Genomic DNA, 115,343 nt, shown 5'->3' with positions numbered 1-115,343 from the left:
ACAGTTGTTGGCCCGGCCCGGCTGCGCCGGCCCGCCGTCGTTGACCAACCGGCCGTACGGGTGCGTGGACGGGTCGGCGAAGACCGCGTACCCCTCCGGCGTGGCCAGGCTCGCGGCCAGGTCGTCCTGGTATCGCGGGTCCTCCAGGGGTGCCAGCTCGTTCGGTCCGTACCGCCGGCTCTGCGGCAACGACGGCGCGGGACCGACGTCGGTCAGGCCGTCGGGTCTTCCGTCGGCCAGACCTGGCGGCCGGTGATCCGGCCCTCCCGGCGGGCCGTCGTGTACCGCTTCACGACCAACGGTGGCGGCAGGCTGGGATGCGCGGTCACCACTCCCGTCCGGTCGATGATGAAGACCCCCTGGCCCATCTGTCGACCCTGGGACCGCTGCTGCGGGGAGAGCGTCTCCTGGGCTGCCCAGCCGAACTCGAACGGGAAGACCGCCACCGGGTTGTCCGTCCCGAGCAGCCGAGTCATCAACTGCTGGACTTCCTCCCTGCTCATCGGCATAGCCGGGATGCACCTCCATCGACCACAGGTTGTGCGTCAGTCCAACATAGTCGCCCGGGAGCGGGCCGGTGGTGGTGCTGGCGAACAGCGGGTCCCACCACACCGGCCCGTCCGCGCCGTCCGGGTGCACCAGCAGGAAGGCATGCTGGGCTGCCGGCTGGGTGTGGCCGTCCGCGTCGAGCAGCGGAGCGGCGTTCTCGTCGAACTGCACCCAGTCCACCACGACCACCGCCGCCGCGCCCGGCCCCGCGTCGCGGACGCTCTGGTACAGCTCCGCGTACCGGTCGGCCATCGCCTCGGCCCGCTCGGCGGGGGTACCGGGCATCGCGTCGTTGGCACCGTCACCGACCCAGTCGCCACCGATCCAACTCGCGATCCGGTCGACGCCCGCCAGCTCGCCCAACTCGGTCTCGATCGAGCCGTCGTCGAGCCGATCCGGCCAGCGCGGATGGGACACCTGTGGATCACCGTAGAAGCTGGCCAGCGCGGCGAGCGTGGAGTCGACGCAGTTGTTGCTCCGCCCCGGCTGGTCCGGTCCACCGTCGTTGATCAGCCGCCCGTACGGGTGCGTGGCCGGGTCGGCGAACACCGCGTACCCGTCGGGGGTCCGCAGGCTGTCCGCGACGTCGTCCTGATAGCGCGGATCCTCCAGCGGCGCCAACTGCTCCGGCCCGTACTGCCGGGTGTCCGGCATCGGCCAACCCTGCATGTCGGGCCAGATCGCGGCGTTCGGATCAGCGAACCGCAGGTCGACCAGCGACGCCGGATCAGTGCTCTGCTCGATCCTCGGCCCGTCGTCCGACGCGGTCGAATCCGGCGGCAGGAACGCGCTCGTGACGCCGTCGGCCTGCGCCGGACGGACCGGGTCGCCCTCGGCGTCCAGGACGATGGCCCAGACGTCACCCACCCGTACGCCGTGCAACGGGTCGGTGTCGGAGATCAGTTGGTTCTGGCCGTCGAGCCACACAATCGTGCCGTCATGGTTGACCGCGTTCCAGGTGTGCCCGCCCGGCTGGTCGGACCAGGTGTTGACAATCAACACCGCCGAGCCTGGACCTGCCGCACGAAGCGCGTCGGCGACCGAGTCCAGGGCGTTGGTGCCGTTGCCCTGGTGGGCGAAGCGGGACCGAAGTGCCTGCTCCTGACGCGTCGTACTGCCCGCCTCGACCTGCGTAGACGGCACCGTCGGCGCAGCCACCTCCGGTCGTCCAAACCAGGTCGACAGGACCGAGAGCCCGACATCTGCGCAGTTGTTGTCGCGCCCTGGGACGGTGGGTCCACCGTCGTTGACCCGCCCAGCCCAGGGGCCACGCGGATCCGGGTGTACCACGGGTTGCCCGGTCGTCGCATCGCGCGGCACCGCCGCCTCGAGTGACTGCTGATCGGCTGGGTCGGGCGGGATCAGGCCGTCAGGCCGACCGTAGGGGCGGTTGTCGCTCAACGGCGGACCGTTGCCGACAACGCCGGGCACGGTGGGCTGATAGGTGCCGACGTCCCGGTCCGGGTCCGTGATGGGCTCTACGCCGAATTGCGGCAGGAAGTGTGCGCATGATCGACACGGCGGTCGGTAATGTCCCAGCTCATAGGTAACGCCGTCGGAGTGTGCGGGTTTTACCTGATGCGTGACGATCCGTGCCCCTCGGAGCGCATCCAGGGCCCACTGATCGAAGGTTCCGGGCTTACCTAAAGCCTCCCACTGTTGTTCGAGTCGGTAGAGCTGGTCGGAGATCAGGGCAACCTCCGCGCACTTGCCGTGTCCGCCGCCGACACCGTCGGCCAGGGCAGCCGCCGTCCGGCCCAGAGCGGCTTGCGCGAGCCGATGCACGCTCGGTTGCGTGGCCGGCGTGGTGCCCTTGTTCGCCGTCATGCTGGTATGCGTGGTGATCTCGCCATTGGGCATGAGCAACGCCCCGGCCGTGCCGGGTTGCTTGGCCTTCGAGATCGTGCTGGCCTTGACCGCCGCACGGACGGTCTCGGCCAGCGTCCGTGCCGCCTCGATCAGCGAACGCTCCGCATCCGGGCCGGTGGGATCACCGGCCACGGTCGTCGGGTCAGTCTCCCAACTGTGCGTACCGCGGCCGGTCGGTGAGTTCGACCGCCGGATGGTGTCCGGGTTCACCTGCCCGGTGTCCGTCCCCGGCCCGACCGGCCCGCTGTTGACGGTGCTTCCGGTGCTGGCCGGCACCGGGACCACGACCGGCCCGTCGGTCTGCGAGACCTGGTCGGTCCGCCCCAGGGCAGGGTCGCCTGTGGTGTCGGGAGCGGTCGGTCCGGTGGTGTCGACGGTGGTGGCTGCCGGGTCGCTGCCCGCCGTCTGGGCCGGCACCGTGGGCGCGGTCGGCACGCCCACGTCCGTCCGGCCCGGCACAGGTCGGTTGTCCGGGCGGCTCGTGGTGTCCTGCCGAGCCGGTACGCCCTGGGCCGGAGTGGCCTGCTGGTTGGGGGCGCTCTGCGGGGGGCCGGCACCGGGCTGGGTGGGGTTGGTCGAGGTCGGGCCGGTGGACGGGGAGAGCGCGACCGATCCCGCCGAGTTCGCGGCGGCCGGATTGACGGTCGGCCCGATCGGAGGCGTACGGTTCGCCGCCGGCTGCGCGGTGGGGTTGGTGGTGCCGGGTTGAGTGGTGGTCGCCGCAGTGTTCGTGCCGGTCGCCGGCGGGCCGGCGGTGGTCGGCGGTGCGGTGTTGGCCGACGGTACGGCGTTGGGGCCTGCCACCACCTGAGGACCGGTGGACACCGTTGATCCGGCCGGTGGAGCCGAGTTCGCGGCGGGCGGGACCGTCGCAGCGACGGTGCCCGGCGTCTGAGCGGCCGGCGGCGCGGTGACCGAGGTTCCGGGAAGTACGGCTGGTGGCGTGTCCGCAACGGTGGGATCGGCGCGAACGTCGACAGACCTGGTGTCGGCGAGGCCGCCAGTGGTGGGTGTCTCGGTCACGCTGCGGGCGGGTCCCGCCGTGCTGTCTCCGGGTGTGGTGGTACCCGCTTCCGGCCCCGGAACCGTCACCGGTCCACCGCTGGCCTGATCGGTGGAGCCACTGCCGAGCCGGTCGGCACCGACCGAGTCGGGGGTCGGGGCGGCCTGCCCGTCTGGGACACGCTGCGTAGTGGTGTCGCTGGTGGGTGGGCTTGTCGCGGCGGTGTCGCCGGCAGGCGCCGTGGCCGCACCCTCGACGACGACACCGGCCGGAGTTCCGGTCACGCTGTCCGTCGTGGTCGGAGCACCCGTCGTAGCCGCGTCGGCCGACGGGACCGCCGAGGTGTCGGCCGGCGAGGTGACCACCGTTTCGACGGTCGGCGGCGCGAGGCTGATCGAGCCTGAGCCATTGTCCGGCACGGTGTCTACGGGAGTGGTGTCGATGTTCCCGTCGCCGGGGACGTTCAGCGCACCATCGGCGCCACCGGTGACCGTCGCGCCGGAATCGGCACTGGTGTTGCCGGTGCTGCTTCCCGACGCTCCGTTGGTGGCGGCACCACCGTTGACGCCACCCGTGGCACCGGCTCCGGCAGAGCCGGTGCCCGCGCCGACGTTGACGCCGCCGACGTTGCCGAGACCGTTGGCGTTGCCGACGTTCAGCGCCGGGTCGATCCCACCCGCCGGAAGGCCGGCGCCCGGGTTGAAATCCGCACCTGTTCGGCCGAGGCCCCAGTTGGTGACGTTCGCACCCACGTTGCCCATGCTGCTGCCGATCATGGTCAACCCGGTGCGGCCGGCGCCGCTGGTGAACCCGCCGAGGAACGCCTCCGCGCCGGGCATGGCCCACTGGCCGTTGACCGTGCCGTTGGCGAGCACGCTGGCCGCAGGGGACACGACCGCGTTCTGCATGCCGGAGGCGAAACTCCTGCTGCCCCAGCGAACCACCCCGCTGCCCGGGAAGGTGAGACCGGAGGGGCTGAACGAGAAGGGCATCCGGGGTGCCAGCCGCCGGCCCGCGAAGCTCATACCGGTGCCGAGCACACCGCCGAACGCGCCGCCCACCCCGGCGGTCAGCGTCCGGTTGCCGTCCCACTGCCGCCGCTCGCCGGTGTGCATCTGGTATGCCTGGGCACCCACATCAATGATCAGCTCTTCGCCGATCTCCTCGACCAGTTCCAGGCCGAGCCGGGTCATCCCCTGCCGGAAGCCCTGGCTGCTGACGATCTGCCCGAGGCGGGTGCCGGCCGTGCGCAGCGCCGTCTGCATGCCGGCGCGGGTGAGCAGTTGCCGACCCATCTGCGCCATCAACCGGCGGAAGGCGACCGTCACGGCCTGCCGTCCGGCCGCCAGGATGCCCGGGATCGCGCCGGCCGACACGCCACCCAGCCATGCCATCAACAGCGCGACGAAGACCGCGATGACGGTGATGAAGACCGCGATGAGCACGGTCAGCTTGGCGTACTCGATCTCCAGAGCGGCCTGGTCGCAGCCGGCGGCGTACGCGGCGGCGACCTCCTGCATCAGCGGCAGGCCGGTGTTCGGGTCGACGGCGATCTGGTTCCACAGCCCGCCGAACGCCTCGCCGGCACCGCCGCCCCATGCTTGCAGGATCTTCATGACCGCCGGGTCGGCCTCGCCCAACGCCTCGGTGATCGCGTCCGCCATCACCTGCCAGCCGTCGGCGAGCTCCCGCATCTTGTCTTCGTCGCCGCTGGGCCACGCCTCGCCCGCGCTGACCCAGCAGATGGCGTCCCAGACCCACGCGTACTCGCCCAGCGAGTTCCTGGGATTGGGTACCGCCACCCCGTGCGCCCCTCCGTCCGATGTCGACCGGTGTACGGTCGCCGGCTACTTCTCCTCGCCGCCGAACAGCACGCGGGTCATGTCGTCGACGTCGACGGTGCCCTCGACCGCACCCTTGACGGTCGGGCCCAGCAGCTCCACCACCGGCACCAGACCGTGGCCCATGTCGAGGACCTTCTGTGCCGGCTGGTCGTCGCCGCCGAGGTAGTTCTTGTTGAACTCGTTGCCCGGCTCGTCGTCGCCCCAGGGCCGACCGCCGTTGAGGGTCTCGATCGTCGCGGCGGCACTCCGGAAGCGCATGGCCAGCAGGGCACCGGCAGAGCCCAGTTGGTTGGCACCGTCCAGAGCCGCGTCGGGCTTGACGAAGGTCTCGCGCAGCTCGCTCACCGCTTCTCCTCCCCGGGCAGGTCGCTGTCCAACTGTCGGAAGATCCCGTCGAGATCGTGGTCGATGTATGCCTGGAACTGGCTGTCCGGCACGTACGGCTGGAGAAGCTGCTCGACCTCGGCCATGGCCTTCTCACTCGCCCGGCGAATCGTCTCGGTGACGGTGGCGGAGAGCTCCTTGGAATCCGGCCGGCGGTAGATGCGCGGGTCGAACTCGACCTTCGTCACCTGCCCACGGGGCCCGGCGGTCACGGTGACCAGGCCGTCGTCGGAGGTGACCGTGGCCTTCACCGCCTTGATCTTCTGCTGGAGATCGCCCACACCGGAACGCATCCGCTCGAACTGAGCCATCAGTTCGTCGGCCCGCGCGCGTAGCGCCTGTACGTCCATGGCGTGTCCCTCCCCGCGCCCGTCCGGTCCGTCCCGCGCCCGTCCCTGCCGGCGCACGTCCACGTCTCACCCGCGCCTCGGGCGTGGCGACTCGACCATACTGAATGGGCGCGACATCGGGGTGGTCGGTCTGCGGCCGAGCGTCGTTAGGATGCACCGGCACCCGTCGACGGGGAGGTGGGCAGGCAATGTTCCGTGACCGTCCGATAGCGGCGTTTGCCCTCGTGGGAGCCGTCCTGGCCACGATGGTGACCGCGCCTGTCCCCACCCCGGCCCGGGCTGATCCGACGATTTGCCAGAATCCGAGCGATCCGGGAGAGATGAACATCGAGACCCCGTGGCACCAACGGTGGTTGGCGCCACAGCGGGTCTGGCCGTTCAGCACCGGTGCGCGGGTGAAGGTCGCGGTGATCGACTCCGGCACGGACAGCACCCATCCCCAGATGACCGGGCGGGTGGCCACCGGATTCGACGCGTTGCGCGGCGCACCGGGCGGCAATGTGGACTGTGTGTCCCACGGCACCGCCGTGGCCAGCATCATCGCGGCCGGTCGGATGGAGGGGGTCGGGTTCTACGGCCTGGCTCCGGACGCCACGATCGTGCCGATCCGGGTCAGCGAGCGCAACGCCAACGAGCAGCCGGGCACCGGCGGTGAGACCGTCACCGGCGCGGTCTTCGCCGAGGCGATCCGGCGGGCGGTCGACGAGGGTGCCAAGGTCGTCAACATGTCGGTGACGCTCTACTACTACGACAAGGACGTCGAACAGGCCGTCAAGTACGCGGTGGATCGGGACGTCGTACTGGTGGCCGCCGCCGGCAACCAGCATCAGGACGGCGCCCGTCCCGACCCGGTGCCGTACCCGGCCGAATTCGACGGGGTGATCGGCGTGGGCGCCGTCGACCAGAACGGGGCCCGGATCAGGCAGTCCCAGATCGGACCGTACGTGGACGTCGTCGCGCCGGGCGGGGCGGTGGTGGCCGCCACCCGCGTGTTCGGGCACAGCGTCTGGGACGGCACCAGCTTCGCCGCTCCGATGGTGAGCGCCACCGCCGCGCTGATCCGTGCGGCCGAGCCGAACCTGTCGGCCAAGGAGGTCACCCGGCGGATCCTGGCCACCGCCGATCCGGCGCGGGGTGACGCCGAAGCCGGCTACGGCAGTGGGGTGGTCAATCCGTACCGCGCCGTCACCGAGCGGCTGACCACCGCGTCACCGGTCCCTCAGCAACCGCTGCCCGACGTGCCGTACGACGCCGCAGCGGCGGCCCGTGCCGAGCGGTGGGCGGCCTTCGGCCGGTGGGCGCTCTGGGTCGGCCTGCCGCTGGCGGTGCTCGCGGTCGGTGTGGCGGTGTTGGCGACGTTGCTACCGCGCGGGCGACGCACCAGGTGGCAGCCCGCCCGGCCGTCCGCCCCACCCGCCCCGACCCCCGAGATCGACGAGCCCGAGGAGGCGTTCTTCCGGGTGCCGACGTCGACGACACGCGGCTGACCAGCACGGCGGTGTTCCCAGGGCTACGGTGAGACGCCGACGGCCCGGCACAGAGCCGGGCCGTCGAGGTGTCTCTCGGTGGCGGGGTCAGCCGCCGAACTTCTGCCGGTTCGCCGCCTCGCGGGCCTGCATCTTGCCCGCCGACTCGCGCAGCGCGCGCTCGATCCGGGTGAGCAGGTCACGCAGGTCGTTGGCGGCCGACTCCCACTCGCCCTGCCGCTGGAAGTACGCCTCGCGGGCATCGCCGTCCCAGGTGGCGAGCAGCGGGGCGATGCTGGACTTGAGCCCGTCCAGCTCGCTGGTCATGTTCCGGACCGCACCACCGCAACTGTCCGCCGCCGCGTTCAGACCGGCGAAGTTGTACCGAATCTCCGTCATGACTTGTCTCCCCGTCAGAGCTTCAGTGCCGCGGTGATCTGGCCGGCGGTCGCTCCCGCGCCTTCCATGTCCGACCGGATCTCCTCGTCGCTGACGTCGTAGTCCTTACCGGCCGATCCCACGGCCTCGGCGATCGCGCGAAGCGCGACGTTGAGCCGGGCCATGTCCTGGTCGAACCGCTCACGGACCTGGTGGAAGGAACCCGCGCCAGCCCCCTTCCACTGGTCGTACAGCGGAGCGAGCTGGTCCATCAGCGAGTTGAGGTTGCCGGTGAGCCGGTCGGCGACGGCATCGACGTCACCCTCGGTCTTCAGCATCAAGCCGGTGTCGGTATTCATCGACATGGCGGAAGTCACCCCCGTCCTCGTTCGATCGCCCCGCGTCACCGGGGGCGGCCTGTCAGTCGGCGCTCACGCACCATCGTCGTACGAACGGTAACGGGTCGTGTCCAGTCGACGCTAGACCGGAAGCCCGGCCCACCCTTCCATTGTGGCTGGTCGGGTCACTCCGGGTCGAGTGCGCGCTTGGCGGTCGCCGGGTCCAGGGCGGGGCCGGCGGGCAGCCGGACCACCAGGCTCGCCGGCAGGCGCACCGGCTGCACGCCGGAGTAGCCGAGCATCGCCGCCACCCCCTCGGATGCCAGCGGGTAGCGGTAGCCGATGTCGGTGACGAGGTTGAGGGTGCCGGTCCGCTGGTCCGGCGAGGGCACGGCGTCGACCAGGACGCCGAAGCCGGGTGCGATCACCACCCGGTCGGCCAGTGGGACTCCGTCACCGGTCTGCTCCCCCGTCCGCACCGGCTCGCGTACCGGTTGCACCTGGGCGTCGAGCAGCACCGTCGGCTCGTCCTGGTCCGGCTGGTACGCGGCGCAGACGGCCGGTTGGTCACCGGTCAGTCGGGCGATGACGGGCCGCTGCTCGGGGGCGCGGTGCCGCCCCTGGGCCGGCGCCTCACCCTTCGGCGCGGCGGCGGCGGTGCCGGCGGCGAGTTCGAGTGCCCGGGGCTCCGAGGAGTCCGGGTACGCCGCGCGGGTCTCCGGGTCGGCCAGCACCACGTCCGCCTGCACCGGGGTCAGCGGCACGAGGCGGTTCCGCTCGGCCAGGTAGTGCTGACGCGTGGCGTTCTGGCTCTCCACCACGAAGACCTGGCCGACCCGGGCGTTCGACAAGGCGGACGAGGCCGCACCCCGGTCGGCGACCCGGCGGGGCGCGATCGGCTCTCCGGCGGGCAACGCGTTCAGCCAGGCGCCGCCGACCTCCACCACCGGTTCACCACCCAGGGTGAGCCCCTCCAGCACGATCTTCTCGTTGCGGATCTCGTACCGGTGGTCACGCCAGACCAGGTGCAGGCGCTCGGTCTTGCGGTCGCGTACCAGCAGCCCCTCGTCGCCGGGCTCGCGCCCGCCCTCGGGTGCCCGGCCCACGGTGAGCACGGTGGTGGCGACGATCCCGCCGGCCGGGTTGCGGGCGGGTTGCGTGCACAGCGTCCACGGTCCGTCCAGGATCCGGTTGGCGGCCGGCAGCGCGTCCGGGGCGAACGGGATGCCGATACGGGGACCACGGGGCGTGCCGACCAACGAGTTGCGGGAGACCGACACGGTCGGTGCCGCGGACTCCATGGCCAGCAGGGCGGAGGCGTAGTTGAGCACCGGGTGCAGACGACCCTCCCGGTACAGGTAGCGGGTGCCGGTTTCCTTCTCCAGGATGACCGCGCCGCCCTCCTTCCACTTCGTGGCACCGCCGGGGCGAAGCAGGCCGTAGACGCCGACCGCCCCCAGGAACAGCACCGCCACCATCACGCTGGCGAAACCGGCACCACCGAGCCGACGGAACGGCGCGGACTCCGGGTCGGGCTCGCGCGCCACCAGCGCGGAGGTCATCCGTTGCACGAAGAACTGGTACGACTGGACCTGGTCCCGCCGCGACGGCATGGCACCCCTCCCCCTGGCGTACACCGACACGGTCACGTGGGCCGCGCCGCGCGGTGCCTACCATATGCAGGGTGCCGGGGCAGCCGATGCCCGCACCCGGCCCCGCCCGGCGAAACCGAACTCGGCAGTCCGAGGAGTCGTTCGATGATCAGTCGCGAGCAGGCCCTGGCCATCGCACGCCAGTGGGCCGGCGGGCACCAGCCGGTACTCGACGTGACCCTCTTCGAGTTCGATCTGGGCTACGTGGCGTGTCTGGTCGAACCGGTGGCGTCCACGACCGACGGGCCACCCACACCGCCGCCGTCCACGGGCTACCCGCGCGCCGTCGTGGACCGGGAGACCGGCGAGGTGTCCCAGTGGCCCTCGCTGCCCTGGCAGGTGGTCGCCGAACGGTACGCGCAGCGCCGAGGGGCCGAGGGGCGGTTCCCGCCGGACGTGCGGGCCGTGCTGGAGCAGGCGGGGTGGTTCCCGGGCCGCGACCTGAGCGCGTCGGTGGACCACTGGATGCGACGCTTCGCCGACGAACTCACCGGGCTGGAGTGTTTCCCCGCCGCCCGCGCCGCGATGGTCGAATTCGGCGGCCTCCAGCTTCCTCAGTTCGGTCGCAGCGGTCGGCTCGGCGGAGGTTTCACCAGTTACATCCACCCGACCCGGGGTGGTGTCACCACCGTGGGCGCCCGCGAGTTCATCGAGGAGTTCGACAATCCGGTCTATCCGATCGGGAACAACGAGGACGGACCCTCCGAACTCGTCGTGGACGCACAGGGACGCGTCTTCATGCTCCACTGGGCCGACGACTTCTTCGTCGGACCCGACATCGACACCGCCATCGTCAAACTCATCCGAGGCGGCCCGATGACCGAGGCCAGCGACCTCGACTGGCCGAAGTGAGGGTCAGCCGTTGATGGCGCGCATGAAGGCGTACAGGCCCAGCACGCTGCACGCCACCGGCACGATGGCGAGTTGGAGCAGGATGTCGCACACGTCGCCGAGGCGGGCCAGCCGGGGCGACGGGGGGCGTCGGCTGTAGGCGAGCCCGGCGGCGGCGGCGAGCCCGGCGGCGACCAGGGCCACCGGCAGCACCGCCAGCACCCGGGCGGCGGTCGACGCGTCGGCTGCACCGACCAGCGGCAGCAGGCCCAGACCGGCCAGACCGGCGGCGAGCATCGGCACCCGGTGCCGGACCGTCGTCACCAGCCGGGCCCGCAGCAGGTAACCGAGTGAGATCACTCCGGCCAGCAGCATGGCGGCGACGGCGCCGGTGGCGGTGAGCACGATCAGGCAACTGACGGTGATGACGAAGGCACCGAAGATCATGCCGGTGAGCACCTCGTCGGCGCGGGCGGTGGCCTGGTAGACGATTTCCCGTTTGGGCTGCGGCTCGTCGCGCAGCAGGTCCTCGGCGGTACGCGGCAGTGCCGGCATCGGCATCTTGCCGAGCCGTACGGACAGCAGTGGCATCGCCGGCAGTAGGAGGGCCACCGCGCTGACCACGACGGCGGTGCCCTGGGCGGCGTCCATCGAGCCGAAGGCGAGCAGCCCGCCGACCATGCCCCAGAATCCGACGAAGACGGCGGCGACGAAGACCCGGGTCGCGTCGCCGACGCCGAGCAGACCGAGCAGGCCGGAGAGCAGCAGCACGGCGGAGCCGAGCAGCACGTGTGGCGCGCCCAGCGCCCAGACCGACTCGCCGGAGCCGATCACCAGCACACCGCCGACGAAGGCGTAGGGCAACCCGGCCGCGGCGACGACCGCTCCGGCCAGGGAGTCGGCCATCGCCCGGGACAGCACGATCCCGCCGGCCAGCAGCACCACGGCCGTGCCGAGCGCGACCGCGCCACCGAGCCAGCCGGGTTCGGTGGAGGTGACGATCACGACCAGGCCGAGCAGAAGCAGTACGCCCGCCACGATCAGGCCGGTCAGTCGGGTCGCGAACGGGGTCCAGGCGACGCCGCGACGTCGGGCACCGTCGGCGACGGCCTCCATCAGGTCGTCGTACGCCAGTTCCGGCCACTCGGTGCGGCGCGGCACCAGGTGCAGCGTCTCGCCGTCGCGGATGCTCTGGGCGGCGAGCGTCCGGGTCAGGTCGACGGCGCTGCCGTCGCTGCGCCGGAGCATCCACCCGCCGTGGCCGGTGCCGTCCGACGGTTCCTCGTCGGCCTGCCGCAGTACCGCGGGCATCAGCCCGACGAGCGGCAGATGCTCGGGCAGCGCGAGGTCCAGCCGTCGGTGCGGGGCGACGACGGCGATGCGCGCGAGTCCGGTTCCGGCCTGGGTGACCACTGACGACCCCTCGGTACGAGGAGCGGGCCGATGGGCCCGCGGCTGTCCTGACGGGAGAAGGCTACCTACCATGTGCCGGTGGCGCGGGTGCCGGTTCTCCGCGACCGCCGAGCGCACGGGGGTCGGGCGTACGCAGCACGCCCGCGAGAGGCAACGGAGGTCTGTCACGTGAGCACCGTGGTCGTCAAACGACCGGCGCGGCAGCCGGAGCCCGAGTATCCCTCCGGCGAGGTGCTCCTGGAGGCGCCGCCCGAGGTGCCCGCGCCGACCGGTAAGGCGTGGGGGCAGATGATGATGCTGCTGCCGATGCTCGCCGGTTCGTTCGCGATGGCCCTGATGTTCGCCGGGCGGGGCGGGTCGACCCTCGGGTACGTCACCGGTGGCCTGTTCGGGCTCTCCGCCATCGGCATGCTCGGCTCACAGTTGACCAACAACGCGGGTGGGCCGGGCAAGCAGGAGATGCTCCAGCGCCGCCGGGAGTACATGACGCACCTGTCGCGGCAGCGTCGCCGGGTGCTCAAGACGATCCGCAAGCAGCGCGAGGCGGCCTTCTACCGGCACCCGGACCCGGACATCCTCTGGTCGCTGCCGCTGGGGCAGCGGTTGTGGGAGCGTCGGCGCGGGGACGTGGACTTCGGCACGGTCCGGATCGGGTTGGGTCCGCAGGAGTTGGCCACCCCTCTGGTACCGCCGCCGGCCACGTCGCTGGAGAAACTGGAGCCGATGTGCGCCCTGGCGTTGCGTCGTTTCCTCACCACCTACGGTGAGGTGCCCGACCTGCCGGTGACCATGGCGCTGAACGGGTTCGCCCGGGTACACCTGCGTGGCGACGTCGACGCCGCGCGGGGCATGGTCCGGGCGGTGCTGGCCCAGGCCGCCGCGTTCCACGCACCGGACGACATGTTGATCGCGATCTGTGTGGCACCGGATCGGCGGGCCGAGTGGGAGTGGACCAAGTGGTTGCCGCACGCCCTCCACCCGTCGCGCACCGACGCGTTGGGTCAACTGCGGTTGGTGTCGCCCTCGGTGACCGGCCTGGAGGCGATGCTCGACGACGTACTCGCCAGCCGACCCCGGTTCAACGCCAGCGGCGGCGGTCAGCAGGTCGCCGGACCGCACGTGCTGGTGGTCGTCGACGGCGGTGACACCGCCGGTTCCGACCACCTGATGACCGAGGGCGGGGTGGAGGGGGTGACCCTGCTCGACCTCTCCACTCCGGCGCCGCGACTGCTCGACCGGGCGCGGCTGGTGTTGGAGGTGTCGGCGGACCGCAGGCTGGACAGCGTCACGGTGGACGGGCCGGCGGAGATCGGGCGGGCCGACGACTGCCGACCGGCCGAGGTCGAGGCGCTGGCCATGCAGTTGGCCCCGCTGCGTCTGTCGGCCGCCTCGCGCAGCGGCGGCGACACGCCGCTGACCGGCGAGTTGGGCCTGGCCGACCTGCTCGACATCGGCGACCCGTACGAGTTCGACGTCGACCGGGGCTGGCAGCCGCGACCCAACCGCGACAAGTTGCGGGTGCCGATCGGGATCGGCAGCGACGGCGGGCCGGTCGAGCTGGATCTCAAGGAGTCCGCGCAGGACGGCATGGGGCCGCACGGGCTGCTCATCGGCGCGACCGGGTCCGGCAAGTCCGAGCTGCTGCGGACCCTGGTGCTGGCGCTGGCGGCCACCCACTCGTCGGAGAACCTCAACTTCGTCCTGGTCGACTTCAAGGGTGGCGCCACCTTCACCCGGCTGGACGGGTTGCCGCACACCAGTGCGGTGATCACCAACCTGGCCGACGAGCTGCCGTTGGTGGACCGGATGACCGACTCCATCAACGGCGAGTTGGTCCGCCGCCAGGAACTGCTGCGGTCCGCCGGCAACTACGCCTCGCAGCGCGACTACGAGAAGGCCCGGGCGGCGGGCGCACCGCTGTCGCCGTTGCCGAGCCTGCTCATCATCTGTGACGAGTTCTCCGAGCTGCTCACCGCGAAGCCCGACTTCATCGACATGTTCGTGCAGATCGGCCGGGTCGGCCGGTCGCTCGGTGTGCATCTGCTGCTGGCCAGTCAGCGGTTGGAGGAGGGGCGGCTGCGGGGGCTCGACACCCACCTGTCGTACCGGATCGGTCTGCGGACCTTCTCGGCGATGGAGTCGCGGGTGGTGCTCGGTGCCACCGACGCGTACGAGTTGCCTCGGTCGCCGGGGCACGGCTACCTGCGGTTCGGCACCGAGCCGCTGGTGCGGTTCAAGGCCGCGTACGTCTCCGGCGCGTACCGGAGCAAGACCGCCGCGGCGGTCGCGGCGGGTGACGGCGGGGACCGGGTACGCGAGTACACCACCGCCTACGTCGCCCCGCCGGTGACCCGCACGCCGAAGCCGGAGGAGACGCCGGAGCCGGCCGACGGGGTCGGCGAGAGCGTGCTGGACATCCTGGTCGGGCGGCTCGCCGGCCGGGGCAAGCCGGCCCACCAGGTGTGGTTGCCGCCGTTGGCGGAACCGCCGACGTTGGACCAGTTGCTGCCGCCGTTGACCGCCGACCCGACGCGCGGGGTGACCGTGGCGCACGCCGGTCTGCTGGGCGAGTTGCAGGTGGCGGTGGGCATCGTCGACAAGCCGTTCGAGCAGCGCCGGGACGTGCTCTGGTTCGACCTGGGCGGGGCGGCCGGGCACGCGGTGATCGTCGGTGGTCCGCAGAGCGGCAAGAGCACCCTGCTGCGTACGGTGGTCACCTCGCTGGCCCTGACGCACACCCCTCGGGAGGCCCAGGTGTACTGCCTCGACCTGGGCAGCAGCGCGCTCTCCTCGCTGCGCGAGCTGCCGCACGTCGGGTCGGTGGCGACCCGGCTCGACGCCGGGCTGGTGCGCCGTACGGTGGCCGAGTTGCAGTTGCTGATGGGCGAGCGGGAACGCCGGTTCGCCGAGCGTGGTGTGGACTCGATGTCCGAGTACCGGCGGGCGCGTCGCCACGGGCAGCACGACGACGACCCGTTCGGCGACGTCTTCCTGGTCATCGACGGCTGGGCCACCCTGCGGTCGGAGTTCGAGGATCTCGAACCCACCATCAACGACATCGCCAACCGTGGTCTGTCCTTCGGCATCCACCTGATCGTCACCGCCGGGCGGTGGATGGACCTGCGTCCGGCCGTCCGGGACGTCTTCGGCACGCGCCTGGAGCTGTGGCTGGCCGACGCGAGCGACTCCAACCTGGACCGTCGGGCGGCGATGAACGTGCCGGACAAGTCACCGGGACGCGGTATCACGCCGGACGGCCAGCAGTTCCTCGCGGCGCTGCCCCGCGCCGACGGCGCGCAGGAGGCGGAGACCCTGCCCGAGGGGGCGCGCAAGCTGGTCACCGACCTGGCCGCCGCGTGGCAGGGCCCAGGTGCCGCGCCGATCCGGTTGCTGCCGCCGGTGGTCCCCTACGGCAGCCTGCCGGACACCGGCCGTCCGGGGGTGCCGATCGGTATCGCCGAGGTGGACCTGCGACCGGTGCACCTGGACTTCGCCGCCGATCCGCACTTCATCCTGTTCGGCGACGGCGAGTCGGGCAAGAGCACCTTCCTGCGGGCGCTGGCGCAGACGATCGTCGACCGCAACGAGCTGACCCAGGCGCGGCTGGTCCTCGTCGACTACCGGCGCAGCCTGCTCGGTGACATCGACTCGCCGCACCTGATCGGATACGGCTCGACGGCTCAGGTCACCGAGGGCATCGTGACCGAGGTCGCCGCGGTGATGCGGGACCGGCTGCCCCCGCCGGACATCAGCGCGGAGCGGTTGCGGGCCCGCGACTGGTGGAAGGGCCCCGACCTGTACGTGCTGGTCGACGACTACGACCTGGTGGCGGGGGCGGGCAGTAATCCGCTGACCCCGCTGCTGGAGTTCCTGCCCCAGGCCCGGGACATCGGTCTGCACCTGGTCATCGCCCGACGCACCGGTGGCGCGAGCCGGGCGTTGTACGAGCCGGTGCTGATGCGGCTGCGGGAGATCAGCACGCCGGGCATCGTGATGTCCGGCAACCGGGACGAGGGGGTGCTGCTCGGCACCGTCCGTCCCGGACCGCTGCCACCCGGCCGGGGCTGGCTGGTGTCCCGGCGCGGCGGGACCCGATTGGTGCAACTGGTGCACCTCCCACCGCGCTCCTGAGCCTGGTACGGGGTTGCCCGGACGGCATACCGTCGGCCAGAGTGGATTAGCCTGCGCGGCTGCGGGACCGGCCTCGCGGGGCGATGGCCGGCCGCGCCGGTGCCAGGTGAGTGATCGGGGGAGGGACATGGGCGACGAATGGCTCGTCGACGAAGAGATCAACGTCGACATCCAACAGCTCAAGGACTTTGCGCAGGCGATCCAGAAGGAGTTGGACGAGAACTTCCGGCCCAGTTTCGAGGGCGGCCTGCAACCCATGCTCACCGTGCAGGCGCCGTTCGGCGGCGGCGGGATGAAGGAGGCCGCGTTCTTCCGGGGCCGGCACGACGAGAGCCGGATGGCGGTGTCCCACCTGATGGGTGACGCGATGAAGGGACTCGTCGCGCTCAGCACCGCCGCCATGTCCATCTCGGCGGAGTACCTGACCGGGGACGCGCTCGCCCAGGCCACCAACGACGACGTCTTCAACGCGTTCCACGCGGTCGACGGTCAGGAGACCCTGAGTGGCGCCTGGCAGGAGGGCAACGCCGACGACCCGGCCGGGGTGGTTCCGCCGGAGGCCGCCGACCCCGTGCCCATGAACCCCTACTACGGCATGGACTCCTGCCCCACCGGCGACCAGCGGGAACAGGCACCGGAGTGGGCTCAGCGGGAGGTCGTCGGTGAGGGCTCCGGCGCGTACGTGATCCCGGGCGACAGCGAACGCATGCACGGCGAGGATCTCCGGCTGGACCAGTCGAGTCTGCAGTGACGGCGGGGCGGAACGTGGGACCTGAGGAGCGGGGATGAGCGACTACTACGGATGGCAGCCGCCGAGCTACCACATGTACTCAGGGGTGTCGGACGACTATGCGGCCGAGCGGGCCGCCCAGTCCACGCCGTACGAGCCCACGGCGTGGGACTCGGTGAACGTCGAGCAGATGTGGGAGTACGTCCGCAAGGAGAGCGACGAACGCACGACCGCCCTCGCCGAGATGTGGCGACGTGCCGCCAGTCTGCTCCAGGCGACCCGGGACAACCTCAAGCGCCACGCCGACTCGCTCGACGCCAAGTGGCAGTCGCCGGCCGCGCGCGTCTTCATGGGCCGGGTCGGTGCGACGCTGCACTCGCTGGACGAGTGGAAGACCGTGGCCACCAACAACGCCACCGGTCTGGAGCAGCTCGCCAGCAAGATCAAGACTACCCAGACCGAGATGCGGCAACTCTGGCTGGAGTACAAGGCCGAGCAGGTCAAGCAGGCGGACGTCCGCGCCGCTGACGAGGGCATCCAGTTGGGCGACCTCTTCGGCATCAACAACGGCAAGTCGTACGAGGACGTCCAGAACGAATACCACCAGCGCGCCAAGAACATCGTCAAGCCGCTGGCCGACTTCTACATCGACACGTACATCACGAACATCACGCGAGGCGGCAAGTTCAAGGGCCCGACCGACGCGGTGATCTTCGACCAGTCCAGTGTTCCCCGGCCGACGCCGCCGGGCGCACCGGGCGGCCGACCCGGCGCGCCCTCGCTCAACGGCGCCCGCCCGAACCGGCCGGACATGCCGAACCAGCCGAACGCGGGCGACCGGCCCGGCGATCCGGCCGCTCCGCCGCCGGGTACGCCGGGCGGCGTCAGCCTCGCCGGTGTCGCGTCCCCGGTCGCCCCGGCCGGGCCGCCCCCGGCCGCGCCACCACCGGTGAGCACGCCGAACGCTCCCGTCGCACCCGGCCCGGTGCCACCGCCGGTGACGGGTCCCGGGCTTCGTCCGGCCAACCCGGGCCTGAACCAACCGGGCTCGGGCGGACGACCGAACGCGCCCCGCACCTCGCTGCCCGGCGCCGGTGGACCCACCACGCCCGGCAGCCGAGGTGCGGCGCCGAACCGCCCCACCCTCCCCGGAGCCGGCGGACCGGGTAACGGCGCCGGAGCACCCCCGGGTGGCAAGCGGGGTCCCGCCCCGAACCGTCCGACCCTGCCCGGCAACACCGGTGCGCCGGGCGCACCGGGTGCGAGGCCGGGCCGAGCGGGCGGGCTGCGGCCCACCGGCTCGCCCACCCCACCGGCGTCCAGCCCGCAACTGCCGGGCTCCACGGCCCGGCCGGGCCAGCGGGGTGCCGCCCCCGCACGTCCGGCCACCTCGCCGCCGCCGAGCCTCGGCGGTCAGCGCGGCGCCGCACCCGGTACGCCACCCAGGGCGGGCTCCGCTCCGGGTGGCCGGAGCGCCACGCCCCCGGCCACGCCGTCCGGCAAGCCCACGCCCGGCACCGGTGCCCGGCCCGGCCTGACCGGCCGGACCGGCGCCGCCCGGCCGGCACCGACCACCGGCCCGGCGCCGTCGCTCGGCGGACGCCGCGTCGGGGGCTCCGTGCCCAAGCCGCGTTCCGGTCCGGCACGCGACGGGGAGCAGGAGAGCTGGGAGTACGGCGACGGCGACGACGAACTGTGGGTCACCGAGTCGTCCGCGGTCGGTGTGGTCGAGGCCCCGGCCGAGCAGCGCCCTCGCGAGCAGGGACGGGCGCTCGGGCAGGCCTGAGCAGCGGCGGGCCGGTCACCGGAATTCCGGTGGCCGACCCGTACCATGCGGTGACCGTCCACGTTCCTGACCGTCGGGGACCGGCGGCCCACAACGGAAGGCAGACGGGTATGCGAGTCCCCACCCGACCGGTGACGGCCGTGGCGTTGGCCGCCGTGGCCGCCTTGGTCGTGCCCGCCGCACCCGCGCTGGCCGACTCCACCAGGGACGATTCGTGGCACCTGTCGGCCCTGGAGCTGACTGAGATGCACAAGGTCAGCCGGGGCGACGGCGTCACCGTCGCGGTGATCGACACCGGGGTCGACGCGTCACACCCGGATCTCCGGGACAATGTCGTACCCGGCGTCGACCTCTACGACGACGAGGCCAGGGGCCGTGTCGACCGGGAGGGGCACGGCACCGGCATGGCCTCGCTGATCGCCGGGCACGGACACGGCCCGGGTAACCGGGACGGCGTACTCGGGATCGCACCGAAGGCCCGCATCCTGCCGGTCACGATCAAGAGCCCACGTGCCGCCGTGATCGCGCCGACCGCGATCGCCGCCGGCATCGACTGGGCGGTCGACAACGGCGCGGACATCGTCAACGTCTCGCTCGGCGCGAGCCACAGCGAGGAACTGAACCGGGCGGTGGACCGGGCGTACCAGCGGAACGTGGTCGTCGTCGCGGCGGTCGGCAACCGCAAGGACGCGATCATCGGTAACCCGGCCCGGCACCCCGGCGCGATCGCCGTGAACGGCACCGACCGGGCGGGTGTGATCAGCAAGGAGGCGGCGCTGCCGGCCGAGGAGGTCGACATCGCCGCGCCGGGCGAGGACATCGTGCAGGCCGCGCCCGGCGGCCGGTACGTCACCGCGGTCGGCAACAGCGGATCAGCCGCGATCGTGTCCGGGGCGCTGGCCCTGGTCAAGGCGAAGTACCCGAACCTGACCGCTTATCAGCTCTTCGAGCGGTTGCTTGAGACCACACGGGACGCCGGTGAGCCGGGCCGGGACCTGCACTACGGATGGGGTGCCCTGGACCTGCGGGCCGCCCTGACCGGTGAGCCGGACGGTCGGGGCCGCGCCGCACCGTCCCCCGGCGAGCCGGACCTCGACGCGGACCTGGCGGCGGCCCGTGCCGTGGAGGGCCCCGGCCCGGCGGAGACCATGGTCGTGGTCCTGGTCTGGGTGGGGATCCTGGTGCTTCTCGTCGGGGCCGTGACGGCTGTCGTGCTGTTGCGTCGCGCCCGTCGGGGCAGGGCCGTCGCGGAGCAGGACCGACCCGCACCCGTCGACCCGGCACCCGGCACGCCGCTCCCGTCGGGTGGGCCGGGATCCGACGAGCCCGCCGACGACTCGGTCTGGCGCCGGCCGCCGGGCTGACCGATGCGCCCCGAGGAGGAACCCGTGTCGTCCACACCCACCGGTGGATCTCCGTACCCGCCTCCCGGCCCACCGCCGGTGTCCGGCCCGTACCCGGCGCCTGCCCCTTCCCCGATCCTCGGCCCGGCACCGACGGTGGCCGCGCCGGCAGCGGCAGCTCCGTCCCACGAGGCCCAGGGCGCGCCGCCCGGCCTGCCCGCCCCCGGGCGGACGGCTGCGCCGCGTCCGCCCGTGGTCACGCTCGCGGTGCTGCTGATGGTGCCGGCGGTCGTCGTGTGGCTGGTCGCCGGGATCGCCTTCTTCCTGGCCATGCTGCGCACGGAGGGCACCGGGATCGGTCGGCTGCTGGTGGTGGGCATCGGTGGCGCCGTCCTCGCGCTCGCCCTGCTGGTGGTGTTCCTCGCCTCGCTCGGGATGATGATGGCCTGGCAGGGCGACGGCGCGGCCGGGCTGACCGTGCCGGCCGGCTTCACCTTCGGGATCTTCGTCGTCGTCATCGTCACGCTGCTGTCGCAGGGCAAGCTGACCTTCCAGCCGACGATGGTCACCCCGCTGGTGGTGGGCGGCCTCGCGGGCGTCTCACTCGCCCTGGTGTGCAGCCCACCGGCGCGCGCCTGGTTCGCCCGCCGCCGTTCCTGATCAGGCCGGGGACCAGCGCCGGGTGGTCGAGTCGAAGCGGGCCAACAGTTCGTCGCGGCCGTCCTGGTGCAGGCAGTGCAGCGCGGTGCCGTCCGGTACGACGAGCGACTCCATGCGTGGCCCGCCCTCGCCCCACTCCGGCGGCGTGGTCTCGCCCGGCGGCCAGCGCAGCACCGCCACCCACTCGTCGCCCTCCTCGAAGGGCGAGCCCTCGCCGAGCAGCCCGAGGCGACGGTAGAGCCGTGCCGGGGTGTCCCGCCCCGGGCCGTGCCAGGCGTGCACCAGCCCGGCCGCCCGGTCGTACCCGTCGTCGAGGTAGGACGGCAGGTAGCGGTGCGGGATGACCAGTTGCAGCAGCAGCGGTACGTCCGGGTCCGGCCCCTCGTCGTCCTCGGGTTCCGAGGCCGTGCGCGGCACCGGTACGCCCCGCCGCGACGGATCGGCGTACGCGGCCGTCTCGCGGCGACGCCGTTCCTCCTCGGTCGCCTCGGTCATCACCTGGCGCAGCTCACCGACCCACTCACGTAGCTTCAGCAGCGCCTCGCCGGGCAGCGCCGCAGCCAGCGGGGTGTCCGGATTCAACGACAACTGCCAGGAGAGGTCCGGCCAGTGGTCGGTGAGCTGGAGGCTGTTGACCGCCACCAGATCGTGGTCGCCGAACGCCTGACGCATCCGGGCCTCCGAGGTGAACACCGGCAGGCTCGGCCGTCCCCGCTCGTCGGGCAGGTGCCACCAGGGGAACTCCGGGTCGGACAGGTCGCGGGTGGCCGGACCGTCCGGGCGCAGCGGCAGCACCAGCTCGGCCCGGAACAGCGCCGACATCAGCGCGTTCGGGTCCTGCTGTCGGATCGCCTCGCGCAGCGGGCGCTCCGCCTCGACCATGGGCGCGGCGACGGACCGCAGTTCCTCGGCGGTCAGCCGCAGCCCGATCGGCAAGCCTGCGTCGACGGCCAGCAGCCAACCGTCGTCCGGCCAGTCGACGGCGAGGTCGGCGAGCCCGAACACGTGGTAGTCGACTGACCGGCCGGGCAGTCCGGCGGCGATCGCACCCGCCGAGGTGTAGGTCAGCACGTGGGTCACCCCGTCGTGGGTGGCGGTGGGCCAGGCCACCGGCTCCAGGCCGGCCGCCGCCGACGGCGACACCGGCAGCAGCAGCGGACCGTCGGCGAGCGCGGCGAGGAAGGCCGCCCGGTCGTCGGCCTCGGCGGCGGCCACCATCGCCCGCTCGGTGGCGGTGGTGGGCTGCCAGCCGATGCCAGGCTGCCGGTCGGTGGTGGCCTGCCGGTCCGTCACCAGCCGCCGTCCAGGTTCACGCGCTGCGGCTGCCGACCGAGCACCAGACCGGTGATCGCCTCGTCCAGGTCCGCACCGAGGAACCAGTCCCCGGTGTGGTCCAGCACGAACACCCTGCCGTGGGCGTCGACGGCGAGGATGCCGGTGCCGTCGCCCTCCTCACCGAGCGGGCTGAGCGGTGTGCCGATCGCCGCCGCCAGTTCGGTGAGGGTCTCCACCGACTGCCGCACCAGGAACGGGTCCAGGTGGAACTCGCTCGGCGCGATCTGCTCGCCCTCGCCCCGTGGACGTACCCGCAACCCACCGAACTCGGCGTACGCGGTGATGGCCGCAGCCGTCATCGTGTGCTGTCGGCCGCCGGGGCTGGCCTGGGCCGCGATCCGCAGCCCCCACTCGCGGCCCCGGTCGTCGTCACGGCCGTCGGGCGACCAGCCCGCCTCGGCGAGGGCCTCGGCCACCAGGGGTGGGAATCGTCCGGTCACGTCAACGCCTCCATGCCGAACCAGTCGAGCAACGCCGCGCAGGACCGGCAGGGCGGCTGGACCTCGCCGTGGCGCGGGTCGCCCTCCTCGCGTACCCGGGTCACCCGCACCTTCGCACCCCAGAGCAGCGCCCGGGCCCGCGCCGCCTCGATCGGCGGCCCACCCTGCTGCGCGGCGTAGAGGCGGTCGGAGACCAGCACCGCCTCGGCACACCAACCGGTGAAGCGTTCACGTTGGTCGGCCGGCAGGCCGTGCAGGAAACGCCGGACCACCGGATGCAGGTCCGGCGGTGTGTCACCGCGTACCGAGGTGTGGGTGTAGACGGTGCCGTCGGCCAGCAGCGCACCCGCCGCCAACGGCAGCATCCGCGGCTGCGTCATCCGTCCTCCCGGAGGTCGTCGTCTCCCGGGCCGACCGGCCGGGACCGCTCGCCGAGCCTAACCAGCGACGGCGCTGCGGCGCGGCCCGGTCCGCGTCGTCCCGGCCCGGCGCGCCACCCGTCGCAGGAGCGTGCGGGGCTCACATTCGGTGGAGCGGCTGGGATATCGTCGGTCCGACCCCCGCCTGCTCGCCGCACGAAGCCCGGAGCCATGACGCGCACCCTTCTCGTCTCCACGGACCAAGCCGGTGCCTACCCGTCCATCGGTGAGGCCTTGGCGGCGGCGGACGACGGCACTGTCGTCGCGGTCAGCCCCGGCACCTACTACGAGGCGTTGTTCGTCAACGACCGCGAGGCCACCGTGGTCGCCGCCGAGGGGCCGGGCACGGTCACCATCGACGCCTCCTCCGGGACGTACCCGACGGTCTCCTGCAACTCCGGCCGCCTGGAGTTGCGTGACCTCGTGCTCAAGGCCGGTGACGCGCCGGTCGTGGTGGCCGACCGGACGAAGCTGACGTTGACCAACTGCGAGTTGAGCGCCGGCTTCGGCGCCGCCGTCCAGATCGCCGGTCGCTCGGAGTTCAACCTGGCCCGCTGCCGGGTCACCGGCGGACGCTACGGCCTGGTGGTGGAGGACTCCGAGGGCAGCGTCGAGGGGTGCGAGTTCAGCGACCTCGCCGAGGACGGCATTATCGTGCGGATCGGTGCCGCCCCGACGATCCGCACCACCACCGTGACCCGCTGCGGCAACCGGGGCATCTACATCTACCAGTACGGCAAGCCCACCATCGAGGCGTGCGAGATCTCGCAGACCGGCCAGGCCGGGGTCGCGGTCGTGCACCAGAGCGCGCCGGTGCTGCGTCGTTGCCGGATCCGGGACACCCGGGGCCCGGCGGTCACCTTCGGTCGGGGCTGCCACGGCTCGGTCACCGAGTGCACCACCGAGAACACCGCCGAACCGGCGATCGAGATCGCCGAGGGCGCCTCCCCGACCATCGTGGAGGGTCGGGTGAATCGGCAGGCGGCCTTCGGTGCGGCGGCGGCCCGCGCCAGCACGCCGCAGGACACCGCGCGGGTGGAGAGGCTGCTCGCCGACCTGGCGGCGATGGTCGGCCTGGAGTCGGTGAAGGAGGAGGTCCGGGCGCTGATCGACGAGATCCAGGTCAACGAGTGGCGGCGCAGCGCCGGGCTGCCGGTCGGCGCGGTGAGCCACCACCTGATCTTCGCCGGTGCGCCCGGCACCGGTAAGACCACGGTGGCGCGCATCTACGGCGAGTTGCTCGCCGCGCTGGGTGCGTTGCCGGGCGGCTCGTTCCGCGAGGTGTCCCGCCGTGACCTGGTCGGACAATATCTCGGCCACACCGCCGAGAAGACCGCCGCGGCGTTCGAGCAGGCGCGTGGCGGCGTACTCTTCATCGACGAGGCGTACACCCTCTCCCGGTCCTTCGGCAGCGGCGGCGACTTCGGCCAGGAGGCCATCGACACGCTGGTCAAACTGATGGAGGACCATCGGGACGAGATCGCGGTGATCGCCGCCGGCTACACCGGCGACATGGTGACGTTCCTTGAGGCCAATGCCGGTCTGGCCTCCCGTTTCGCGCGGACCATCGAGTTCGGCAACTACTCGCCGGAGCAGTTGGTGGTCATCGTGGAGCGGATGGCCTCCGGCGACGAATACCTTCTGGACGACGGGGTCTCCGAGGTGCTCCGGAGGCATTTCGGCACCATCGAACGGGACGAGAACTTCGGCAACGCCCGGGAGGCGCGCAAACTGTTCGAGGGCGTACGCAAGGTACAGGCACAGCGACTGCGCCAGTCCGGCCAGCGACCCAGTCTCGACGAGTTGCGTACCGTGACGGTCGCCGACGTCGAGGCCGCGACCGGACGCTGACCATGCCGGACCGGTCAGGGAGGGAGTGGCGGTGACGCATCCGGGTGTGGCGCGGCCGGGCGAACCGGGTTGGCAGCAACACCCGGGGGCCACGGCACCGCCACCACAGCGCACGGCACCGCCGCCGCAGGCCGCCGTGCCGGCACCGACGCTCGGCGGGGCCGGGCCGGGGCAGGAGTGGGCCGCGCAGCGTACTCAGGGACGGGCGACCGTCGGGACCGCGTACACCAGTCGGGCCGCCGCGCTGGCCGCAGCCGCTCCGGCCGCCGAGCCGGCGGTGGAGCCGAGACCGGTGCCCCCGGCCCAGCCCGACGTGGCGGCCCGGCCGGAGAGCCTCGACACGACGGCGACCGCGCCCGAGGCGGCGGTCCCGGTGGTACGCCCGCACCGGCGTCCGCTGCGGGTCGGCGGGATCCACGTCGCCCAACTCGTGGCCTGGCAGGCCGGTGCGGCCGGAGTGCTGGCCACGAGCGGGCAGGGCCTGCCGTTGACCGTCGCGGTGGCCACCGTCGTGGCGCTGCTGCTCTCGCCGACCCTGCTGCGGCACCGGGGGCGGTGGCTCTATCAGTGGCTGGCCGTCTGGTGGGGCTATCGAGGCCGCCGCAGACAGGTCCCCGCCACCGGCGCGGACGCGGCCTGGCACCTGCTGACCAATCTGGAGGGCAGCGTCGAACTCGATCAGGTCGAGATCGACGACCAGCCGGCCGTGCTGCTGACCCACCGGGGCGGCCTGAGCGCCGTGCTGGAGGTCGACCCGACCGAGGGCGCCCTGCTGATGGGTGCGCCGCAGGCCCTGCCGTCACCGGTGTCGCTGCTGCCGGCGGTCGACCCGGACACTCCGGCCGTGGCGGTGCAGGTGTTGATCCAGGTCACCCCGGCGCCTCGGGCGCGGTCCGCAGCGGTGGACCGGGCGTACCGCGAACTGACCGGCGGGGAGGTGCCGGCGAGTCGGCAGGCGTGGGTGGTGCTCCAGGCGCCGCGTACCCCCGACTTCCACGCCGACCGTGACCTGCGCCCGGCGCTCACTGCGGCGATCCGCCGCACCCGGCGGCAGTTGCGCCAGGACCGGGTGGCCACGCGGCTGCTCAACCGGGACGAGGTGCTGGCCGCCGTCGCCGGCCTGACCCACCTCACCGACGGCCCGGCCGGCGGTGACCGGCCGCTGGCCCGGGAGGGCTGGCGGCACTGGTCGGCGCAGGGCGTCCCGCAGAGCTGCCACCGGCTGCTCGACTGGCCGCACCGGTCGTGGGAGGTGGATCCGTTGCTGCGCGGGTTGCCTGCGGCGGCCGGCGTGGTCTCCATCGCGGTGACCCGGGAGACCGGTCGCACCGGTGCCGCCGACACCGTGGTGGAGGTGGCGTTCCGGCTGATCGGTGCCGACGCCGACGCGCTCGCCGCCGCCGACCGCGCACTGGAGGAGGCGGTCCGTGGTCACGGGGGCCGCCTGCAACGACTCGACGGCGAGCACGCGCACGGCGTGGCCGCCACCCTGCCGCTCGGAGGCTTCCTCAGGTGAACGGCGTCGCCTTTCCCGGCAGCCGGATGGGGCTGTACGTCACCGACCAGGCGGCCGTCGCCGGCCTGCACCTGGTCGCCGGGGGCGGCGGGCTGGTGGTCGGGCGCAACCGACAGCAGGAGCCGGTCGGGTTGCGGGTGTTCCGCGCCGAGCCGACCCGGCTGATGCTGACCGGCGGGGTACGCGCCGCCGAACTGCTCGCCTTCCGGTCTCTCGCGCTCGGTGCTCGGCTGTTCATCCAGACCGCCCGTGAGCAGGAGTGGGACGCCTTCCTGCGGCGCTGCGTGATCGGCCGGGAGATCGCCTCGTTCCTCCCTCCTGGAGTGGCCCCGCCGGTGCCCGCCACCCCGACCGAACCGCAACTCGTGGTGATCGACACCGGTCCGGTCACCGGCCCGGACACCAACCTCAGCGCGCCCTGGCGGGCCACCCTCGTGGTCCGCGACGACCTGGCCGGCTGGGACGTCGAGGTGCTGGTCCGCAGCGACATCGTGGTGCTGCAACGACTCACCGAGGCCGAGGCCGCCACCGCCGCGACCGCGCTCGGTCTGGCCAGCGTGCAGGGCTGGTTCACCCAACTGCACCCGGAGATGGTCGGTCTGATCACCAAGGGCAAGGTGCAGTGGGTGATGCTCAGCATGACCGGCACCGAGGGTCAGCTCGTCGGACCGGTGGCCCGGGGCGGCTGACCGCAGGCCGCCCCGGCGGCGCGGACCGACCTCACCCGCCGGCACCCTCGCCCGGCAGCGCGCCGGCCCGGACCCGACCGACCAGGACGATCACGGCCAGCACCATCACCAGCACCACCACGAAGGCCAGCCGCAGGTCGAGCGCACCGGCCAGCAGACCGATGACCGGTGCGGCCAGCAGCGCACCGGGCCACTGACCCATCGCCACCACCGAGACCCCCTCACCGGAGGTCAGGCCGGGCTGTTCACCGGCGAAACCGAGCACCGTCGGCGTCACGCAGGCGAGACCGAAGCCGAGCAGGCCGAACCCGGCCATGACCGCGGCCGGGTGCGGCACGGCCAGCGGCAACGCCAGCCCGGCGGCGGCGACCAGGGCGGAGAGCCGGACGAAACGGATCCGGCCGATCCGCCCGGCGAGCGTGTCGCCGACCAGTCGGGCACCGGCGGCGGCCAGCGAGAGACAGGTGTACGTCGCGGCGGCCAGCACCGCCCCGGCGGCGGCGACCTCGGTGGCGTACAGGGCGCTCCACTGGGCACCCGCCATCTCCACGAACGAGGCCAGGAACGCGATCGCGGCGAGCAGCAGCAACTGGGGTGTGAAGCGGTCGCGCAGCCGACGGCGCGCCTCACCCTCCTTGGTCTCCTGGCGGGGCGTGTCCGGCAACCATCGCTGGGTGCCGATCAGCACCGCGCCGAGCAGGGCGCTGGTGATCGCCATCTGGACCGACGGGGAGAGACCGACGGCGGCGGCTCCGGTGCCGGAGAGCCCACCGGCGAGCATGCCGATGCTGAACCCGGCATGGAACGTGGACAGGATGGGTCGGCCGTACTGCTTCTGCACCTCGACCGACTGCGCGTTCATCGGCGTGGCCAGCAGGTTGGCGGCGAAGCCCCAGACCGCGAGCCCGCCCACCAACGCCACGACCGTGGTCGAGGCGGCCAGCAGCGGCGCGTTGACCAGGATCAGCGCGGCACCGGCCAGCGCCAGGCGGCGGGTGTTGATCCGGCTGATCAGCACCGCGACCACCACGAGCGAGATCAGCTCACCGGCGTTGGTGGCGATGTTCGCCAGGCCCCAGCCGGTGTTGCCGAGGCCGACCGCGTCGCGGACGTCCGGCACCCGGGAGGACCAGCCGCCGATGGCCAGGCCCATGATGACGAAGAGCAGCACCACCGAGTAGCGGGCCCGGACGGCGCTTCGCGGCACCGGTGGTGTCGCCCGGTCGGCGTGCTGGTGCGTCGAGGTGTCCGTCATGGTCGTCGTACCTCTCCCGAGTCGGCCTGGATCCTGGTCCCCGCCCCTCCCGGCCTCTTCTACCCCGTCGTGTGATCGAAGAAGCACGCGCCGTCAGGAAGCCGGAGCTGCGCCGGGCGGCGGTCCGGGTCGTCGACGAAGGCGGCGACCACCGCCAGGTAGTCGTCGATCAGCCCCCGGACCAGGTCGTCGTCGAAGAAACTGCGGTTGCGGATGAAGACCCCGCCGGCCCGGTCGTCGTCCACCACCACGATCGGCGACCCCCGCTTCAGCCAGACCGGCAGGCAGTCGGCGGGTACGTCGGCGGCGACCACCGGCGCCGGTGTGCCGGGGGTGGGACGCGCGGTGATGTCGAGCGGCTCGACCCGCAGCCCGGGGCAGTGCAGCACCGGGGAGGCGGTGGCCGCCGACTGGAACCAGGCGTCGAAGAGGTGGCTGTCCGGCCACGGGCGCTGCCGGGCCGGGTGCACCGCCTCGGCCACCCGGTGCAACGGCGCCACGTGCGCGATCGCCTCGGTCAGCGAGGCGTGGGCGGCACGCACCACCGCACCGAGTGGCGCGTCCGGCGCGATCTCCACCGGCACGTAGACGTTGTTGGTGAACTGGCAGATCAGCCGCTGCGACAGCGGACTCTCCCGGCCGAGCGTGGTGGTGCCGAGCACGATCCGTTCCCGACCGGCGCGCAGCGACAGCATCACCAGGTAGGCGGCGAGCAGCAGGACGTACGGGCTGGTCCGGGCCCGCCGGGCGGCCGGGCGCAGGCGGGCGGCCACCTCGGGCGGGATCGCGAAGCGGGTGGCCACCTCGGCGCTCAGGTCGGCGTCGGGGGCCGGTGGGCCGGCCGGGAAGAGTTGGTACGGCGACACCGGCCGCAGCCGGTCCCGCCAGTGGGCGGCCCGGGTGGCGGCGTCGACCCCGCCACCGGCCAGTTCCGTCTCCTGGATCGCGGCGAGCCCTGCGAAGTCGACGCCGAGCGGCGGTTGCGGCGGGACCGCGCCCAGTCGGGCCGCGTACGCGTGGCAGAGGTCCTCCACGAACAGCCGGCACGACCAGCCGTCGGAGACCATGTGGAAGAAGCAGAGCGCGAGGACGTGTTCGGTCGCGGAGAGCCGGATCAACGCGGCCCGCCACAGTGGCGCCTCGGTCGGGTCGTACGCGACCGTGCGGTGCTCGTAGGCGATCTGCTCGATCCGGGCCTGCTGGGCGGCCGACGACTGGCCGGTGAGGTCCACCTGGACCAGGGGTGACCGGACCCGGGGCAGGATCTCGATCTCGGGCCGGACGCCGATCCGGACGAACCGCGTCCGCAGCGCGTCGTGCCGGTCGATCACGTCCTGCACGGCCTGCGCGAACGCGTCGACGTCGAGTCGGCCGGAGAGTCGGCGGAACTCCACCACCACCAGCCGGGCGGCGCCCGGGTGGGCCGGGTCGAGGGCGGTCATGAACTCCCACATCATCTGCTGGCTCGGGGCCAGCGGCAGGGTGGTCGGCACGCCGGCTCCTCTCACGCCGCGACCGGTTCCGCCCGCGACGGGGCGACCGGTTGGTAGTCGGCCTCGTTCGGGGCGCGGAATCCGGTGAAGAGCAGGTCCGGGCGGCGCATCCGGAGCGCGGTGACGAAGGCGGCACCGTCGAAGAGGGTCTCGATCGCGGCGCAGGCCACCGATTCGGCGAGGGCACGCGGGCCACGGTCGTCACCGAGTCGACCGGGTGTCTTCGCGGCCACCAGCGCCGCCGCGACGGCCGGCACCGCGAGCAGGCTGCGTCCGCCGGTACGCCGCGCCGTGGCCAGCCCGACGGCGGCGGTCACCGCGAGCGCGCTGACGGTGTTCAGCACGAACCGGCGGCGGTGCGGGTGGGCCACGCAGAGCCACTGTTCGGATCGCCCGTACGTGGTGAACCGGTACGCGACGGCACCGAGGGTGTCGGCGACCGAGGTGTCGTGGGTGACGACCGCCTCGGGCTCGGCGAGCAGCGCGTACCCGGCGTCGGTCAGCAGCAGACCGAGGTGCAGGTCCTCGCCGCCGATCGGCATCGGGGAGTCCTCGGGGAAGCCGCCGACGGCGTCGAACGCGACGCGTTTCACGGCCGTGTTCGCCCCGGCGCCCCAGGACACCCGCGCGTGGTGCAGTGGCCGGGTCAGGTCACCGAGCAGCAGGTATGAGCGGCTCATCACCCGGAAGAAGGCGCTCTCGCCGGGCTCCACCAGGACCGGCCCGGTGACTCCGGCGACCTCGTCGCCGCTGGCGCGCAGCCGGGCGGCGTACCGGGTGATCAGGTCCTCCGGCACGCGACAGTCGGAGTCGGTGAACAGCAACAGGTCGTGGCGGGCGTGCCGGACGCCCAGGTTGCGTTTGGCCCCTACGTGCCGGGGGCCGCGTACGTAACGGGCGCCGTACTGGGCGCAGGCGGCCCGGTGCGCGGCTGCCGCCGCCGGTGCGGAGTCGTCGACGACCACCACCTCCACCGGCTCCGGGCAGTTCCGGGCCGCGCGGTGCAGGCTGCGGAGCTGCCGACGCATCTCGGGCACCCGGTCCTTGACCGGGATGACCACCGAGACGCCGCGCTCGACGCCGGGTGGTGCGGTCGGCTCGTTGCGGGATGACTGCGGGGATCGGCTCATGTCCCGAGGGTCGGCCAGGCCGATACAGCGCCGATACACGGCATCGACATCCGCCGGTATCCGATGTGTACGGAGGATGTATCGACCGGCAGCAGTGTCGACGGCATGACGACCTCCATCCGTACCGACCGAAGGCTCGCCGTCGACGGCGGCCGACCGTTCCGACCGCCGGACCGGCCGTGGCCCCGCTGGCCGGTCCCCGCACCGGACGCCGAACGCAACCTCGCCGCCGTGCTGCACGGCGGCCGGTGGGCGATCAGCAGCCCGACCTGCGGCGACACCCCGCTGTTCGAGCGCCGGTTCGCCGCCGACTTCGCCCGCTACGTCGGCACCCGTCACTGCGTGCCCGTCGACCACGGGTCGAGCGCGCTGGTGGTGGCCCTCGAATCCCTCGGCCTCGACTTCGGTGACACCGTGCTCGTCCCGGCCCTGACCTGGACCGCCTCGGCCACCGCCGCGCTCCGCGCCGGGCTGGTGCCGGTGCTTGTCGACGTGGACGCCGACACCGGCTGCATCGGGCCGGACGACCTCGACCTGTCGGTGGACCCGCGCGCCGTGGTGGCCGTGCACTGGGCCTCCAACATGGCCGACATCCCGGCGCTGGACGCGGTCACCGCGCCCCGGAACATCTCGATCGTGGAGGACTGCGCCCAGGCGCACGGCGCCACCTGGCAGGGCCGCCAGGCCGGTTCACTGGGCCGGATCGGCTGTTTCAGCTTCCAGCACGGCAAGGTCCTCACCTGCGGTGAGGGCGGTGCCGTGGTCACCGACGACGACACCCTGGCACCGGTCCTCCAGGAGCTGCGGGCCGACTCCCGTCGCTACCGCGCCGACCGTGCGGCCCCGGGCGAGCTGGACCTGGAGGAGAGCGCCGGGATCCAGGGCGCGAACTTCTGCCTGAGCGAGTTCTCCGCCGCCGTGGCCTGCGCCCAACTCGGCACCCTGGACCAGCAGCACACCGTACGGAACCGCAACTACGCCCTGCTCACCGAACTGGTGGCCGACCTCGACGGGGTACGCCTGCTGCAACCCGCACCGGCGCAGACCCGGATCTCCATCTATGAGGGCACCATCGTCCTCGACGAGCTGCCCGCCGGGATGGACAACGCCGACGTGGCCAGCGCGCTCACCGCCGAGCTGGGCAAGCGCTTCTATGTCACCGACGAGCCGCTGCACCGCAGCCCGCTGCTCCAGCCCTGGACCAAGCCCCTGCTCGCGCCGCTGGCCGAGCGGTTCAGCGCGATCCACCGCGACCGTGCCTACCCCAGGACCGAGTGGCTGGCCGCGCACACCGTGCAGACCCACCACAGCACGTTCCTCGGCACCGAACCCGACATGCACGACATCGCCGGTGCGCTCGGCAAAGTGCTGGCCCGCTGATCCCGTACCCGCCACCGAACCGCGCGCCACCGACCCGGCGCGCCCAGAGAAGGGACCTACCCGTGACCGTCACGCACAGCGAGACCTCGCAGAGCACGTCCTCGTCGCAGACCTCCGACGGGCCGATCGGCCTGTGGCTCAACGGCGCCCGAGGCTCGGTCGCCACCACCGCCGTCACCGGCCTGCTGGCGCTGCGGGCCGGGATGACCCGGTCCACCGGCTGCGTCACCGACACCGAGATGCTGCGCGACGCGCCGCTGGTGAGGTGGACCGACATGGTCGTCGGTGGGCACGACGTGGTGGACACACCACTGGAGAAGAAGGCGGAGGCGCTGGTCGACTCCGGCGTGATCCCGGCCCCGGTCCTGGCCGCCGTGCGGGGCAGCCTGCCCGAGGTCGAGCGCGAACTGCGCACCGGCTACGACGCGCGGTCCCACACCGGCAGCCAGGCCGAGGCGATCGACCGGCTGGCCGCCGACATCGAGGAGTTCCGCAGCCGGCACGGGCTGGCCCGGGTGGTGGTGGTCAACGTGTCGTCGACCGAACCGCCCGTCGACTTCCGGCCCGAACACGACGACCTGGAGGCGTTGGCCCGCGCGTTGGCCGACCCGGACGCCCGGGTGCTGCCGCCCAGCTCGGTCGTCGCGTACGCGGCCTTCCAGGCGGGCTGCGGGTTCGTCGACTTCACCCCGTCGACCGGGGCGCGGCTGCCGGCCCTGGAGCTGTTGGCCCGCCGCCACCGGGTGCCCTTCGCCGGATCGGACGGCAAGACCGGTGAGACGCTGCTGCGGACCGCACTCGCACCGATGTTCACCTGCCGTGCGCTGCACGTGCTCTCCTGGGCCGGGGTCAACCTGCTCGGCGGCGGCGACGGGGCGACGTTGGAGGACCCGGCGAACGCCAAGAGCAAGCTCAGCTCCAAGTCGGGCGTGCTGCCGGCGCTGCTGGGCGAGGACGTGACCGCACCGCTGCACATCGACAACGTGCCGGACCTCGGCGACCACAAGACCGCCTGGGACCACGTCTCGTTCGAGGGCTTCCTCGGCGTCCGGATGTCCATGCAGCTCACCTGGAGCGGTGTCGACTCGACGCTCGCCGCACCGCTGGTGCTGGACCTGGCGCGGTTGACCGCCGCCGCGCACCGGGCCGGTCACGTCGGCCCGGTCGAGGAGTTCGGCTTCTTCTTCAAGGACCCGATCGGCTCCGACGAGCACGCCCTCGCCGACCAGGCCCGGGTGCTCACCGAGTGGGCCAACGGCCTCGACCGCGAGGCCGAGAGCTGAGCCGTCCACGCCGCCGGCGCGGGTGACCGCGCCGGCGGTACCGCCCGCCGTAGCAACGAGGAGCCTCCCATGCCCCCACCCACCCAGAACCGGCCGGAGCGGCGGACCGGGGATCCGGTGTGGACACCGATCCTGACCGCGCTGCGCGCCGCCGCGCTGGACTGCCTCCAGACGAGCTTCGCGCTGCTGGCCGACCACGCGCACGGCACCGGCAGCCATCTCGCCCTCGGTGCCCGCGTCGAGTTCCGCACCCGGGACCGTGCCGGGCTGCCCACCGTCGAGACCACGCCCGAAGACCGCGCGGCCGAGGCGGTGGGTCTGCTCGGCCTGCGGGTCGAGGGCCGGTGGACGCGACTCGACGGGCCACGGGTACGCCGGCTGTTCGCCACCGGTCAACCGCTGTACGTCATCGCCGACGCCCACGACCTGCCCTGGTGCCCGTACCAGGGCCACGAGCACATGCGGCACAGTTTCCTCGCCACCGGCGACGCCTCCGGCGCGGTGACCGTCGTGGACGCGTACCACAACGACACCGCCTGGGGGCCCGCGCGCCCGGGGGTGTGGCGGTTGCCGGTGGACGAGTTCGACGCGGCACTGGCGGGTGGCGCCGACACGCTGGCCATCACGGCCGGGCCGGCACCCGTCCTCGACGTGCCGGAGATGCTGGCCGGCAACGCGGAGCGGGCCCGTCGGTCCCGCCCGGCGGTGGCCGCGCATCTCGCCGCGCTCACCGAGAGCCTGACCACCGTGGACGGTCTGCACCGGTTCGTGCTGGACGTGTGGCTGCTCGGACGGGCCCGTCAGGTGCACGAGCACTGGCTGGAGTCGGTCCGCCCGGAGGCCGCCGCCGCGCTGGCCGGGCAGGCGCAGCAGTGGCAGCAGCTCTCCGCCCGCAGCTACGTGGCGCTGCGCCGCGCCCAGGCGGGACGCCCTGCCTCCCCCGAACTGGCCGACGCGCTGGGCGCGCTGGTCGACGAGTACCTCTCGGCGGTGGAGGCGATCGGAGCCGCTCCGGCTGCGGGCGACGACGGCCCGCGTGCCGGGGGCGGCCCGGTGCGGGCGGCGGTGCTCGGCGCGCTGCGGGACACGCTGCACCTGGACGAGGACCGCCTGCGCTCCACGGACGTGCTGCGGGACCTGCCCGGCTTCGACTCGTTCCGGCTGGTCGACGTCATCGACCGGGTCGAGCGGCGGCTGGGCGTGGAGGTTCCGGCCACCGCGCTCTCCGCCGCGGACCTGCGGGACGTCGGCTCGCTGTGCGCGATGTTCGCCGACGCCAGCCGCGCCGGAGGTCACCGATGAGCACCGACCTGCTGCACCACCTGATCGATCGGGCCGCGTCGCGGTGGCCGGACGCCGACGCGGTCAGCGACGGTACGGCCCGCCTCAGCCATCGGGAGGTGGACGTCCGCAGCCGACGGCTCGCCGACTGGCTGCACCGGCAGGGCGTACGGCGCGGTGACCGGGTGGTGGTCGCGGTGACCGCCGACGCCACCCTGCCCGCCCTGCTGTACGCGGTGTCCCGGGTCGGTGCGGTCTTCGCGGTGATCCGGGTGCCCGCTCCCGAGGTCGCCCTCGCCCACGTGCTGGACGACGCCGAACCGGTGCTCGCCGTCACCGACGACCCGCTGCTGCGCGGGTTGGCACGGGGCCGGAACGTCGCCGTCCGCGCCTCGGCCGACCTGGTCGAGGCGGCGCAGGGCGCGTCACCGGGGGCCGACCGCGAGGGGTCACCCGCCGCACCGCCGCTGACGGTGGATCCGGTCTGCCTGATCTACACCTCGGGCAGCACCGGCATGCCGAAGGCGGTGGTCTCCACTCATGCCCAGGTCACCTTCGCGGCCCGGGCGATCCAGGCGGAACTGTCGTACCGGCCCGACGACGTGGTGCACGACGTGCTGCCCACCTCGTTCGACTACGGCCTGTACCAGATCTTCCTGAGCACGGTCGCCGGTTGTCGGCTGCACCTGGGCGACACCGGGCAGACCGGCGGACGCCTGCTGGTCGCGCTGCGCGAGTCGGGGGCGACCGTGCTGCCCTGCGTGCCGTCGCTCGCCATCAACCTGCTGCGACTGCTGCGCCGCCCCGGTGCGGTACGCCCACGACTGCGCCTGATCACCAACACCGGGGCGACCATGCCGCCCGAGGTGCTCGCCGGTCTGCGCGAGGCGCTACCCGACCTGAGGGTGCAACTCATGTTCGGACTCACCGAGTGCAAGCGTGCCGCCATCATGCCGCCGGACGAGGACCTGCGGCGGCCGGGGGCGTCCGGCCGGGCGCTGCCCGGCACCGAGATCTTCACGGTGGACTCCACCGGTCGGCGGCAACCCCCCGGCACCCCGGGTGAGCTGGTGGTGCGCGGTCCGCACGTGATGGCCGGTTACTGGCGACGCCCGGAACTGACCGCCGAACGCTTCGTCCGCCGCGACGGGCTGTTCCCGCAACTGCACACCGGCGACTACGGCCACGTGGACGCCGACGGCTACGTGCACTACGCCGGTCGGCGCGACGACGTCTACAAGGAGAAGGGGACCCGGGTCAGCGCGACCGAGGTGGAGGCCGCCGCGTACCGGGTGGACGGCGTGGAGGTGGCCGGGGTGCTGCCGCCCGCCGACGGCCGCGACGGCGCCACCCTCTTCGTGGTCGCCGAGCTGGCGGCCGACGACATCCTGCACCGGTTGCGCGGCCAACTGGAGGAGATGAAGGTGCCCGCGCGGTGCGTGGTGCTGCCGAGCCTGCCGCTCAACGGCAACGGCAAGGTCGACCGCCGCGCGCTGGCCCGGTTGGCGGGTGAGCGTCGTGGCTGAGCTGCCCTTCGAGACCCCGGCCTACCGTTACGACCTGGCCGCCGTACGCGCCAACCACGCCGCGTTGCGCGCGGCCCTGCCCACGCCCAGCCGTCTCTACTACTCGCTCAAGGCCAACCCGCACCCGGCCATCGTGGCGACACTGCACCAGGCCGGGTGCAGTGCCGAGATCTGCTCCCCCGGCGAACTGGCCACGGCGCTGGCCGCCGGTGTGCCCGGCGACCGGATGCTCTACACCGGCCCCGGCAAGCGCGACGCCGAGGTGGTCGGGGCCGTCGAGGCGGGCGTGCGGTGGTTCTCGGTCGACTCGCCGGGGGCCCTCGACCAGGCCGACCGGATCGCCGCTGGGCTCGGCACCACGCTGCACTGCCTGCTGCGGGTCAACGACCGGATGCCTAATCCCGGCCAGGGGCTGACCATGACCGGCGTCGCCTCGCAGTTCGGCGCCGACGTGGACTGGATCGAACGCGAGCCGGAGGCGTTCCGCTCCCGGTCGGCGGCGGTCGTCTCCGGGTTCCACCTCTACACCGGCAGCAACGTCGAGTCGGTGGACGCGCTGGTGACCCAGTTCGCCTCCGCCGCCGCCACCGCGCACCGGCTGCGCGACATGCTCGGCATCGAGCTGACGCTGCTGAACCTGGGTGGTGGCTTCGGCGCGCCGTTCGCCCGCGCCGGGCACAACGCCGACCTGACCGGGCTCGACGCGCAGGTCCGGACGGCACTGGACGGCCTCTTCCCGGGCTGGCCGGACGGGAACCCGGTGATCGCGTTCGAGTCCGGTCGCTTCCTCACCGCCACCGCCGGGTCCCTGTTGACCCGGGTACTGGACGTCAAGCACTCGCACGGCACACCCGTGATCGTGCTGGAGTCCGGCATCAACCACCTCGGCGGAATGTCCGGCCTGCGCCGACTGCCGCCGCTGGTCCCGGCCCTGCACCCGGACGGGTCCACCGATCCGGCCGACGAGTCGGCGCTGACCGGGGCCATCGTGGCCGGTCCGCTCTGCACCCCGCTGGACACCTGGGCCCGCGCCGCGACGCTGCCCGACGTACGCCCCGGTGACGTGCTCAGCGTGCCGAACGTCGGCGCGTACGGGCTCTCCGCGAGCCTGCTGGCCTTCCTCGGCCATCCGGCGCCGCTGGAGGTCGTCTGCGACGGCGAGCAGGTCGTCGAGACGTCCCGGCTGACGCTGACCCGGACGCCGGGCACCGCACCGGACGACCCGACCGACCCGACCGACCCACGAGACGAGAGGTGACCGTCATGAACGCTGAATTCACCGAGATGCTCCGGCCGTTCCTCAAGTTCGCCGGAGACAAGGAGATCACCGAGGAGTCCCGCCTGCGCGACCTGGGCCTGGACTCGATGCGGGAGATCGAGCTGCTCTTCGCCATCGAGGACACCTTCGGCGTCGCCGTTCCCGACGACAAGCTGGTCGACTCGACGTTCGCCACGGCGGGCGGGCTGTGGCACGTCGTCGAGGAGCTGCGGACGCCGGTCGGCGGTGGTGCCCGATGACCGGGTACGCCGAGGCGGTGACCACGGTGGTGGAGGTCGCCGCCGCGCACGCCGAGGCCGCCGACGCCACGGCTACGTTCCCCACCGAGGCACTGGACGCGATGCGCCGCACCCGGCTGTTGGGGCTGCTGGTGCCGACCGCCGAGGGCGGGCCCGGCGGCACGCTCACCGACATGGTCGACGTCACCGAGGCGTTGGGTCGGGTGGACATGTCGGTGGCGATGGTCTTCACGATGCACTGTCAGCAGGTGGCGGCGCTCGCCGCGTACGCCGGGGAGAAGCTGCGCGCCGAGGTGCTGCCGGCGGTGGCGCGGGGCGAGCTGTACCTCGGCTCGGTCACCACGGAGCCGGGCAAGGGCGGTCACCTGCTCACCTCCGAGTCGGGGCTGGAGCAGGACGGGGAGATGCTGCGCGTCGACCGGCAGGCCCCGATCGTCACCGGCGGCCCGTACGCCGACGCGTTCCTGATCACCACACTGGCACCGCAGGCCGAGTCGGCCACCCAGGTCGACCTGGTCTACGCCGCCCGCGACCAGGTGGAGATCGAGGTGACCGGTGGTTGGCAGCCGTTGGGCATGCGGGCCACGCACAGCGTGCCGATGCGTCTGCGCGGCGCGGTGCCGCAGTGGCAGGTGGTCGGCGAACACGGCGGCTTCCGCGACATCGCCACCCGGGTGTTCGCGCCGCTGGCCCACATCGGCTGGGCGGCGGCGTGGCTCGGCACGGCGGCCGGCGCGTACTCGCGGGTGCTGCGGCACGCCCGCAGCGAGGCGGGACGGCGGCAGTTCGCCCCCTCGTCGGAGCTGGTGCTGCTGCGCCTGGCCGGGATACGCACCCGGCTCGACGCCACGAACGCCGTGCTGCGGCACACCGTGTCGGTCGTCGACACGGCACCCGACATGTCCGCCGCGCCGGTGCAGTCGCTGCTCAACACGCTCAAGATCCGGGCCGCCGACGAGTCGTTCGCCGCCGTGCACGAGCTGGTCGAACTGGTCGGGCTGCGGCACGGATACCTCACCGGCTCGCCGCTGGCGGTGGAGCGCGCCTTCCGCGACCTGCGGTCGGCGTCGCTCAACTACGGCAACGACCGGCTGCGGCTGGCCAACGGGGCGCTGGCGCTGCGTGACCCGGGGGTGCGTCTTGCCTGAGTCGACCGCCGACTTCACCGCCGCGCTGCGTACCGCGCTGGCGGGGGCGGACACCGCCGACGCACGGGCCCTGTGGCGGGCACTGGGCACCGGCGGTGTCATCGCCGCCCTCTACCCCGACGGCGGTACCCAACCGGACCCGCGCCGACTGGCGGCCCTGTTGGCCGAGTTGGACGCCCACAGCCCGCTGGGCGTGACCCTCTCGGTCTGCGTCCAGGTGGCCACCGTGCTGCCGCTGCTGGCCGAGGCCGCCACCACCGGACCGGTCGCCGACACGGTGGCCGGCATGGTGCGTGGTGAGACGGTGGTGGCGCTGGCCGTCACCGACGCCGATGCCTCCGGCTCGGACCTGCTCGACGCCACCACCCGGACCAAGCTCGGCGACGACGCGGTGACCGTCGACGGCCGCAAGGACTGGATCACCAACGCGACCACCTGCGACGCCGCCCTGGTGCTCGCCCGGCACCGCGAGCCCCGACACTTCACCAGCTTCTGTTGGCTGCTGGTGCCGAGGTCGACGCCGGGGGTGACGGTGGAGTCCGCCGGGCGGGCCTTCGCCGGGTCCGGAGTGGGACACCTCCGGTTCGACGGCGTGGCCCTGGAACCTGGTGCGCTGGTCGGTCGGCCCGGTCGGGCGCTGGCCGGGTTCGCCCGACAGGTCGGCGTCGAACGGCTGGCCGGTGCCCTCTGGTCCCGGGCGCTCTGCCGCCGACTGATGACCGGGCTCGGGGACTGGCTACGGTCCCGGCCCGCCGCCGACGGCACGCTCTGGGACCACCCGGCGGTCCGCGACCGGTACGCCCGCTGCCTGGTCGCCCTGCGTCAACTCGACGCGTTGTGCGCGCCCCTGCTGGACGGGCCACCCGGTCCCCCGTCGACCGCCACCGGGATGGTGCTCAAGGTGGCCGCCGCCGAGACGGCCGAGACGATCACGGCCGAGGCGGTGCACCTGCGCGGCGCGGACGCGTTCCGCGACGGCGGCGAGGCGGCGCTGCGTACCGAGGCGGCCATGTTCGGCATCGCCGGTGGTGCCACCGGGACGATGCTCGCCGGTCTCGCCGACCACGCGGACGACCTGCTCGGGAGCGGGCCATGAGCAGCGGATACCGGCTTCCCGGGATGCCGGGCGCGGTGGCGGTCGCGCTGCCCGACGGGGTCTTCGCCGCCTACGCGCCGATCGGTGCCCCGAGGACGCCGGAGGGCCCCGCCGGTGACACCGGTCGGGGGCTGCCCCGCTGGCGGGTCACCGAGCGGGTCGCCGCGCGGCGACTGCTGACCGCACTGGTCGGTGCGGTGGCCCCGGCCGGGACCGGGCACCTGTCGGTGGGCAGTCGCGCGGGCGGGCAGCCGTACCTGCCGGGCCGCCCGGATCTCGAAGTCAGCCTGGCGCACTCGGGCGCGGTGGTCGCGGCGGCGGTGCACACCCGAGGCGGCGCGGTCGGGGTGGACGTGCAGGAGCCGTACCCGGTGGGTGACGCCCTGGTGCGGCGCTGCTGTCCGCAGGACGCCGCCACGCTGTTGCGACACGACCGGCCCACCCGCGACACGACGGTGGCCCAAGTCTGGACCGTGCAGGAGTCCTGCGCCAAGGCCACCGGGCATGGGCTGGGTCTCCGGCCGTGGCGGATACCGGTCGGCGCCGACCAGGAGCACGGGTGCTGGCGGCACCTGCGCTGGCGGACGCTCCCGCCGACCGGCGGTACGCCGTGGAGCTGCGCCTGGGAACCGATCGACGACAGGAAGGGAGCAACGCCGTGAGTCTGTACCAGTGGTTCCAGCGCAGCGTCGCGCGGTCGCCGGAGGAGATCGCTCTCGAAGTGGGCGCGGAGGCGGTGACGTACCGGCGGCTGGACGACCTCGTCGCGCACCTGGCCGGGCGGCTCTGCCACCCGGACGGCCGCCGGCCCGCCGCCGTCGGTCTGTTGGCCGCCCGCAGCCTGCCCGCGTACGTCGGCTACCTGGCCGCGCTGCGCGTCGGGGCGGTCGTGGTGCCGCTCAACCCCACCTTCCCGGCCTCCCGCAACGTGCAGGTGTGCCGGGGCGGCGGGGTCGAGGTCGTGGTGGTCGACGAGACGGGTGTCGCCGTCGCCGCCGACCTGTCGGCCCGGACCGGTGCCGTGCCGGTACGCCTCGACGACTCCCGGGACGGCACGCCCGTGCCACCGACCGGGGGCGCTCCCGACGACGTGGCGTACACGTTGTTCACCTCGGGCTCGACCGGCCGTCCGAAGGGCGTACCGATCCGGCACCGCAACGTCGACGCCTACCTCGCGTACTGCCTCGACCGGTATCCGATCGGGCCCGGTGACCGGCTGTCGCAGAACTTCGACCTGACCTTCGACCCGTCCGTCTTCGACATGTTCGTCGCCTGGGGCAGCGGGGCGACGCTCGTCGTGCCGCAACCCGACGAGGTGCTGACGCCGGTGCGTTTCGTCAACGACCGGGGCATCACCGGCTGGTTCTCGGTGCCGTCGGTCGTGTCCCTGGCCCGCCGGATGCGGATGCTGTCGCCGGGTGCCATGCCGGGCCTGCGGTACAGCCTGTTCGCCGGTGAACCGCTGACTCTGGAACAGGCGCGGGCCTGGGCCGAGGCGGCCCCGAACAGCGTGCTGGAGAACCTGTACGGCCCCACCGAGCTGACCGTGACCTGCACCGGTCACCGACTGCCCGCCGAGGTCGCCGACTGGCCGGTCACCTCGAACGGGACCGTCCCGATCGGCGAGGTGTACCCGCACCTGGACGCGATCCTGCGGTCCGAGACCGGCGAGATCGTCGACGACGACGGCGAACTCTGCGTCCGGGGACCGCAGTGTTTCACCGGGTACGCCGACCCGGCCGACGACACCGACCGTTTCGTCACCCACGACGGGTGGCGGTACTACCGCACCGGTGACCGGGTCCGCCGCGAGGACGGCGTCCTGGTCCACCACGGACGCCTCGACGACCAGGTGAAGATGCACGGCTACCGGATCGAGCTGGGCGAGATCGAGATGGTCCTGCGCGGCCACCCGGGGGTGCAGGACGCGGTGGTGCTGGCGCTCGGCGCGGGCGAGCGCACCTGCCTGGAAGCGGTCTACACCGGCACCGAGGGGATCGGTGGGGAGCTGCGGCGGAGCTGTGCCGACCGGCTGCCCGGATACATGGTGCCGAGCCGCGTCCACCACGTGCCCGCGCTGCCGACGAACGCCAACGGCAAGACCGACCGACGCCGGATAGCCGCCCTGGTCGACTCGGGTGCCGGCGAGACGAGAGGAGCGTTGTGATGACCGACGTGTCGCGTCGGGTCGACACCGACCGGGGTTTCCGGTCGGTCGCCGGCCGCTTCGCCACGGGTGTGGCGGTGGCCACCGCACGAGGTTCGGACGGGCCGGTCGGCATGACCGTCAACTCGTTCACCACCGTGTCGCTGGACCCCCGGATGCTGTTGATCTGCCTCAAGCACGACTGCCGACTGCTGCACGCGGTGCGCCGGACCGGCCGGTTCGCGATCACGGTGCTCGCCGACGACCAGCGCGCCGAGGCGGCCTGGTTCGCCTCGCACGGGCGACCGGCGGGAACCGAGGGCTTCGCGGACGTCCCGACCGGTCCGGAACGGGCCACCGGATGCCCGCTGCTCACCGACGGGGTCGCGTACTTCGGCTGCGAGGCCGTCCGGACCGATCCGGCCGGTGACCACATGGTGCTGATGGGTGTCGTCCGGTCGTCGGGCCTGCTGCGCCCGAAGCCGCCCCTGCTCTTCGTGGACGGCCACTACGCCCGCGTAGCCGACGGAGTGAGCAGCGGAGGGGCGGCATGAGCGAGCACAGCGAGCGAATCATCAGGCCCAGCACAAATGCTGGCCCGCAGCGCAGCGGAGGGGCGGCATGAGCGAGCACAGCGAGCGAACCATCAGGCCCAGCACAAATGCCGGCCCGCAGCGCAGCGGAGGGGCGGCATGAGCGAGCACAGCGAGCGAATCATCAGGCCCAGCACAAATGCTGACCCGCAGCGCAGCGGAGGGACGGCATGAGCGAGCGCAGCGAGCGAATCATCAGGCTCGGTGGAAATGCCGGCCCGGAGCGCAGCGGAGGGGCGGCATGAGCGTCGGGGCGGCTCCTACTGATCTGCGGAATCTCAGCGTCCGTGCGGCGCGGGCGGGGGCGGACGCGATCCGCGAGGTGTGCGACCGGGGGGTGCGGTTGTCCTACAAGGGCGGCGCGGCCCAGAACCCGGTCACCACCGCGGACCACGCCAGCGAGCGGGCCATCCTGGGTCTGATCGCCCGATCCCGGCCGCAGGACGCGGTGCTGGCCGAGGAGTCCGGGTTGACCACGGGCTGCTCGGGCCTGCGCTGGATCGTCGACCCGCTCGACGGCACGCTGAACTTCAGTCACGGCCTGAGCCGCTACGCCGTCAGCATCGCCGTCGCGGCGGACCGGGGCGACACCGGCGGGGCCGACGGGCGGGGCACGGGCGGCGGTCGGGTGGTGGCCGCCACGATCCTCCAACCGGCCACGGGCGCCTGTCTGGTGCTCGGTGGTGGCGAGGTGCGCGACGGCCGGGACGTCCCGGTGACGGTGGACCGGACGTCGGTTCCGGGCCACGCGTTGGTCGCGTTCGCGGTCCCCAACACGCCCGGTCCGCGCCGTCAGGCGTACCGGTTGCTGAGTCTGGTCGCGCCCCACGTCGCCGACCTGCGGAACTCGGGCTCGACCGTCTGCGACCTGGCGGCTGTGGCCACCGGTGAGCTGGACGCCTTCGTCAGTTTCGACCCGGCGCCGTGGGACATCGCCGCCGGTACCGCCCTGATCGAGGCGACCGGCGGTACGAGTCGGCGTTGGCGGCGGGCGGGACGCCGCGTCTTCGCCACCGGCGCACCTGCGGTGGTGGCGGCGCTGACGGACTGGCTCGGCCCGACCGGAGACGAACGCCCCGACGAGGAGGAGTGGCGAGATGACCAGCAGTCCTGATTTCCGACTCGCGTTGGTGGGTGCCGGCCGGATGGGCCGGCACCACCTGCGCGCGCTCAGCGGCAACCGGACGGTGGCGGTCACCGCAGTGGTCGATCCGGTGCCGGCGGCCCGGGCGGCGGTCGCCGGGCTGCCGACGTACGCCTCGGTCGAGGACCTGCTCGCCGAGACCGTGCCCGACGGTCTGCTGGTGACGGCGCCGACCGGTCGGCACGGCGCGCTGATCGCCACCGCGGCCAAGGCCGGACTGCCGGTGCTGTGCGAGAAGCCGGCCGGGCTGACCGCCGCCGAGGCGCGGGAGGCGGGCCGGGTGGCCGGCGCGGCGGGTATCCCGTTCCAGGTGGCCTACTGGCGCCGTTTCGTGCCCGCGCTGGGCGAGCTGCGGGACCGGATCGCGGCCGGTGAGCTGGGCGAGATCCTCTTCGTGGCGGCGTTGCAGTGGGACGGTGAGCCGCCGGGGGCGGCCTTCCGCACCGGCAGCGGCGGCATCTTCGTCGACATGGGAGTGCACGAGTTCGACCAGATCCAGTGGTTGACCGGGCAGCGGGTGGTCCGGGTCGCCGGTCAGGCCGCCGGGCCGGTGACCGATCCGGCGGTACGCGGGCACGACGTGGACAGCGCCCAGGCGTTGCTGGGCCTCTCCGACGGTGCCACCGCGCTCGTGTCGTTGGGGCGGCACCACCGGGGCGGGGACATGGCGAGCGTGGAGGTCTTCGGCACCCGTGACCACGTACGCCTGGCCTTCGTCGACCCGGCCGACGGTGACGCCACGATGTACGCCGCGTTGGCCCGTCAGGCGGAGGACTTCGTGGACCTGGTAGGCACCGGACGGTCCACCGGGGCGGGCACGGCGGATGCGGCGGCGGTGCTCGACGCTGCGTACCAGGCCAGCGCGGCGGTGTCCGTTTGCGGTGTGACAAAGCCCGATCGGTGACTGTTTTCATCATCTGGTGGCCGTGTTACTACTCCCTCCCGGCGGGGATTGCGAATTGAAGAAATCGCTCACCGGCGATGTCCTGCAGGGGGAGAGAATTCGATGCAGTTCAATGTGCTCGGCCCGTTGACATTGGCCACCGAGGCTGGTCCACTTCCGATCAACGGAGCGAAACCCCGGTCTCTGCTCTCCATCCTGCTGATGAACCCCGGCCGGACGGTGGCCACCGATCGCCTCATCGACGGTATCTGGCCGACCTCCCCGCCCGCCTCGGCGCTGCACAACGTCCGCACGTACGTGCACCGGCTGCGGCAGCTCCTGCACCGGGTCGGGGACTCGGCCGACCGACTGGTCCGCGACGGCACCGGTTACCAGTTGCGGGTCGAGGAGGACGAACTCGACCTGTTGCGATTCCTGCGATTCGTCGACCAGGGACATCGGGCGGCCCGGGAGGACCGTCTGGACACCGCCGTCGACATGCTCGGCAAGGCCCTCGACGAGTGGCACGGTCGACCGCTGGAGGATCTGCCGGACCTCGGCACCGACGTCACCGCGTTCGCCGTGGCGCTCCAGGAACAACGCCGGGGGGCGGTGACCGCGCTGATCGACGTACGGCTGCGACTCGGGCAACCCGCAGCGGTCATCCCGCAGTTGCGGCAGATGGTGGCCGAGGAGCCGCTCGACGAGCCGCGACAGGCCCAACTGGTCGTCGCGCTCACGCTCGAAGGCCGGGTCGCGGAGGCGCTCGCCGCCTACCAGGAGGCACGGCGGGTGATCGTCGACGAACTGGGGATCGATCCGGGTCCACCCCTCCAGGGGGCACTCCAGCTCGCGCTCGACGCCGACTCGACCGAGGTCCGGTCGCCCGGCGGTCGGACGGCGGTCCTCGGGAGCGGAACACCGCCGCCGACCGTCCCCGATCCGCCGGCCGGTCGGCGGGCCCTGCCGATGAAGCCGCCCCGCCTCGTCGGACGGGATGCCGCGGCCGGACAGCTACGCGCCATCGCGGACACCGTCGGCACCGACGAGCACGCGGCCGTCGTGCTGGTCACCGGGGCACCGGGCGTCGGCAAGTCCAGCTTCGCCGTGGCCAGCGGCTACGAGCTGGCCGAACTCTTTCCCGACGGGCAACTCTTCGTCAGCTTCGACCACGCCGCCGGTACGCCCCGGAGCACCGCCGACCTGATGCGGGAACTGCTCGTCGAACTCGGCGTCGCGCTGACCGACGTACCCGAGGACGTCCGCGAACGCGCCGCGGTGCTGCGATGCACGCTCGCCGATCGGCGACTACTGCTGATCATCGACGACGTCGAGTGTGCCCAGCAGGTCCGGCCCCTGCTCCCGGGTGCGGGCCGCAGTCTGGTGCTGATCACCAGTCGGCACCGCCTGCTCGACCTCGACGTGGGATGGCGACTGAACCTCGGGTCGCTGAGCCGGGGCGACGCGGTGCTACTGCTGGCGACCATCGCCGGTGAGCAGCGGGTACGCGAGCAGCCGGAGGTGTTCGGCCGAATCGCGGCGGCCTGCGACGAGTTGCCGTTGGCGCTGCGGATCGTGGGGAGCCGGATCGCCGCCCAGCCCGGCATCGCGCTGCCCAGCTTCGCGGAACAGTTGGAGCAGGAGGAGAACCGGCTGGAGGAGCTCGTGGTCGGCGACATCTCGGTCCGGCACAGTCTCTCCGGCAGCTACCAGGCGCTCACACCCCAGACGCGGGCCGCGCTCAACACGCTGGCCAGCAGTGACTCACTGATCACGCAGTCCAGTGCCGGCGACATCCTGCACCTGCCCCGACCGCTGGCCAACCGGGTGGTGGAGGACCTGGTCGCGCACAACCTGCTGGTGCCGGTCGACTCGGACGGCACCGGGCAGCGTTTCCACCTGCCCGTTCTGCTGCGCATCTTCGCCCGCGAGTGCGCCACCCCGCGCGTTCGACTCTCGCCGGTCGCCTGACCGGTATGCGTTGGGCCGGTGCGGAGGGCATCGGCAGGCACCTTGACGAAGTCGAGCGCGTCGACGCCGGGCACGACAGCGCTCGCGGTAGCGCGGAACCGGCGATCCCGGCAGGCCAGGCTGGTGGTCCACGCCACCGACTTTCCCCTGCTTTAGTACATCTGGTGGCTCCCGTACGGACACCGGCGGCGCTTATCCTCCCGAGGTCTAACCCTCGGAGGCCGCGCACATGCAGCGAAGAAGAAGTACACGACTACTCACAATCCCGGGCGTACTGGTCACCGCCGCCGCGCTCACCCTCTCCAGTGGCACCGCCGCGTTCGCCGACCCGGTGCCCACGACGCCGTTCATCAGTGAGATCCACTACGACAACGTCGGCGCGGACGTCGGCGAGGCGATCGAGATCGAGGCGCCGGTCGGCTTCGACCTGAGCGGTTGGCAGATCGTCCTCTACAACGGTGCCAACGGGGCGCCGTACAACACCAGGACGCTCAGCGGTGCCGTCCCGGCGGCGGGTGTCGTCGTCGCGTCGTACCCGGCCGACGGCATCCAGAACGGCGCGCCCGACGGCGTCGCGCTGGTCAAGCCCGACGGCGGGGTCGCCGAGTTCCTCACCTACGAGGGCACCTTCACCGCGGTCGGCGGCCCGGCGAACGGCCGGACCGGTGTCGACATCGGTGTGGAGGAGACGGGCTCCACCCCGGTCGGTCACTCCCTTCAGAAGATCGACGGCACCTGGCGGCCCCCGGCACCGAACAGCTTCGGGGTGCGCAACAGCGACTCCGGCCCGGGCCCCGATCCGGACCCGGATCCGCCGCTGGGCTGCACCATCACGGTCGACCGCACCATCGCCGCGGTCCAGGGCACCGGTGACGCCACGCCGCTGGCCGGCACCCGGGTCACCGTCGAGGGCATCGTCACCGCCGACCACCGCACCGGTGGCTACAACGGCGTGTACGTGCAGACGGCGGGCAGCGGCGGGGAGCGCACCGTCGCCGCCGGGACCGCCTCGGACGCGGTCTTCGTCTACCTGACCACGAACACCGCCAACCACCCGTCGGTCGCGATCGGCGACCGGATCCGGGTCAGCGGCACCGCGAGCGAGTTCAACGGCCTCACCCAGCTCACCATCGGCGCCAAGAGCGACGTCCAGGTCTGCGAGCAGGGCGCACCGCTGCCCGCCCCGGTCCCGGTCGAGCTGCCGCTGAGCGACGACGCCCGCGAGTCGGTCGAGTCGATGCTGGTCGCCCCGGTCGGCGCGTACGCCGTCTCCGAGGTCTACAACACCAACCGGTTCGGCGAGGTCGTCCTCACCGCCGGTGACAAGCCCGCCGCCACCCCCACCGACAAGGCCCGCCCCGGCTCGGAGGCGGCCCTCCAGCTCGCCGCCGACAACAAGGCGCGCCGACTGCTGGTCGACGACGGCAAGACCACCAACCTGGCCAACGCCGGGCTGCTCCCGCCGTACGTCTCCCCGGCCGCCCCGCTGCGGGTCGGCGACTCGGTCGAGGCGTTCGGTCCGTCGGTGCTGTCGTACGCCTTCAACGAGTGGCGTCTACAGCCGACCCGTCCGGTCGACGCCGACACCCCGCCGGCCGCCCGGACCACCTTCAAGTCCACCAACCCGCGTACCGCCGCTCCGGTCAACGTCGGCGGTGACCTGCGGGTGGCCAGCTTCAACGTGCTGAACTACTTCGTCCACTTCGGCGGAGACGCACGCGGTGCCGCGAACGAGGCGGCACTGGTCAAGCAGGAGGCGAAGATCGTCTCGGCGATCAGCGCGCTGGACGCCGACGTGGTCGCGCTCCAGGAGATCGAGAACTCGGTCCGGTTCAACACCAACGACCCGCAGCAGGCGCTCAAGCGCCTGGTAGCCGCCCTGAACACCGAGGACGGCGCGGGCACCTGGGACTACGTCCGCACCCCGACCGAGCTGCCGGGCGCCGCCCAGCAGGACGTCATCACCACCGCGATCATCTTCAAGCCGGCCAAGACCCAGCCGAAGGGTCCGTCCCGTTCGGTGAACGACGAGTCGGTCTGGTTCAACGCCCGCGAGCCGCTGGCGCAGACCTTCACCGCCGGACCGCTCGACTTCACCGTGGTGGTCAACCACTTCAAGTCCAAGAGCGGCGCCGGTTCCGGCGACAACGCCGACGCCGGGGACGGTCAGGGCGGCTGGAACGGCGACCGGGTCCGGCAGGCCACCGCGCTGGCGACCTTCGTGGACCGGGTCAAGACCGACAGCGGCACCGACAACGTGCTGCTGCTGGGCGACTTCAACTCGTACACCCACGAGGACCCGATGCAGGTCCTCTACGGCAAGCAGTACGCCAACCTGAACGACACCGGCAAGACGAGCTACGTCTTCGGTGGCGAGTCCGGTTCGCTGGACCACGCCCTGGCCTCGCCGTCGCTGGCGGACCGGGTGACCGGCGTGGACGTCTGGCAGACCAACGCGGTCGAGTCGTACGCCTTCCAGTACGACGGCCTGGCCTCGTTCTTCGCACCGGACCCGTACCGGGCCAGCGACCACAATCCGCTGATCGTCGGGCTCAACACCGGGGCCGCCCCGGTGGACCTGCAACTGCTGACCATCAACGACTTCCACGGTCGGCTGGAGTCCCCGGCCACCGTGAACGGTCAGCCGGTCGGCGGTGCCGCCCAGCTCGCCGGTCTGGTCGACCAGCTCCGGGCGCAGAACCCGAACACCGCGTTCGTCTCCGCCGGTGACAACATCGGCGCGTCGACCTTCATCTCGGCGATCGACGACGACAACCCGACGATCGACTTCCTCAACCAGGCCGGGCTGACCGTGTCGGCGGTGGGCAACCACGAGTTCGACAAGGGCATGACCGACCTGACCGACCGGGTGATGGAGCGGGCCGACTTCCCGATCCTGGGCGCCAACGTGTACCGGGGCGACTCCCGGGCGCTGCCCGCGTACTCGGTCAACACCATCGGTGGGGTCAAGGTCGGCTTCGTCGGCGTGGTCACCGAGCAGACCGCGTCGCTGGTCAGCCCGGACGGCATCGCGGGCCTGACGTTCCGGGATCCGGTGACCGAGGCCAACCTGGTCGCCGCCCAGCTCAAGGACGGCAACCCGGACAACGGTGAGGCCGACGTGGTGGTGCTGCTCGCGCACGAGGGCGCCGCCACGGAGAACATCGACTCCCCCGAGGCCCTGGCGAACGACCCGGTCTTCGGCAAGTTCACCCGGGTCGACGCCACCATCGACGCCATCTTCAGCGGCCACACCCACCAGCCGTACGCCTTCGAGGTCCCGGTCCCGGGCACCGACAAGCTGCGTCCGGTGGTCCAGGCCGAGGACTACGGCAAGCGGCTGGGCAAGGTCACGCTGACCTTCGACCCGCAGTCGGGCTCGGTCACCGCCGCCGACGCCTCGCTCGTCGACGTGGTCGGTGCGCCGCAGGACCCGGCGGTGGCCGACATCGTGGCCGCCGCGAAGGTCCGGGCGGAGGAGCTGGGTCAGCGCAAGCTCGGTGAGATCACCGCCGACATCCGGCGGGCCTACACCGGCGGCAACGAGGACCGGGGCAAGGAGTCGGCGCTGGGCAACTTCATCGCCGACGTGCAGCTCGCCGGCACCGCTGACGCCGGCCGGGGCGGGGCGCAGATCGCGTTCATGAACCCGGGCGGTCTGCGGGCCGACCTGCTGTACCGGACCGACGGCACGGTGAGCTACGCCGACGCGTTCTCGGTCCAGCCGTTCTCCAACGACGTGGTCACCAAGTCCTACACCGGTGCCGAGATCAAGCAGGTGCTGGAGCAGCAGTGGCAGCCGGCGGGCGCGTCCCGTCCGCTGCTCTGGCTGGGCGTGTCGAAGGGCTTCAGTTACACCTACGACCCGGCCGCCGCGCAGGGCTCGCGGATCACCTCGATGCAGCTCAACGGCGCGCCGATCGACCCGGCCGCCACCTACCGGGTCACGGTGAACTCGTTCCTCGCCGCCGGTGGGGACAACTTCACCACCCTCGGTGGGGGCACCGACCGGGTCACCACCGGCGACAACGACCTCACCATGCTGACGAACTACCTCGCCGCCAACTCGCCGGTCACCGCGGACACCACGCCGCGCTCGACCGTCGGGCAGGGCGACCCGGAGTGGGACGTCACGGTGCAGGCCCGCAGCCAGTGCATCGGCACCAACGCGTACGTCTCGGTCAGCGCCCAGAACGCCGACGACGTGGCACTCACCATCGAGCTGGTCACCCCGTACGGCTCGCGCAAGGTCACCGATGTGGCTCCGGGCAAGACCGCCTTCCAGGCGTTCAACACCCGGGCCAAGACGGTGGCGGCCGGTACGTCGACGGTCAAGGTCACCGGTACCGTCAACGGCCAGCCCGTCACCACCGAGGTCGAGGCGCCGTTCCCCGCTCTCACCTGCGGTTAGTTGTCTCGCGGTGGCGGTGCCTGCGGGTGCCGCCACCGCACCATCCCCCGTTCGACAGACATGAGCACCAAACGGAGCATCGAATGCACACAAGGAACCACAAGCGCCTGATCGCGGCGGCTGCCGCCGGTGCGCTGCTGGCCGGGTCGGTGGCGCTGGCGTCGCCGGCGCTGGCCGAGCCGGTGGACAGCACCGACGTCCGCGTCACCGTCGACATCGAAGAGGTCAAGGAACCGGGCGTGCTCGCCATGTCCATCGCGGGCAACTCGGTGGCGCTGACCGAGGACGGCTCGACCCTGCTGGTCCGTCAGTTCACCGGCACCCTGCCGACGGTCACCGTCACCGACACCCGGACCGCCGACGAGGTGCCCGAGGGCTCCGCCTGGGCGGTGCTGGGCAGCGCGACCAACTTCGTCGGCAGCAGCGGCCAGGACCCGATCAGCGCCGGACACCTGGGCTGGAAGCCGCGCCTGATCGACGGTGGCGACACCGGCCTGGTCAGCGAGGGCGAGGAGGTCGTCACCGTGCTGGACGAGCCGACCCAGCCGGGCAACAACGTCGGCCTCACCGACCAGGAGCTGCTGGTCTCCACGTTCGACTCGGGCGCGGTCGCCGGTGACGCGTACTCGGTCAACGCCGGGCTGTTCCTGCGTACCCCGGCCGACGTGGCCGCCGGGTCGTACACCTCGACGCTGACCCTCTCCCTGTTCGAGTAGTGCCCTGGTCGGGGGAGCCGCCTCGGGCGGCTCCCCCGGCCGCACCCCTACCGCCGAAGGATCCCGCCATGTTCCGAACCTCGCCGCCGCGAACGCTGTCACGGCTGCTCGCCGTGCTGGCCGTGGTGCTCGTCGCCACGCCGATCGCGCCGGCCGGTGCGATGGCGGAGCCGACCACCCCGACCGTCACCTGGGCGGTGCAGCCGGCCGACCGCAACGGCCCGGACGGACGGCGGTGGATCGAGCACACCCTCGACCCCGGGCAGGTCATGACCGAACACCTGGCGGTCCGCAACTTCAGCGACTCCTCCGTGGTCTTCTCCCTCAAGGCAGCCGACGGCTACCTCACCGACAAGGGCCGCTTCAACATGCTGCCCTCGAACGAGACGTCGGTGGACGGCGGCACCTGGATCGAGGTGCAGGAGCAGGTCACCGTCGGCGCCAAGCAGACGAAGGTGGTGCCGTTCACCATCACCGTGCCGGAGAACGCCACCCCGGGCGACCACCCGGCGGGCATCGCGGCGACCGTCACCAGCACCGGCGGCACGGTCGCCGTGGAGAGCCGGGTCGGCTTCCGGGTGATGATGCGCGCCAGCGGCACGATCACCGCCAGCCTGGCGGTCGACGGGCTCACCGCCACCTACACGCCCTCGTGGAACCCGTTCTCCGGCGGCACGGTCCAGGTCAGCTACACCGCCACCAACAACGGCAACGTCGCGGTGACCGGCGGCGGCGAGGTGACCGTCCGCGAACTGTTCGGCCTGGCCGGGCGGCAGACCCCGACCGAGGTCGACGAGATCCTGCCGGGCGGCCAGAAGACGTTCGAGGCCCGCGTCGACGGGGTGTGGGGGTTGGGCCGGATGCGGACCACCGTCGACCTCACCCCCGCCGTGCTCGGCGGCGACGCGACCGGCGCGGTGATCCGTCCCGCCTCGACCAACGTCACCACGTGGAGCGTGCCCTGGGCGCAGCTCGTGCTCCTGCTCGCCGTCGTCGCGCTCGTGGTCGTCGTGGTCGTCGTCCGTCGGCGCCGTCGGCGGCGACTCGCGCAGATGCTCGCCACCGCCCGTGAAGAGGGCCGGGCCGAGGGCCGCAAGACCACCGTCGGCGGCTGACCGGACGCCCGGCGTACGCCTGCGGGGTGCCGGGTCAGCCGGTCGGCGGCGACTCCAGGTCGGTCGGCAGCAACACCCGGAAGACCGTGTCGCCGGGCGTGCTCGTCACCCGGATGTCGCCGTGGTGCTTGTTGACCACGATCCGGTACGAGATGTCCAGCCCCAGCCCGGTGCCCTCGCCGACCGGCTTAGTGGTGAAGAACGGCTCGAAGATGCGCGGCCGGATCTCCGCCGGGATACCCGGTCCGGTGTCCACGATGTCGACGGCCAACTGGTCGTTGACCAGGCCGGTGCGGACGGTCAGCGTGCCGCCGTCGGGCATCGCGCCGAGGGCGTTGTCGATCAGGTTGCTCCACACCTGGTTCAGCTCGGCCGCGTACGCCGGGATGGCCGGCAGGCTCCGGTCGTACTCCCGGACCACCCGTACCCCGGCCGGGACCTTCGCCTTGAACATCACCAGCGTGGCGTCGAGCAGTTCGTGCACGTCCACCACCTGGTACGGCGCCCGGTCGAGCTGGGAGTACTGCTTGGCGGCCCCGACCAGCGTGGAGATTCGGATGGCCGCGTCGGCGATCTCCGCCATCAGCAGCTCGGTCTCCACCGCGTAGGTCAGCCAGCGCACCGCCGCCTCGACGTCCTCCGGCCCGACCGCCACCCGGACCCGCTCCAGCCAGTCGACGTCCAGCCCGGCGCTGACCAGCGTCTCCGCCAACTGCCAGCCGGAGATGAAGCCCTGCTCGTCGAACCAGTCGGTCAGCGCGTCCTCGGCGTCGGTGGCGGCGAGGGCGGGAAGTGGCGTGGCTTTCGCCGCCCGTTCGGCCGCCTCCTCCTGGAGGGCGACGAGGGCGTGCAACCGTCGGCCGTCGATCCGGCCGTCGGCGATCAACGCCAGCTTGTGCCGCATCGCGGCGATCCGCTCGCGCAGGCTGGAGGTGGCGCGCACCGCCGCGCTCGCCGGATTGTTCAGCTCGTGGGTGAGCCCGGCCGACAGCGAGCCGAGGGCCAGCAGCCGCTCCCGCTCACCGATCAGCGTCTGGGTGTCCCGCATGCCGATGAACATGCCCTCCAACAGGTGCATCGCCATCGGGAACCAGGACCGCACCGCGTGCGCGAACTTCTCCGCCGGCAGCACGAAGAACTCCGCGTCGGTCAGCGCCCACATGCTGTTGCGATACAGCCGGGCGTCGCCCACGTACGCCTGGGTGGCACCGCCGTACGCGCCGCGCTGCGAGGTGCGGCTGATCTCCACCTCGTCACCGTGCACCATGCGGCAGAGGCGTACCGTGCCGTCGAGCAGGACGAAGAAGCACTCCGCCGGGTCGCTCTCCCCGTAGACCAGCTCACCTGCCGCCCGCCGCTCGACCCGCCCCTGACCGGCCAGGAACGCCAACTGCTCGGCGTCCAGCGACTCGAACAGGAACAGCGTCCGCAGTTCCTCGACTGTCAACCGCTGCGGCTCCGGGCCGTCGGTGGTCATTGCGCCTCCAGGTAACGGTGCACCAGGGATACCGCCATCGCGCCCTCGCCGACCGCCGAGGCCACCCGCTTCACCGACGCGGCGCGGACGTCACCGGCGGCGAAGACGCCCGGCAGGCTCGCCTCCAGGTGGTACGGGTCGCGCGGCAGCGACCAGCCGGGCGGCCGACGTCCGCCGGCGACCAGGTCCGGCCCGGTGACCACGAAGCCCCGCTGGTCGCGGACCACCGTGCCGTCCAGCCAGCCGGTACGCGGTTCCGCGCCGATGAACACGAACAGCCAGGAGGTGTCCACGTCCCGCTGCTCGCCGGTGCGGGTGTCGCGCAGCGTCAGTCGTTGCAGGTGTTCGTCTCCGGCGGCGGCGGCCACCTCGGTGTGCGGGTGCACGATCACCTGCTCGATGCGGCCGAGTTGCTCGATCAGGTACTGCGACATCGAGGCGGTCAGGTCGGCACCCCGGATCAGCAGGTGCACGCGCTGTGCGTACCGGGAGAAGTAGACCGCCGCCTGCCCTGCGGAGTTGGCCCCGCCGACGATGTAGACGTCCGCGCCGACGCAGCTCGGTGCCTCGCTGGCGGCCGAGCCGTAAAAGACTCCCCTCCCGGTGAAGTCGTCCAGGCCGGGTGCCGCCAGCATCCGGTACGACACGCCGGTGGCCAGCACCACCGAGTGGGCGGCCAGGCTCTGGCCGTCGCTGAACCGCAGCACCCGGGCCGAGCCGGCCTCGTCCAGGCCGACCACCTCGCGGGTGCTGAGCAGCTCGGCACCGAACTTGAGCGCCTGCCGACGGGCCCGGTCGGTGAGCTGCGCGCCGGAGACGCCGTCGGGGAAGCCGAGGTAGTTCTCGATCCGGCTGCTCTGTCCGGCCTGCCCACCGGTGGCCAGCCGCTCGACCAGCACCGTTCGCAGCCCCTCGGACGCGCCGTACACCGCCGCGCCCAGCCCGGCCGGGCCACCACCGACCACGATCAGGTCGTAGAAGTCCGCCGCCGGGGTGACGGTCAGGCCGATCAGCCCGGCCAGCTCCGCCTCCGCCGGAGCCACCAGCGTCTTGCCGTCGCCGGTGACCACCAGCGGGACGTCCGCCTCGGTCACCCCCGCCGCCGCGAGCAGCCGCGCCCCCTCCGGGTCGTCCACCAGCAGCCAGCGGTACGGCACCAGGTTGCGGGCGAGGAAGTCACGGATCGCGAAGGACTCGGCGGACCACCGGTGCCCGACCACGCGGATCTCGGTGGCCGCCGCGATCGGGCTGGCCGACCAGGCGTCCAGGAGCGAGTCGACCACCGGATAGAGCTTCTCCTCCGGCGGGTGCCAGGGCTTGAGCAGGTAGTGATCGAGGTCGACCAGGTTGATCGCGTCGATCGCCGCGCCGGTGTCCGCGTACGCGGTCAGCAGCACCCGGCGGGCCGCCGGGAACAGGTCCATCGCCGCTTCCAGGAACTCGATCCCGGTCATCTCCGGCATCCGGTAGTCGGCCAGCAGCAGGGCCACCTGCTCACCGCGCAGTTTGATCTCCCGTAGCGCCTCCAGCGCCTCCGGGCCGGCGTTGGCGCGCACCACCCGGTACCGGTCGCCGTAGCGACGCCGCAGGTCCCGGGAGACGGCCCGCGACACCGCCGGGTCGTCGTCGACGGAGAGAATCACCGGGTTCGCCATGGGCCAATGAAAGCACGGCGGTGTTCCACCTCGGTTGCCCGCGAAACGCCCGCTGACGGTGGACGATCTCGGACTACCCCGGCCTCGGTCGACGTCAGTCCTCTCGGTCGGGTACCCACGGCTCGCGCCGAGCCGTCAGGCGCGTAGTCCCCGGAGCAGGATCTCGACGTACCGGTCCCGGTCGGCGTCGCCGCTGACCGTGACCGCGTGCTGGAGGCCGCAGAACAGCGCCCGCAGGTCGTCAGCGGTGATCTCCGGGCGGATGGCACCGGCGGCGCGGGCGCGGTGCAGCAGTCGGTCCACCGCCGTGGTCAGCGCCCGGCCCAGTTCTCTCGTTTCTGGGCGGGCGGCCTCGGGCTCGGCCAGGACGGCGGCGAGCGCCGGGTCACCGAGCTGATGATCGAGTGCGACCCGGAGCAGCCGGGCCATCTCGGCGTCGACGTCCGGCCCGGCGGCGGCCTGTTCGGCCGCGTCGACGAGTTGGGTGAACCGGTCGGCGGCCAGCGCCTCCAGCAGGGCCAGTCGGCTGGGGAAGTGCCGATAGACGGTTCCGACGCCGACGCCGGCCGCCTTGGCGATCGCGTTCATCGGCAACTCCACGTCACCGGCGGCCAGCCGTTCCCGGGCTGCACGGAGCATCCGGGCACGCACCCGGGCCGAGTCGGCACGCAGGGGCTCGGCGTTCGTCGGCGAGTCGGTGGACACAGCACGAGGATAATCCATCCGCATCCGAGCGGATTACTTATCCGCTCCGTGCTACGGTCGACACCACGGCAGCGGATAGTTCATCCGCTGCGATCGACCGGAGGTGCCTCATGCCCGTTTCCTGGACGTTCGACGACATCCCCGACCAGCGCGGCCGGACGGCGGTCGTCACCGGGGCCAGCAGCGGTCTCGGCCTGGTCGCCGCCGGGCAGCTCGCCGCCCGAGGCGCGACCGTGATCATGGCCGTACGCGACCCCGCCAAGGCCGAGCAGGCCCGCGCCGGCATCGCCGGTGACCTGGTGGTACGCCGACTCGACCTGGCCGACCTCGACTCGGTCCGCGAGTTCGCCGCCGAGCTGCGCGCCGAGGGCCGACAGGTCGACCTGCTGCTCAACAACGCCGGGATCGGCAAGCCGGGACACGAGCGGTCCGCCCAGGGGTACGAGAGCGTGTTCGCCACCAACCACCTGGGCCACTTCGCCCTGACCGGCCTGCTGCTGGACCTCTTCCGGCCGGATCGGGACCCGAGGGTGGTCACCGTCGGCTCCGGCTTCTACCGACTGCTGCGCGGCGGACCCGACCTGGACGACCTGGACGACCTGGCCGGTGGACCGGACACCGGCCCGCCCGTGGCGTACATCCGGTCGAAGCAGGCCAACGCCCTGTTCGGCGTCGAACTCGACCGTCGACTGCGCCGTGCGGGGAGCCCGGTGCGGAGCCTCCTCGCCCACCCCGGCATGGCCCGCACCCCGATGAACCGCCGGTACGACAACGCCGGGGAATGGGCGGTGACCCGGATCGGCGGTCTGCTGCTGGCCCGCAGCTCCGAGAGCGGCACCGTCCCGCTCCTCTACGCCGCCACCGCGCCGACCGCCGAGACCGGCGTCTTCCACGGCCCGCCGCTGTTCCGGTGGGGCAACCGGGTGCACAGTCGCCCGGTCGTCGCCCCCGCCGACGACCGGGCCCTGGCCGCGCGGCTCTGGCAGGTCTCCGAGGAGGCGACCGGCGTGCGCTACCTGGAGGCACCGACCGTGGCCGCGCCGAACTGATCAGCCAGCCGCCTCCAGGGCGGCGCGGAACACCACCGTGACGCTGAACGTGGTGCCGTCGACCTGGTACGCGTAGCACCCCGGCCCACCGACCGTGGTGGTGGCGGGCAGGTCGTTCTCCGGACGGACCAGCAGGGCGTGGTGTCCGCCGTCGCGCGGCTCCCCGAGGTAGGCGAACTCCGCCCCGGCCGGGCCGGGTCCGTCGATCCGGGCCGCCCGCACCAGCACCGGCCCGGCATAACCGGAGCCGATCCAGCGGACCTTCTTCGCGTACGTGCCGTCCTGTTGCCGGTCCATGGCCCGCAACTCCAGTACGCCGTCCCGGAAATAGTCGGCGACCGGATAGAGCGGCCCGGGGCCGAGCACCCGACTGGCCTGGTCCGGGTGGGGCCAGGGTTGCGGCTCGGTGACCGGACAGGCGTCCCCGGGTGCCACGGTGGGCAGCCGCAGCGGCGGGGCGACGAACTCGGTCGGCGTCGCCGTGCCGCCGGACTGCCCCGAGGGGGAGCCCGACGGGTCCGGGGACGGCGCGCCGTCGCAGGCCACCACCGCCGAGAGAAGTGCGCCGACCAGTAACCAGCCCATTCTCACCACCACCGCATTATCGACCGAGTGCGATGGACGTGCAGCCCCGCTCAGCCGAGGCCGGCGATCAGCCGCTCCCCGTCGGGCCAGGGGCCGAACCCGGCTGCGCTGTCGAGGTGTCCGACCTCGCCCGCGTCGACCAGGTCCGCTCCCCAGTCGTCGGCGTACTCGGTGAACTGGGCGAAGGTGGTGTACGGGTCGGTCCGGCTGGCGACCAGGACGGTCGGGAACGGCAGCGGGGTGCGGGGCAGGGTCCAGGGCAGGTCCCCCGGCTCGTCCGGCTCGTACCCGTCGATGACCGGTGGGGTGACCAGCAGCGCGCCGACGACCGGACCGGTGTGCCCGGCCGCCCACACGACGGTGCTGACGCACCCGGCGCTGTGTGCGACGAGCACGGCCGGCTCGGTCGAGGTGTGCACGGCCTCGTGCAGCGCCGCCACCCGGTCCCGCAGGACGAGCGGCGGGCCGGGCGGCTCGGGTGCCCACCGGTAGTCCGGGTGCCGGTCGGCGAGCCAGTTCATCCAGTGCTCGGGGCGCGGTGTCCCCCGTCCGGGCACGAGCAGGTGTCGGGTCACCCGGCCGACGGTAACCGCACGCGCCCGCGGCGTCAGTCCCCTACCGGCCCGGAGGCAGGCTGCCCGGCTCGATGCTGCGCAGGTGGTGAGCGGAGACCGAGTCGAGCACCGCGTCCAGCGGGCGCGGCATCCGGTCCAGATCGAGCGCCTGCACCATGAGCCGGGCGTACGCCTCCTTGCGGCCGGACCGGGTGCCGACGAAGCGGTGCAGTTGGGCGGTCAACTCCCGTCCCTGCTGCGCGGGCTGTCGCTGGAACAGCCGGAAGGATCGCAGGTCCCCGACCGCGTCCAGGAACTCCTGCACCCCGTCGGTGCCGACGGCCCGGATCAATTCGTCCTCCAGGTCCCGTACGCAGACGTGGAACCCGAGTTCGGCGATCCGGGCGGTGGAGGCGGCGGTGGCGATCCCGGCCCGGTCGAGTCCGCGCTGGACGAAGCCCTCCTCGGCGACGTCGTAGAGCCCGGCCAGCCGTAGGCCGCGCCCCTGCGGGCCGAGTAGGACCAGGTGCTGCCCGATGTTGGTGATCCCGCCCATCGGCAGCACCCGTACGCCCTCGGCGGTCAGGTCCCGACCGCGACGTACGGCGAGCGCCTGCACCGCCGCCTGGTCGCTGGCCCCCTCGACCAGCAGTACGGCGCGGGCGTCACCCAGGGCGTCGATCGGGATCTGCACCCGCACCTCCTGACCCTCGGCACCATCATGCCGACCTGCTCCGGAACGGCCCAGCGAGTTATCGCCGGGACCGGTCGGGCTGCCCGGTGGCCACCCGTCGCCCGGTCAGGAGGCGAGTCGCCCGCTGGCCGGGGACGGCTCGGCGAGCCGGGTCGCCAGGTCGTCCAGCGAGAGCCCGAGCACCCGGGCCAGGGCGGCGACGGTGAAGTAGGCGGGCGAGGCGATCGCTCCGCGCTCGATCTTGCGCAGCGTGTCCAGCGAGATGCCGGCCTGGAGGGCGACGGCGGCGGCACTGCGACCGCCACGGGCCTGCTGGAGCAGGCGCCCCAACGCCAGGCCGCGCGCCCGCTCGTCCTCGGTCATCGGGGTACGCACCATGCGCCTATAGTAATCCTGGTATTAAAATACCAGCGCCGGGGTGCACCCCGCCCCGCCGGCACGAGCGACGAAGAGGTGGAGATGGTCGAGTTGAAGACGCCGGGCGAGATCGCCGTCATGCGCGAGGCCGGGCGGGTGGTGGCGACGGCGCTGGCTGCGGCCCAGGCGGCGGCCACGGTCGGGATGTCCCTGCGGGAGTTGGACGAGATCGCCGCCGCGGTGATCAGCGAGGCCGGCGCGAAGCCCTCGTTCCTGCACTACCACCCCCGGTCGGCCCCCAGCCCCTACCCGGCGGTCATCTGCACCTCGGTCAACGACGCGGTGGTGCACGGCATCCCCACGGCGTACCGGCTCGCCGACGGCGACGTGCTGACCGTCGACTGCGGCGCGTACATCGACGGGCTGCACGGCGACTCGGCGGTGACCTTCATCGTCGGCACCGCCGACCCGGCCGACCAGAGGCTCGTCGACGAGACCCGCCGCGCCCTGCATGCCGGCATCGCCGCCGCCACGCCCGGCGCCCGGATGGGCGACATCGCCCACGCCATCGGCACCGTCGGGCGGTCGCAGGGATTCGGCCTGATGGAGAACCACGGCGGCCACGGGATCGGTCGTGCCATGCACGAGGACCCGTTCGTGCCCAACGAGGGCAAGCCCGGCCGGGGGCTGCGGCTCAGGCCGGGGCTGGTCCTCGCCCTCGAACCGATGTTCCTCGCCGGTGGCGACGACAGGTACCGGGTGGACCCGGACGGCTGGACGCTGCGGTCCGCCGACGGCAGCCGGGCCGCGCACTGGGAGCACTCCATCGCGGTCACCGAGGACGGGCCGGTGATCCTCACCGCCCGCTGAGACCGGCACCCGCAGGCACGTCAGGCACTCGCCGCCTCCCCGGCGGCGAGGAACCTGGCCCGGTCCGCCTCGGTGTCGATGTCACCGCCGTCGGCCACGTCGGAGACCGGTACGACCCGGATCTGCTCGGCACGTTCGCGCAGGTAGGGACGGGCGCCCACGTCACCGACGGCCGAGGCGGCGACACCCGCCCAGTGCGCGCGGCCGAGCAGGACCGGGTGACCGCGCCCGGTGTGGTACCCCGCCATCGCGAGGACCTGCGGCGCGGCGAGACCGACGAGTCGGCGCACCGCCTCGGCGGTGATGCCCGGCATGTCGACCAGGAGCACCAGCGCGGCCACCGCCGGGGTCGGCGTCAGCACGGCGAGACCGGTACGCAGTGACGATCCCATCCCACCGGCCCACTCCGGATTGACCACCACCCTGGCCCCGGCCAGGTCGGCACGGGCGGCGACCAGTTCCGCGTCGGCACCGAGCACCACGGTCACCGAGTCGCAGCCACCGGCCCCCAGGGTGGCCACCGCGCGTTCCACCAACAGCCGACCATGCACCTCCACGAGCGCCTTGGGTCGTCCGTACCGGCGGCCCGCACCGGCCGCGAGCACCAGCCCGGCGACCGGGGCACCACGTGTCGGCTCCACCCGTGGACGCTAACACCGGGCGGCCGAAATCTCAGCGCCGCATTTCTCGTGGACCGATTTCGAATAGTCCCCGAGCACTCGCCGCAGCACGCGCGGCCACCACGAACCTCAAAGTTTCCTCAAACACGCAGGTCGTCGGCGGTGAACATTAACCGACGCCTTTAGTTTTGCCTCACCTGATCGGCAGGATCACTTAACACAACGCCTGCCAGCAGGTGATACGTGGCCGCAGAAGACAGCGAGAACGAGGTGGAAGCCGCTCGGAAACACCCGGAACGACGCACCGCACAGCCGAAGTCATACAGATGTAGGAGGTCTGATGCATCGTCGCCTTTTGGTGTCGACAACTGTCGCAACAATGTGTGCCGTAACCCTGTTCGCGCCGTCTTCGTCGGCAGAGAACGTGAACGCGAATTGTGGAAACCTGCCCGGCAACCGATCCGCCTCCGGGTGGACCGACTACGCACAGCTCGGCAAGCAGCTCGCCCAGATCGAGGCGACCAGCAACGGCCGGGTCGCGGTGGACGTCATCGGCACGTCCCACCGGGGCCGGGACATCTACACCGCCCGCGTCGGCACCGGTGACCGCGTACTGCTGATCACGAGCGAGATCCACGGCAACGAGAAGACCGGCACCGAGGCCCTGCTCCAGATGCTCAAGACCCTCGGGTCCAGCGGGAGCCCGCAGGCCAAGTTGATCCGGGACAACCTGACCATCGTCGCCGTTCCGAAGTTCAACCCCGACGGTGCGGAGCTGAACCGTCGGCAGAACGACTTCCCGTGGAACGAGGTGGTCGAGAAGTTCCCGCAACTGGCCGGCACCAACGCGCCGTACTACTACAGCAACGGCGCGCGCGGCTTCGACGTCAACCGGGACTTCAGCGCGGACCTGACCGCCGAGCCCTCGCCCGCGACGCGGCCGTCCAACGAGACGCTGCCCGGCATGTACCTGACCAACGAGTCCCGGGCACTACGTGACCTCTACGTCAACCTGCGCGACGAGTTCGGCAAGGTCCACGCCTACGTGGACCTGCACCACATGGGCCCGTGCAACGAGAACATCGGGACCGACCAGTACGTCACGGTGGCGCTGGACTTCCCGCCGCTCGGCTCGGAGGTCGACGGCAACCCGAGGTACGCCGACTGGCCCCTGCTCGACCAGGACGCCTCCCGTCGGCACACGCTGGCCGCCGCGCTCGGCATGATGCAGCACGCGGGCAACGGCTCCGGCACCGGTTCGCCGTTCTTCGGTGGGGTCAGCCAGTACGTCCACTACCAGGTCTCGGACGGCTACAGCTTCGACCGCGACTACGCCGGGCAGGCCCGGTCGGCGTTCGCGCTCAACGGCAGCGCGAGCGTCCTGTTCGAGGTACGCGGCCAGTCCCACGCCTGGGGCCAGAAGCAGAAGGGTCAACTGACCAAGGCCGTCGAGGCCGGCATCGTCGGCATCGCCGAGCGGATGGCGGACCGTTCGGTCGACAGCCTGAACGGCGACGACTTCTACGAGCTGCCGAAGTACTGGTAGGCCTCACCACAGATCGGTGGCCGGGCGCATCCGGTCACCGAGCGGGCCCCCTTCCCGGCCGGGAGGGGGGCCCGTCGTCGTCACGGCCGGAGCGTCAGCCGATCGCGTACGCCCGGATGATCGTCACGTCGGTGTAGCCGCCGATGGTGTCGGTGACCCGCGCCCGCAGCGAGACCGCGCCGGAGGTGGGGTTGCCCACCTGGGCGGTCCAGACGCCGTCGATCTTCTTGACCGACACCGAGCGCCAGGTCTTGCCGCCGTCGAAGGACGCTTTGGCGGTGACCGTCTTCACCTTCGGGTTCTTGCCCAGCTTGGCGTCCGGACCGGCCTTGGGCCGGCTCAGCTTCAACTGGACGTTCGTGCTGTCGCCGGCCTTGGCCCGGTTGTCCAGGTCAAGCCCGGTGGGCAGCATGGTGAGCGCGTAGACGGGTGCGGTCACCGAGGTGTTCGGCTTCGCCTTGAACCGGTACGTGACGCTGGTCTTCGGTGACAGCATCCCGGCCGGGAAGGTGATCTCCGGGTAGTAGCGGCTCGCGTCGTTGGTGAGCGTGTACCAACCACTCTTCTTGACCTTGTACTCAAGGCTGGTCATTTCCGACTCCCAGCCCCTGTCCTTCTTGGTCTTGACCGTCTTGCCACCGAACTTCAGCGTCGCCGTCGCCTTGTCGCCGCCCTCGACGCTGTCCCGGGGGAAGCCGGGGTCGGCGAACATGTCGTTCAGCACGTACGACAGCCAGCCGTAGTTGACCTGCGGCAGCCGGGTGGACGGTCCCCAGGCGGACCGGAAGAACCGCAGCGTGTACGACTCACCCGCGCTGACCGTACGCGGGACGAGGTAGCCGCCGACGACCGGCGTGGAGCCGTCCTTCGCGGACGTGTAGCTGTTCGCCCGGACGAGCCACTTGCCGGCCGAGAGGTGCACCTTCGTCCGGTACGGCTGGTCGGCGCCGAGTAGCGAGCCGTACATGTGGTTGCCGCAGGAGCGGTCGACCGGCTGCACCGCCAGGCCGCTGGAACTCGCCGCCGACGGGCCACGCCTGGCCTCCACGTTGACCGTGGCGAGTGACGACTTCGCGAAAGTCCGGGTGGGACTCTTCGGCACACCGGCGGTGGTGAACATGACCGCGTAGTGGGGTGCCGTGCCGGCCTGGTCGCTCCAGGCCCGCATCGCGGCGAAGCCCAACCGCGTCGACGAGTTGGGCACCACGAACAGACCGCCACCGGAGTCCCGGGCGTCGACGTAGTCGATCGTCGACCTGCCCCGGGTGCAGATCTGGGCGATGGTCTGGACCTCCAGCCCGGCTGCGTCGGGCGCGGAGCTGAGGCCGAGCGAGACCCGCTTGCCCTTGCGGGCGTCCACGGTGGTCTTGCTGGACCCGGAGACCTTGACCGTACGCGCACCGAGGGTCGAGGTGTCCCCGGTGCGGATCGAGGCGAGCACCGCGTAGGTGCCCTTCGGCAGTTTCTTGGCCTTGTTGGACTTGACCGAACGGCGCTCGTTGTTGGCGAGGTTGACCACGGTCGTGGTGACGGTGACCTTCTTGCCGTTGCGGTCCAGCGTGGTGACGGTCAGCGTGTTGGTCGCCGCGACCGCAGATGCGCCGGCACCGAGCAGCAGCGCCGGCACCAGTGCCGACGCGACGGCGGCCCGGGCCATGACGCGGGCGCGCGAGGACGATCCGGGGCCGGAGGCGGCCCCGATGAGAGTGGAGAACAATCCAGGAACTCCCGTGAGTGGAAGCCGACCCGCAGTACGACAACGGCGGGAGAGCTGATGCTAGATCACAATCGCCGCCCGTGCCGTCCCGCGTCCCCGGGACGACGTCCCGGACCTGCGGGACTGCCAACCCTGTCTCCCGGGTCGTCCGTCCACCCAGACTCCTCCCACGACGCCGATCGACGCGTGGACGACCCACGTACGCGGCGGAGAAACGAGGGTGAGATGCGAGTACGCAGAAGTGTGGCGGTGGTCAGCGCCGTACTGACCGGATGGGGCATGGCCCTGGTGATGGCACAGCCCGCCGCGGCAGCGCCCGAGTGTGATCGACCGATTCCGCCGCCGAAGTGCGACTTCATCCCGCCGGAGGACCCGCCGCCGCCCACCTACGCGCCCATCGTCGCCTTCGACGGCGCACGGCAGACCGGGTCGGAGCGGGCGGTGCACATCTGGGGCTGGACGGCGGACCGGGACGCTCCGTCCCGCGCGGTGATCAGGCCGTCGAGCTGACCGAAGAGTTCGAAGCTGACGACGCCGAAGCAGTGGATCCAGCCGACGGAGCCTCGGGCCAGCAGGGTCTCGGGCAGTCCGGGGAAGAGTCGCTCCCGCACGGCGGCGAGGTCGGCGTGGATCGGGCCGACTCCTGCCGAGGCTCAGGAGACCGGCAGCCTCTGCCGGGTCTCCGCCTCGTGGTCGGCGCGCCTGCGGGCCCGGACGCTCTCGGTCTTGAGTCGCAGGGCGGGACGTTCCACCAGGTGCCAGGAGGGTACGGCGAAGAGCATGGTGCCGAGCAGGCTCAGCACGATGTAGCCGAACATCCCGAACTCGGCACCACCCACCAGGGCGAGGACCTGCTGCACCGGGAAGCCGTAGATGTAGAGGCCGTAGGTGTAGTCGTGTCGCCGGCTGATTCGGGACAGTTGCTTCGGCAGCGCCACCGCGGCATACAGCACCAGGTAGCCGAAGGCCGGCAGGCCGACCGCGAAGAAGCCGCCCTTGAGCAGCGAGCCGGTCAGCACGACACCGGCCACCAGCGCCCACACGCCGTTGACCGGGATGCGGTGCGCGTACAGACGGGCGGCCGTGCCGAGCAGGAACAGGAAGCCGAGCATCAGCGTCCAGTCGGCGGCGAAGGCACCGAGCAGCGGGAACGGCCCGATCGCCCCGTGCTGCGGCGGCCGTGAGGTGATGGTCGGTCCGTTGAGGAAGTCCCACAGGATCAGCGCGTAGCAGACGAACGTCAAGAGCAGGACGGCACGCGGCGACCGGCGCAGCACCGCGGTCATCGTCAGCAGGGCCACCACGCCGTAGAAGGCCAGGTCGTACCGGAGGGTCCAGAGCGAACCGTCGAACGCACTCGGACCGCCGCCGAGCCGCCCGTACGGTGTGTCGGCCAGCAGGCCGGAGATCGGGAACTGTTCCATCGACGCGAGGACGTTCGTGGTGACGTAGTCGAACGGACCCTCCGGGTGTCCCCAGAAGCCGTTGAGGTTGCCGTTCTCGTAGAGGGCCACCAGCGGCGCGATGACGAAGGCCGTGACCAGCAGGCAGACCCACAGGCCGGGAAACACCCGCAGCAGGCGGGCGCGGATGTACTGCGGCAGGGACGAGCGCAGTGCGCTGTCGGTGATGAGGAACCCGGAGATCAGGAAGAAGCCGTAGAGGGACATCGTGCCGATGTCGCTCTGGCCTGCGAACAGACCCGTCCCGAGGTTTCCCACCCCGAATCCGATCGGCCCGGCATGGGCGATGATCACGCCGCACGCCATCGCCAGGCGCAGCGCGCCGAACGCGTTGTGCTGCGCCGAGTATCTGTCCTGCAGCGTCGGCGAACGCCCTTCGGTGAACCAGGCCTGCACGTGACGACTCCCTTACGGACCAATCCGGACGGAGGTCGAGTCGTCGTGCCGACCGCCGCATGTGACACATGCAGTATCAACACCTATGCGCCTTACATCCCGATTTTCACGAATTGCCCGTTTCATATCGGATGGAGGGGCCGACCGGCGGCGAGGGCGCACAACGGCCGCCAGCGGCGGCCGTGGCTCGCGCCACGACCGCCGCTGGGCAGATGTCCGAGCAGACCGTCGACCACCGTCCACAGTGCAACCGCCAGGCCGGTGAACCGACACAGGGCCTGGCCACCTCTGGGCGGAGCTCGAACGCGGGGTCACGACCTCGGCGACGCATACCCGGATGCTGTCCGGGATCGGCCGGCTCGTGTCGTGCTCCTCGGGTCCACGAGGAGACGGCGAGATCGGAGGTCGTCCTGTGGGCGCCGGCCGGGTGCCGACCGGGCTCAGGACCGCCCGCGACGTTCGACTTCTCGTACGTCGCCCAGCATCACACCGCCGATACGGACAAGTGGGCATAAACAACGCAATTAACCCAAAGGGTTGAATCGGTGCGCCGTCTCATGACAGATGCCGCGCGGTGTGCCGGAGCAGGAAGTCGTCCAGCCGGGGCGCGAGACGGCGCGCGTACGTGGCGGTCAGGTGATGCGCGTCCCGATAGACCAGCACGCCGTCGATCACGGCGGGACAGCGCTCGCCTGGACAGATCGCGTCGTTGAGATCGGCCAGGTGCACCTGGGCCACCAGAGCCGCGGCCCGCTCCTGCGGTACGCCCCAGACGAGCGCGGGCTGCCGGGGCTGGGCACAGGCGCTGAGCCGCTCCCGGTTGGCGGAGACACACTCGGCCATGTCCACCCTGAACGCCGGGGTGTCCCGGAGGACCACCAGCGGCAGCGCCGCTCCGGTCAGCTCCGACCAGGTCCGTGCCAGCGCCTCGGTCTGCGCGTCGGCCGTCGACGGCCCGGGGGCGGGCGTACTGCCCGCCACCAGCGGGATCTGGGTCACGCTGGAGACGATCAGCAGCCGGGGTCGTCGCTGCCCGGTGAGCGCGGTCCGCAGTTCGCGGTTCCACTCCGTACAGCTCTCGTCGACGCGCCCGCCGACGACCGTCGGGGTGGTCATCAACGAACAGGCGGTCTTGATGTAGGTCACCAGCCGCCAGCCGCGCTCCGCCGCAATCTGCTGCAACGCGGGTACCCAGTGCGCCGCGTGCGAGTCGCCGGCCAGCGCCACCTCGACCGGCGAGTCGCGGTCGCCGTAGACGCAGGTGCGCAGACTCGACTCCTGCGCCTGCGTGATGCAGTCGTCCCGATAGACGTCGGGCAGGTCGTCGCGGGCGTGGAGCGGGTCGGGCGTGATCCGGGCGAAGCGGTCCACCAGCGCCGGGTCCCCGCCCGGTGACGCCTGACCCGCTCCGGCGAGTTGCGCGGGACCCGGCGCGGTCGGTGGCCGTACCGCGAGGCTCAGGCCGACCCCGGCCAGCACGGTCAGGCTGGTCGCGACGAGCCCCATCCGCAGGGTGCGGGCCGGGGAGAACTGCGCGTACCGGAACGGGTTCTCCACCAGGTGGTGGGTCAGCACCGCCGGGACCGCGGAGCAGAGGATCATCGCCAGGCCGGCGCCGGTCCCCAACGGACCCCAGTGCGCCTCCGCCACCACCAGCAGTGGCCAGTGCCAGAGATACCAGGAGTACGACACGACGCCGACCGCCCGTAGCGACCGGGTCTCCAACAGCGACGCCGGCCCGTACCGTCCGGCACCCGGCCCGGCCGCGATGACCGCCACCGCGCCGAGCGTGGGTAGCAGCGCGAGGTGTCCCGGATAGGCCGCGTCCGGCCCGATCAGCACCGCGCCGAGGGCGATCAGGCCCATGCCGGTCCAGCCGAGCGCGGTCGCGGCCGGACGGGGCAGCCGGGAGAGGTGGCCGCTCAGGATGGCCAGCGCCCCGCCCAGCGCGAGTTCCCACATCCGGGTGGTGGTGACGAGGTACGCCCGCGCGGGCTCGGCCTGGCTCAGGTGCACCGACCAGGCCAGGGACGGTACGCCGACCAGCGCGATCGCCACGAGCACCGGCATCGACGTCCGGTCCGCGAAGAACCTCCGGCGGTGCCGGCCACGGACGTCCACCGGCGACCGCGCCTCGATCGACTGCGCCCGCCGACGACCGAGCGCCACGGCGACCAGCAGGAGCAGCGGCCAGAGCAGATAGAACTGCTCCTCCACGGCCAGTGACCAGAAGTGCTGGAGGATGCTCGGCGCCTCCTCCGACCGCAGGTAGTCGGTCGACTGTTCGACCAGCCGCCAGTTCATCGCGTAGACCGCGCTGGCCAGGGCGTCCCGGGCGGTCTCGGACCACCGGATCGGCGGCAGGAAGAGGTACGTGAGTAGCATGCTCGCCACGACGACGGCGCTGGCGGCGGGCAACAACCGTTTGGCGCGCCGGACGTAGAACGCGGTGATCGAGATCCGGCCGGTCCGGCGTACCTCGTCGACCAGCAGACCGGTGATCAGGAAGCCGGAGATCACGAAGAAGACGTCGACCGCGACGAAGAATCCCGGCAGCACCGCCACGCCGGCATGCCCGACGAGCACCAGCACGAGCGCGAGACCGCGCAGCCCTTCGACGTCCTCGCGGAACCGGCCCGTCAGGATCGGCCCGGCGCGTTCCACTGATGGCGTCATCTCCACCCCTCTCGGGGCGGAGCATAGAGCCGATATGGTGCCTTTTGACCGTTTTTACCGCGACTGACTCCTGCGGGCCCGGATCACCGCCGTTCGGTGACGACCTCCTTGGAGCCCGGCACCACGTTGCGGGTGGCACGCAGGCTGGTGATCGTCACGACCGTCAGCACACCGATGATGACCAGCAACGACGCCGCCGTCGGGATCAGCGGGACACCTTCCCAGACACCGTGCGCCCAGTGCAGGCCGAGCTTGACGCCGATGAACGCCAGGATCACGGCCAGACCGTAGCTGAGGTGCACCAGGCGGCTGAGCGCGGCGTGCAGCACGAAATAGAGCGCCCGCAGACCCAGCAACGCGAACGCGTTCGTGGCGAAGACGAGGTACGGGTCCTCGGTGATGCCGTAGACCGCCGGCACCGAGTCCACCGCGAAGACCGCATCGGTGGCGAAGACCGCCACCACCACCAACGCCAACGGCGTCAACGCCCGACGGCCGTCGACCCGGACGACCATCTTGGTGCCGTGGTACTCGCGCACGACGGGCATGAACTTGCGCAGCAGTCGCACCGAGCGCATGTTGCCGATGTCGACCGACTGCTCGTGCCCGGTGAACGCGTCCCGCAGCAGCTTCGCGGCGGTGAACAACAGGATCAACGCGAAGATCAGGAACGCGAAGTCCAGCGTCTGCAACGCCGCCGCACCCAACGCGATGAAGACGCTCCGCAGCACCAACGCGCCGGTGATCCCGAACAGCAGCACCCGCTGGGCCAACTCGGCCGGCACCGCGAACGCCGCCAGCAGCAGCATGAACACGAACAGGTTGTCCACCGACAGCGACTTCTCGACCAGATAGCCGGTGAGGAAGTGGACGCCCTGCTCGGAGCCGAACTCGGACCACACCCAGGCACCGAAGATCAGCGGCAGCGCGATGTAGAAGGCCGACCAGCCCAACGCCTCCTTGAGCGACACCCGGTGCGGGCGATGCGTCACCGCGAAGTCGAGCACCAGCAGGGCCAACACCCCGACGATGGTCACCGTCCAGAGCAACGGCGTGCCCACGGAGTGGAGTTCACCGGCGGAGTAAGACAATTCGGGCATGGGCCTTCCTCGAACACCGTGCATGTTCGAGGTCTCCTTCACCCACCGTTCGTGGGCAACCACCCGAGGCACACCCGGGGTGCGCCGTACTGACCGGTATGGTTCGTGGGAAGTACTCCCCTCGTACCGCCAAGGTTAGGACAGCCCGCCCCGGGCCGCCAGGCGTCGGCGCGCGGCGAGTCGGTGTGGCGGTTCCCTGCCCCTTCCACGCGAGGTCGGCGACCCCGAACGGGGTCCGGTCGTGGTGGAGATCACCAGGTCCCTGGCCTGTCGCCGGGCCGCTCGGCGGCGTACTCGGCACATGCACCGGGTAGCTACGGAACTTTGCACCGAACCAGCACCACCCGTGGAGGTGATCGGATGACCGGGACGTTGCAGCAGCTCGTCGACCGCAACGACCTCGAGCTGATCCGCGGGTGGCTGGACAGCAGACCGCCGTACGAGATCGCTGACGAACTCGCCCGACTCGACGGAGTCACCGCCGGGGTGCCGTTCCGGCTGCTCGACAAGGACCCGGCACTCGCCGTCTTCGAGGAACTGGACCCCGTGGACCAGCAGCGCATCCTGGTGGGGCTGCGCGACCAGGCGTTCCACGAGCTGGTCGAGGAGATGGATCCGGACGACCGGGCCCGCATGCTCACCGAGGCGCCGGCCAAGGTCGCCCGACGCGTCCTGGCCGGGCTCTCGCCGCGCGAGCGCCAGATGACCGCCGAACTGCTCGGATACCCGCCCGGCTCGGTCGGGCAGATCATGACGCCGGAGGCGGTCGCGCTGCCCCGGCAGGTCACCGCCGCCCAGGCCCTCGACGTGGTCCGGCGCAAGGGCGCCGAGGCCGAGACCGTGTACGTGCTGCCGGTGGTCGACCCGGGCCGCCGTCTGGTCGGCGTGGTGGAGTTGCGGGACTTGGTGCTGAGCGCCGCCGACGTACCGGTCGCCGACCTGGTGGACACCCACGTCTTCCGGGCACGCGCCACCGACCCGGCCGAGGAGGCAGCCCGCCTGGTGCGGGAGACCAACACCCTCGCCCTGCCGGTCGTGGACAGCGAGGACCGGCTCGTCGGCCTGCTCACCTTCGACGACGCGATGGAGATCATCGAAGCGGCGGACACCGAGGACGTGGCCCGGCAGGCCGGCACCGCGCCCTGGCCCGGCCACTACATGGCGGTCAGCGTCTGGCGGTTGGCCCGCTCCCGGGCACCCTGGTTGCTGCTGCTCATCGTCGCCTCGGTACTCACCGTCAACGTGCTCCAGGCGTTCGAGGCCACGCTGGCGCAGGTGACCGCGCTGGCCCTGTTCATCCCGCTGCTCGTGGGCACCGGCGGGAACGCGGGCGCGCAGGCCACCACCTCGGCCGTACGCGCCCTCGCGTTGGGTGAGTTGCGCGGCTCGGACCTGCCGGCGGTGATCTGGCGGGAGTCGCGGGTCGGCCTGCTCCTCGGCGCGATGCTGGCAGCGGTCGGCCTGGTGGTCGGCGTGGTCGTGGTCGGTGGTGAGATCGCCGTGGTCGTCGGCGTCTCTCTGGTCATCATCTGTGCCTGGGCCGCCACCGTCGGCGCCACCATGCCGCTGCTGGCCAAGCGGCTCCGCATCGACCCGGCGGTCGTCTCCGCGCCGATGGTGACCACCCTCGTCGACGCCACCGGGCTGATCATCTATTTCGCCGTCGCCCACCTGGTCCTGACGTTCTGACCCGGACCCGGCCGCGGCGGCATCCGCCCGGCGTCCGCACCCGGCGGGCCTGTCGTGGGCCCGCCGGGCGTGGAGCGGTGGGTCAGCGTTGCAGGGTGAGCAGTCCGGGGCGGTAGGGCAGGAGGCCGTAGTCGCCGCCGGAGTTCGGTGCACGGCCCTGGTAGAGGAGTTGGAGGTTGCAGGCGTTGACGGTCATGGTCTGGTCGGCGTTGGTGCGTAGCAGTTCGCCGTGGCTGATGTCGTTGGTCCAGGTGGCGCCGCTGTTGGCTTTGCCGGCGAAGGGGTTGTTCTCGGTGGCGGCCTGTGGGGTCCAGGTGCCACCCAGGCTCGTCGCGGTGAACGAGCGGAAGTAGCGTCCTTGGGAGCCGATGGCTTCGACGAGCATGAGGTAGCGGTTTTCGCCTTCGAGTTTGTAGACCTGGACGCCTTCGAAGAGGTTGTTGGTGGTGTCGGTCATGATCGTGGTGTAGTTCGAACCGAAGTTGCCGGGGAAGTTGCCGATGGGCATGCTGGCGCGGTAGATGCGGCCGTTGTCGCCGGCGAAGAAGAGGTACATGTTCTGGCTGTCGCCGATGAGGGCCTGGTCGATGGGGCCGGTGCCGGAGTTGGTGATGGATCCGGTGAACAGGGTTTGTGCCGGTCCCCAACTGTTGACGTCTGCCGGGTTGGTGGAGGTGCGGTAGGAGAAGGCGGGGCCGCCCCACTGGTAGGCGAGGATCCAGATGTTGCGGGGGGCGAAGTAGAACAGGGAGGGGGCGACGGCGGAGAAGGGCATCGGGTTCTGGCTGGCGGAGCCCATCTGGTTCCAGTTGGAGAACAGGCCGAAGTTCATCGAGCCCCAGCTGGTGCCGGTGTCGTGGGTGGTGGCGTAGACGAGTTGCTGGCCGTTGTAGGGGGCGTGGGTGAAGTCCTTCAACGACACCCAACCCGAGCGGGGCTGCGCCAACGCGCCGGTCGAGGACCACCGGTACGACGACGGCAGCGAGCAGGTACCCGACGGCGGCGGCGTGGTCGGCGGCGGAGTGGTCGGCGGCGGGGTCGTCGGTGTGGTGCCACCGTTGCAGGCCACGCCGTTGAGGGCGAAGTTGGTCGGTGTCGGGTTGCTGCTCGTCCAGGAGCCGTTGAACCCGAAGGACACCGAGCCGTTGGTCGGGATCGAGCCGTTGTAGCTGACGTTCCTCGCGGTCACCGCCGTGCCGCTCTGCGTCAGCGTGGTGTTCCACGACTGCGTCACCGTCTGCCCGGCCCCGAAGGACCAGGTCAGCGTCCAACTGGACACCGCGTCACCGAGATTGGTGATCGACACGTTGGCGCCGAAGCCGCCCTGCCACTGCGACGCCACGGCGTACGTGACCGAGCAGCCCGCCGCCGCAGCGCCGGCTGGCGGCGCGACGACGGCCACCGCCGACGTCGCCAGCATCGCCACACCGGCCGACACCAGACTGGCATTGACCATTCTGGATCTAGCCATAAAGCATCCTTCCCAGCACTGAGTCGACCGACGCATTTGCGAAGGTCATTGTTAGGTGAGCGTTAACATACGTGTCAGGCATGCTACGGGAGCGCTCCCAACCCCTCAACCTTTGACGACGGTGGATGCGATTTAGGTCTTTACGCCCACCGGTGAGCGGTGTCGGCCCTCACCCTCGCCTGGGTACGGGTACTCAACGCGGTCCCGTTCCCGCGCTCAGGTGTCGGCACGTCGACGCGAACAGGATGGCGACATGGCCGAACTGCCGCACCGACACATCGCACTGGGTACCGCCGAGTCGCCGCTTCCGGCGCTGGCCGCGCGGTGCCGTCAGACGACGCTGGCGACCGGCGGACGCGCGGTCGCCGCACTGACCCGGATCGCCGGTCGCCACCCCGCCGGATGGCGGTGGCTGGCCCGGCGACACCACCCGTTCCTGGACCGGCTGGCCGCGGCGAACGCACAGGCCGTCTGCGAGCGGGCCGCCCGGCACGTCCCCGCGTACCAGTCCTTCCTGCGCGCCCGCCCGGCCCGCGCCCGCCGCCGACTGACCGACTTCCCGGAGACCGACAAGCACGGGTACGTGACAGCGCACGCCGCCGCCGCACGGTGCTGGCACGGCCGCATGCCGTCCCGCGGCGTGGTGGTCGACGAGTCGGCCGGCTCGTCCGGACGGCCGTTCAACTGGCCCCGGGGAGACCGGGAACTGCGCGCGGTGCACCGGGACATCGCCGGCTACACCGGGCTGGTCTTCCCGATGCGTCGAGCGTTCGTCATCAACGCGTACTCGATGGGGGCCTGGGCCACCGGGACCACGACCGGCGCGGCGATGTCCCGGATCGCGGTCGTGAAGAACACCGGCCCGGACCTCGGGAAGATCGTCGACACGCTGCACGAGTTCGGCCCCGACTACGACTACCTGGTCACCGCCTACCCGCCGTTCCTCAAACACCTGCGGGACCGGCTCGACGCCGGTGGCTTCGAGTGGGGGAAGTACCGCATCTTCGCCAGTTGCGGGGGCGAGGGCATGACCGAGGCGCTGCGCGACTACCTGGAGCAGCGGTTCGCCCTGGTCCGCTCCGCGTACGGGGCCTCGGACCTGACCATCGGCATCGGTGCCGAGACCCGGTTCACGGTGTGGCTGCGGCGGCGGTTGCAGACCGACCGGGGGCTACGCGCCGAGCTGCTCGGCGCCGACGAGCAGCGATTGCCGATGGTCTTCCAGTACAACCCGTTCGCCACCTACCTGGAAACCAACGACCGCCGCGAGCTGGTCTGCACGGTCACCGGTGAGGTGCTCCAGCCCCGGCTGCGCTACAACATCGGCGACGAGGCGGTACTCGTGCCGTACCAGCGGATCGTCGAACTGGCACACGCCGACCCGGTCCGCCGGGCCGAGTTCCGCACCGCCGTCTCCGTCGAGCGGATGACCCTGCCGGTGCTGCTGCTGTTCGGCCGGCGCGACTCCACCGTCTCCTACCTGGGGGCCAACCTCTATCCGCAGGACGTCGAGTACGGCCTCTACACCGGCAACCCGCACGCCGCCGAGATCAACCGCTTCTGCCTGACGCTGGTCGAGGACGCGTCGCTGGAGACCCGGCCGGTGATCCACATCGAACTGCGCCGCCCGCTGCCCGCGTCGCAGCGCGACGCGCTCGTCGCCGCCTGCCGGGGTGGGGTACGCCGCCACCTCACCTCGGTCTCCCGGGACTTCGCACAGTCACTGCTGGAGGACCCGACCGCCGGTGACCTGCGGGTGGAGCTGCACGAGCCCGGTGACGGCCCGTTCACCGGCGATCAGAAGATCAAGAACGTCTACCTGGTGAGGTGACCATGCGTACCCGTGACTTCTCCCGCGCGCCCGCGCAGGCCCGCGCCGGCGCCATGTTCATCGGCGGGACCCGCTACGCCAGCCCGCTGGTGCTGCTGCGGCTCGCCCCGGACTGGTTCCGGATGGTCCGCGACATGCGACGGATGTCCGGCTACTGCTGGCACACCGTCTACTGGCAGTTCCCGCTCACGCTCGGCACGATCGCGTTCTTCACCGACCGCGACGCGATGCTGCGCTTCGCGCGTACCCGGCACCACCGGAAACTGATGGCCTGGCTGACCGACGGCACCCGCAACGCGACCGCCGGGTTCATCCGGCTCTACACGGCCTCGCCGGACGGCTACTCGAACGGCACCTGGCGGGCCGAGGGCCCGGAGATGGGGCACATCGACACGTTCACTCCGCTCGGCGCGGAGACGACCGGCCCGGCGGTGATCCGGTGAGTGCCGACGGATACCGCTTCGAGCGGATCACCTGCCGCCGTGGCCTGCGGGAGTTCCTCGGGCTCACCGACCGTCTGTACGCCGACGAGCCGCGCCACGTGCCCATCCCGCGCCAGCAGATCCGGCAGTGGTGGCAGGACGGCATCCCGATGTACGTGCTGCGGGACGCCACCGGCGCGGTGGTCGGCCGGACCACCCTGCACATCGACGCGGCCTTCGACGCCAAGATCGGCCGACGGTGTCAGCTCTTCGGGCTGACCGAGTTCACCGCCGAGGCCGCCCGGCCGCTGTTCGACGCGATCTCCACCCACGCCGATCCCGACCGGGACCTGCTCTTCGGCCCGGTGGCGCTGCTGCCCAACCAGGCCGGCGGCGTGATCACCTCCGGGTACGCCGAACGTGGCTTCGTCGACAGCGCCTGGAACCCGGCGCACTACGCGGCGGCCTACGAGGCGTACGGGTTCCAGCGCCGGTTCGAGTCCGACACCTGGATCTGCCCGGTGCCCACACCGGCCGAACCGGCGCCCCCGGTACGCGTCGACCCGGACGGGGCGCGGATCGAGCTGCACCGCGGTGACGTACGGCGACTCGACGACCAACTCGACCTGCTGCGCGGCATGTTGAACGACTCCTTCGCCCAGCTCGGGTACTACACCCCGATCTGCGCCTGGCAGCTCCGGCGGCAGACCGACGGGCTGGCGTACCTGCTGGACGAGTCGTTGCTGCTCTATCTGACCCGGGACGGTCAGCCGGTCGCGTTCACGCTGTGTGTTCCGGACATCAGCGAGTTCATGGTGGCGGTCCGGGGCGACCTGCACCTGGTCAACCAGATCCGGCTGCTCGGCACCCGCCGCCGCTACCGGCGGGAGGCGGTGCTGATCGTCAAGGGCGTCGTCCCGGAGTACCAGGGGCGCGGCTACCAACGGCTGCTCTCCACGCACCTGCACCACAACCTGCACACCGCCGGATACACGGCGCTGCGCAGCACCTATGTCGGACGGGACAACCCGGCGTCGGCGGCCCAGTACCGGCGGCTCGGTGGCCGCCCGCTGCACGGCTACACGTTCTACGCCAAGGAGCGGTAGGTGGACGTCGCCGCGTTCCGCGCGCTCGAACCGCTCTGCTGGCGGGCGCCGAGCGCGCACAACACCCAGCCGTGGCGGCTGCGCTACGAACCCGGGCAGATCCGGGTCGGGTGGGACCCGGCGTACACCCTGCCGGCGGCCGACCCCGGCGGCCGGGACCTGCGCCTGTCCCTGGGCGCGTTCGTGGAGACCTGCCTGATCGTCGCCGCGGACGCCGACCTGTCGCTGGAGTACGTCGCCGACCACGACGATCCGTGGGTGGGGCGGCTCCGGCCGGCGTCGAGCCGCTACCCGACCCCCTTCCGCACCACCGAGGTCTGGGATCGGCGTACCCATCGGGGCGGTTTCGTCAGCGGTCCGGACAGCGACGCGGTCGCGGCGGTGGACGCGGTCGCCCGGCGGGCCGGTGGCAGCGTCCGGACCCTGCCGCACGCCGACCGCCTCGGCGCGCTCCTGCGCGAGGCCGACCGGCAGGTGTACGCGGACCCGGCGGTCGTCGCCGAGCTGCGCCGCTGGCTGCGGCTGACCCCGACCCATCCCGACTACCACGCCGACGGCCTCACCGACCGCTGCCTCGGGCTGTCCCGCCCGGCCGCGAGCGGGCTGCGGGCTGCGCTGGCCGCCTATCCGGCGCTGCGACGGCTGGGATTGCCGAGGCTGCTCGCCGCCGCCGACGACCCGCTCGCCCGGGGAGGCGACGTGCTGGTCCTGGTCGCGCCGGAAGGGCTGGATCGGGTCGGGCAGGTGGAATTCGGGCGGGTACTGCTGCGGTGTTGGCTGACACTGCACGCGGCCGGGTTGGCGGCACACCCGTTGAGTCAGCTCGTCGACGTCGCGGCCACCCGGACGGCGCTCGCCGCGCTCCTGGGCGTGGCACCGGATCGACTGCTGCATGTCACCCGGGTGGGCCGCCCCACCCGACCGGCTCCCCGCTCGTCCCGCCGCCGCTGAGGCTGTGATGTAAGGAAGGGTCCCCTTCAGTGCACCAGGCGTTAGCAGGGGACCCTTCCTTTCACCACGGCCGGGTTGCGTACGGCCGCCTCGGAGGCGACGCGCCGCAACATTGACATCGATCGTTGACGCGGCATACATTCGTGCCGATCTGGCAAGCGCTTTCATCATCGCCCCCGTCCTGGGCACAGCAGGGCGGCCTCCGCCGCACCTTGGGAGCGCTCCCGTCTCTGCGTCGTCACCGACGGCAGGTCGAGGCATCCAATTTCGAGGAGGACCAGCGCAGCGATGAAAAGGCGAATGAGAACGTTCACACACAATGCCGCCCGGGTGACCGCCGGGGCCGTACTCCTGGCGTCGGCGGGAGTCGCCGTGGCGATGCCCGCCGGTGCGGCGGCAGCCGGTTGCACGGTCAACTACACCGTCTCGTCGCAGTGGCAGGGCGGCTTCGGTGCCAACGTCACCATCACCAACAACGGTGATCCGCTCACGAGCTGGGCACTCACCTGGTCCTTCAACGCCGGACAGACCGTCGACCAGGCGTGGAACGCCACGGTGAGCCAGAGCGGCGCCGCCGTCACCGCCCGGAACGTCAGCTACAACGGCGCCGTACCCACCAACGGCACGGTCTCGTTCGGCTTCAACGGGTCCTGGACCGGCAGCAACCCCGCCCCCAGCATCTTCGCGCTCAACGGTGTGGGCTGCACCGGCGGCACCATCCCCAGCCCACCGCCGACCACCCCGCCGCCGACGACCCCACCGCCCACCACGCCGCCGCCCACCGGCGCGGCCGACATCACGGTCAACAACGCCACCCGCTACCAGACGGTCGACGGGTTCGGGGCCGCCGTGTCGATCTGGGGCAGCGCGTGGTCGACCGCCGAGACTCAGACGCTGGTCGGGCTGGGCAACAACCAACTCGGCCTGTCGATCGTCCGGACCGGTATCTCGCCGGTCTCCGGTGAGTGGCCGACGCAGGTCAACGCGCTACGGACGGCGAAGTCGTACGGGTCGGGCGTGAAGATCCTCGCCTCGCCCTGGACGGCACCGGCGGCGTGGAAGACGAACAACAGCCGGATCAACGGCGGCAAGCTGCGGACCGACTACTACGACGACTACGCCAACCACCTGAACAGCTACGTCCAGTACATGCGCGGCCAGGGCGTGCCGATCGACGTCACCTCGGTGCAGAACGAGCCGGACTGGCACCCGGACTACGACTCGATGGACTGGAGCGGCACCGAACTGCGCAACTTCGTACGCGACCACGGCACGCGGGTGCAGAACACCAAGCTGATGGTCGCCGAGGCGGTGAACCTGAACTACACCTACACCGACCCGACGCTCAACGACACCACCGCCCGGAACAACATCGGCTACATCGGCGGGCACCTGTACGGCACCGAGGCGTCCGGGCGACTGCGGTCGTACCCGCTGGCCGACCAGCACAACAAGCCGGTGTGGATGACCGAGTGGAACCTGCACGAAGCCGACGGAAACGGGTCCAACATCTGGGGCAACCCGGGCAACCAGACCGTCTGGAACGAGACGCTCGACGACATCATGCGGACGGTGCACCGCTCGATGGAGGCGAACTGGACCGCCTACGTCTGGTGGTACGGCAAGCGCTACTACTCCTTCATCGGTGACGGCGAGGCTGCCTTCGGCACCACGGCCGGCGCACCGCTCAAGCGGGGGTACGCCTTCTCGCAGTACTCCAAGTACGTCCGCCCCGGCTACCAGCGGGTCGCCCTGGCCAAGAGCGCCAAGGCCGCGCCGCTGGAGGTGACCGCGTACCAGGGTGGCGGGAAGACCACCCTGGTGATCCTCAACCGCTCGACCAGCGCGGTCAACAACGCGGTGATCCAGGTGCCGCAGTCCGTCACCCGGGCGGAGCACTACCTGACCTCGCTCAACGCCAACGCTGCCAGCCAGTCGACCAGCGTCAACGGCGGACAGGTCTCGGTCAACGTGGGCGCGCGCAGTATCTCCACGGTCGTCCTGACCCACTGAGCACCCGGACGGCAACTGCGTGGCACGCGTGATCGCGCGCCACGCGGTTGTCGCGGGGCGTCCGGTAGCTGTGATCGTGGTCCCGGTCGGGTCGATCGTCGGCGCTGTCGGTCCCGGATGTGATGCTGACCGTCGTGATCGTGACGTTCGACAGTGAGTTGTGGATCTGGGCTGCCCGGCGTGACGAGAGCTGGACCTTCGTCAGTCTGCCGGTCGGGGCGTCGGAGGAGATCCGCGAGCTCTCCGGTGGGACCCGTCGGGGTTTCGGTGCGGTACGCGTCCGGGCCGCGATCGGCGGCAGCCGGTGGACGACCTCGGTGTTCCCGGACAGCAACCGTGGTTGCTACGTCCTTCCGGTCAAGCGGGCCGTCCGCACCGCCGAGGCGCTCGACGTGGGTGACACCGCCACCGTGACCGTCGAACTGGTCGATAACGGATGACGGCGGTGTCGTTGGCAGGCATCAGAGGCGCAGCCACCACGGGCCGGTGTCGGCCACACCGAAGTCGTTGCCGGGGTGTCCGACCGGCCCCGGCGTGCCGTTGGGCAGGGCCGGGTCGGAGATCCGCAGGACCACCCAGTCACCGTCGGTGGCGCGCAGCGGCACGGTGACCTCGGTGAGCCACCCGCTGACGGTGTCCACGACGTCGACCTGCACGGGCATGTTCTCGGTCGTATTCGCGTCGAATTCCGGTGCGCCTGGCATGCCTCGCTACCATCCAGAATAACCGCCTTCCCGGCGACTCGAATCCTCGTCGACATCGTGGAAATTCCACAGCAGACCGGAGAGGACTGCCGCTCATGAGAAGTGAGCATCCTTCCCCACTCGATGACGACGGGACTCGTCGCGAGGACCTTTCGATCCCCTCGGAAGCGTCCGCCGACACCGATTCCGGAAACACCGATTTCGCCGACCCGGGCGGCACCGCCGACATCGTCGGGCAGCGCACGCCGCCGGCAGGCGAGGAGGTGGCCGCCGAGCCCTCGCCGTCCGATCCGGCGGAGGCCGACGCCCCGGCGACGGGTACCGGTCGGCAGCGGCTCCGGCGTGTGCTGAGGTCGGTCCCGGGTCTGATCGGGATCGTCGCCGGCCTGGTCGGGATCGTCGCCGGTATCGCGGCGCTGATGCCGAAGGAGCAGCAGCCGGACCCGTTCCGGCAGGCGTTGTTCACCGAACCGTTCACCTCGACCGCCAGCGATCCGGACGAGGTCCGGCAACGGTATGCGCTCTGGGTCGACACCGCCGACGACGACACCGACGTGTGGCGCAGCGAGGTGGACACCGCGCAGGGACTGTTCCGGCTCTCCAACCAGACCGGCTCCAGCGCCATCCACTACATCTGGATCAACGCGACCAACGCCGGCGACGCGGTGCCGGTCGACATGACCGACAGACCGGTCTCCGTCGACGTACGAATTGCGCAACGGAGCCGGTCCACCAGCGCGGCCGGACTGATGTACCGGTGGTCCGGGCAGCCGAAGCAGTACTACGCATTTCTGCTTTCCGGGGACGGCACCTATTCGTTCGTGGCGCGCAGCGACGCACTCGGATTCTCCTACCGCCTGACCGAGCGTTCCGAACAGATAACCGCCGACGGATGGAACAGCCTGGCCGTCGTCGGCAGGGGCGCGCAGCTCGATCTCTACATCAACGGCGCGAAGGTGAAGACGGTCGACGCCGTCGACTTCCCGGACGGCACCACGGGAGTCATCGCGACCAGTCTCGGCGCGTTCGAGTTCGACAACTTCCGCATCTACGGGTGACGGCACCGCCACCCTCGACGGTGACGGAGTGTCGATCTCTGTACGGCCCTGACCAGGAGCGACCCGAGCCGTAACAGCCCTGGAACACCCTTGACATCGAAAGGCGACCCCCGCCACACTACCGATGCTAATTCGATTTAGCACAGGACCAGGTCCACAGAGTACCGAAACGGGTCATAACCCCCCACCGGGCAGTAGCCCACGTGGCCCAGGAGGAGGCTCTCCATGTCCGACCGCCCCGCGCCTCGTCGCGCAGACCCCACCCACCTTCAGCGGCTCCGGCGGCAGTGAGCCGGAGCCCAGAGCCAGGGTCCGAACACGACCACCAGATCCGAACAGCACCGCGAGAAGCGGTTGTAGAGGAGTGTGCTCAGTTGAAGACAGAGACCGGAAGGCGCAGGCTCAGGCGTACCGTCTCGTTGCTCGCGACCATGTCACTCGGAGTCGGCCTCATCGTCTCCGCGCCGGCCGCCGCCTCGGCCAAGCCCGCGGCCAAGGAGGGTGCGACCGTCAAGGCGGACAAGCACTCACCGACCGGATACACGGTCACCTTCGTCTACCGCAATCCGAACGCCACCCAGGTCCGTCTCGCCGGGGACCTGACCCTGCTCGACGTGAACACCGGCAACACGCGGTACCAGCCGGAGCAGTGGCAGCCGGGTCGGTACCACGCCGGGGGAACCGAGTTCCTCCGCGACATGACCAGGGACAAGAAGGGCAACTGGTCGGTCTCGCTGCCGCTGCACGCGGGCGGCATCAGCTACTGGTACCGGGTCTGGGACCCGACCCAGGGCTGGGAGAACAAGCGCATCTGGGACCCGGCCTCGACGAACCCGCGTCCGCCGGGTGAGTCCTCGTTCCGGACCCGGAACAACGACGTCCTCGACGCCGTGTACGTGCCGTACGCGGCGAAGCAGAACGACCCGGTGCTCAAGGGCCGTGCCGAGTACGAGCTGCCGGCCAAGCCCAAGGACCGGGGCACCGTCCGATACGTCCCGTACACCACCATCCTCGGCGACAGCGGCCACTACCTCGGTGTCTACCTGCCGCCCGGCTACGACCCCAAGCGCGCGCAGCCGTACAAGGTGGCGTACCTGGCGCACGGCATCTTCGGTGACGAGACCGACTTCATGGTGCCGGCGAACGTCCCGAACATCCTGGACAACATGACCGCGAAGGGCGAGATCGAGCCCACCGTGGTCGTCACCATGGGCAACCACTTCACGGGCACCAGCCTCGGTTTCGCCTCGTACAACCAGACCAACGCCGCCGACAACCTGGTCCAGACGATCCTGCCGCTCATCGAGGACCGGTACAACGTCGCCACCGACCGGTCCGGCCGGGCGTACGCCGGGTTCTCCTACGGCGGTATGACCGGCGCCCACGTGATCCGGGGCTACCCGACCACGTTCGGGTACTACGGTCACTTCTCCGGCAACCCGTCGCTGAGCGCGCAGGACTACGACAACGTCGCGAACGCCGTCGGCGACGACGACCTCCTCGTCTTCCTCGGCAACGGCGTCTTCGAGGGCAACCTCAACAACCAGAACGCCATCGCCGACAACTTCCGGGCCCGTGGGTACACCGCCCACACCACCCAGGTTCCCGGCGCGCACGACGGCATGACCGCGAGCCAGCTCTTCACGATCTTCGCCCGGGACCACCTCTGGACGGGCGTCGACACGGTCGGTGACGCCCGTGCCAAGGTCAAGGCGAAGGCCGCGCCCGCGTCGGTCCCCGCCGGGCGCGCGTTCACGCTCGACGTCGAGGTGCGGGCACAGACCCAGCACAAGAAGTCCCCGACGCCGACCGGCGAGGTCACCGTGACCTTCGCCGGGACCACGCACGTGGTGGCGCTGAACAAGGGCAAGGCCGTCGTGAAGCTGCCGACCACCGGGCTGTCCGCCGGGTCGTACGCGGTGCACGTCGCCTACTCCGGTGACCGGACCTACGCGCCCACCGCAGAGGTGCACCAGAAGCTGCGGGTGCGCTGATCCGATGAGCATGGTGGGCCGGTGACCTCCCCCGTCCTCGGCCCACCGTCACCGGCGGGGCCGCGTCATCCCTGACGCGGCCCCGTCGGGGTGTCCGGCAGCCGGACGGTGAACAGGCTGCCCTCGCCCAGGGTGCTCTGCACGTCGATGGTGCCGCCGTGGGCGCTGACCAGGTGCTGGGTGATCGCCAGGCCGAGGCCGCTGCCGCCGGTCGCGCGGGTACGGGACCCGTCCGCCCGCCAGAACCGATCGAAGATCTTCGGCAGGTGATCGGCCGCGATGCCCACCCCGGTGTCCCGTACGGTGATCGTGTTCTGCTGCGCGGCGACGGTGACCGACCCGCCGGGCGGGGTGTACCGGATCGCGTTCGAGACCAGGTTGCCGACGATCTGCCGTAGCCGGACCGCGTCGGCCGACAGCACCGGGTCGTCCTCGATCTGCACGGTCAGCGCGATCCCGGCCGCCTGTGCCGTACCCCGGTGGCTGTCCACCACCTGCGTGACCACGTCCCGGACGTAGGTCGGCTCGGGATGGATCCGCAGCGTGCCGGCGTCCGCGGCGGCCAGGTCGGCGAGGTCGTCGATGATGTGCTGGAGCAGCACCGCCTCCTCGTGCAACAGACCGAGCAGTTGGGCGTCGGTCGGCGCGAGATCGTCCTGGGCCGCCTCCAGCCAACTCCGGATGTTGGTCAGCGGGGTACGTAGCTCGTGTGCGACGTCGCTGACCATGGCGCGTCGCTGTGCCTCGGCGCGGTCCCGGCGGTGGATCGAGTCGTTCAGCGCCCGGGCCAGCCGCCCGATTTCGTCCGGTGCGGAGACCGGAGCCGGTCGCTGCCGGTCGACGGCGTCGGTGAGCGTCCGCAACGGACGGACCAGCCGGCGGCCGACCAGCACGGTGACGATGATGGTGGCGACCAGCACCGCACCGGTCACCGTGACGATGCGGACGGTGTTCTCGCCGGAGAGGGTGAACGTGGTCTGGTCGGCGCCGCTGTCCGGTGCGGTGATGAACAGCAGCACGGCCGGGGCCACGTGCGACTGGAGCATGCTCCGCCGCGACCTCTCCACACACTCGCTGATCCGGGCCGCTTCGTCCGCGTCCACGTCGACCCGGAAGGTCTCCTGTGGGGCGGGGCGGGCACTGCGCTCGTCGACCCAGATGTTGGTCAGGTACGCGCTGAAGTCGGGCAGGATCTCCAGTCCCTCGTCCTCGGCCAGGTCGAGGCAGTCGCCCGTCAGCCGGCTGAGGGTCCGCAGCGCCTTCTCCTCGGCACCACTGGCCGTGGACGGCTTCGCCTCGCAGCTACCTGCCGCTCCGCGCGGATCCGGCGTGGTCAGCACGACGGTGAATCGCCCGTCGGGCAGCGACTCGATCCTTCCGCCCAGCCGGCTCCGCCGTAGGCACTCCAACTGTTCCTTGGCGCTCGCGAGCAGTTCGTCGCGTACGTCGTCGGGCACCCGGAACGGCCCGACCGCCCGAGGGTCGATGCGGTCGGTGCCGCCGGTGAGCCCGAGGTCCAGGTTCAGCGGATCGACCACGGCAGCCGGGCGGGCGGCGTGCAGCGGCGGACCGTCGCGCGTGTCGGCCACGACCGCCCGGTCCTCCGTCATCAGGGTGATCCGCCGGTCCAGCCCGGCGGCCCGCTGCTCGATGAGCGGTGACACCCCGGACCAGTCCGGGTGGGTGGCCGCGTACTCGATCAGCTCGTTGTAGACCTCGGTGTTCTCGGCGAGCGAGCGACCCTGCTCCTGGCTGATGGCCCGGGTCGCGGTCCGGGTGGCGAGCCATGCGGTGGACGTGATCGCGGCGATCGCGATCAGCACCGAGGTGACCAGCAACCGGGTCACCAGACTGTGCCGGATCGGCACCCGCCGGGTGCTCACCGTGTCTTCGCCGGACCGCCGGCCAGCTTGTAGCCGACCCCGAAGACGGTGACCAGCCAGGCCGGGCGCTGCGGATCGCGTTCTATCTTGCGGCGCAGGTTCATCACGTGGACGTCGATGGTCCGCTCGGTCGAGCTGCGGTCGACGCCACGGGTGTGGTGCAGCAGTTGACCTCGGGTGAAGACCCGGTTCGGCTGCTTCACCATCGCCGCCAGGATGGCGAACTCACCCCGGGTGCAGGCGACCCGTACGCCGTCCACGGTCACCTGGTGGGCGGTCGGGTCGACCTCGATCGGTCCGACCCGCAGCAGCCCGGCGTCGGCGGACGGTGCTGCGCCGGGTTTCGCCCGCCGCAGCAGGGTGCGGACCCGGGCCATCAGCTCCCGAGGGCTGTACGGCTTGGTCAGGTAGTCGTCCGCGCCGAGGTCCAGTCCGGTCAGCAGGTCGTCCTCGGTGGACCTGGCGGTCAGCATCAGCACCAGCACGTCGGACTCCCGGCGCAGGGCCTGGCACACCTGGAGACCGTCCAGCTCCGGCATCATCACGTCCAGCACCAGCAGGTCGGGGCGGAGCCGACGGGCCGTGTCCAGCGCCGCCCGGCCGTCGTGCACCACCACGGCGTCGTGGCCCTCGGCGGTCAGGTATCGGCGTACCACCTCGGCCTGGCGGGGATCGTCGTCAGCGACCAGCACCTGTGCACACATGGCGGCGATGATAGGTCTGGATTCCCGTCGGCAGGGCTCCGGCGGCCATACCTGACAGGTTTCTAACGACCGCTGGACACCCTCGTCGGCATGGATCCGAAGCATGACGCCCCGACCGAGTTCATCCCGCGTGTACCCGAGCCGCCGGTACGGCGACGCGGTATGCGGTGGCTCGCCGTGGGCCTCGTGGTGGCGGTGCTCACGGTGGGTTCCGGGATCGTGGTCACCCGGCAGCGGGCCGACGCCCAGCCGGCCTCGGGGGACACGGACGCGGTCGCGACCACGCCGATCGCGCGCCGCGACCTGTCGACCACCCGGACGCTGCCCGGCAGCCTCGGGTACGGCCCGACGCGCCCGCTGGCCGGGCACCTGACCGCGACGGTCACCTGGCTGCCGAAGGCCGGCACCACCGTCAAGCGCGGCGGGCAACTGTTCCGGGCCGACGACCGCCCGGTGGTGCTGTTCTACGGCAGCCTGCCGATGTACCGGGACATCGCCGGATCGAACCTGGTCGGCCGGGACGTCCGGGTGGTCGCGGACAACCTTCGCGCGCTCGGTTACCCGATCGGCCGGCAGCCGTCGCCCGGCGAGCGGGTGACGCCGCAGCCCCCGACCCAGAGCGCCGCCGACGGCGACGCTGACGACGAGCCGACGGCGGCAGCGGGATCCCCGGCAGCATCGCACCAGGTACGCAGCGGCGAGGGCGTCCTCACGCCCGCACTGGTCACGGCGATCAAACGCTGGCAGACCGACCTCGGTGTGCCGGCGACCGGCACGATCCCGGTGGGACACGTCGAGGTCGCGAGCGGCGCGGTCCGGGTGGACTCGGTGACCGGCCAACCCGGTGACCCGGCGGAGACGCCCCTGCTGTCGGTGACCTCGGTCCGCAAGGTGATCACCGTCGGTGCCGAACTCACCGACGCCGCCTCGATCAAGCGAGGGGACCGGGTCACCGTCGGCCTGCCCGACGACCGCGAGGTCCCCGCCCGGGTCGTCTCCGTCGGCCGTGACCTCGTCACCAGCGACGCCGGCATCGCGAGCGGCCCGCCCCTGCTGACCGTGACGGTGGCCGTCGACAAGCCGCAGACCATCGCCGACCTCGATTCCGGCGAGGTGCAGGTGCAGTTCACCGGGCGTACCGCCACCGACGTGCTGGTCGCGCCGGTCGAGGCGCTGGTGGCGTTGCGTGAGGGCGGCTACGCCGTGCAGGCGCCCGGCGGGCTGGTCGCGGTACGCACCGGCATGTTCGCCGACGGCTGGGTCGAGATCACCGGCGAGGGGCTGACCGAGGGCACCGAGGTGGTGGTGCCCTCGTGACCGCGCCCGTGCTCTCGGTACGCCACGCGTCCATGGTCTATCCCGGTGGGGTCACCGCGCTGGCCGACGTGAGCCTGGACGTCGCCGCCGGAGAACTGGTGGCCGTCGTCGGACCCTCCGGGTCGGGGAAGTCGACCCTGCTCAACATCATCGGCACGTTGGACCGGCCCACCTCGGGCACCGTCCACATCGCCGGTCAGGACGTCGCGACGCTCGGGGACCGGCGGCTGTCGGCGCTGCGGGCCCGGGAGATCGGCTTCGTCTTCCAGCAGTTCCACCTCTCCGACGGGCTCAGCGCCGTCGACAACGTCGCCACCGGTCTGCTCTACGCCGGGGTGCCCCGACGACAGCGGCGGGAGCACGCCCTGCGTGCCCTGGGCCGGGTCGGCCTGGCGCACCGCACCGGGCACCGCCCGGGGCAGTTGTCCGGCGGCGAGAAGCAGCGCGTCGCGATCGCCCGCGCCCTGGCCAACCAACCGTCGCTGGTCCTGGCCGACGAACCCACCGGCGCACTCGACACCGCCACCGGGCAGTCCGTGCTACGGCTGCTGCGCCGGCTCAACGAGGAAGGCACCACCATCGTGCTGATCACCCACGACCGCGGTATCGCCGCGTCCCTGCCCCGGCAGATCGAGATCCGCGACGGGCGACTGATCCGCGACGACACGCAGTCGTCGCTCGTCCCGGCGCGTGCCGTGGAGTCGGGCGGCCCGGCCCGTGCCGTGGAGTCGGGCGGCCCGGCCGGCGATGTGGTGTCGGACCGGTGACCCGGCCGATCGACCGGGCACCACGGCCGGCCCGGCTGGCCCTGCCGGATCTGCTCGCGCTCGGGTTGACCGGCCTGCGGGCCCGCCCGCTGCGGGCGGTGCTGTCGGCGCTGGGTATCGCCATCGGCATCGCCACGATGATCGTGGTCACCGGCATCCCGGCCGCCGGGCAGGCCGCGTTGCTGACCGAGTTGACCGCGCTCGGTACGAACTCTCTCCAGGCGATGGCGGCCCCGGACCGAGACCCACCGGTCAAGCTGCCGGAGTCGGCGGTGGGGATGGTGCAGCGGATCGGCCCGGTCACGGCGGTCAGCGCGGTCGGCAACACCCGCACCGTGGTACGTCGCAACGACCATCTCGACCCCACGGACGGCTCCGGCCTGACCGTGCTCGCCAGTCACCTGGACCTGTTGCCCACCATCAACGCGCGGATCCGTGCCGGTAGCTGGCTGAACCCGGCCACGGCGGACTTCCCCACCGTCGTCCTCGGCTCGGTGGCCGCCACCCGGCTCGGCATCGCCGATCTGCCCGCCGGACAGCCCGCACCGCAGGTGACGATCGCGGACCGCCGGTTCACCGTGATCGGCATCCTGGCCGAGACTCCGCTGTCCCCGGACATCGACCGATCGGTGCTGGTCGGTTGGCCGGCGGCCCGCAGTGAGCTGCGGTTCGACGGCCACCCCACGGTGATCTACATCCGTTGCGAGGAGTCACAACTGGAGGCGGTACGCGGGGTGCTGGCGGAGACGATCTCACCGGAGCGGCCCGGCACGGTGGTGGTGAGCCGTCCCTCCGACGCGTTGGCCGCGAAGCGGGCCACCGAGGGCAACTTCTCCGTGCTCTTCCTGGCGCTGGCTGCGGTAGCCCTGCTGGTCGGGGGCATCGGGGTGGCCAACACGATGGTCGTCTCGGTCCTGGAGCGGCGGGCCGAGATCGGCCTGCGGCGGGCGCTCGGGGCGACCCGTGGACAGATCCGGGGTCAGTTCCTGACCGAGTCGACCGTGCTGGCGGCACTCGGCGGTCTGGTCGGTACGGCGGTGGGACTGCTCGCCACCGTCGGGTACGCGGCCTGGCAGGGCTGGCCGTTGGTGCTGCCCGGCCAGGCGGCGGTCCTCGGAGTCGGCGGTGCCGTGGTGATCGGCGTGCTCGCCGGTGTCTACCCCTGCGTACGCGCGGCCCGGCTGCCCCCGACGCAGGCCCTCGCCGCCGCGTGAGCCTGCCCCCGCCCGGCGCTCGGCGCAGGGCGGCGAACGACAAGAGCGCGGCGGCCGGAGGACCGGCCGCCGCGCTCCGCTGTGAAAGGAAGGGCACCTTCCTAACGCCTCGTGTATAGGAAGGGTCCCCTCCTTACATCTCACCCCGACAACTCACGCCGACATCTCGCGGTGCTCGGCGGAGCGTCGTCAGTTCGACTCGGCGGCCACCTTGCGCTCACACTCGGGGGCGAGATCCAGGCCCATGCTGATCGAACGGGAGTGGTTCTGGTCCCCGCCGAAGGCGAGCGAGACGCCGTCCTCGGAGACCTCCACGTACTTGACGCCCTTGTCCTTGAGGCACTTCACGACGGCGACCGCGAAGTCCCGCGCCTCCGGGTTGGCCGGGTCCTTCTCCCACGGCGGCAGCGGATAGTACTTCGGCTCACAGATCCGGTTCGCCGCCTCGTACGCCTCCGCCTCCTTGGCGTTGGTCTCGCCGGACGGTCGGCCGGGGTGCCCGGCGGTCAACCTGTCCGCTACGCCCTGCTGCTTCAGGCACTTGCGGTACGGCCCGAGCAGCGCCTGGTACTCCTCCGGCGTGGTGTCGAGCCGCTCGCGCGGACGTTCCTCCTTCGGCTGCGCCGAGCCGGTCCGTTCCGGCTCGGGGGTGGCCAGTGAGGCCACCTGCCCGGTGCCGTCGTCCGTCTTCTGCTCGTCGGCCGTCGACCCGCAGGCCGACAACGCGATCAGCATGACGGCACTCATCAACAGCGTCCGATTCCTGCGCATGACAACGCCTTTCGTCCGATCGGTCCGGGAGGCTCCCGGGCCACTGCGGCCGGTTCTCGACCCGGCCGCAGCCAGCCTCGCGAGCGGACGTGAGGAACATGTCAGGTCGATGTTCTCCCGGCAGGGCATCGGCGGAGGGCCACGTCGGGCTCAGCTCTGGGTGATCACGGGGTCCGCGGCGAGGCTCTCGGTGCGTTGACCGACGAGGGTACGCAGCCGATTCGCGTCGTCAGTCACGGTCTGCGCGTCCTGCCCGTCGACGCTCGACAACACCTCGGTGATGCCGTCGAGCGCCGCCAGGGCCGCGCCGTCGGCGTAGACCTGCCGATAGAGCGCGCGGTACGCGTCCTCGTACACCTGCGTGAACGTCTCGCTGGCGAGGAAGCGCTCCTTGAGGAGGTGGCCGCCACCACCGGGACCGGCACCACCGGGTCCACCGTTGTCGGGACGCCCCGCGCGGTCGGGCCTCGCGTCGGCTACTTCGGGATCGAAGCCCGGCGGGGCGGTATCCGGGGCGGTGAAGCCCGGAGGTGCTCCGCCCTCGGTCTCGGCACCCTGCTGACCGGTCGTCGGGCGGGTGGCACCCCCGCCCCGGAAACCACCACCGAGGCGACCCTGCTCGTGCGGGCCCTGACCGGCGTCACCGCTGAAGGTGAGGTTGTAGTCCCAGCCGATCACGGTGAACTTCTTGCTCGTCAGGTCGTACCAGAGGTAGTAGTTGCGACCCGGCCCGGACATGTCGTCGAAGTTGAGCAGCAGGTTCTGCCAGGCGACGTACCGGGCGAAGGACTCCACGTCGACCCGGTCGGCGAGCTGTTCGTCGAACTCGGTGTCGCTGGCGTTCTCGACCCACCTGATCAGGTCGATCACCGGTTGCAGATCCTGGCTGCCCTTCATGGTGATCTGTTTGAAGTCGTCGTCGTAGGCGGTCGGATCGTCGCCCTGGTCGGTGAAGCTGCCGGTGGCCAGCGACTTGTAGAGCACACCACTGCCGTCGATCTTCGCGGTGAAGTTCTCGTCGGGATGCTCCACCACCAGCCGGGCGGTGGTCGGCCGGTCGTTGACGGTGAAGCTGGTGTACGCGTACTCCTGGGCCACCTCACCGGCGTCACCGAGCAGGTCGAGCGTCACCGCCTCGTTGAGCACCGTGGAGCCGCCGCCCATCCCGGCGACGCGGAGGGAGAGTTCCCGGTGTCCCTGATAGCGGCGACCGTCGACGTACTCGTCGAAGCGGATGAGCCAGGGCAGGTTCTCCGGTTCCTCGGCCTGGAGCGAGATCCGCGACATCCCGCCGCCGTTCGGCGCGAGGTCGGCCCCGTCCGGGATGACGCCGTCGCCGGGGGCGCCCTCCGGTCCGGCCGGGCCGGTGCCGGAGGGCTGGTCCTGACCGCCGCGTTGCCGTCGCCCGCCGTCCTGGTCGCCGCCGGGTCTCGCGCCGTTCGGTCCGGCGGCGCCCTGCGGGGTCTCGCCGTTGCGGCTCAGGCTGCGCAGCGTGGAGTTCCCCTTCAGCCGGATACCGACGCTGGGCACGCTGGTGCCGTCGATGACCAGGTCCGCCTCGATGTAGTCCTTCTCGCCCTCGGCGTAGAAGGTGTCCAACATCCGCTGGTAGTCCGCGTCGCGATAGACGAGCGTGATGCTGTGTGCCGCGGTCTCGTCGAACAGGTCCACGGTGCCGACGATGTCCTGGGTGACCACGTCACCGCCGACCGCGCTGCTGGTGACGTACGGGCGGATGCGCACCGTGCTGAGCGTCACCGTGAGGACGAGCAGGAAGGCGACGCAGCCGGCCAGGAACTTCCAGTAGTGCCGGACCCGGACCGGGATCCGGTGCTTGAGCCTCATCACAGGTCCGTCTGGTCGTAGCCGGTGAGCACCGTGACCCGCTGACCGCCGGTGCGCTCGGCCAACGCGGCGATCAGTTGACCGGGCTCGGTGCCCTTCCTGAGCCGCACCGTGTACATGATCTCGGTCAACGCGCCGCCACGAATCGTCTCCATGCTCACCAGCTCGAACTCACTGGTGTGGCGGACCAACACGTCCTGGATGGACTCGGTGTAGTTCGCCACCGGCGGGACCTGCACCTTCACCACCTGCCGCTGCACGTTTGCGGCGAACCAGTTGAAGCGGTACATCAACACGATGATCATGCTGATCGCGACGGCGGCGACCACGGCCAGGATGTAGAACCGGGTGCCGCAGGCCATGCCGACACCCATCACCAGGAAGATGAAACCGACGTCCCGGGTCTCCTTGATGGCGTTCCGGAAGCGCACCACGGACAGCGCACCGACCAGAGCGAACGCGCGGGCGATGTTGGACCCGACGACGAGCATGATCAGCGAGATGAGCATGCCGAGGATGACGAGCGTCTGCACGTACGACTGGCTGTACGAGATGTTCCGGTGGGTGAATCGGTAGACCCAGCCGATCATCGCGCTGAGCAGGAACGACAGCGACAGGGCGAGGGCGATGTCGCCGACGCTGAACGTACCGGAGAGGTCCTGGAATTCGAACGGCATGAGGATGTGTGCTCTCTACGCGTAGGGGTGAGAAGGGTGCCGATCGGCGGTGCCCTCCGTGACGTGGAAGACCGATCGGGGAGCGCGGCCGAACGCCTCGACGCTCTGGCAGTACTTCGACATCCGGACGATCGACAGGTTCGCCCGGGCGGCCAGGTCGGTGAGCCAGTACGGCACCCGCTCGTTGGCCTTGATCTCCACCACGGCGAGCGTGGCCGGCACGATGAGGCGGTTCTCCGCCTCGGCGCCCAGGTGGAAGTCGCGGTCCCGGCCGCGTACCCGATGGTCGATGGTGACTCGCAGGCCGATGTCGGAGTCCCGTCCGACGAACGCCTCCCGCTGGTAACCCGTCATCGCGACCGGACGCAGATCCAGTCCGCAGATCAGTTCCTGCACCTCTTCGAGGAAGGCACCCTGGTCGGGATGGTGCTCGACCATCTCCCGGCGGTCGCAGAGATCACGGGCCAGCCGGTACGGCAGGGCGACGCGGCGCTTCTGGGTGACGCGGTTGACCCGTTGCTTGACCTCGACGTGCACGATGCTGTCGTCGGTGATCGTGGAGCGGTCGCCGTAATGGCGCACCCGCAGTTTGCGGCGGAACCGGAGACCCTCGATCTTCTCCCAGTAGAAGCGCAGTCGGTCGGTGTCGTAGTAGACGCTCCACACGCCGTACCCGGTCCGGCCACCATGACTGTCGCGACCCATTCGCGCGTCCAGTTCGGCACGCAGCGCCGGCACGTCACCGACCGGCACCACGTACTTGACCTCGTACCGATTGAACGCATGCAGTCGGCTCGGTGCGCGGAGGGCGTGCCCGGCCTGATCGTCGCGGTCCGCAGCCGGGCCGGGCCCGACGATCGGTGCCGATGGCGTACGCGTCGCGGGACGGGCGGGTGCCCGGTTGCGCCAAGTGAGCATGGGATGTTGGCCGATCCGTAGGCGACAGATGCCAACGAATACCAACAGGCGTACCTATGAACCGGCTTTGATTCTCGGATGAACCCCCCGTGAACGACGTCGGCGTCACCGCAGACCGGTGACGCCGACCTCGTCCGTGCTCGTTACGGGGTGACCACCCGGCCGCCGAAGGTCACGACCAGCCGACCGTCGGAGGCGAAGGACCAGCCGAACGCCCCCGAGTACGACGCGCACCGGGACCCGTTGGTGCCGGACCAGAACTGGTTCGAGCTGTCGGAGTTGCCGACGATCCGGTCGTTCGAGCCGCCGCTGCACGACGTGTTGTTGCGGAACACCGAGGAGCCGCCGTCGAAGTTGAAGTTGCGCTCGGTGTTGCCGATGTTGGCGTTGTTCGACACCGTCATCGTGCCGGGGTTGCGGTTGTAGGTGAACCCGTGCTTGCCGTTGTCGTAGGCGATGTTGCCCCGGATGGTGTGGTTCACCGCGATGTCCTCACCACCGAGCTTGAAGCCGTTGCGGTCACCGTTGCCGGCCTGACCGCCGTTGCTCAGGGTGCCGTTGCCGTAGGCGAGGGAGGACTCGATGGTCACCGCGCCGATCGCTCCGGTGTCGCTCTTGGTGTAGAGGTCGTACCCGTCGTCGATGTTGTTGTGGGCGACCGTGTAGCGGAAGACGTTGCCGGAGCCGACGGTCAGCTTGGGGGCGAAGCCGTCGGCGTCCTCACCGTCGGAGTCCACGTTGTCGTGCGACACCGTGCTGACCACGAGATTGTTCGAGGGCCACTGGTCCCGGGGCGCGTTGGCGATCAGCCGCGAGAGTTGGAGGCCGGAGTCCCGGTTGTGGCGGGTCACCACCCGCTCGACGATGTTGTTGTTGCCGGCGAGCAGGATGCCGTTGTCCCCGGCCCGCTCGACGACGATGCCCCGGACGTGCCACCACGACCCGCCCATTTCGAGCCCACGGTTGGCCGGGTCCTCGCTCTGCGCCGAGAAGTTCAGGATCGGCGTCTCCCCCGCGTACGCGAAGATGTTCTTGCGGGCGCTCGACGTGCCGTTGTTGCCCTGGCCGATGGTGATCGTCTGCGAGTAGCGGTAGGTGCCGCCGCGCAGGAAGATCGTCCCGCCCGCGGTGACCCGGGTGATCGCGGAGGTGAGCGTCGTCGGGCTCGCCAGCGTCCCGGGCGCGCTGTCGGTGCCGGTCGGTGCCACGTAGAGCGTGCCGGACGAGGGCGGCGGGGTGGTGGGCGGAGGCGTGGTCGGCGGCGGGGTGGTCGGCCCGGTCGTCGGCGGCGGTGTGGTGGGCGGGGTCGTCGTGCCGGAGGCGTACGTCTCGAACTCGGCGACCCTCGGCGTGCCGCTCGCGCTGGTGATCTCGAAGTTGATTTTGCGCAGCGAGGTGGCGGCGAAGGTGATCGTCCCGGCCCCGGTGCCGCTGGCCAGGGTGGCGCCGGTGTCGTTGTTGACGAGTCGCCAGCCGCCGATGACCCCGGCCGCGCCGGACGCCTCGCGGATGGTGACCGAGCCGACCGTGGTGGCGGACCCCCACTTGACCGAGACGCGGCCGGTCGAGCCGGACGGCGACCAGTATGTGCCCACGTCGCCGTCGATCACGTTGCCGTAGCTGGTGCCGCCGCCCTTGCTGGAGCCGTCGGCACCGGCTCCGATGCTGAGGTTGGTCGCGTCGGCGACGACCGAGGCGGCCACGAGGCCGTCGGCCGCACCCGACGCGTGGGTCAACGGCAGCGCCGCGACCACCACGGCCGCCGCGACCACGGCGGTACCGCCGGCCAGAAGCCTGTGTCGCACTGTGGTTCTCACGGATGGACTCCTCGGGAGTGAGCGCGGCGCGAGACACGTCCTGCACAGCCCGACACCGCAGGTGACTGAGTTTCGTAAGCCCTCGAACTGGCCATAGAGCGAAACATCGATGTAATCTCAGGCTAGGAAAGCGCTTACTCGCGGCGCAAGAGTAGAGATGTGCAGGTTTGTTGCAGAATCCCGGAGTTGTCCGCGAGTCACGGACGATCGGGGCAGCCCGGCCCACCAACCGCGCCCGAGCCTCAGTCCGATGGCCAGGGCTCCCGCACCCGCCGCCACGCCAGGATCCGCGCTTCCGGCGCACGGGTGGCATCTCGCCTCGTCGATCATGGAGCTGTGGCTAGAGTTTCGGCCCGATTCACCCTTCTCGCCCTAACCACAACTCCATGATCGCCGAATGCGTCTCGCCACGCGGGCAGGGGCGGGAGAGACGCGGGGTCAGGCGTTGGCCACGGACCTGCGGATCGCGTCGCGGGATCCGGTCACCTGGCGGCGCAGCTCGGCCAGGTCCACGCCGACGAGGTGGCCGTGCTGTTTGCGTACCTGGCCGGCGACCACGACGGTCTCGATGTTGCGGGCGTCGGCACCGAGCACCAGCGTGCCGACCGCGTCGTTGAGCGGCATCGTGTTGACGTCGTCGGCGGCGACGACCAGCAGGTCCGCCTGCTTGCCGGGGGTCAGCGAACCGGTGACGTCACCGAGTCCGTTGGTCCGGGCACCCTGCACGGTGGCGAAGTCCAGCACGTCGCGGGTGGTGATCCGGTGCGGCGTGGTGTCCGTGCCGTAGGCGGCGTTCACCGCGCGCATCCGCTGGATGGCGTGCAGGGTACGCATCTGGGTGAACATGTCGCTGGCCAGCGCCACCTCCACGTCGATGCTGAGTCCGGGCCGGATACCGACGGCCAGTGCCTCGTCGATCGCGGGCACCGCGGTCTCCAGGCCGATCTGCGCCTCGGAGGTCGGTGCCAGCGACACGGTGACCCCGGCGTCACCCATCGCCTGCCACGCCTGCGAGGTGAGGCCGGTGGCGTGGATCAGGGTCAGGTCCGGACCGAGCAGCCCGGCGGCGGCCCAGCGCATGATCGCCGTGGACGACGGTACGCCGAACACCGCGTCCACGCTGACCCCGAGGTCGAGATCGCGGGCGACCGCCGCCAGCTCCGGCCCGTAGGCCAGGGCCGGACCGGCGATCTCGTCGGTGGCCAACGCCGCCAGGCGCAGCGTCACCAGCCCACCGTTCGCCCCCTGGTACGCCCCGCACAACCGGGCCAGGTCGCCCGGCCACTGGCGGTCCCACGCGCCGAAGTGCGGACCCATCGACGCGTGTACGCCCCGGATACCGGTGTCGACCAGCGCCTGGATCGCCGCGTCGGAGTGCGCCGCCGTACGGGAGTTGTGCGAGAAGTCGAGCATCGTGGTGATGCCGGCGTCGAGGGCGGTGAGCACGGCGAGCCGAGTGCCCACGTACATGTCGTGCGGGGTGTACGCGGGCGCGAGCCCGGCCAGCGTGGACATCACGTACGCCCCCAGGTCGGTCACGTCCGGGATGCTGCGGCGCATCTGCGCCTGCCAGGCGTGCCGATGGGTGTCCACGAAACCGGGGCTGACGATCCGGCCGGTCGTGTCGACCACGGTCGCGCCCGACGCCTCCGGATGGGACCGCAGGTCCGCGCCGACCGCGACGATCCGGTCCTCGCGGATCAGCACGTCACCGGATTCCAGGTCGCCGATGGCCGGGTCCATGGTGACGACCGTGCCTCCGCTGAACAACATCATCAGGTCCTCCCTTCGTGGTCTGCGCCTCACCGGCGGCGCAGGACGTAACCGGCGTGGTGCAGCACCCCGTCGACGAACCGGCCGTACGCCCAGAAGCCCAGGTCGTCGCGGTAGACGATGCGGTCGCCGTCGATCCAGAACGCACCCTGGTACGCGTGCGGCCGACCGCCCCGCGTCTCGTCGTACCGACCGTCGGCGGTGAGTTCCTGGTGCAGGAAGCCGGTCTCGTCGATCCACATGCCCAGGTAGGGGCTCTCGACCGATCGCGGTCCCGGCTCGGGCTCGATCGGGGCGGGCGTGAGCCGACGGCCGTTGACCAGTGCGATCTCGCCGTCGACCACGATCGCGGCGGCCTGCTCCGGACGCCAGACGATCATCTCGAGCACGGAGCGGCCGGAGGTCGGGGCGGCTACCAGGGCGAAGGTGGCCGGGTTTCCGGGGGTGAGCGCGCCGACCCGGTCGGCCGGACGAACGCGCAGGCCGGCGACGGCGACACCGTCCACGACGGCGGGCACGATGGCCAGGCCGGTGCAGTCGATGACGATCGCGCCGTCGTCCTCGGCGGCGGTGTGCAGGCCGGTGCCGACCGCGACGATCTCGTTCGTACCGACCAACAGGTCAGCCGTGGCGAAGTCACCGATCACCGGGTCGAGCGTGTGGATGACGGCGTTGACGAACATCAGTGGCCGGTGCCGGTCACCGGTGTTCCCGGCGATCTCCGCCAGTACCGCCTCGTCGAGCATGGGGCTGCTCATGGCGTACCTCCTGGGGTGGGGTTTCGTGGTTCCACCGTCACCGGCGGCGGAGTCGGCAGCCAGGCCGGACCGAACCAGGGTGTGCCGCACCCTGCCTGGCCGGAGCCCGCACGGTTACCGTTGGTGGCATGCCGACGACCGCGCTCGGGGCGTTCCTCACCGCCCGACGCGCCCGGTTGACCCCGGGCGACGTCGGCCTTGTCTCCAGTGGCACCCGACGCGTCGCCGGGCTGCGCCGCGAAGAGGTCGCGGTGCTGGCCGGGGTGAGCGTCGACTACTACACCCGGCTCGAACAGGGCCGGGAGCGCAACCCGTCCTCGTCGGTGCTGGCCGCCGTGGCCCGGGCGCTCGACCTCGGGCCGGACGCCCACGACCATCTCTTCCGGCTGGCCGGGCTCTCACCCGGCAGTACGCCGACACCCGCTCGACCGCAGGTCGGGCAGAGCCTGCGGGAACTGCTCGACGCCTGGCCGGACACCCCGGCCGTGGTCATCGACCGGCGACTCGACCTGCTGGCCGGCAACGCGCTGGCCGACGCGTTCTACGCGGACTTCGCCGAGGCGGACAACCTCGTCCGGATGGCCTTCCTCGACCCGGCCGGTACGACGTTCTTCGCCGACTGGCGTCGTACCGCCGAGGCGTGCGTGGCGAACCTGCGTCTGGCCCTCGGCCACGACCCGCACGACCGGCGGGCGCGGGAACTGGTCGAGCAGATGGGTGCCGCGAGCCCGGAGTTCCGCAGGTTGTGGGGGCGGCACGACGTGCAGGGCAAGACGCACGAGGCCAAGACGTTCCGGCACGGCGCGGTGGGCGAGCTGACGCTGTCCTACCACGCATTCGACGTACGGGACGCGCCCGGCCAGCAGTTGATCGTGTACCGGGCGGAGCCGCACAGCCGCAGCGCCGAGGCACTGCGGCTGCTGGGCACCCTGGCCGTCAGTCGTTGGCTCCGCTGACCAGCCGCCTATCCGTCCTCGCTCGCTTGCCGGTGCGCGTCGCTGCCCTCGCGATAGAAGACGTATCCGGCGTGGTGCAGGACGTCTCCGTCGAAGGTGCCGTCCGCGCTGAAACAGAACGCCGCAGGTCGCGCTGAACAGGCCCCCCGAGTCTCGAATTCGCCATGTCGACGACGGTAGGTATCCGGTCCGGCAACAGCCTGGTCCCAGTACTCCCAGGAAGAACGCGCTACCCGCTCTTACGGCCGACTCTGAGAACGCCGGAGTTCTCGCGTGAGGACGGGGATCATCACCCCCGTAGGTACCAGGTGCAGCCCAAGGAGGGCGGCGATGGTCACGGCGTCATGTGTGCTGTTCATGTCGCTCCTCCTGCACAGGACCGGGGCTACTACTCCGTGTCGTCCGCCGGCAGGGACGGCGGCAGACCGAGCCGGGGGAACCGGTCGGCGTGGAACGTGATGATCTCGGTGATCGCACCGCCGCTGATGCGCAGGACGTCGATGGTCAGCGGCAGGTACGCGGTTGCCCCCGCTCGCCGGTGGTAGAAGGCGACGGCGGGCTGCCGGTTGACCCTGGTGGGGAGGCCACGCAGGTTCGTCATGTTCTCGAAGCCGTTGTCGACCCAGTCCTCCACCACGATGTCGCGGCCGACGTACCGGCCCGGGGTGGGCGGCATCGAGCAGCGGACGTCCTCCCGCAGCAGCGCGGTAAGCCCACCGATGTCGGTGGCCACACTGGCGTCGGTGTAACGGCGTACCAGCTCACGGGTCCCGGCGTCCTCCTCGCCACCGGTCCAGTCCTGGCGCTCGGCGGGCAGGTGCTCCCGCATGCCGGCGCGGGCCCGCTGCAACGCGCTGTTCACCGAGTTGACCGAGTCCCCCAGGAGTTCCGCGACGTCCTTCGCCGGCCAGCCGAGCACGTCCCGCAGGATCAGCACGGCCCGTGGACGCGGCGCGAGATGCTGGACCGCGACCAGGTACGCCAGCTCGATCGTCTCCCGCGCGACGGCGACCGCCTCCGGTTCGTCCGCGTCGCCGGTGGTCAACTCGTCGAGCAGCCGATCCGGGTAGGGCTGCAACCAGAGCACCTCGCCCCCGGTGGCCGGTTCGGGGCGGCGCTTGGCGAGCAGGTCCAGGCAGGCGTGGGTGGCGATCCGGTACAGCCAGGCCCGGAACGTGGACCGTCCCTCGAAGGTCTCCCGCCGACGCCAGGCTCGCAGGAACGTCTCCTGCACGGTGTCCTCGGCGTCCTCGAACGACCCGAGCATCCGGTAGCAGTGCACGTGCAGCTCCCGCCGGTGCCGCTCCGCCAGCCCCGAGAACGCCGACTCGTCGACCTCGCCCAGACCACTCATGACCTGCTCGTCCATCACGCCATCCTCATGCCTCGTCGGGTCCTGACGAAGGTATGACGGGCGGGGCCGCGACAACTCATCACTCCCGCCCGCAGGGCCGGATGTGCCGGGGTGGGTAGATCTGTTGTCGTCCCAACGACAACAGATCTACCCACTTCCTGCTGGCCAGCGCCTGCGAACGCCACGGTCGGATCGACCGCTTGACGCGTTCACCTCCGGCGTCGGAACCGCACCGGTCCCGGCCATCGGTCACGGTCGGCGATCCGCGACCACGCGCGGACCGAGGCGTGATGCAGCCCGGGGCGAGGCCACCGCAGCTCTCGCCCCGGCTCGGGTCCGCGGCGAGGGCTTCGCACCGGACGAGTGAACCTCTGCCGCTCTCCCCGGCGCCACCGCACGATCAGCGGTTCGGGAAGGCCATGAATGACGAGGGCGGGGGCGTTGTCGGATTGACGGTGACCATCGGGAATCGTCGGCGGCGAGAACCGGACAGGTGGGCCGATGGCGGACGGCACGATGAGAGGAGGCGTAGACATGATCCCTCTGAAGACCTGACGAAGGGCACGGAAAGAGAGCCGACGACGGGGGTCGGCGACCGATGCGCGGAGCGGTGTCAGGTCTACAGAGCGGGCGGGGTCACGCGGGGTGATGTCCTCTCGGAAGGCAGTCGCGGGGGCTACGGTCTCGATGCACGATAGGCCGGAGCCGGGTGGCGAGGCCACCGATTAGTCCTGCTGCCGCGCCCCGACCAACGCGGCCACGGACAACCCGCTAGCCGTCGGTCTGTGCCACCTGCTGGTCCGGTGGTGCGAGGAGGCGTTGCAGCAGTAGCAGGCCGCTCTTGATGTCGGCGCTCCCGTCGAGCAGCCACTGGGTGCCCAGGCCGTCGGCCGCCGCCAGGAGGAGTGAGGCCGCCTGGTCCAGGGGGATGTCCGTGCGTACGGCCCCGGCCTCCTGGCCGTCGGCGAGCAGGCCCGTGATCTTCTCGCGCAGGTCGGCGTACCGCTCGGAGAAGTGGGCGCGTGAGCGTTCGTTGCCGGCCTCCAGGGCGTGGGCCACCATGCTGTTCAGCAACGACATCAGCCCCGGTACGCGCATGCTGTGTTCGGCCGACTGATGGATCAGCTCGACGAAGCTGGCGTCCCCGTCGTACGCGGTTTCGAGGAAGCGGCGGTCGTGTTCCCGCAGCACCTCGATGAAGAGTTGCTCGCGGGTGCCGAAGTGGTGTTTGAGCACCGGATGGGTCACGCCGATCGCCTCGCCGATGGCGCGCAGTGAGGTGCCCTCGTATCCGAGCCGGTCGTAGACCGCCAGCACCTCGTCGATGATCTGCTGCCGCCGCGCGAGCCCCTTGGCGTACGGCCCCCGCTTCGAGCTGTCCCGCTTTTCCGGGTCGGTCATGGCCCACCTCCAGAGCGATCGGCGGTCGGCACGGTGCGCCGCCTGCCCGATCCTATGACCACCACCACGAAAATATCCAGTCGGATATTTTCGTGCTAGCGTCTGCGGCACGACAGGCCGTGAGGTCGCGCTTCGTCGGCGGGAGCCGTGCGAGGTGCCCCCGCAGGACCTGTTCACCGAGACGCAGGAGGAGACGGCATGGCATGGCACTTGTTCAGGCTCGGACGCTGGTCGTTCCGACGCCGCTGGACCGTGGCGGGAATCTGGGCCCTGCTGCTCCTCACCGTGGCGCTCGGGGCGACGACCCTGTCGGGCAAGACGAATGACAGCTTCGAGCTGTCCGGCATCGAGTCGACGCAGGCGTTCGACCTGATCAGGGAGCGGGCCCCCGAGGCGGTGCCGAACGGCGCGACGGCGCGGGTGGTGTTCCAGGCCCCGGACGGCGAGACGCTGGCAGACCCGGCCAACCAGCAGGCCGTGGCCGACTCGCTCGCCGCGCTCAGGACCGAGAACGTCCGGTCGGTCGTCGACCCGTTCGAGGCGGGGGCCGTCTCCGCGGACGGGCGGACCGGCTTCGCCTCGGTCAGCTACGCCCGCAGCGCGGTCGACCTGACCACCTCGGATCGGGAGGCGCTGGAAGCCGCCCGCGATGTCGCCGAGCGGGCCGGACTGACCGCCACCGTCGGCGGAGACGTACTCGGTGTGGAGATCGGCGGAGCCATCGCCGAACTGATCGGCATCGCCATCGCCTTCGTCGTACTGGCCCTCACCCTCGGGTCGCTCGTCGCGGCCGGGATGCCGTTGCTGACCGCGCTGGTGGGCGTCGGAATCGGTGCCGCCTCCATCGCGGCTCTCACCGGCTTCGTCGAGCTGAGCACCACCACCCCCGCGCTCGGCACGATGCTCGGGTTGGCGGTCGGCATCGACTATGCGCTGTTCATCCTGTCCCGCTATCAGGCCGAGGTACGCCAGGGACGCCCGCTGGAGGAGGCGGTGGGCCGCGCCGTCGGCACCGCAGGCTCCGCAGTGGTGTTCGCCGGGCTCACCGTCGTCATCGCCCTCGTCGGCCTGGCCCTCTGCGGCATCGGATTCCTCACCGAGATGGGGCTGGGTGCCGCGTTCACCGTCGCGCTCGCCGTCCTCATCGCGCTGACCCTGCTGCCCGCACTCCTCGGTTTCGCCGGCACCCGCGTGGTGAAGAAGCAGATCGCCGCCGCCACCGAGGAGACCGACACCGACCAGAGTTCCGGCACCTCACGTACCCTCGGTCGCCGCTGGATCGAAGGTCTCGCCCGCCTCCGCTGGCCCGCGCTCGTCGCCGGCATCGCGGCCGCCGTCGTCGCCTCCATCCCGGTGGCCTCCCTCCAACTCGCACTCCCGGACGACAGCACCAAGCCCGCAGGCAGCGACGTACGGGTCGCCTACGACCTCATCGCCGACAACTTCGGCGCGGGCGCCAACGGGCCGCTGCTCGTCGTCATCGACACCGCGCAGGCCACCGACCCGGCTGCCGCAGTCGGGACCGCCACCGAGCGGCTGCTGGCACTGGCCGCCGAGGACGGCTCCAACATCACCGCCGTGATCCCGCCCATCACCAGTGACACCCCCGAGGCACAGCAGGCATTCGCGGAGCAGCTCGGCACGACGCAGTACGCGACCCTCACGGTGATCCCGCAGTCCGGCCCGGCGAACGAGTCGACCAAGGACCTCGTCGCCGGCATCCGGGCCACGCTCTCCGACCTGCCCGACCAGACCGGAGCCCGCGCCCTGGTCACCGGCGTCACCGCCGTCGGCGTCGACATCTCCAACGAGCTGACCGAGGTGTTCCCGCTCTATCTCGCCGTCGTGGTGGGGCTCGCGCTCATCCTGCTCATCGCCGTGTTCCGCTCGATCTGGGTACCCGTCAAGGCAGCGCTCGGCTTCCTGTTCTCCGTGGGCGTCTCGCTCGGGGCGACCGTCGCGGTCTTCCAGTGGGGCTGGCTCAACGAACTCGTCGGTCTCGACACCGAGGGCCCGGTGCTGTTCCTGCTGCCGATCCTGCTCACCGGCATCCTGTTCGGCCTGGCCATGGACTACGAGGTCTTCCTCGTCACCCGGATGCGGGAGGCGTACGTCCACGGCACGCCGGCCCGCCAGGCGGTCATCGACGGCTTCACCCACAGTGCCCGCGTCGTGGCCGCCGCAGCGCTCATCATGGTCGGCGTCTTCGCGGGCTTCACCCTCACCGACGACATCATCCTCAAGACCATCGGGTTCGCGCTGGCCATCGGCGTCCTCGTCGACGCCTTCCTGGTCCGCATGCTCATCGTTCCCGCCGTCATGCTCATCCTCGGCAGCCGGATCTGGTGGCTGCCCCGCTGGATGCAGAAGGTCGTGCCGACCCTGGACGTCGAGGGCGAATCGCTCGCCCGACGCCTGGCCTGACCGCCCGGCCTGCGCGGTCGCCGGACCGCTCGCGTACGACGGTCAGGTTCGAAAGGCACACCGACGGGGTGGCGGAGGACAGGATCCGCCACCCCGTCGGTGTGCCCCAATCCGTTTGCGGATAGACCGCCACACCGTGGCGGCTGCTCAGCGCCCCACACGATGCGAGAGGCGTCCGACGCACTAGCATTGCCGCGGTCCGCGACGGCTGAAACGAGGCGAGATGCGTTGGCTCCGGCAGTTGCTGGGTAGCAGGCGAGTCCAGCTCGATCCAGAGCGGCAGCAGGCACTGCTGCAGGACGTGCGGCACCGGTACGGCGCCGGCTCGCACGTCCGGTTCCCGGCACAGGCCGAAGCGATCATCGAGCTGTTGGACGACGACGACGGCCTGGTGGTGGCGGCCTGGATCGTCAGCGAGGCCGCCGAGGGGGCCCACGCGGACCTACAGACCCAGGCCCACGACGTGTACCGACGGACCGGCCGGCGTCTCCTGGTGCACCGCCGGAACTACCGGCCGCTGTGGAAGGAGGCCGGACCGGCGCTGCGGTGGCCCCTGACCGCGCTGCCGAGCGGTCTGCACCCGTACGCGCAGCTGACCGCCGCCGTCGCGGTGGTCGGCGACCACGCGTCCCGGCTCGACAAGGTGACCGATCCGATCCCGCTGCTGACCCACGTGTTCGAGGTGCTCGACCTCACCACCGTCGGCATGGAGTACGGCCACGTGCGGGTGGACACCGACGCCGCCACGCTCACCGATCGACTGATCTCGACCGCCGGGCAGGTTCTCGCGACCATCGACGACCCACCCCGGCTGCCGCCTCCGGTCCGCGAGATGATGCGCCGCAACAACACCCTCGACGTCCACGAGCCCACCGGCCCCCGCGCCGTCGGCGGAATCAACCTGGGCGCACGGATGCGCGAGATTCTCCTGGCCTGATCCGCCGCAGCCGATTCCGCCACGGTCCTCGCGATCGCCGCCGGGCGTCAGGCGCGGTGTGGGGCGCTCCGAGGTCCCCGAACGGGGACTTTTGGCCACCTGGGATGGCTGCCATGTTGAACGCTGGGGGAGGCGCGTCGAGACACCGCCGATACCCGTGGTGATGGTGACGAGGCGAGGTGTCTGGTGCCCGGCGAGCACATGTGCAGAGAGATCATGGTCGTTCCTGGGCGGTTCGTGCTGACCGGAGCGATGGTGCAGGAGGGTCATTCGATCGCGCTGGCCTTGTCGATCGCCACGCCGTCACCGGCGGAGGGGACGCTGGTCCATCTGGTCGAGGAGTCGCCGCAGTCGGCGGTGGGATTGGCCTACCTGCAAGGTCAGCCTCTTGCCGACGGGCTCGTTCTGGTGCCGTGGGACATCGACCGTTGGGCGAGCGGACCGCGTCGGCTTCCGGATGATGCGCAGGCGCTCGGTGGCCTCGCCGACCGCTATCGCATGCAGGTGCAGGTGCAGGTGGGCACGGCCCGTCCGGAGCAGTCCGGGTTGGTCGACCGGCTCGTGCCGGTCGACGCGGGCGGTCGGGAGTCGTCGTGGGATGACGCCGTGGCGGTCCGGGTGCTGCCGTGGCCACAGGTGGCGGGACGGATGGCGCTGCGGGCCGCGTACGAGCGGGTGATGGCCGGGGAGGAACCTGGCCGGGGGCGCCTCGCGGCTCTGCTCGACGACGTGGCGACGATCCAGCGAGGTCTGCGGGTCCCGATCCCGCCCGGGTCCCTGGCTGCCGCCGTCCACCTTGCCCGGTCCGGATCCGAGACGCAGGCGACGGAGTTGGCCCGGCGGCTGCTGCCGGTCGCCGTCAACCGGTTGCCGGAGTTGGTCGGCGGCGTCGCGGAACCGGTGGAGGCCGACGCGTTGCTCGACGCCCTGCGGAGCACCCCGGATTCTGCTGCCCTGGTGTGGTTCCGGCAGCCGGGTGGTGCCCCGTCGGTCGCGTGGCTGCTCGCGGACGAAACGGGCGTACGGTGGATCGGCTCCCCGGAGCCGGACGGCACCCCGCTCGACACCATGCTGGACGACTGGCACATCGCCGCGCTGCGGGACGGCACCACGGCCGTGTTCCTGGACGTCAGCGGAAGGCCGCTGCGACTGCCCGCAGCGGCCGAGACGGTCCAACTGCGGGCGGAGGCTGCTCCGGCGGGCGGGCAGTTCCCCGGCGCGTGGACTGTGGCCGCCGGCTCGACAGGGTACGAGCGAGTCCTGCCGGTGGAGATCACCGGTAGCCCGGTGGATCCGAGTGAGGATCCGGTGTCGTTCGACGGGCTGCGCCAGGATGACGATTACTGGGAGAGCATGTGGCAGGGCGGTGCGGGATCGTCGACCGCTCCGATGGATGTAGACACGACGTTGGACCCGGCGCTTCTGCCGGTCATCGACCGGGACGGGCCTTGGCAGCCTCCAGAGGAAGCGGCGTCCAGCGCCATGCTCCGCAACGGGACTATGCCCGTGAAGGGTCGCAGGGTGTGGCTCAGGCACAAGGACGACAACGTCATGGTCAACTACTGGACCGACGACACGCGTGTGTGGGTGCTTCTGCCGGACGGCAGAAGGATCATGGTCGTCTACCCGAGCCCGGTTCTCGGCTCGGATCGTACTCCAGCGAGAGTGATCGGTAGCTGGGAGCGGGAGCCGAATGCGCTGGCTGCGGCGGCTCGTCCCGGCACGCTGGATGGGCAGCGGCGGCTCTCTGTCGACAGCAAGGTCGTGCCGGTCGGCCTCCTCGAGGCCAGGGCCGAGGTCGAGTATCGGTATGACGCGACGACGGTGTGGGTGCGTACGCAGGACGGCCGGAAGGCCATGGTCACGTATCCGTACCCGGTCTTCAACCCGGCGGCTGCGGGGCCGCTGGTGGTGGAGGGCTGGCCACGGCAGCCGGGCGCGAGGGCGGAGTTCGCAAACAGCAAACTGGCGCAGGGGCAGGTGCGGGTCAACAACCGATTCGTGTTTCTGGGAAGGAAGTATCCCGATGCCCCGGTCGCCTACACGCATGATGCGACGACGGTGTGGATGCGTCTACCGAGTGACAAAAGAGTCATGGTCACCTATCCGTATCCGGTCTTCGACCCGGCTGACCGGAAGCCGGTGGTGGAGGAGGGCTGGCCGCGGGAACCGAGCGAGCAGGCGGCGATGGCCCGGCTCGGCACAGTCAGTGCCACCGGTCAGATGTGGGTCGACCGGCTCTACCTGTATTTCGGGAAGAAGTTCGGCGGGGCGTCGACCCGGGGCTTGGTTGCCTACCGCTTCGACGAGACGACGGTGTGGGTGCGGTGGCCGGATGGCCGGAAGGCCATGGTCACGTTTCCGTATCCGGCTGCAGCGCCGGCCGCTGCGGGTCCGGTGGTGGTGGATGGTTGGCGCGATCCCGACCATCTGATGTACGACCCGGTAGGCCCTGGCGGCCTGCTGGAGTGGGGCGGCAGCCCGGTGGAACCGGGCCGGGCTCCTGGTGAGCTTCCGGGTGAGGCGCCGGTGCCGTCGGACGGTCTCCGCCAGGATGACGAGCCCTGGGAGTCCACGCAGCACGGCGGTGGCGAGCCACCGGCCGTCCTGATGGACCACGCCGTCCCGATGGACCTGGACAAGACGATGGACCAGGCCGTCCCGATGGACCAGGACAGGACGATGTCTCCGGCCGCCATGTCTCCCGCCATGTCGATCGGGGATCTGATCGACATGGCGATGACCGATTCCCCGCCAGCGACGGCCGCGGATGCGGGCGACGCGGAACCCGGCGTCGGCGAGCCGAGCCAGCCGGGGGATGAGCGGTGGCAGCCGCCCCGGCGGGCACCCTCCACCGGCAAGATCGTCAAGACGGACCTGCCGATCGAGGGCCGCAGAGTGCGGTTGAGATCGAGCCACACCGGCGCCACGGTCGAATACTGGGCTGACGGTACGACGGTGTGGGTGCGTCTCCCGGGTGACACCCAGGTCATGGTCGTCTACCCGAACCCGTTGTTCAGCCCGAGTAGAACCAGACCGAGACTACTGGAGGGTTGGCCGCAGCAGCCGAGTGAGTCGGCGGTGGCTCGGCCCGGCACGGTGAGTGCCAACGGAGAACTGGTCGTCGACAGTCGGCGGGTGACGCTGGGCGGACACATCCCGGCCAGTTCCGAGGTCGAGTATCGGTATGACGCGACGACGGTGTGGGTGCGGACACCGGACGACAACAAGATCATGGTCGTGTTTCCGTACCCGGTGTTCGATCCGGCCGCGGCCGGGCCGGAGGTCGTGGAAAGCTGGCCCCGGCAACCGGGCCCGACGGCGGAGTTCGACACCACCAAGCTCTCGGCAGGGCGCTTCTGGGTGAACAACCGGCGACTGGATCTCGGATACAAGAGATTCCCGAACGTCCCGATCGAGTACACGCATGACGCGACGACGGTGTGGGTGCGTCTGCCGGACGGCAGAAGGGCCATGCTCACATACCCGAATCCGATTCTCGATCCGGCTGATGCGGGACGGGTGGTGGTGGAGGGCTGGCCGCAGGATCCCAGTGCGACGGCGAGGTTCGACTCCGGCCGGCTGGCGCAGGGAAGTCTGCGTGTGAGGGACCTTGCCGTGCCACTGGGGGTGAACTATCCGGATTCGAGAGTCGATGTCTGGTCCGATACGGACACGGTGTGGGTGCGCTGGCCTGATGGCCGAGGGATCATGGTCACGTATCCGTACCCGGTCTTCGACCCGATCGCGGGGCGACGGGTGCTGGAGGAGGGCTGGTCGCGCGAGCCGGGCGACCACGCGACCGTGGCCCGCCTCACCACCTTGGATCACAGTGGACGGCTACAGGTCGACGGACGTCGGGTAGAGCTGCGGCAAGTGGCCAGAGATCTACCCCCAGGGCCGGTCGCCTACCGATATGACGCCACCACCGTGTGGGTACGGGCGCGCAACGGCAAGAAAGCCCAGATCACCTACCCCTACCCGGCCTTCGACCCCGGCACCGCAGGACCCGTCCTCGTCAACGGCTGGCGCGACCCCAACCATCTGATGAACGACCCCATAGGCCCCAACGGCCTACTCGAATGGGACGGAAGCCCAGTAGACCCGGACGAGGACCCGGTGTCATTCGACGTACTCCACCAAGACGACGACTACTGGAACAGCATGTGGCAAGGCGGCGAAACCGCATCCTCCGACCCTACCGATCCGGGCGTCACGATGGATCCCACCGCCATGTCAGTGGTGGACCCGGTCGCCTTGTCAGTGGTGAATCTGGCTGATCTATCGATGGCGGATGCCCCGGCACTGTCGGCAGTGGATGCGGGTGACGCGGAAACAGTGGTCGGCGAGCCGAGCCAGCCGAGGGATGAGCGGTGGCAGCCGCCGCGGGAGGCTCCGTCCGTCGGCAAACTTCGCAACGGAAATCTGTCGATCAGGGGCCGCGACGTGCGGATGGGGTCGAGAGTCAGCGGCGTCACGGCCGAATTCTGGGCTGACGGTACGACCGCCTGGGTGCGTCTACCCGAGGACAAGAGGGTCACGATCGTCTACCCGAACCCGGTCTTCACCCCGACGAGCGTCAGGCCGAGAATCGTGGAGGGCTGGCTGCGGCAGCCCAGTGACCTGGCGGTGGTGCGGACCGGCACGGTGACTGCCCATGGTGCACTCACCATCGACGGCCGCCAGATCCCGTTTGCCAAGCGCGTCCCGGCCCGTTCCGAGGTCGAGTATCGGTATGACGCGGCGACGGTGTGGGTGCGGACACCGGACGACAAGAAGATCATGGCCGTGTTTCCGTACCCGGTGTTCGATCCGGCCGCGGCCGGGCCGGAGGTCGTGGAAAGCTGGCCCCGGCAACCGGGCCCGACGGCGGAGTTCGACACCACCAAGCTCTCGGCAGGGCGCTTCTGGGTGAACCTCCGACGCATGGATCTCGGCTTGAGGAGATTCCCGGATACCACGATCGAGTACACGCATGACGCGACGACGGTGTGGGTGCGTCTGCCGGACGGCAGAAGGGCCATGCTCACGTACCCGAATCCGATTCTCGATCCGGCTGGTGCCGAACGGGTGGTGGAAGAGGGTTGGCCGCAGGATCCCGGTACGGCGGCGAGGCTCGACTCCGGCCGGCTGGCGCAGGGAGTTCTGCGCCTGAGGGACCTTGCCGTGCCACTGGGGACGAACTATCCGGACGGGAATGTCGAGCTCTGGTCCGACGCGAACACGGTGTGGGTGCGCTGGCCTGATGGCCGAGGGATCATGGTCACGTATCCGTACCCGGTCCTCGACCCGATCGCGGGGCGACGGGTGCTGGAGGAGGGCTGGTCGCGCGAGCCGGGCGACCACGCGACCGTGGCCCGCCTCACCACCTTGGATCACAGTGGGCGGCTACAGGTCGGTGGGCGTCGGGTAGAGCTGCGGCGAGTGGCCAGAGATCTACCCCCAGGGCCGGTCGCCTACCGATATGACGCCACCACCGTGTGGGTACGGGCGCGCAACGGCAAGAAAGCCCAGATCACCTACCCCTACCCGGCCTTCGACCCCGGCACCGCAGGACCCGTCCTCGTCAACGGCTGGCGCGACCCCAACCATCTGATGAACGACCCCATAGGCCCCAACGGCCTACTCGAATGGGACGGAAGCCCAGTAGACCCGGATGAAGACCCCGTGTCATTCGACGTACTCCACCAAGACGACGACTACTGGAACAGCATGTGGCAAGGCGGCGAAACCTGGCTCGGAGCCTCTGCGAGGACTCAAGCAGGCGCGGACGTTCCCGAGGGTGCCGCTGTCGCCGAGCCGCTGGTCGGCCGTGGCCGCCGTGGGGTAGCCGTCGACCGGGGTGTGTTGGTGGTGGGTGCGATGGCTCGGTGGCGGGAGTGGTCGGAGGCTTCGGCGGTGGTGGCGGCGGCGGGGTCGTCGGTGCGTCCGGTGGTGGTGGTCGACGTGGGTGAGGGGTTGGGGCCACGCAGTGCGGCGCTGTCTGCTCTTGGCATGGTGTTGGTGCAGTTCGGTCGTCGCCGGGTGCAGCCGCTTGTGGTGGCGACGGGGCTGGTCTTCGAGGTGACGGCGGTGGTGGGTCGTTACGGGTTGCCGGTGATCGGTCCGGATGGTGCCGGGTCCGACGCGAGGTGGCAGGTTGTCGGTCCGGATGGCGTGGTGCACTGGTCGGCCCGGGAGTTCAGTCTGGCGTCGTTCGCGGCGGCCGGTGCGGTGTCGTCCAGCGGGGTCCAGCGCGCCGGTTCCGAATTGCTGGCCGAGTGGTTGGCACAGCCCGACTGGCCGGCTGCGGAGCGTTTCCTGCGGGAGAACACCAGCGATCTGTTGCAGCCGCAGATCCGGCAGGAGTTGGTGGGTCTGAGTGAACAGGATCCGAACAACCGGTTGCTGCCGGCCTTCACGGCCCTTCTCGACCTTGTGCGGGAGAGCGGCCACGCGGTCGATCCGGCTGCGTCCCGCTACCGCGCGCCGGAGAAGCCGGGGCCGCACTCGGTGGAGCCGTTCGACGGGGTACGTGGACCGTTGTCGGTGACCTTCGCTCTCGACTATCTCGATCCGAAACCCGATCCGTCGCACCGCAGGCCCTGGGACGACCGATTGCTGCGGTTGATGTATCTGGACCCGCGAGCGCGCGATCTGGCAGCGCCGTTGGCTGCGGGGGTGCTCGGTGAGCAGCGGGGGCGAGTCGATGACGGCCGGTGGAACGCGACCGTTTTCGCTGCCGTGGCCACGGTGCTGAGAATGACCGTGGAACAGGCCGAGGAACCAGAATCCGTCGATGCCTGGGGAAAGGCGTTGAATGATCTTCTGGCCTGCCGAGAGGCGGACCCGGAACACCGGATGTACTGGATTCCCCGGATGGACGAGTTGCGTGACCTGGTCTCGACGAACGGAGTCCCTGGCTGGATCAACGCTCCGGCGCCGGAACATGGGCGACTGCTGAACGTCCTGACCGGTGCGCTCGTCACCTGCTGAGGCACGCGCGGGCCGAGTGCAGGCTCGGCTCCGACACCCCGCGCTTCACCTCGGTCCGCTCCGGCCTGCAGTGCTGCCGGCCGGAGCCCGGCGGCGGTGCGTCTCGCCGCACCGTCAGGCACGACCCGGCCGGACCGCCTGCTCCTGCGCTGGCACGCCGACGGTGACGGTCAGAGCATCGACCAGGCCAGGGAACCGGGCGTCAAGCTCCGCGCGCCGCAGCTCGACACGGTGCGTGCGGCCAACCACGACGGTACGGGTCAGTCCCGCCAACCGCGCTCAACATCGTCGCTGCCGACGATGCCGAGACAGCACACGAGTTGACCTGGCCCGCGCGGGCCCTGCGGGCCGGCGGACGGGACAGGCCCATCCCCACCGTGCAACAGGCCCGGGCCGAACTGAGTGCCTCGACGAAAGCCCGCTCGAGCACGATCGTGGACGGCGTCATTCCGCCGCAGATCTCCGGAACTCCTACGACCCTTCGGGCTCAACTCGAACCAGTGATCCAGGATTCGGGCGCAATCGAGATCATGGTCCAGGACATGTTGACCGATCACACCGCGCGGACGCGGTCGCGCGAGATCATCGCAGACGTTCTCGGGTCCATCGCGATCTGAGGAACTGAGCGCTTCTCGCCTTGTTTCCCGATCTGTACTCGGGGGTTGCGGTAGGCCCCTGTCCCACCCTCGCCGTCGTGGATCTGCACCCGGTAGTGTGCCGTGCCCTGTGCGCCGTCACCTGTGTGCTGTGCTGGGCCTGCGATGTGTGCTGGGGAGTCGAACCCCTGCGCCTGCCCTCGGCGCGCCAGGAGTGAACCGGAATACCCGCCGGCTCTCGGGTTCGTGCACGCCTCCACGTCGGCTACCTGCTCCGCAACCTCTCAGTCCAGCAGGTCGACCTCCCAGTTCGTCCGCTGGATCACCGTGTCGACCTCGCGAAGTTGCCGGGCGAGGTCGTCGGCCTGGCTGCGCAGTTGCGCCACCGGCAGGGCCGGGATCATCTTCAGCTCCGACCGCAACTGCCGAAGCCCACGCTGGCCCTCCCCAGCGGCGGCGTCGGCGGCGGAGGTGACCACGCTGTGCCGCGAACGAAGCACGTCACGGCGTGCCAGCGCGTCGGTCAGTGTGCCACCGTCAACCAGGGTGGCGGCGTTGGTGCGGTTGATCCGCCGGATCAGCGTCTCCAGCTCACCAAGCACCTCGCCGGCTTCCGCCAGAAGTGTCGCGGCGTCCTCCGCAGGCGTCTCACCCTCCTGGTATCGAGCGCTGGCGACGATGCGGGCACGGAGTCGTTCGGCGCGACGCGCCGCATCCGCGCGCAGCGCAAGAGCCTCAGCAAGCTTCATGGGCACCAGTATGAACAGCGAAGATCAATCCCGCCTCCCAATTTGTGGACCATTCGGCGCTGCCGGTTCGTTCAGGTGGGCGATGTCGCGGAGGGCGACAGGTGGGCCCGTTCGCCTTGGGCGCCGAAGATCGTGAGCAGCTCTGCGGCCCGGGAGTCGGCGCTGCCGATCTGGTGCGGGATGCGGGTGTCGAACTCTGCGGCTTCGCCGGGGCCCAGCCGGTATTCCTGGTCACCGAGGACGAGCCTGACGTATCCGTTGAGTACGTAGAACCATTCGCACGACGGTGAAGCCGGATCGCCGTACGGGCCGCAGGTGGACACGTGGATCGCCGGTGGGCGGGGCCGCGACCAGTTCGTCGAGCGGGACGCCGGTAGGCGGTGGACGTGGAGGTCGAAGGCGGGTGGTCTGCCGCCTGCGGAGCCTTTGGCCTTGCGGTGCGCGTCCTGGTCGGCCTTGCTCGGGATACACGCGCGGATGCCCCGGGATCGTAGGTGGGCGCGGTTGGCCTTGGACATGTACGCCTTGTCGGCCAGCACGGTGTCGGAGCGGGTCCGTGGTCGGCCGCCTCCGACTCGGGGGACGCGGATCCTGGCCAGTACGGGGATGAACTGTGGGCTGTCGCCGCGCTGCCCGGCGGTCACCCCGAGGTGAACGTCAGTGCGTGTCGAGCACGACGAGGCGGGTGTGTTCGGAGAACAGCCTGCTCGCGGTCAGTCCGAACATGGCGTGGAAGCTGTCGCTGAAGTGCCCCGGCGAGGCGAACCCGGCCTCGATGGACGCCCGGGTCAGGTCCATGCCTTCGTCGACCGCGAGTGCGACGTGCAACATCCGGGCCCACAACCGGTACCGGCGGAAGCTGGTGTGGGCGTGCACCGAGAACAGGTGCAGAAATCGTGACGTCGACAGGTGCACCTCGGCAGCGAGCTGCGGCGCGCTCAGCTTCCGGTCAGGGTGGGCACGCATGATGCCGATCGCGGTGCGGATCCGCTCGTCCATCGCGTCGAAGTTCGGACGATCCACGAATTCCCGCAGTCGGGCCGGATCGGGGAACGAGGTCTCCTGGACGTGACTGATCAGCGACGACTCGTGCTGATAGTCGAGCCCGACCGAGGAGGTGCGCTTGGTCATCCGAGCGCGAACACCCTCCGCCAGGCCCGAGCCGGGGTCGAGGTAGAAGAAGAGCATCCGGCCGTCGTCCGCGATGACCCGGTGTCGTGTTCGCGCCCGAACGAGGGCGCTGCGGGTACGCCGTTCACCGATGTCGTCGGCTTGTAGCGTGAACGGTGCGTCGACGCCCAACACGAAACAGTGCACGGAACCGGAGTGCGCCTTCAGCCTCAGTGCGGGCCCCAGATAGGCCGCCTGTCCGAGCCAGATCCAGATCCTCGCCTGCTCGGCACGACACGTTTCTGGAAGCAGGACATCGGCCACGTGGCCGATGATCGCACGTGTGCTCATAACCGCAGCGGAACGGCCAACGCGCGTACTGCGCCCGCCAGGACGAATCAGGCGGCGACTGGGGCAAGGGCTCCTCGTGGCGGCCGGATTGCTCAACGTGCTGCCCGGCGCTGGTGCCGTGTCGCCGGCCTGGGCCCGTACGGCCTACGGCGTGGACGTCACGGGCGCGGACCTGGCGACACTGAGCTCTTTTCATCCTGGGTTTCGGCTGGTCTGGACGTGATGTAGGGCGAGGATGGCTTGGACGATCGCGGTGGCGCGTCGGGGGCAGCAGCGG

Annotated in this window: 88 protein-coding genes and 4 pseudogenes (1 of these 92 running past the window's edge); 48 read left to right on the top strand and 44 right to left on the bottom strand. The window is 71.2% G+C overall.

Going from position 1 to position 115,343, the window contains the following annotated elements:
* The 3 genes in view from ACIBMZ_RS26235 to ACIBMZ_RS26225 are tightly spaced (at most 45 nt apart) and all read right to left on the bottom strand, a layout consistent with a single transcriptional unit that may run on beyond the window.
* On the bottom strand, positions 1 to 5,223 hold the 5' end (the start) of the coding sequence (locus tag ACIBMZ_RS26235) for a toxin glutamine deamidase domain-containing protein (RefSeq protein ID WP_396698212.1). The gene continues 9,123 nt to the left of window position 1, outside the view; the window shows 5,223 of its 14,346 coding nt (coding positions 1-5,223); it begins with the start codon at positions 5,221 to 5,223; the stop codon falls past the left edge of the window.
* A 45-nt stretch (positions 5,224 to 5,268) separates the two neighbouring features.
* Entirely contained in the window at positions 5,269 to 5,610 is a 342-nt protein-coding gene (locus ACIBMZ_RS26230) for a hypothetical protein (RefSeq protein WP_396698210.1), read from the bottom strand.
* Positions 5,607 to 5,999 (bottom strand): YbaB/EbfC family nucleoid-associated protein, encoded by a 393-nt coding sequence (locus tag ACIBMZ_RS26225; RefSeq protein WP_350699159.1) that lies wholly within the window; start codon positions 5,997 to 5,999, stop codon positions 5,607 to 5,609. Before ACIBMZ_RS26225 ends, ACIBMZ_RS26230 begins: the two co-directional genes overlap by 4 nt.
* Positions 6,000 to 6,187: 188 nt before the next feature.
* Between ACIBMZ_RS26225 and mycP (ACIBMZ_RS26220) the strand changes: the two genes are divergently transcribed.
* Entirely contained in the window at positions 6,188 to 7,486 is a 1,299-nt protein-coding gene (gene mycP, locus ACIBMZ_RS26220) for a type VII secretion-associated serine protease mycosin (protein ID WP_396698208.1), read from the top strand.
* An 87-nt stretch (positions 7,487 to 7,573) separates the two neighbouring features.
* Here mycP (ACIBMZ_RS26220) and ACIBMZ_RS26215 read toward each other — a convergent pair whose 3' ends face one another.
* From ACIBMZ_RS26215 to eccB, 3 genes are all read right to left on the bottom strand, one after another.
* On the bottom strand, positions 7,574 to 7,864 hold the full coding sequence (locus ACIBMZ_RS26215; protein ID WP_396698206.1) for a WXG100 family type VII secretion target: 291 nt from the start codon (positions 7,862 to 7,864) through the stop codon (positions 7,574 to 7,576).
* Between the two features lie 14 nt (positions 7,865 to 7,878).
* Positions 7,879 to 8,208, bottom strand: coding sequence for a WXG100 family type VII secretion target (locus tag ACIBMZ_RS26210; protein ID WP_131057127.1), 330 nt, complete (start codon positions 8,206 to 8,208; stop codon positions 7,879 to 7,881).
* 158 nt (positions 8,209 to 8,366) lie between these two features.
* Positions 8,367 to 9,794, bottom strand: coding sequence for a type VII secretion protein EccB (eccB, locus tag ACIBMZ_RS26205; protein WP_396698204.1), 1,428 nt, complete (start codon positions 9,792 to 9,794; stop codon positions 8,367 to 8,369).
* Positions 9,795 to 9,938: 144 nt separating this feature from the next.
* On the opposite strand from eccB, the gene ACIBMZ_RS26200 reads away from it, so the two are divergent.
* Positions 9,939 to 10,685, top strand: coding sequence for an SUKH-3 domain-containing protein (locus ACIBMZ_RS26200; protein WP_396698202.1), 747 nt, complete (start codon positions 9,939 to 9,941; stop codon positions 10,683 to 10,685).
* A gap of 3 nt (positions 10,686 to 10,688) precedes the next feature.
* On the opposite strand, the gene eccD is transcribed toward ACIBMZ_RS26200, so the two are convergent.
* On the bottom strand, positions 10,689 to 12,077 hold the full coding sequence (gene eccD / locus ACIBMZ_RS26195) for a type VII secretion integral membrane protein EccD (protein WP_396698200.1): 1,389 nt from the start codon (positions 12,075 to 12,077) through the stop codon (positions 10,689 to 10,691).
* A gap of 168 nt (positions 12,078 to 12,245) precedes the next feature.
* Here eccD and eccCa point away from each other — a divergent pair, with 168 nt between their 5' ends.
* From eccCa to ACIBMZ_RS26170, 5 genes are all read left to right on the top strand, one after another.
* On the top strand, positions 12,246 to 16,208 hold the full coding sequence (eccCa, locus tag ACIBMZ_RS26190; RefSeq protein WP_396698198.1) for a type VII secretion protein EccCa: 3,963 nt from the start codon (positions 12,246 to 12,248) through the stop codon (positions 16,206 to 16,208).
* Between the two features lie 127 nt (positions 16,209 to 16,335).
* Complete coding sequence (locus ACIBMZ_RS26185; RefSeq protein WP_396698196.1) at positions 16,336 to 16,959, top strand: hypothetical protein; 624 nt, start codon at positions 16,336 to 16,338, stop codon at positions 16,957 to 16,959.
* Between the two features lie 34 nt (positions 16,960 to 16,993).
* On the top strand, positions 16,994 to 18,724 hold the full coding sequence (locus ACIBMZ_RS26180; protein WP_396698194.1) for a hypothetical protein: 1,731 nt from the start codon (positions 16,994 to 16,996) through the stop codon (positions 18,722 to 18,724).
* Positions 18,725 to 18,834: 110 nt separating this feature from the next.
* Positions 18,835 to 20,088: a type VII secretion-associated serine protease mycosin gene (mycP, locus tag ACIBMZ_RS26175; RefSeq protein WP_396698192.1), complete on the top strand. Its 1,254-nt coding sequence runs from the start codon at positions 18,835 to 18,837 to the stop codon at positions 20,086 to 20,088.
* Positions 20,089 to 20,112: 24 nt separating this feature from the next.
* A complete protein-coding gene (locus tag ACIBMZ_RS26170) occupies positions 20,113 to 20,727 on the top strand; it encodes a hypothetical protein (protein ID WP_396698190.1) in 615 nt (204 codons plus the stop codon).
* Here the strand turns inward: ACIBMZ_RS26170 and ACIBMZ_RS26165 are convergent, their stop codons facing one another.
* The 3 genes from ACIBMZ_RS26165 to ACIBMZ_RS26155 form a co-directional block, all read right to left on the bottom strand.
* Entirely contained in the window at positions 20,728 to 21,945 is a 1,218-nt protein-coding gene (locus tag ACIBMZ_RS26165; protein ID WP_396698224.1) for an SseB family protein, read from the bottom strand. It abuts the gene before it with no gap.
* A 71-nt stretch (positions 21,946 to 22,016) separates the two neighbouring features.
* A complete protein-coding gene (locus ACIBMZ_RS26160) occupies positions 22,017 to 22,502 on the bottom strand; it encodes an SUKH-3 domain-containing protein (RefSeq protein ID WP_396698188.1) in 486 nt (161 codons plus the stop codon).
* Positions 22,499 to 22,882, bottom strand: a complete 384-nt coding sequence (locus ACIBMZ_RS26155) for a YwqJ-related putative deaminase (protein WP_396698186.1) — start codon at positions 22,880 to 22,882, stop codon at positions 22,499 to 22,501. The genes ACIBMZ_RS26160 and ACIBMZ_RS26155 overlap by 4 nt, the downstream gene beginning before the upstream one ends.
* 210 nt (positions 22,883 to 23,092) lie before the next feature.
* On the opposite strand from ACIBMZ_RS26155, the gene ACIBMZ_RS26150 reads away from it, so the two are divergent.
* The 3 genes from ACIBMZ_RS26150 to ACIBMZ_RS26140 are packed head-to-tail and all read left to right on the top strand — an operon-like array spanning position 23,093 to position 26,977.
* Positions 23,093 to 24,772: a right-handed parallel beta-helix repeat-containing protein gene (locus ACIBMZ_RS26150; protein WP_396698184.1), complete on the top strand. Its 1,680-nt coding sequence runs from the start codon at positions 23,093 to 23,095 to the stop codon at positions 24,770 to 24,772.
* Between the two features lie 31 nt (positions 24,773 to 24,803).
* Positions 24,804 to 26,288, top strand: a complete 1,485-nt coding sequence (gene eccE / locus ACIBMZ_RS26145) for a type VII secretion protein EccE (RefSeq protein ID WP_396698182.1) — start codon at positions 24,804 to 24,806, stop codon at positions 26,286 to 26,288.
* Positions 26,285 to 26,977: a hypothetical protein gene (locus tag ACIBMZ_RS26140; protein ID WP_396698180.1), complete on the top strand. Its 693-nt coding sequence runs from the start codon at positions 26,285 to 26,287 to the stop codon at positions 26,975 to 26,977. The genes eccE and ACIBMZ_RS26140 overlap by 4 nt, the downstream gene beginning before the upstream one ends.
* A 31-nt stretch (positions 26,978 to 27,008) precedes the next feature.
* Here the strand turns inward: ACIBMZ_RS26140 and ACIBMZ_RS26135 are convergent, their stop codons facing one another.
* From ACIBMZ_RS26135 to ACIBMZ_RS26125, 3 genes are read right to left on the bottom strand one after another with little or no spacing between them, the layout of a single operon-like run.
* Positions 27,009 to 28,232, bottom strand: coding sequence for an MFS transporter (locus tag ACIBMZ_RS26135; protein WP_396698178.1), 1,224 nt, complete (start codon positions 28,230 to 28,232; stop codon positions 27,009 to 27,011).
* Between the two features lie 59 nt (positions 28,233 to 28,291).
* Entirely contained in the window at positions 28,292 to 29,725 is a 1,434-nt protein-coding gene (locus tag ACIBMZ_RS26130; RefSeq protein WP_396698176.1) for a condensation domain-containing protein, read from the bottom strand.
* An 11-nt stretch (positions 29,726 to 29,736) separates the two neighbouring features.
* Positions 29,737 to 30,855: a glycosyltransferase gene (locus ACIBMZ_RS26125; RefSeq protein ID WP_396698173.1), complete on the bottom strand. Its 1,119-nt coding sequence runs from the start codon at positions 30,853 to 30,855 to the stop codon at positions 29,737 to 29,739.
* A 105-nt stretch (positions 30,856 to 30,960) separates the two neighbouring features.
* Between ACIBMZ_RS26125 and ACIBMZ_RS26120 the strand changes: the two genes are divergently transcribed.
* The 17 genes from ACIBMZ_RS26120 to ACIBMZ_RS26040 all read left to right on the top strand — a co-directional run bounded on the left by ACIBMZ_RS26120 (position 30,961) and on the right by ACIBMZ_RS26040 (position 53,066).
* Positions 30,961 to 32,235, top strand: coding sequence for a DegT/DnrJ/EryC1/StrS family aminotransferase (locus ACIBMZ_RS26120; protein WP_396698171.1), 1,275 nt, complete (start codon positions 30,961 to 30,963; stop codon positions 32,233 to 32,235).
* A 62-nt stretch (positions 32,236 to 32,297) separates the two neighbouring features.
* The gene (locus tag ACIBMZ_RS26115) at positions 32,298 to 33,518 is read left to right on the top strand and encodes an inositol-3-phosphate synthase (RefSeq protein WP_396698169.1); all 1,221 of its coding nucleotides are present in this window, start codon (positions 32,298 to 32,300) and stop codon (positions 33,516 to 33,518) included.
* 69 nt (positions 33,519 to 33,587) lie between these two features.
* Entirely contained in the window at positions 33,588 to 34,820 is a 1,233-nt protein-coding gene (locus tag ACIBMZ_RS26110; protein WP_396698167.1) for an acyl carrier protein, read from the top strand.
* Positions 34,817 to 36,325, top strand: coding sequence for a class I adenylate-forming enzyme family protein (locus ACIBMZ_RS26105; protein ID WP_396698165.1), 1,509 nt, complete (start codon positions 34,817 to 34,819; stop codon positions 36,323 to 36,325). The genes ACIBMZ_RS26110 and ACIBMZ_RS26105 overlap by 4 nt, the downstream gene beginning before the upstream one ends.
* Positions 36,318 to 37,583 carry a type III PLP-dependent enzyme gene (locus ACIBMZ_RS26100; protein ID WP_396698163.1) on the top strand — a complete coding sequence of 422 codons (1,266 nt, stop codon included), beginning with the start codon at positions 36,318 to 36,320 and terminating at the stop codon, positions 37,581 to 37,583. Before ACIBMZ_RS26105 ends, ACIBMZ_RS26100 begins: the two co-directional genes overlap by 8 nt.
* Before the next feature lie 5 nt (positions 37,584 to 37,588).
* Positions 37,589 to 37,843 carry a phosphopantetheine-binding protein gene (locus ACIBMZ_RS26095; protein ID WP_396698161.1) on the top strand — a complete coding sequence of 85 codons (255 nt, stop codon included), beginning with the start codon at positions 37,589 to 37,591 and terminating at the stop codon, positions 37,841 to 37,843.
* A complete protein-coding gene (locus ACIBMZ_RS26090) occupies positions 37,840 to 38,991 on the top strand; it encodes an acyl-CoA dehydrogenase family protein (protein WP_396698159.1) in 1,152 nt (383 codons plus the stop codon). Before ACIBMZ_RS26095 ends, ACIBMZ_RS26090 begins: the two co-directional genes overlap by 4 nt.
* The gene (locus tag ACIBMZ_RS26085) at positions 38,984 to 40,087 is read left to right on the top strand and encodes an acyl-CoA dehydrogenase (protein WP_396698157.1); all 1,104 of its coding nucleotides are present in this window, start codon (positions 38,984 to 38,986) and stop codon (positions 40,085 to 40,087) included. Before ACIBMZ_RS26090 ends, ACIBMZ_RS26085 begins: the two co-directional genes overlap by 8 nt.
* Positions 40,084 to 40,749 carry a 4'-phosphopantetheinyl transferase family protein gene (locus ACIBMZ_RS26080; RefSeq protein ID WP_396698155.1) on the top strand — a complete coding sequence of 222 codons (666 nt, stop codon included), beginning with the start codon at positions 40,084 to 40,086 and terminating at the stop codon, positions 40,747 to 40,749. Before ACIBMZ_RS26085 ends, ACIBMZ_RS26080 begins: the two co-directional genes overlap by 4 nt.
* Positions 40,746 to 42,254, top strand: a complete 1,509-nt coding sequence (locus ACIBMZ_RS26075; RefSeq protein WP_396698153.1) for an amino acid adenylation domain-containing protein — start codon at positions 40,746 to 40,748, stop codon at positions 42,252 to 42,254. The genes ACIBMZ_RS26080 and ACIBMZ_RS26075 overlap by 4 nt, the downstream gene beginning before the upstream one ends.
* Complete coding sequence (locus ACIBMZ_RS26070) at positions 42,254 to 42,787, top strand: flavin reductase family protein (RefSeq protein ID WP_396698151.1); 534 nt, start codon at positions 42,254 to 42,256, stop codon at positions 42,785 to 42,787. The genes ACIBMZ_RS26075 and ACIBMZ_RS26070 overlap by 1 nt, the downstream gene beginning before the upstream one ends.
* A gap of 280 nt (positions 42,788 to 43,067) precedes the next feature.
* Positions 43,068 to 43,940: an inositol monophosphatase family protein gene (locus ACIBMZ_RS26065; RefSeq protein WP_396698149.1), complete on the top strand. Its 873-nt coding sequence runs from the start codon at positions 43,068 to 43,070 to the stop codon at positions 43,938 to 43,940.
* Positions 43,924 to 44,874 carry a Gfo/Idh/MocA family protein gene (locus ACIBMZ_RS26060; RefSeq protein WP_396698147.1) on the top strand — a complete coding sequence of 317 codons (951 nt, stop codon included), beginning with the start codon at positions 43,924 to 43,926 and terminating at the stop codon, positions 44,872 to 44,874. The genes ACIBMZ_RS26065 and ACIBMZ_RS26060 overlap by 17 nt, the downstream gene beginning before the upstream one ends.
* A 102-nt stretch (positions 44,875 to 44,976) precedes the next feature.
* The gene (locus tag ACIBMZ_RS26055) at positions 44,977 to 46,824 is read left to right on the top strand and encodes a BTAD domain-containing putative transcriptional regulator (protein ID WP_396698145.1); all 1,848 of its coding nucleotides are present in this window, start codon (positions 44,977 to 44,979) and stop codon (positions 46,822 to 46,824) included.
* Between the two features lie 229 nt (positions 46,825 to 47,053).
* Positions 47,054 to 51,235, top strand: coding sequence for an ExeM/NucH family extracellular endonuclease (locus ACIBMZ_RS26050; RefSeq protein WP_396698143.1), 4,182 nt, complete (start codon positions 47,054 to 47,056; stop codon positions 51,233 to 51,235).
* An 83-nt stretch (positions 51,236 to 51,318) separates the two neighbouring features.
* The gene (locus ACIBMZ_RS26045; protein ID WP_396698141.1) at positions 51,319 to 51,951 is read left to right on the top strand and encodes a hypothetical protein; all 633 of its coding nucleotides are present in this window, start codon (positions 51,319 to 51,321) and stop codon (positions 51,949 to 51,951) included.
* A 68-nt stretch (positions 51,952 to 52,019) separates the two neighbouring features.
* Complete coding sequence (locus ACIBMZ_RS26040) at positions 52,020 to 53,066, top strand: WxL protein peptidoglycan domain-containing protein (protein WP_396698139.1); 1,047 nt, start codon at positions 52,020 to 52,022, stop codon at positions 53,064 to 53,066.
* A 34-nt stretch (positions 53,067 to 53,100) separates the two neighbouring features.
* Here the strand turns inward: ACIBMZ_RS26040 and ACIBMZ_RS26035 are convergent, their stop codons facing one another.
* The 3 genes from ACIBMZ_RS26035 to ACIBMZ_RS26025 form a co-directional block, all read right to left on the bottom strand.
* A complete protein-coding gene (locus tag ACIBMZ_RS26035) occupies positions 53,101 to 54,543 on the bottom strand; it encodes an ATP-binding protein (RefSeq protein ID WP_396698137.1) in 1,443 nt (480 codons plus the stop codon).
* Entirely contained in the window at positions 54,540 to 56,198 is a 1,659-nt protein-coding gene (locus tag ACIBMZ_RS26030; protein ID WP_396698135.1) for an FAD-dependent oxidoreductase, read from the bottom strand. Before ACIBMZ_RS26030 ends, ACIBMZ_RS26035 begins: the two co-directional genes overlap by 4 nt.
* A gap of 135 nt (positions 56,199 to 56,333) precedes the next feature.
* A complete protein-coding gene (locus ACIBMZ_RS26025; protein WP_396698133.1) occupies positions 56,334 to 56,903 on the bottom strand; it encodes a TetR/AcrR family transcriptional regulator in 570 nt (189 codons plus the stop codon).
* A gap of 110 nt (positions 56,904 to 57,013) precedes the next feature.
* On the opposite strand from ACIBMZ_RS26025, the gene ACIBMZ_RS26020 reads away from it, so the two are divergent.
* Positions 57,014 to 57,952 carry an SDR family NAD(P)-dependent oxidoreductase gene (locus tag ACIBMZ_RS26020; protein ID WP_396698131.1) on the top strand — a complete coding sequence of 313 codons (939 nt, stop codon included), beginning with the start codon at positions 57,014 to 57,016 and terminating at the stop codon, positions 57,950 to 57,952.
* On the opposite strand, the gene ACIBMZ_RS26015 is transcribed toward ACIBMZ_RS26020, so the two are convergent.
* From ACIBMZ_RS26015 to ACIBMZ_RS26000, 4 genes are all read right to left on the bottom strand, one after another.
* On the bottom strand, positions 57,953 to 58,537 hold the full coding sequence (locus tag ACIBMZ_RS26015; protein ID WP_396698128.1) for a hypothetical protein: 585 nt from the start codon (positions 58,535 to 58,537) through the stop codon (positions 57,953 to 57,955). It lies immediately after the preceding gene.
* A 50-nt stretch (positions 58,538 to 58,587) separates the two neighbouring features.
* Positions 58,588 to 59,112 (bottom strand): RBBP9/YdeN family alpha/beta hydrolase, encoded by a 525-nt coding sequence (locus ACIBMZ_RS26010; RefSeq protein ID WP_396698126.1) that lies wholly within the window; start codon positions 59,110 to 59,112, stop codon positions 58,588 to 58,590.
* A gap of 40 nt (positions 59,113 to 59,152) precedes the next feature.
* Positions 59,153 to 59,785, bottom strand: a complete 633-nt coding sequence (locus ACIBMZ_RS26005) for a TOPRIM nucleotidyl transferase/hydrolase domain-containing protein (protein ID WP_396698124.1) — start codon at positions 59,783 to 59,785, stop codon at positions 59,153 to 59,155.
* Positions 59,786 to 59,890: 105 nt separating this feature from the next.
* Positions 59,891 to 60,163 (bottom strand): helix-turn-helix domain-containing protein, encoded by a 273-nt coding sequence (locus tag ACIBMZ_RS26000; RefSeq protein WP_396698122.1) that lies wholly within the window; start codon positions 60,161 to 60,163, stop codon positions 59,891 to 59,893.
* Positions 60,164 to 60,244: 81 nt separating this feature from the next.
* Between ACIBMZ_RS26000 and map the strand changes: the two genes are divergently transcribed.
* Positions 60,245 to 61,012 (top strand): type I methionyl aminopeptidase, encoded by a 768-nt coding sequence (map, locus tag ACIBMZ_RS25995; RefSeq protein WP_396698121.1) that lies wholly within the window; start codon positions 60,245 to 60,247, stop codon positions 61,010 to 61,012.
* Positions 61,013 to 61,032: 20 nt separating this feature from the next.
* Here the strand turns inward: map and ACIBMZ_RS25990 are convergent, their stop codons facing one another.
* Complete coding sequence (locus tag ACIBMZ_RS25990) at positions 61,033 to 61,653, bottom strand: NTP transferase domain-containing protein (RefSeq protein WP_396698119.1); 621 nt, start codon at positions 61,651 to 61,653, stop codon at positions 61,033 to 61,035.
* 403 nt (positions 61,654 to 62,056) lie between these two features.
* Here ACIBMZ_RS25990 and ACIBMZ_RS25985 point away from each other — a divergent pair, with 403 nt between their 5' ends.
* Positions 62,057 to 63,178: a M14 family zinc carboxypeptidase gene (locus tag ACIBMZ_RS25985; protein WP_396698117.1), complete on the top strand. Its 1,122-nt coding sequence runs from the start codon at positions 62,057 to 62,059 to the stop codon at positions 63,176 to 63,178.
* A gap of 94 nt (positions 63,179 to 63,272) precedes the next feature.
* On the opposite strand, the gene ACIBMZ_RS25980 is transcribed toward ACIBMZ_RS25985, so the two are convergent.
* Positions 63,273 to 64,895: a hypothetical protein gene (locus ACIBMZ_RS25980; RefSeq protein WP_396698115.1), complete on the bottom strand. Its 1,623-nt coding sequence runs from the start codon at positions 64,893 to 64,895 to the stop codon at positions 63,273 to 63,275.
* A 225-nt stretch (positions 64,896 to 65,120) separates the two neighbouring features.
* Between ACIBMZ_RS25980 and ACIBMZ_RS25975 the strand changes: the two genes are divergently transcribed.
* Positions 65,121 to 65,405, top strand: coding sequence for a hypothetical protein (locus ACIBMZ_RS25975; RefSeq protein WP_396698113.1), 285 nt, complete (start codon positions 65,121 to 65,123; stop codon positions 65,403 to 65,405).
* Between the two features lie 143 nt (positions 65,406 to 65,548).
* On the opposite strand, the gene ACIBMZ_RS25970 is transcribed toward ACIBMZ_RS25975, so the two are convergent.
* From ACIBMZ_RS25970 to ACIBMZ_RS25960, 3 genes are all read right to left on the bottom strand, one after another.
* Positions 65,549 to 66,754 (bottom strand): acyltransferase family protein, encoded by a 1,206-nt coding sequence (locus ACIBMZ_RS25970; RefSeq protein WP_396698111.1) that lies wholly within the window; start codon positions 66,752 to 66,754, stop codon positions 65,549 to 65,551.
* A gap of 555 nt (positions 66,755 to 67,309) precedes the next feature.
* A complete protein-coding gene (locus ACIBMZ_RS25965) occupies positions 67,310 to 69,430 on the bottom strand; it encodes an acyltransferase family protein (RefSeq protein WP_396698109.1) in 2,121 nt (706 codons plus the stop codon).
* Positions 69,431 to 69,513: 83 nt separating this feature from the next.
* The gene (locus ACIBMZ_RS25960) at positions 69,514 to 70,530 is read right to left on the bottom strand and encodes a TerC/Alx family metal homeostasis membrane protein (protein WP_396698107.1); all 1,017 of its coding nucleotides are present in this window, start codon (positions 70,528 to 70,530) and stop codon (positions 69,514 to 69,516) included.
* 360 nt (positions 70,531 to 70,890) lie between these two features.
* On the opposite strand from ACIBMZ_RS25960, the gene mgtE reads away from it, so the two are divergent.
* Entirely contained in the window at positions 70,891 to 72,219 is a 1,329-nt protein-coding gene (gene mgtE / locus ACIBMZ_RS25955) for a magnesium transporter (protein WP_396698105.1), read from the top strand.
* Between the two features lie 82 nt (positions 72,220 to 72,301).
* Here the strand turns inward: mgtE and ACIBMZ_RS25950 are convergent, their stop codons facing one another.
* Complete coding sequence (locus ACIBMZ_RS25950; RefSeq protein ID WP_396698103.1) at positions 72,302 to 73,690, bottom strand: non-reducing end alpha-L-arabinofuranosidase family hydrolase; 1,389 nt, start codon at positions 73,688 to 73,690, stop codon at positions 72,302 to 72,304.
* Positions 73,691 to 73,943: 253 nt separating this feature from the next.
* Between ACIBMZ_RS25950 and ACIBMZ_RS25945 the strand changes: the two genes are divergently transcribed.
* From ACIBMZ_RS25945 to ACIBMZ_RS25920, 6 genes are all read left to right on the top strand, one after another.
* A complete protein-coding gene (locus tag ACIBMZ_RS25945) occupies positions 73,944 to 75,521 on the top strand; it encodes a phenylacetate--CoA ligase family protein (RefSeq protein ID WP_396698102.1) in 1,578 nt (525 codons plus the stop codon).
* Positions 75,522 to 75,523: 2 nt separating this feature from the next.
* Entirely contained in the window at positions 75,524 to 75,964 is a 441-nt protein-coding gene (locus ACIBMZ_RS25940) for a DUF4188 domain-containing protein (RefSeq protein WP_396698100.1), read from the top strand.
* A complete protein-coding gene (locus ACIBMZ_RS25935; protein WP_396698098.1) occupies positions 75,961 to 77,049 on the top strand; it encodes a hypothetical protein in 1,089 nt (362 codons plus the stop codon). Before ACIBMZ_RS25940 ends, ACIBMZ_RS25935 begins: the two co-directional genes overlap by 4 nt.
* Positions 77,050 to 78,000, top strand: a complete 951-nt coding sequence (locus ACIBMZ_RS25930; RefSeq protein ID WP_396698096.1) for a nitroreductase — start codon at positions 77,050 to 77,052, stop codon at positions 77,998 to 78,000. It begins immediately after the preceding gene.
* 300 nt (positions 78,001 to 78,300) lie between these two features.
* Positions 78,301 to 80,013 carry a cellulose binding domain-containing protein gene (locus tag ACIBMZ_RS25925; RefSeq protein ID WP_396698093.1) on the top strand — a complete coding sequence of 571 codons (1,713 nt, stop codon included), beginning with the start codon at positions 78,301 to 78,303 and terminating at the stop codon, positions 80,011 to 80,013.
* A 134-nt stretch (positions 80,014 to 80,147) separates the two neighbouring features.
* Positions 80,148 to 80,453 carry a DUF1905 domain-containing protein gene (locus ACIBMZ_RS25920; RefSeq protein WP_396698091.1) on the top strand — a complete coding sequence of 102 codons (306 nt, stop codon included), beginning with the start codon at positions 80,148 to 80,150 and terminating at the stop codon, positions 80,451 to 80,453.
* A gap of 21 nt (positions 80,454 to 80,474) precedes the next feature.
* Here the strand turns inward: ACIBMZ_RS25920 and ACIBMZ_RS25915 are convergent, their stop codons facing one another.
* On the bottom strand, positions 80,475 to 80,675 hold the full coding sequence (locus ACIBMZ_RS25915) for a hypothetical protein (RefSeq protein ID WP_396698089.1): 201 nt from the start codon (positions 80,673 to 80,675) through the stop codon (positions 80,475 to 80,477).
* Positions 80,676 to 80,812: 137 nt separating this feature from the next.
* Between ACIBMZ_RS25915 and ACIBMZ_RS25910 the strand changes: the two genes are divergently transcribed.
* Both ACIBMZ_RS25910 and ACIBMZ_RS25905 read left to right on the top strand, forming a co-directional pair.
* A complete protein-coding gene (locus ACIBMZ_RS25910; protein ID WP_396698087.1) occupies positions 80,813 to 81,775 on the top strand; it encodes a LamG-like jellyroll fold domain-containing protein in 963 nt (320 codons plus the stop codon).
* A gap of 431 nt (positions 81,776 to 82,206) precedes the next feature.
* Positions 82,207 to 83,769, top strand: coding sequence for an alpha/beta hydrolase-fold protein (locus tag ACIBMZ_RS25905; protein ID WP_396698085.1), 1,563 nt, complete (start codon positions 82,207 to 82,209; stop codon positions 83,767 to 83,769).
* Positions 83,770 to 83,834: 65 nt separating this feature from the next.
* Here ACIBMZ_RS25905 and ACIBMZ_RS25900 read toward each other — a convergent pair whose 3' ends face one another.
* Positions 83,835 to 85,652, bottom strand: coding sequence for a sensor histidine kinase (locus ACIBMZ_RS25900; protein ID WP_396698083.1), 1,818 nt, complete (start codon positions 85,650 to 85,652; stop codon positions 83,835 to 83,837).
* A complete protein-coding gene (locus ACIBMZ_RS25895) occupies positions 85,649 to 86,356 on the bottom strand; it encodes a response regulator (protein WP_396698081.1) in 708 nt (235 codons plus the stop codon). The genes ACIBMZ_RS25900 and ACIBMZ_RS25895 overlap by 4 nt, the downstream gene beginning before the upstream one ends.
* 90 nt (positions 86,357 to 86,446) lie before the next feature.
* On the opposite strand from ACIBMZ_RS25895, the gene ACIBMZ_RS25890 reads away from it, so the two are divergent.
* From ACIBMZ_RS25890 to ACIBMZ_RS25880, 3 genes are read left to right on the top strand one after another with little or no spacing between them, the layout of a single operon-like run.
* A complete protein-coding gene (locus ACIBMZ_RS25890; protein WP_396698079.1) occupies positions 86,447 to 87,673 on the top strand; it encodes an efflux RND transporter periplasmic adaptor subunit in 1,227 nt (408 codons plus the stop codon).
* On the top strand, positions 87,670 to 88,440 hold the full coding sequence (locus ACIBMZ_RS25885; protein WP_396698077.1) for an ABC transporter ATP-binding protein: 771 nt from the start codon (positions 87,670 to 87,672) through the stop codon (positions 88,438 to 88,440). Before ACIBMZ_RS25890 ends, ACIBMZ_RS25885 begins: the two co-directional genes overlap by 4 nt.
* A complete protein-coding gene (locus ACIBMZ_RS25880) occupies positions 88,437 to 89,654 on the top strand; it encodes an ABC transporter permease (protein WP_396698075.1) in 1,218 nt (405 codons plus the stop codon). Before ACIBMZ_RS25885 ends, ACIBMZ_RS25880 begins: the two co-directional genes overlap by 4 nt.
* 189 nt (positions 89,655 to 89,843) lie before the next feature.
* On the opposite strand, the gene ACIBMZ_RS25875 is transcribed toward ACIBMZ_RS25880, so the two are convergent.
* The 7 genes from ACIBMZ_RS25875 to ACIBMZ_RS25845 all read right to left on the bottom strand — a co-directional run bounded on the left by ACIBMZ_RS25875 (position 89,844) and on the right by ACIBMZ_RS25845 (position 98,213).
* Entirely contained in the window at positions 89,844 to 90,425 is a 582-nt protein-coding gene (locus ACIBMZ_RS25875; protein WP_396698072.1) for a hypothetical protein, read from the bottom strand.
* 150 nt (positions 90,426 to 90,575) lie between these two features.
* Positions 90,576 to 92,270, bottom strand: a complete 1,695-nt coding sequence (locus ACIBMZ_RS25870; protein WP_396698071.1) for a CotH kinase family protein — start codon at positions 92,268 to 92,270, stop codon at positions 90,576 to 90,578.
* The gene (locus ACIBMZ_RS25865; RefSeq protein WP_396698069.1) at positions 92,270 to 92,947 is read right to left on the bottom strand and encodes a DUF4956 domain-containing protein; all 678 of its coding nucleotides are present in this window, start codon (positions 92,945 to 92,947) and stop codon (positions 92,270 to 92,272) included. The genes ACIBMZ_RS25870 and ACIBMZ_RS25865 overlap by 1 nt, the downstream gene beginning before the upstream one ends.
* 15 nt (positions 92,948 to 92,962) lie before the next feature.
* Positions 92,963 to 93,865 (bottom strand): polyphosphate polymerase domain-containing protein, encoded by a 903-nt coding sequence (locus ACIBMZ_RS25860; protein ID WP_396698066.1) that lies wholly within the window; start codon positions 93,863 to 93,865, stop codon positions 92,963 to 92,965.
* Positions 93,866 to 94,008: 143 nt separating this feature from the next.
* A complete protein-coding gene (locus tag ACIBMZ_RS25855) occupies positions 94,009 to 95,682 on the bottom strand; it encodes a cellulose-binding protein (protein WP_396698064.1) in 1,674 nt (557 codons plus the stop codon).
* Between the two features lie 438 nt (positions 95,683 to 96,120).
* The gene (locus ACIBMZ_RS25850; protein WP_396698062.1) at positions 96,121 to 97,458 is read right to left on the bottom strand and encodes an amidohydrolase family protein; all 1,338 of its coding nucleotides are present in this window, start codon (positions 97,456 to 97,458) and stop codon (positions 96,121 to 96,123) included.
* Positions 97,459 to 97,484: 26 nt separating this feature from the next.
* On the bottom strand, positions 97,485 to 98,213 hold the full coding sequence (locus ACIBMZ_RS25845) for an Atu4866 domain-containing protein (RefSeq protein ID WP_396698060.1): 729 nt from the start codon (positions 98,211 to 98,213) through the stop codon (positions 97,485 to 97,487).
* A gap of 128 nt (positions 98,214 to 98,341) precedes the next feature.
* On the opposite strand from ACIBMZ_RS25845, the gene ACIBMZ_RS25840 reads away from it, so the two are divergent.
* Entirely contained in the window at positions 98,342 to 99,169 is an 828-nt protein-coding gene (locus tag ACIBMZ_RS25840; protein ID WP_350699010.1) for a helix-turn-helix transcriptional regulator, read from the top strand.
* Positions 99,170 to 99,177: 8 nt separating this feature from the next.
* Here ACIBMZ_RS25840 and ACIBMZ_RS25835 read toward each other — a convergent pair.
* The 3 genes and pseudogenes from ACIBMZ_RS25835 to ACIBMZ_RS25825 form a co-directional block, all read right to left on the bottom strand.
* Positions 99,178 to 99,279 (bottom strand): annotated as a pseudogene (locus ACIBMZ_RS25835) (hypothetical protein); the annotation flags it as partial.
* Positions 99,280 to 99,557: 278 nt separating this feature from the next.
* Complete coding sequence (locus tag ACIBMZ_RS25830) at positions 99,558 to 100,538, bottom strand: RNA polymerase subunit sigma-70 (protein ID WP_396698057.1); 981 nt, start codon at positions 100,536 to 100,538, stop codon at positions 99,558 to 99,560.
* 756 nt (positions 100,539 to 101,294) lie between these two features.
* Positions 101,295 to 101,924 (bottom strand): TetR/AcrR family transcriptional regulator, encoded by a 630-nt coding sequence (locus ACIBMZ_RS25825; protein WP_396698055.1) that lies wholly within the window; start codon positions 101,922 to 101,924, stop codon positions 101,295 to 101,297.
* Between the two features lie 198 nt (positions 101,925 to 102,122).
* Between ACIBMZ_RS25825 and ACIBMZ_RS25820 the strand changes: the two genes are divergently transcribed.
* From ACIBMZ_RS25820 to ACIBMZ_RS25805, 4 genes are all read left to right on the top strand, one after another.
* A complete protein-coding gene (locus ACIBMZ_RS25820; protein WP_396698053.1) occupies positions 102,123 to 104,348 on the top strand; it encodes an MMPL family transporter in 2,226 nt (741 codons plus the stop codon).
* Between the two features lie 223 nt (positions 104,349 to 104,571).
* Positions 104,572 to 105,285, top strand: a complete 714-nt coding sequence (locus tag ACIBMZ_RS25815) for a hypothetical protein (RefSeq protein ID WP_396698051.1) — start codon at positions 104,572 to 104,574, stop codon at positions 105,283 to 105,285.
* Positions 105,286 to 105,471: 186 nt separating this feature from the next.
* A complete protein-coding gene (locus tag ACIBMZ_RS25810) occupies positions 105,472 to 112,260 on the top strand; it encodes a hypothetical protein (protein WP_396698049.1) in 6,789 nt (2,262 codons plus the stop codon).
* A gap of 377 nt (positions 112,261 to 112,637) precedes the next feature.
* Positions 112,638 to 112,877 (top strand): hypothetical protein, encoded by a 240-nt coding sequence (locus ACIBMZ_RS25805; RefSeq protein ID WP_396698047.1) that lies wholly within the window; start codon positions 112,638 to 112,640, stop codon positions 112,875 to 112,877.
* Positions 112,878 to 113,140: 263 nt separating this feature from the next.
* Here the strand turns inward: ACIBMZ_RS25805 and ACIBMZ_RS25800 are convergent, their stop codons facing one another.
* From ACIBMZ_RS25800 to ACIBMZ_RS25780, 5 genes and pseudogenes are all read right to left on the bottom strand, one after another.
* Complete coding sequence (locus ACIBMZ_RS25800; protein ID WP_396698045.1) at positions 113,141 to 113,605, bottom strand: DIP1984 family protein; 465 nt, start codon at positions 113,603 to 113,605, stop codon at positions 113,141 to 113,143.
* A gap of 71 nt (positions 113,606 to 113,676) precedes the next feature.
* A pseudogene (locus ACIBMZ_RS25795) lies at positions 113,677 to 114,022 on the bottom strand (cupin domain-containing protein); the annotation flags it as partial.
* A pseudogene (locus ACIBMZ_RS25790) lies at positions 113,980 to 114,252 on the bottom strand (transposase); the annotation flags it as partial. The pseudogenes ACIBMZ_RS25790 and ACIBMZ_RS25795, both read right to left, overlap by 43 nt.
* 10 nt (positions 114,253 to 114,262) lie before the next feature.
* Complete coding sequence (locus ACIBMZ_RS25785) at positions 114,263 to 115,066, bottom strand: helix-turn-helix domain-containing protein (protein ID WP_396698043.1); 804 nt, start codon at positions 115,064 to 115,066, stop codon at positions 114,263 to 114,265.
* A gap of 192 nt (positions 115,067 to 115,258) precedes the next feature.
* Positions 115,259 to 115,343 (bottom strand): annotated as a pseudogene (locus tag ACIBMZ_RS25780) (IS5/IS1182 family transposase); the annotation flags it as partial.

Source organism: Micromonospora sp. NPDC049900 (genome assembly GCF_044461025.1).
Classification (GTDB): domain Bacteria; phylum Actinomycetota; class Actinomycetes; order Mycobacteriales; family Micromonosporaceae; genus Micromonospora.
This window is presented reverse-complemented; position numbering and strand designations above follow the sequence as displayed.

Coding starts and splice junctions, on each gene's coding strand:
- ACIBMZ_RS26225 (WP_350699159.1), bottom strand. CDS start 5,999: ATGGACGTACAGGCGCTACGCGCGCGGGCCGACGAACTGATGGCTCAG.
- mycP (WP_396698208.1), top strand. CDS start 6,188: ATGTTCCGTGACCGTCCGATAGCGGCGTTTGCCCTCGTGGGAGCCGTC.
- ACIBMZ_RS26215 (WP_396698206.1), bottom strand. CDS start 7,864: ATGACGGAGATTCGGTACAACTTCGCCGGTCTGAACGCGGCGGCGGAC.
- ACIBMZ_RS26210 (WP_131057127.1), bottom strand. CDS start 8,208: ATGTCGATGAATACCGACACCGGCTTGATGCTGAAGACCGAGGGTGAC.
- eccB (WP_396698204.1), bottom strand. CDS start 9,794: ATGCCGTCGCGGCGGGACCAGGTCCAGTCGTACCAGTTCTTCGTGCAA.
- ACIBMZ_RS26200 (WP_396698202.1), top strand. CDS start 9,939: ATGATCAGTCGCGAGCAGGCCCTGGCCATCGCACGCCAGTGGGCCGGC.
- ACIBMZ_RS26185 (WP_396698196.1), top strand. CDS start 16,336: ATGGGCGACGAATGGCTCGTCGACGAAGAGATCAACGTCGACATCCAA.
- ACIBMZ_RS26180 (WP_396698194.1), top strand. CDS start 16,994: ATGAGCGACTACTACGGATGGCAGCCGCCGAGCTACCACATGTACTCA.
- mycP (WP_396698192.1), top strand. CDS start 18,835: ATGCGAGTCCCCACCCGACCGGTGACGGCCGTGGCGTTGGCCGCCGTG.
- ACIBMZ_RS26165 (WP_396698224.1), bottom strand. CDS start 21,945: ATGGTGGCCGCCGCCGAGGCCGACGACCGGGCGGCCTTCCTCGCCGCG.
- ACIBMZ_RS26155 (WP_396698186.1), bottom strand. CDS start 22,882: ATGACGCAGCCGCGGATGCTGCCGTTGGCGGCGGGTGCGCTGCTGGCC.
- ACIBMZ_RS26150 (WP_396698184.1), top strand. CDS start 23,093: ATGACGCGCACCCTTCTCGTCTCCACGGACCAAGCCGGTGCCTACCCG.
- ACIBMZ_RS26135 (WP_396698178.1), bottom strand. CDS start 28,232: ATGACGGACACCTCGACGCACCAGCACGCCGACCGGGCGACACCACCG.
- ACIBMZ_RS26125 (WP_396698173.1), bottom strand. CDS start 30,855: ATGAGCCGATCCCCGCAGTCATCCCGCAACGAGCCGACCGCACCACCC.
- ACIBMZ_RS26120 (WP_396698171.1), top strand. CDS start 30,961: ATGACGACCTCCATCCGTACCGACCGAAGGCTCGCCGTCGACGGCGGC.
- ACIBMZ_RS26110 (WP_396698167.1), top strand. CDS start 33,588: ATGCCCCCACCCACCCAGAACCGGCCGGAGCGGCGGACCGGGGATCCG.
- ACIBMZ_RS26105 (WP_396698165.1), top strand. CDS start 34,817: ATGAGCACCGACCTGCTGCACCACCTGATCGATCGGGCCGCGTCGCGG.
- ACIBMZ_RS26095 (WP_396698161.1), top strand. CDS start 37,589: ATGAACGCTGAATTCACCGAGATGCTCCGGCCGTTCCTCAAGTTCGCC.
- ACIBMZ_RS26090 (WP_396698159.1), top strand. CDS start 37,840: ATGACCGGGTACGCCGAGGCGGTGACCACGGTGGTGGAGGTCGCCGCC.
- ACIBMZ_RS26080 (WP_396698155.1), top strand. CDS start 40,084: ATGAGCAGCGGATACCGGCTTCCCGGGATGCCGGGCGCGGTGGCGGTC.
- ACIBMZ_RS26070 (WP_396698151.1), top strand. CDS start 42,254: ATGACCGACGTGTCGCGTCGGGTCGACACCGACCGGGGTTTCCGGTCG.
- ACIBMZ_RS26065 (WP_396698149.1), top strand. CDS start 43,068: ATGAGCGTCGGGGCGGCTCCTACTGATCTGCGGAATCTCAGCGTCCGT.
- ACIBMZ_RS26060 (WP_396698147.1), top strand. CDS start 43,924: ATGACCAGCAGTCCTGATTTCCGACTCGCGTTGGTGGGTGCCGGCCGG.
- ACIBMZ_RS26055 (WP_396698145.1), top strand. CDS start 44,977: ATGCAGTTCAATGTGCTCGGCCCGTTGACATTGGCCACCGAGGCTGGT.
- ACIBMZ_RS26050 (WP_396698143.1), top strand. CDS start 47,054: ATGCAGCGAAGAAGAAGTACACGACTACTCACAATCCCGGGCGTACTG.
- ACIBMZ_RS26045 (WP_396698141.1), top strand. CDS start 51,319: ATGCACACAAGGAACCACAAGCGCCTGATCGCGGCGGCTGCCGCCGGT.
- ACIBMZ_RS26040 (WP_396698139.1), top strand. CDS start 52,020: ATGTTCCGAACCTCGCCGCCGCGAACGCTGTCACGGCTGCTCGCCGTG.
- ACIBMZ_RS26035 (WP_396698137.1), bottom strand. CDS start 54,543: ATGACCACCGACGGCCCGGAGCCGCAGCGGTTGACAGTCGAGGAACTG.
- ACIBMZ_RS26030 (WP_396698135.1), bottom strand. CDS start 56,198: ATGGCGAACCCGGTGATTCTCTCCGTCGACGACGACCCGGCGGTGTCG.
- ACIBMZ_RS26020 (WP_396698131.1), top strand. CDS start 57,014: ATGCCCGTTTCCTGGACGTTCGACGACATCCCCGACCAGCGCGGCCGG.
- ACIBMZ_RS26015 (WP_396698128.1), bottom strand. CDS start 58,537: ATGGGCTGGTTACTGGTCGGCGCACTTCTCTCGGCGGTGGTGGCCTGC.
- ACIBMZ_RS26000 (WP_396698122.1), bottom strand. CDS start 60,163: ATGGTGCGTACCCCGATGACCGAGGACGAGCGGGCGCGCGGCCTGGCG.
- map (WP_396698121.1), top strand. CDS start 60,245: ATGGTCGAGTTGAAGACGCCGGGCGAGATCGCCGTCATGCGCGAGGCC.
- ACIBMZ_RS25975 (WP_396698113.1), top strand. CDS start 65,121: ATGCGAGTACGCAGAAGTGTGGCGGTGGTCAGCGCCGTACTGACCGGA.
- ACIBMZ_RS25965 (WP_396698109.1), bottom strand. CDS start 69,430: ATGACGCCATCAGTGGAACGCGCCGGGCCGATCCTGACGGGCCGGTTC.
- ACIBMZ_RS25960 (WP_396698107.1), bottom strand. CDS start 70,530: ATGCCCGAATTGTCTTACTCCGCCGGTGAACTCCACTCCGTGGGCACG.
- mgtE (WP_396698105.1), top strand. CDS start 70,891: ATGACCGGGACGTTGCAGCAGCTCGTCGACCGCAACGACCTCGAGCTG.
- ACIBMZ_RS25950 (WP_396698103.1), bottom strand. CDS start 73,690: ATGGCTAGATCCAGAATGGTCAATGCCAGTCTGGTGTCGGCCGGTGTG.
- ACIBMZ_RS25945 (WP_396698102.1), top strand. CDS start 73,944: ATGGCCGAACTGCCGCACCGACACATCGCACTGGGTACCGCCGAGTCG.
- ACIBMZ_RS25940 (WP_396698100.1), top strand. CDS start 75,524: ATGCGTACCCGTGACTTCTCCCGCGCGCCCGCGCAGGCCCGCGCCGGC.
- ACIBMZ_RS25925 (WP_396698093.1), top strand. CDS start 78,301: ATGAGAACGTTCACACACAATGCCGCCCGGGTGACCGCCGGGGCCGTA.
- ACIBMZ_RS25915 (WP_396698089.1), bottom strand. CDS start 80,675: ATGCCCGTGCAGGTCGACGTCGTGGACACCGTCAGCGGGTGGCTCACC.
- ACIBMZ_RS25910 (WP_396698087.1), top strand. CDS start 80,813: ATGAGAAGTGAGCATCCTTCCCCACTCGATGACGACGGGACTCGTCGC.
- ACIBMZ_RS25905 (WP_396698085.1), top strand. CDS start 82,207: ATGTCACTCGGAGTCGGCCTCATCGTCTCCGCGCCGGCCGCCGCCTCG.
- ACIBMZ_RS25895 (WP_396698081.1), bottom strand. CDS start 86,356: ATGTGTGCACAGGTGCTGGTCGCTGACGACGATCCCCGCCAGGCCGAG.
- ACIBMZ_RS25890 (WP_396698079.1), top strand. CDS start 86,447: ATGGATCCGAAGCATGACGCCCCGACCGAGTTCATCCCGCGTGTACCC.
- ACIBMZ_RS25875 (WP_396698072.1), bottom strand. CDS start 90,425: ATGCGCAGGAATCGGACGCTGTTGATGAGTGCCGTCATGCTGATCGCG.
- ACIBMZ_RS25870 (WP_396698071.1), bottom strand. CDS start 92,270: ATGAGGCTCAAGCACCGGATCCCGGTCCGGGTCCGGCACTACTGGAAG.
- ACIBMZ_RS25865 (WP_396698069.1), bottom strand. CDS start 92,947: ATGCCGTTCGAATTCCAGGACCTCTCCGGTACGTTCAGCGTCGGCGAC.
- ACIBMZ_RS25860 (WP_396698066.1), bottom strand. CDS start 93,865: ATGCTCACTTGGCGCAACCGGGCACCCGCCCGTCCCGCGACGCGTACG.
- ACIBMZ_RS25850 (WP_396698062.1), bottom strand. CDS start 97,458: ATGATGTTGTTCAGCGGAGGCACGGTCGTCACCATGGACCCGGCCATC.
- ACIBMZ_RS25845 (WP_396698060.1), bottom strand. CDS start 98,213: ATGAGCAGCCCCATGCTCGACGAGGCGGTACTGGCGGAGATCGCCGGG.
- ACIBMZ_RS25840 (WP_350699010.1), top strand. CDS start 98,342: ATGCCGACGACCGCGCTCGGGGCGTTCCTCACCGCCCGACGCGCCCGG.
- ACIBMZ_RS25830 (WP_396698057.1), bottom strand. CDS start 100,538: ATGGACGAGCAGGTCATGAGTGGTCTGGGCGAGGTCGACGAGTCGGCG.
- ACIBMZ_RS25825 (WP_396698055.1), bottom strand. CDS start 101,924: ATGACCGACCCGGAAAAGCGGGACAGCTCGAAGCGGGGGCCGTACGCC.
- ACIBMZ_RS25820 (WP_396698053.1), top strand. CDS start 102,123: ATGGCATGGCACTTGTTCAGGCTCGGACGCTGGTCGTTCCGACGCCGC.
- ACIBMZ_RS25815 (WP_396698051.1), top strand. CDS start 104,572: ATGCGTTGGCTCCGGCAGTTGCTGGGTAGCAGGCGAGTCCAGCTCGAT.
- ACIBMZ_RS25800 (WP_396698045.1), bottom strand. CDS start 113,605: ATGAAGCTTGCTGAGGCTCTTGCGCTGCGCGCGGATGCGGCGCGTCGC.
- ACIBMZ_RS25785 (WP_396698043.1), bottom strand. CDS start 115,066: ATGAGCACACGTGCGATCATCGGCCACGTGGCCGATGTCCTGCTTCCA.